The organism is Plantactinospora sp. KLBMP9567, from assembly GCF_033446045.1.
Taxonomy (GTDB): Bacteria; Actinomycetota; Actinomycetes; order Mycobacteriales; family Micromonosporaceae; genus Plantactinospora.
Genome location: NZ_JAWQRR010000004.1, coordinates 1 through 113967, shown reverse-complemented (window position 1 = coordinate 113967; position 113967 = coordinate 1). Strand labels below are relative to the sequence as shown.

Sequence of the window (113967 nt, the reverse complement as noted above, 5' to 3'; positions counted from 1 at the left end):
AAGGAGCCGACCCGGACCGTCCCGGCGACCCGCTGGTGCGCGACGGCCAGCCCGGTGACCGCCTGCTCGACGGCGCCGAGGATCCGCTCGGCGTGCCCCGCGAGCACCTGCCCGGCGGAGGTGAGCACCACGCCCCGGCCGGAGCGCTCGACCAGCGGATAGCCGGCCTCACGAGCGAGCTGGGCGAGCTGCTGGGAGACCGCCGACGGGGTGACGTGCAGTGCGGCGGCGGCAGCGGTCACCCCGCCGCGCAGCGCCACCTCGTGCAGCACGCGCAGGCGCCGGACGTCCAGATCCATGTAGGCACACTACAACGCCCGTTAAGAATCTTGAACTGGACCTTAAACGAGCTGGCCGGCAGCGTGGTCGGCATGAGATTTCCGCACCGCATGCAGGCGGTCCTGGTCGCCGCCCTCTGGGGAGTCAACTTCGTCGTCATCGAGGTCGGCCTCCGCGACCTGCCGCCGCTGGTGCTGACCGCGCTGCGGTTCGTCGCCGCCGCGCTGCCGCTGGTCTTCCTGGTCCCCCGGCCGACCGCGCGGCTGCGGTACGTGCTCGGCTACGGCCTGGTCCTCGGCGTCTTCAAGTTCGGCCTCCTCTTCGTCGCCATCGACGCCGGGATGCCGCCCGGGCTCGCCTCGCTGGTATTGCAGACCCAGGCGCTGGTCTCGGTGATGCTCGCCACCGCCTTTCTCGGCGAACGGCCGGGCGGTACGCAGTTCGCCGGGGTGCTCACCGGCTCGGCCGGGATCGCCCTGCTCGCGGTCGGCGCGGGTGGGCACGCCACCGCGATCGGGTTCGCGCTCACCCTGGCCGCCGCCGTCAGTTGGGCGCTGGCGAACGTGGTGGTCCGGGCCAGCGGCGAGACCCGGCCACTGTCGCTGCTGGTCTGGTCCAGCCTGGTACCGCCGCTGCCGCTGCTCGGCCTGGCCGGCGTGGTCGACGGGCCACGGGTGGTGTTCGACGCAATCACCGGGATGTCGTGGACCGCCGTGCTGGCGGTCGGCTACGTCGGGTACCTCTCCACGCTGGTCGGCTGGGGCATCTGGAACCGGCTGATCGGCACCTACTCGGTGGCCCGGGTCGCCCCGTTCAGCCTGCTGGTGCCGATCTTCGGGCTGGCCGCCGCCGCACTGCTGCTCGGCGAGCCGATCACCTGGGCGGAGATCGTGGCCGGTGCGGTCGTACTGGTCGGGCTGGCGCTGGTGGTGCGGGCTCCGGCCGGCCGGAACGCCGTCCCGGCGACGAGGGCGGCTACGGCTCCCGATCCGGCCGGCCGCGAGGCACCCGCCCGCCTCGGCTCTCGGAACGGCGGCACACGATCAGACCTGGAGCCCGAGGTACACCAGGATCACCGCGACGAGGATGCCGGCCAGCACGCTCCCGCCCACGGAAAGAAGCTGCCTGAGGCCATCTTGCCGGAGAGTAACCCGAACCGTTTCCGAGAAGGTCGGGCGCAGGCCCTTGACGACGAAGAGGTCATGCCCCAGCGCGGAGGTTATCGCCGCAGCCGAGGTGAGGTCGGCCGGCGAGCCGAGCCATGACTTCGCGAGCATCTCCTCGACATCCGGTATGAGCGCCGCTAGGCCGTCCTCGGCAAGCGACTTCTTGCAGTAGTCGCAGAGATAGGACGCCAGAACCTTCTGGCGCGCGTCACCGAGGAAGGGCGTGACGTCACATGGACAGCCCTTCGTCCCGAGATGCACCGAGCCGCGGAGCCGGCCACTCGCGCTCGCGATCGCCTCGCGTACGAGCAGGGTCAGAACGAACTCCAGAATGGATGGTGGGGTCATCGAACGGCGCCAGTTTCCGAGTGCGATGACCGACACCCCGCCTTGACGCATGCTGTAGTGGTTGTCGGAGAAACGGGCGGTCGACAGCACGGTCACCTGGCCCGGCGGCGGCTCCTTCGTACCAAAGCCGTTGCTGTACAACCGAAACAGATCGGCCTGTCTGATCTGGAAGGGGGCACATTCTCCGCGCAGCTTCTCGCGGTCCGGGCAGGAGCCCGGCCGCAGTGCCGCGAGGAAGGGATCGTTCGGGTCGAACGGGACGAACTCGAACTCGAAGCTGCGCTGGACCGTGTTCATCCTCAGGACCAGAAACCGGAGCGCCGCGTCGTTTACGTCGTCCATGTGGGACACGATCCCGATGCGGTGACGACGTCCCGAGGAACCGTCGGCGGTGCGAGCGTTCGTGGCATCAGTCATCAGCAGTCTCTCCAGCCAGGCCGGACGCCCCTGCGCCCAGCCACGGCGGAGCCAGGGTGACACATCGCCACCAACACCCGGGTCACGGCTGGAAGCGGTAACCCATCCCCGGCTCGGTGAGCAGGTGTCGCGGGCGGGACGGGTCGTCCTCCAGCTTCCGGCGCAACTGGGCCATGTACTGCCGCAGGTAGTTCGTCTCCGACTGGTACTGCGGGCCCCAGACGTCGTGCAGCAGTTGACGCTGGCTGACCAGCCGGCCCGGGTGGCGTACCAGGATCTCCAGCAGGTGCCACTCGGTCGGGGTGAGCCGCACCTCGGCGCCGTCGGCGGTGCGTACCGCGTGCGCGGTGAGGTCCACGGTGTGCCGGCCGACCTCCACCGCCGGCACCTCCTCCCCCGCCCCGGCGGCCCTCCGGGTTACCGCGCGTACCCGGGCCAGCAGCTCGTCCACCCCGAACGGCTTGGTGACGTAGTCGTCGGCACCGGCGTCCAGCGCCGCCACCTTGTCCTGGCTGCCGGCCCGGCCCGAGAGCACGATGATCGGCACGTTGGTCCAGCCGCGCAGTCCCCGGATCACCTGCACCCCGTCCATGTCCGGCAGTCCGAGGTCGAGCACCACGATGTCGGGGCGGTGGCTGGCTGCCAGCCGCAGCGCGGCCGCGCCGTCCCCGGCGACCTCGACGTCGTACCGCCGGGCCCGCAGGTTGATCCGCAGCGCGCGGAGGATCTGCGGTTCGTCGTCCACCACCAGTACCCGGGTCACCCGGCCCCCTCCTCGTCCGCCACGGGGAGCCGCAGCACCATGGTCAACCCGCCACCCGGGGTCTCCTCCGGCTCCAGGCTGCCACCCATCGCCTCGGCCAGTCCCCGGGACAGCGCCAGTCCCAGCCCTATCCCGGCGTGGTTGCCCCGGTCGCCCTGCCGCTGGAACGGCCGGAAGGCCCGCTCCCACTGCTCGGGCGGCAGCCCCGGGCCCTGGTCCACCACCCGCAGCTCGACGAAGCCACCGTGCTCGCTGGCGGTGATCACCGGTGGCCGGTCCGCCGGGCTGAACCGCAGCGCGTTGGCGACCAGGTTGACCAGTACCCGTTCCAGCAGGCCGGGGTCGGAGCGGACCGCCGGCAGGTGCGCGGGCAGGCTGACCCGGACCCGGCGGGCCGGTTCGCCCAGCTCGTCCAGGGCCGACGGCACCACGTCCTCCAGGCCGAGCAGCGCCGGTCGCAGCCCCAGCGCCCCGGCCTGGAGCCGGCTCATGTCCAGCAGGTTCGCCACCAGCCGGGTCAACAGGTCCAGCGACTCGTCGGCGGTGGCCAGTAACTCCTCCCGGTCGCCCGGGTCGAACTCGACGTCGGCGCTGCGCAGGCTGGTCACCGCCGCCTTCGCCGAGGCGAGCGGGGTACGCAGGTCGTGGCTGACCGCCGCCAGCAGCGCGGTACGCAGCCGGTCCGCCTCGGCGATCGGCCTGGCCGCCGCCGCCTCCTCGGCCAGCCGTTCCTGCCGGAGCGCCACGGCGGCCTGCGCGGCGAACGCCTCGACGATGCGCCGGTCGGCCGCCGGCAGCAGGCGCCCGCGCAGCACCAGCCGCAGGTCGCCGTCGACGCCCACCTCGGCGTCCCCGGCGGCGGGGGTGCCGCAGGGCTCTTCGCCGACGTTCGCGGCCACCCGCCAGGCGCGCGGGTCCCGTTGCCGGTCCGGGCTCTCCGGCGCGTCCGGGGAGCGTTCCAGCAGGGTGACCGAACCCAGCCCGTAGGTCTCGCGCAGCCGTTCCAGCAGTGCGGTCACCGGCCGGGCGCCCCGGACCACGCTGCCGGCGACCGCGCCGAGCAGTTGCGCCTCCGCGCTGGCCCGGGCCGCCTCCCGGGTACGCCGGGCGGCCAGGTCCACCACCCCGCTGACCGCGGCGGCGACCAGCAGGAAGACCACCAGCGCCAGCAGGTTCTCGGTCTCGGCGATGGTGAACCGGTGCAGCGGCGGGGTGAAGAAGAAGTTGATCAGCAGCGAGCTGAGCAGCGCGGCGAGCAGCGCCGGCCACCAGCCCCCGACCAGGGCGATCCCGATCACGGCGGCGAGGAAGAGCAGCAGGTCGCTGCTGAGCGACAGGTCGTCGGCGAGCAGCCAGAGCAGGTACGTCAGCAGCGGGATGCCGACGACGGCCAGCCCGAGGCCGACCAGCCGGCGCCGCCGGGACAGCGCGGCCGGCGGCGTCGCCGGCCGGCCCCGGCCGGCCCGCTCGTGCGTGACCAGGTGTACGTCGATCGGCCCGGAGAGCGCGGTGGTGGTGGCCCCGACGCCCCGGGAGAGGATCTGGGCGAACCGGCCCCGGCGGCTGGCCCCGAGCACGATCTGGGTGGCGTTGACGCCCCGGGCGAAGTCGAGCAGCGCGGTCGGGATGTCGGCGCCGATCGCCTGGTGGTAGCTACCACCCAACCGCTCCACCAGCAGCCGCTGCCGCTCCAGGGTGCCCGGGTCGGCGCCGCGCAGCCCGTCGCTGCGGGCCACGTGGATCGCCATCAGCTCGGCGCCCCTGCCCCGGGCCGCGATCCGGGCCGCCCGGCGGATCAGCGTGTCGCCCTCCGGTCCGCCGGTGAGCCCGACCACCACCCGTTCCCGGGTCTCCCAGGTGGCGGCGATGCCCTGGTCGGCCCGGTACCGGTCGAGCTGGTCCTCGACGGAGTCGGCGAGCCAGAGCAGGGCGAGTTCGCGCAGCGCGGTGAGGTTGCCGATCCGGAAGTAGTTGGCCAGCGCCGCGTCCACCCTGTCCGGGTGGTAGATGTTGCCGTGCGCCATTCGCCGGCGCAGCGCCTCCGGGGTCATGTCGACCAGTTCGACCTGCTCGGCGCCGCGCACCACGCCGTCCGGCACGGTCTCCTGCTGGGTCACCCCGGTGATCTGCGCGACGACGTCGTTCAGCGACTCCAGGTGCTGGATGTTGACCGTGGTGAGTACGTCGATGCCGGCGTCCAGCAGTTCCTGGATGTCCTGCCAGCGCTTGCCGTTGCGCGACCCGGGCACGTTGGTGTGGGCCAGTTCGTCCACCACCGCCACCTCTGGCCGGCGGGCCAGTACCGCGTCGACGTCCATCTCGGTGAAGTCGCTGTCCCGGTAGCGGATCGTCCTGCGGGGGATCGCCGGCAGGTCGCCGAGCATGGCGGCGGTGTGCCGGCGGCCGTGGGTCTCGACCAGACCCACGGCCACGTCCGTGCCGCGCGCCGCCCGGCGGTGCGCCTCCTCCAACATCGCGTACGTCTTGCCGACGCCCGGGGCGGCCCCGAGGTAGATGCGCAGTTGCCCGCGTGCCACGCTGCCGATCCTGCCTTATCTGTCGGGGCCGCCCGGTGCGGATCAGCCGCCGGCCGGCAGCTCGCGGTCCAGGGCGAGGTTGAGTTCCAGCACGTCGACCCGGGGCTCGCCGAGGAAGCCGAGCCCCCGCCCGTCGGTGTGCTCCTCGACCAGCCGGCGTACCTGGTCCGGGCTGGCGTGCCGCTCCCGGGCGACTCGGGCAAGCTGGATCTACGCGTACGCCGGGCTGATGTGCGGGTCGAGGCCGCTGCCGCTGGCGGTGACCGCGTCGGCCGGTACCGCCGGCTCGGCGGGTGCGTCGCCCCGGACCGGGGTGACCAGTCCGCCGGAGTAGTCCTGACCGGGTACGGCGCACTCCACCGGCACGCCGGCGAAACTGGCCAGGAACGGGGTGGTCGGGCAGGGCTGGTTGACCGGTCGAGGTGAGCGTGGTGATCGCGGCGAACGACGCCGAGTTGGCGACCCCGAACCGGGCCTCCTTGCCCTCCATCGCCGCCCCGAGTTCGTCACGAAGCTGACGGCGGTGTTCCAGGCGATGTGGTCGGTGACCGGGCCGAAGCCGAGCGAGAGCCACAGCTTGTCCTGCGGTCCGGGCGACCGTTCTCGACCGCCCGATCCAGGTAAACCCGCGGATCGGGTGGGTCCGGCCGGCCCTGACGGTTCGACTACACCGGCATGGCGGTTCTTGACGTGATCTTGACGGCTGCCCGGGCTGAGCTGCGGGTTTCCCGGCGGCCGTGCCGGGTAGCCCGGCCGGGGAGCCACACGGGGAGGGGTACGGGATGCCGGAATCGGAAGCCTGGGTACACGAGGCCACCGCGACGGCCGAGGGGGGCCGGCTGCGTACCGACGACGGTGAACTCTCCACCACCCTGGCCTCGCCGTTGGCGCCGCACTGCACCGGGCTCGCCCCCGAGCAGTTGCTCGCGGCGGCGTTCGCCTCCTGCCTGCACCACGCGGCGGTCGAGGCGGCCACCGGCATCACCGACGAGGCGCACACGGTCCAGGTCCGCGCCCAGGCCCGGCTCGCCCGGGACGCCGACGGGCTCTACCGGGCCGACGTACGGGCCAGCATCGCCTCGGTCGGCCTGAACCGCGACCAACTCACCGACCTGGCCCGGTACGCCGACCGGCTCTGGCCGTTCTCCAGCGACGGCGGCCGACACACCCTTACCGTCATCCCGGCCGACCCCGGCCGCCACTGATCCACCCCCGCTGGCGGGCGGCGGCTACCGGAAGCCGGCGGTCACCGCCCGGTGGTCGCTGGCCGGAGTACGGACGACCCGGGCGTACGCCGCGGTGAGCCCCCGGTAGAGCACGTGGTCGGGACGGGTCAGCGGCAGGGCGGCCGGCCAGGTGAAGCCCGGTCCCCGACCGGCGTCCGCCTGGGCGTCGTTGAGCAGTTCGGTCAGCGGCTCGATCATGCGGTCGGTGGTGGCGGTGTTCAGGTCGCCGAGCACGATCAGCCGTTCGGCGGGGTCCTGCCGGATCCGGGTGGCGAGCGCGGTCACCGTGCGGTCCCGGGTGCCGGTGTCCCCGGCCCGGGCCGAGCCGAGATGTACGACGTAGACGACCACGTCGCCGCCGGGTGCGGCCACCACCGCCCGCAGCGCGCGGGTCCAGGCCAGCCCGGTGTCGACACCAGCGTCCTCGCGGATCGGGAACCTGCTCCACAGCGCGATCGTGGAGACGGCCGCCCGGTACGGGTAGCGCCCGGCCAGCGTCCCGTCGACCGGAGTACGGGTGTCGCCGGAGACCTCCTGCAACCCGATCAAATCGGCCTCGGTATCGGCCAGGCTGGCCACCGTGCCGGCCGGGTCAGGGTTGCCGGCCCGCAGGTTCTGGCTGGCCACCCGTAGCCGCACCGACCCACCACCGCCGCCGGGTAGCCACGCCGTGCCGAAGAGCACCGCCCAGAGCAGGGCCGGCACCAGCGCCCCGGCAAGCGCGATCCGGGACCGACGCAGCACGGCGGCGAGCACCAGCAGCGGAACTCCGAGGCCGAGGAAGGGTGCACCGCTGTCCACCAGGCTGCCCAGGCCACGCACGTTGGGGATCAACCGGTGGCCGGCCATCAGCGCGGTCAACAGTGCGGCCGCGACCAGGATCAGCATGCCGCGGCGCCGCCCCCGCCCGGCCGGCCCGCCATCCGCCGGCTGGATCTTGCTCTCCGCCACCGACAGCATCGTATCGGAGCCGCTGTCCACCCGAGCCGACAACCGGACAGCATGCCCCCAGCCGGCCGGTCCGGTCACCCCGGGCGACACCAACCAGCGGGTCGACGGCGCCCGCAGCAGCCGCCCGACCATTCGGGCCAACTCCGGACGGGCCCGACCGGGCCAGCGGAACTGGACCGAACGACCGAACCGGGCGATCTTGGACGCCGGTCCGGGCGGCGGAGGCGCAGCGTGCCCGACCGGCACGGCCGCTGCGACAAGACGGACATGCCACATCTGTCCGGTCCCGCCCCGGTCGGCCTCCGGTGCCGACGACTGCCCGATTGACCAGGCAAAAGTGTGGCGCAGGCCACCGACCCGACCCGCCCCATTCAGCTCGGCGTTACCTAACCTCGGCGGGTGCATCACAGGGAACACACTGATCGTGGACAGGACAACGGAGCGCAGGCTGACCGTTCGGCCGATGTCGACTCCACCGACCAGGCAGCCGGCCGGCACCCGGCCGTCGCGCCGCGCCGGCTGCGCCGGACCCGGGCACTGCTCTCGTCCGGCCCGGTCCGAGTCGGTTCGGTCGCCGCGGTGGCCTGCTGCCTCGGCGCGGTGGTCTTCGTCGAGTCGCGGGCCGCGACCACACCGGTCGACCCCGCCCCGGCCAACCTGCTCGCCGAGCGCGCCGCCAGCGCGGAACGCCAGCCCGCCTCCCGGGCCACCGAACGGGCGCCCGCGCCGACCCCGACCCCGACCGCCACCCCCTCCGGCACGCCGACCGCCCGGCCGACGGTGACCCGGACCAAGGTCGCCCGGGCCAGCAAGAAACCCAGCCGGCCGACCCCGGTCGCCGGGCTCACCCAGGCACAGATGGACAACGCACACACCATCGTCCAGGTCGGGGTGAAGATGGACATCCCGCGCCGGGGGCTGGTGGTCGCGATCGCCACCGCCATGCAGGAGAGCAACCTCTACAACCTGGCCAGCGGCGTACTGCCGGAATCGCTGGACCACCCGAACCAGGGCGTCGGCTACGACCACGACTCGGTCGGGCTGTTCCAGCAACGGCCCAGCTCCGGCTGGGGCACCGTCGCGGACCTGATGCGCCCGGCGTACGCGGCCGAGCAGTTCTACGCAGCCCTGCTCCAGATCCCCGGCTGGCAGGAGATGAGCGTGACCGGCGCCGCGCAGGCGGTGCAGGTCTCCGCGTTCCCCGACGCGTACGCCCAGCACGAGGGGCGGGCCGGAACCGTGGTCGGTGCACTGGTCTGAGCGGTACGCCGGACCGGCTCAGTAGCGGCGCCACTCCGCGCGGGCGTACTCCAGCACCCGGGGGTGCAGCAGGGTGGACGGCGGCAGCTCCAGCCGGTGCCGGTCCGGCGGGAAGTTCGTGGCGGCCCGCAGCGTCCCGGTGTCCAGGTAGCGCAGTGCGGGTACCTCGGCCGGCAGCCCCAGCACCGGCGCGTCCGGCCCCGGGGCGGCGAGCAGGAACCCCCAGTCGCCGAACGAGGGCACGTCGACGTGGTACGGCAGCGTGCCGAAGCCGGCCGACCGCAGCGACGCCTCGACGCACCAGTACGAGCGGGGCGCGAAGTACGGCGAACCGGCCTGCACCACCACCCGTCCCCGGTCGGCGACCACCGCCCGGACCAGCGAGTAGAACTCCACCGAATAGAGCTTCGCGGTCGCCGTCTCGTCCGGGTCCGGCAGGTCCACCACCACCGCGTCGAACCGGGCCGGCTGGGCGCGCAGCCAGCCGAAGGCGTCGGCATTGACGATCCGGACCCGGGGGTCGGCGAAGGCGTCCCCGTTCAGCGCCCGTAGTTGCGGCTCGGTCCGGGCCAGCCGCACCACCGCCGGATCCAGCTCCACCACGGTCACCGAGCCGACGTCGGGATAGCGCAGCAGCTCCCGTACGGCCAGCCCGTCGCCGCCGCCGAGGACGAGTACCGAGCGCCGGCTGCCGGCGAGTGCCGGATGCACCAGCGCCTCGTGGTAGCGGTACTCGTCGACCGAACTGAACTGGAGGTCCCCGTTGAGATAGAGCCGCAGGTCGGTGACGCCCTGCGAGACCAGCGGGACCGACCGGGTCAGCACGATCTCCTGGTACGCGCTGCGCTCGGCGTGCACCACCGGATCCCGGAAAAGCTGCTGCCGGGCGGTCACCTCGAAGTCGGCGGCGGTCAGGTAGGCGTACCCGAGGACGAGGCCGACCACGACGGTGCCGGCGGCCAGCGCGACCCGGACCCGGGCGGTCAGCTCCCGCCGAAAGACCGTGCCGACCAGCGCCAACCCGGCCAGCGCGTTCACCACTCCGACCACCAGTACGCCACGGAGCTGGCCGAAGAAGGGCATCAGCAGGAACGGGAAGGCGAGGCCGCCGAGCAGCGCGCCGACGTAGTCGGCGGCGAACAGGTCGGCGACGGCGCTGCCGGCGGACTGTTCCCGGATCCGCTGCAACAGCACCATCAGCAGCGGGATCTCCGCCCCGATCAGCAGCCCGAGCAGCAGGGCGGTGCCGACCAGGGCCGGCGCGTAGAGGTCGAGCCAGGCGAAGGCGACGTAGAGGCCGAGCACCGAGAGTCCGCCGAAGAGCGCGAGGGCGAGTTCGACGACCGCGAACGCGGCGGCGGCCCGGTGCTGGAACGGCTTGGCGACCAGCGCCCCGATGCCCATCGCGAAGACCATCACGCCGAGCACGATCGACGCCTGGCCGACGGTGTCCCCGATCAGGTAGCTGCCGAGCGCCACCAGGGCCAGTTCGTAGACCAGGCCGCAGGCGGCGCAGACGAAGACCGCGCCGAGCACCGCCGCCCGGGCCGCCCGCCGCCGTGGCTTGCCCGCCGGCACACTCGGCGCGGTCTGCGGCCCCGCACCGGGGTCGGAAAGGGTGTCGGTCATCGGCGTCGACCGCGGCTGCGGCGGCCTTTCCGGGGTACGGCCGCGCTGCCGGCGCCCGGGCTCGGGTCGGTGGCGGACGCGACCGGCGGCGGATCCTGGTGCCGGCGCTCGAACACGCCGATCGCCAGGAAGAGGGCGGTGAGCAGGAAGAGCCCGGCGGCACCGAGCAGCAGAACCCAGCGGTCGCGCCAGAAGTCGTTCCCGGGATCGGGCAGCGGCGACGGTGCCGTCGAGGCAGCCGACGCGCTCGGAGCCCGGGTCGCCGAGCCGGCACCGTTCTCCGAGACCAGCAGCGGCAGCAGCACCGCCGCCTGGCAGACCGCCCAGCCGGGATCGTCGACGAACCGGTCGGGGTCGACGCCGAGCCGCTGAAGACCCCGGTCGAAGTCGATGTGTGCCAGGTCGGCGGAGCTGCTCACCCGGTACGAGGCGCTGTCGCTCGACTCGCTGCTCTCCGGGGTGTACCAGACCGCCGCGTCGATCTCCACCCAGCGGGGGCAGCGGGTCGGATCGCTGTCCACCGCGACGTTGTCGCCGAGGTTGGAGCCGACGCTCACCGGTGTGGCCTGGTACGGCGCTCCGCCGGTACGTAGCCGCCAGCCGTAACAGATCTGCTGCGTAGTGTGCGCCCGCCGGAGCAGCGTGACGGTGTCGGTCCGCTCGGCGGGCTCGGGCGGCGGCACCACCGTGCTGTCGTCGTCGGGGCTCAGCGCCGCGAGGACGATGAATCCCACGACGGCCAGGCTCACCACAACCGCCAGGACGATCTTGAGTCGCTTGGCGGTCTTCTCGGCCGCCTTCGCCCGCCCGGTGGCGATCCAGCGCGCATTCGCGCTTCCCCCGCTGCTTCCCTTTCCGCCGACGGCCATCAGCTGATCGCGGCCGCGATCACGGCACCGGTCGACAGGTGGACCACCGCCGACACCCAGACCGCCGGGTGCGGCTCCGGGTCGACCAGGATCTCGCCGAGCTGCCCCGGAGTGGCCAGGTCGAGCAGCAGGAACGCCCCGGCCATGATCAGCAATCCGAGCAGCCCGTACGCGGCGCAGCTCACGATCCCCTCGACGAAGTCGTCGTGGCTGACCACGATCGCGGTGGTGACGATGACGCCCACCCCGGCCAGGTTGGAGGCGAGCAGCAGCGCGGCGTTGCGGTTGCGGTCGACCCAGATCAGGTCGTGCAGCCGGCCCGGGGTGGCCAGGTCGACCAGCAGGTAGCCGACGGCCATCAGCACGAGCCCGACCACCCCGTAGGCGAGGGTGGCCAGCAGGTCGGTGGCAAGGGTCGTCAACACATCAGGCTCCGGAGGGATGAGGAGGTGGGGGTGGTAGTGAGCCGAGGGGATGGTGCCCTGGGTTACTTGCCGGCGCCGGGACCGCCGCCCCGGACCGAGCTGCCGCGCCCCCAGCCCCAGGCGTTGCCGACCGTGCTGGAGTAGCGGGGATAGGCGGTGACCAGGCGCTCCAGCAGGATCAGCGAGCCGCCGGCCAGCGGCAGGATCACCACTGAGTCCTCGTCGTAGCGCAGGTAGACGCCGCTGGCGTCGACGTACCGGTCGGCCGGCTGCCACGCCTCGGTGATCTCGTCGGCGACCACGCTCGGCGACCTGTCCGAGCGGTACGCGGTCGCGTCCCCGCCGATGTCCTGGGCCGCCGCCCGCACGTACCGGTCCCGCACGTAGCCGCGCGGGGAGAAGTTGCCGTAGAAGATGGCGAAGCCGGCAACCAAGGCGCCCACCAGTGCGAACGCGCCGCCGACCACGAACCACCTGCGGTACGTCATACCGCCGTCACCACCGTTTCCGTCTCCACCACTTCGCCGCTCTGCGGGTACGCGTGCCAGGTGCGCCAACCGATCCGGCCGGTCCCGCCCCCGCCCGGGTCGGGCCGGCGCGCCACCCGCAGCGCGGTGATCGCGTCCGGACCGCCGGGAAAGACCCCGACCAGCGCGTACGGGTCGCCGGCGAGGTCACGCCGCAGCCGGGCGGTCGCGGCCGACATCCGCGCCGGCGCCAGCCGCCGCACCCGGGCGGTGAACCGGTAGCCGGTGGCCGGGTCGGTCAGCGTCGCCGGCAGCTCGGGGCGCCGGCCCGGCAGGCAGGCCACCGTCTCGATCAGCCCACCGCCGGGACCTTCCAGCACCACCTGGTGGGAGGCGCCGAGCAGCCGGAGCTGGAGCCGGGTCCCGGGCCGGCCCAGTGGTGCCAGCCGGCCCAGGTCGAGCAGGTGGAGCGCGGGCTGTTCCGGGGTGTCCAGCGCGAGGCTCAGCTCGGCGGCGGTGGTGTCCTCGTACGCGGTGTGCAGGGTGACCAGCATCGTCTCAGCCGATCCGCCCCGCCGCCGGGCCGTCGGCGCCGTCCGTCGCCTGTGGATAGATCAGCACCTCGGCCCGGTGCAGCCGCTCGCCGGTACCGACCTCCCAGCGCCCGCTGTCGCCGTACGCCTCGAAGGAGAGCGGGGAGCCGTCGGCGGCGACGTAGTCGTGGTAGCGGACCGTGCCGGTCGGGTGCAGTCCGGTGCTGCCAGCCGAGGTGAAGGTGGCCCGCCCCGACTCGTCCCGCCGGTACCGCCGGCCGCCGACCTCCAGCTCGGCCGGGCCCGGGCTGACGTCAACGTCCGGTAGCGCGGTCCAGAGCACCAGTTCCAGGTCGGGGTCCTCCTCGACCGAGAGCCAGAGCTTGCTGCCGTGCGCGTCGTCGAGCAGGTGCTCGGTCCAGCCCCAGGCGCCCTCCCGGAACCGCAGCGTGCCGCGTACTCCGTACGAGGTGTGCCGGATCTCCACCAGGTCGCCGGGCTTGAGGGTGCGCGGGTCGCCGCGCAGCGCGTCGGCGTCGTCGTCGGTGCTCCGGAACGGATCGGTCACCCGGGTCCTGGCCGGCCCGGCGGCCCGCTTCCGGGCGGTACGCAGCGCGACCACCGCCACCAGCACGCCCGCCGCCGCGACCAGCAGACCCGCCGCCGCCACCAGGTACGCCGTCGCCCCGTCCAACGCCCCTGCTCCTCTCGATCCCGCTGGGCGCCGACGGTAACAAGGCAACGCACGCCGCCGACAGGGCATGATCGAAAGTGCAGCCGGTAGGCCGGGCGAGTATCGCCGGACGGCCAGCCGCCCGTCCGGCGGGCTCGGCCGGGCCGGCGTCGAGTCCGCCCGGCGATGCCCCGGTCAGGGGCGCTTCGGCAGCACCACGATCTGCCCGAAGAACTCGTCGATCCGCCGGATCACGTCGTTGAAGTCGTCGAGGTCGATCGGCTTGGTGACGTACGCGTTGGCCCGCAGGTTGTAGCTGCCGAGGATGTCGGTGTCGGCGTTGGACGTGGTCAGCACGACGATCGGGATCGTCCGCAGGTTGTCGTCACTCTTGACCTGGTTGAGCACCTGCCGACCGTCCATCCGGGGCATGTTCAGGTCCAGCAGGATCATGTCCGGCCGGGGAGCCTCCCGGTGCCGCCCCTCCTGGTGCAGGAACTCCATCGCCTCCTGACCGTCGCCGACCACGTCGATCGCCTTCGGCACCTCCGAGGTGGCCAATGCCTCCTCGATCATCAGGACGTCGCCCGGGTCGTCGTCGACGACCAGGATGCGTACGGGATTCGGCTCGGCTGCGTGCACGGCATACCTGCCTCTGGTCGTCGGGATGGAACGTGGCGACCCGCGTCACCAGCCTACGGTGTGGTGACCGGCAAGCTGTCGACCGTCGACGCGGCGTGCGAACTCTAACCGATCAACGGTCGCCCAATGCGGCCGGGTCATGCTGTTCCCGGTCATAACGGAGCAAGTCGTCCAGGCCACTGATCCGCAACACCCGCTCGACCCGCCCCGTCGCACCGGTCAGCCGCAGCCAGCCGCCCCGGGAGGCTGCCCGGTCATCCCCCCGGACGAACGCCGCCAGGCCGCTGGAGTCGCAGAAGGTCAGCTCCGCGAGGTCGGCGAGCAGGCGATGGTGCCCGTCGTCGACCAACTGGTCGATCTCCGCGCCGAGCGTCGGCGCGGTGGTGATGTCCAGTTCGCCGGCCAGGTGGAGGCGCACCAGTCGGGGGTGCGGCACATGCCTGACGGAGAAAACCACACCCGCCTCCGAACGCTCAGCAGCCGATACTTGCAGTCAGGCAAGTATACGCATCGACCAGAGACCCACATCGAGGCCCCGGTGCCGGCCGACGGTACCGGGCGGCCCGTTCGCCGACCTCCCCGGCCACCGGCCGGCGAGGTCGGTTTGCCGGGGACGGCCGGGGGAAGGCGCGCACCGGCGGCAGGGGTACGGCCTGGTCAGGAAGGAGAACGGGCATGGCGGAGCGGGGCGTCCCCACGGTCACACTTCCCTCCGGCGAGGAGATTCCCGCACTCGGCCAGGGCACCTGGGGCATGGCCGAGGACCCACGACGGCGGGACGACGAGATCGCCGCGCTCCGCGCCGGGGTGGATACCGGCCTCACCCTGATCGACACCGCCGAGGTGTACGCCGACGGCGGCGCGGAGGAACTGATCCGGGAGGCGCTCGGCGACCGGCGCGAGGAGATCTTCCTGGTCAGCAAGGTCTCCTCGGAGCACGCAGGCGTCACCGGGACCGCCGACGCCTGCGCCCGCAGCCTGGAGCGGCTCGGCACCGACCGGATCGACCTGTACCTGCTGCACCAGCGCGGCGACGCACCGCTGCCGGAGACGGTCGAGGCGTTCACCAGCCTGATCACCCAGGGACTGATCCGGCACTGGGGGGTGAGCAACTTCGACGTACCGGAGGTGGTCGAACTGGCCGCCATCCCGGGCGGTACCGCCGTGGAGACCGACCAGATCCCCTACAACCTCACCCGCCGGGGCGCCGAGTGGGACCTCCTGCCCCGCTGCCGCGCCGCCGGCCTGCCGGTGATGGCGTACTCGCCGCTGGAGCGGGGCCGGATGCTCGGGCACCCGGCGCTGACCAGGGTTGCGCGGCGGCACGGCGCCACGCCCGGACAGGTGGGACTGGCCTGGCTACTCGGTCAGCACGGGGTCTGCACGGTGATCAAGGCAAGCAGCCCGGAGCACGTCCGGGAGAACCGGGCCGCCGCCGAGCTGACCCTCACCGGGGAGGACCTCGCCGAACTCGACCGGGCCTTCCCAGCACCCGACGGACCGCGACCGCTCGAACTGCTCTGAACAGTCGCGGCCGCCAACGTCACAACCGGCCCGTCGGCCGGCGCTGACCCACGGCAGCCGGAAGGCGTCGCTCAGACGGCCTTGAGCCGGGCCGGCTGGCGGACCGGCTCGACGCCCAACTCGTCGGCGCGGGCGGCATCTTCGGGTGCGCCGCTGTCCGGCGGCTGAAACAGGTAGCGGACGAACTCGCCGCCCGTCTCGTTCTCCTCGGAGCCGGGCCACTGACCGACGGCGTCCACCCCGATGACCTCCCGACCACCCTCGTCGGTCTCCTCGAGCAGTGCCCAGAGCGACACCGGGTAGCAACGGGTCGTGTCCGGGGCGAGCCGCCAGCGGGCGTACCAACCGGGCCGGGCGGGGACGATCTCGACGATCCGCTTCATGGTGACCCTCCTCGGGCGGGCACGTGGGTCTCACGGGCCGACCCGATCATCGGCCCCGACCGGGTGAGGTGGCCTCACCCCCACCGGGTGAGGTGGCCTCACCCCGGCCGGATCAACTCCCCGCACACCGGGGCCCGGGTCCCGGCGCGTTTCGCCGGTGCGGGGTCGGGAAGGCGGTTGATCGCGCCGCAGGCGTACGGTCGGCCGGCGGCCGACCCCGCCCGGTGGTGGCGAAACGCGGAGCGAGCCGAGGTGGGCCCGGATCGGCGATCGGCCGGTCGAACTCGAGGGCTCACGACGACGAGCGCAGCGAGGAGACGGCATGAGCGGCAAGCAGATGGAGGGCGACAACCAGCGGCGCCGTACCCTGGCCCGGCAGGCCCGTCAGCGGGGCCGGCGGCCGAGCGAGGTCGGCGCGACCTTCGGCGCGGACAAGCAGCTCACCAGCCTCGACCGGGGCCGCCGGGACGGTCCCGCCCGGGCCGGGAGCCGCAAGCCGAACGCCGAGCGCGGTGGCCCGGTCACCCCGCCGCCGGCACCGGCCGAGCGGCCCAACCCGGTCCCCGACGTGGTGGTCGGCACGACCACCACCGACGTCCCAATGATCGGGTATCGGGAACTCGTCTCCGACATCGGACGCCGGGCCGGCGTCGACTTCGAACAGGCCCGGGCCGCCGCCGGGGCCACGGTCGTCACGCTGGCCCGGGCGCTGGACGACGCCGACCGGCAACGGCTGCTCGCCGCCGTACCGAACCAGTTGCATGACGACGGCTCGCTGGCCGCCGGCAACCGGCGCCGCGACCTGGCCGGCTTCCTCGACGAGGTGGCCCGGCTGACCCATCGCAGCCCGGAACAGGCCCGGTATCAGGCACAGGCGACGCTGAGCGCGCTCGCCGCACAGGACGGCGGGCTGATCGACTCGCTGAACCTGCCGCCGGAGCTGCGGGACCTGCTCGGCCCGCCACCGGCCGGCGGCGGGTTGGTCGACCCGGCCGGCGCCACCGCCGCGCTGACCGACGACGAACTGCGGGACGCGTTGGCGACCCTCCCCTACTGGTCGGGGGACCGCCGCAGGCTGACCCGGACCATCGAGCTGCCGCCGGAGAACCTGGACCGGGTGCTGGGCCGGCTGGCCCGGCTGCGGCCGGAGACCGGTCGGGGGCCGACGGTCGGCCGCGAGTCGCCGGGGACGGCGGTGCTCACCGTCCGGACGCGTTCACTGGACGCGGTGACCGCGCCGGACGTGGCGCTGGCGCACCAGATCGACGACGCGATCGACGAGGTCGGCGCCGGGATGGCCGCACCGCCGCCGGAACGGGCGAGCGGACCCCGCTTCGGCCCGTGACGGCCCACCGCACCCGCCGGCCCGCCGCTACCAGCGGGCCGGCAGCTCGGGAGAGGCGCTCTCCAGGGGTACGGCGTTCGCCGGCACCAGGCCGAGCTGGATCGCCTGCCGGGTGAACGCCGCGTCCAGCAGCCAGTCGGCACTGACCCGGGCCCGGTTGGCCGGCATCGCGATCAGGTGGTAGCCGCGGGTGACCGCCTTGGCCGGCAGCCCGGACAGCGGCACGTGCACCGGGTTCGCGGCCGCGTCGGTGCCGCCGAGATCCACCACGAAGCCGAGGTCGTGGTGCCGGTACGGCCGCCGCTTGCCCTGCCCGTACGAGGCGGCGACGTTGTGCGCCGCCAGTTTCCCCTGCCGCTGGGCGTGCTGGGCGGTCATCGCCGTCGACTCGCCCGGCCGGGTCAGGTCGGGTACGGCGGCGGCGTCCCCGCAGGCGTATACGTCGGGGAAGCCGGGCACGTTGAGGAACTCGTCGACCACCAGCCGCCCCTTCTCGGTGGGCAGTCCCAGGTCGGCCACGAGCGGGTCGGGGCGGACCCCGACGCACCAGATCAGCGAGCGGGTCGGCACGTACTCACCGTCGCTGAGCCGCACGCCGTCGGCCGTCGCCTCCTTGACCGTGGTGCCCATCCGCACGTCCACGCCCCGGGCGTCGAGCACCCGGCGGGCGGTCTGCGACATCCGCTGGTCGAGTTCCGGCAGTACCCGCTCGGCGAGGTCGAGCAGCATCCAGCGCGGCCGTACGCCGAGCCGGGGGTGCTGGGCGGCCAGCGCGTCGGTGAAGAGCTGCCCGTGCGCGGCCACCTCGGTACCGGTGTAGCCGGCGCCGACGACCACGAAGGTGGTACGCGCGTCCCGCTCCGCCTCGTCGTCGGTCGCCTCGGCCAGTTCAACCTGGCTGACCACGTGGTCGTGCAGGTAGAGCGCCTCGGGCAGCCCTCGGAAGCCGTGCGCGTGCTCGGTGACCCCGGGGATCGGCAGCAGCTTGTTGACGCTGCCGACCGAGATGATCAGCCGGTCGTAGTCGAGCTGCCCGGGGTCGTTCTCGGCGCCGGTGTAGTCGACCCGTTTCGCGGCCAGGTCGATGTGGTTCGCCTCGCCGATCACCACCCGGACTCCGTTGAGGGTGCCGGCGAGGGAGACCGAGACCCGGCTCGGCTCCAGGATCCCGGCCGCCACCTCGGGCAGCAACGGAAGGTACAGGAAGAAGTCGGTCGGGTTCAGCAGCATGATCTCGGCCCGGCCGTTGGCGATCCGGGACAGGCTCTTGGCCGCGTGGTAGCCGGCGAACCCGGCCCCGACGATCACAACGCGCGGTTTGGTCATGGGAGGCCCCTTCCCGGCCATCCGCCGGGCAAACCCACCGCTGGGCGTATCCGGCGGACGGGTCGGCCGGCCCGGACGGGGTCGGGACGACGGCGGACCGGGCGAGAAAGACGATCATGCCCGTTGACAGCCACAGCTCGCATTGATGACGATGCCTGGCATGACATCCCAGGACTCCCGAGGCGACGGGCCCACAAAGCCGACCCGCCGTACGTTCCTGTCCGCCGCCACCGTCACCGCGGCCGCCGCCACGGTCGCCGCTCCGCTCACCGCCGTCCCGGCCGCCTCCGCCAGCACCGGCGGCGGCCCGTCCGGACCCGGTCGGCCGATCCGGCCCCAGTCGCCCGACCGGGAACTGCGGGAGCTGCTCCGCGAGATCGATCAGCGCCGGATCGAGGCCATCGTCCGCCGGCTCGCCGAGTTCGGCACCCGGCACACCCTCTCCAGCCAGGACGACCCGGCCCGGGGCATCGGCGCCGCCCGGGACTGGATCTACGAGCAGATGCGGGGTTACGCCGCCCGCTCCGGCGGACGGATGACGGTGGAACTCCAGTCGTACATCCAGGAGCCGGCCTCCCGTATCCCGGTGCCGACCCGGATCACCAACGTGGTCGCCACGCTGCGCGGCGAGACCTCGCCGGAGCGGATCTACGTGGTGACCGGGCACTACGACTCCCGGTGCACCGACGTCATGGACGCCACCAGCGACTCGCCGGGCGCCGACGACGACGCCTCCGGGGTGGCGGTGGCGATGGAACTCGCCCGGATCATGGCGACCCGACGCAGCGGGGCCACCATCGTCTTCGCCGCGGTGGCCGGCGAGGAGCAGGGCCTCTACGGTTCGGGATACATGGCCCGGCAGTACAAGGCGGCCGGCGCCGACGTGCAGGGCATGTTCAGCGACGACATCGTCGGCAGTTCGACGGCGGACGACGGCACCCGGGACCGGCGTACGCTCCGGCTCTTCGCCGAGGGCGTGCCGACGGCCGAGACGCCGGCCGAGGGCAACACCCGGCGCTCGGTCGGCGGCGAGAACGACTCGCCGAGCCGGCAACTCGCCCGGTACGTCAGCGACGTGGCGGACAACGACAGCACCGGGATGCGGATCCGGGTGATCTACCGCCGGGACCGCTACCTGCGCGGCAGCGACCACATCTCGTTCCTGGAGCAGGGGTACCCGGCAGGCCGGTTCACCGAGCCGAACGAGGACTTCGCGCACCAGCACCAGGACGTCCGGGTGGTCGACGGCAAGCAGTACGGCGACCTGCCGGAGTTCTGCGACTTCGAGTACATCACCCGGGTGGCCAAGGTGAACGCGGCGGCGCTCTGGTCCCTGGCCCAGGCCCCCGGCACGCCGAAGGGCGCCACCATCGTCACCTCGAACCTGACCAACGACACCGAACTGCGCTGGACCCGGGGCACCGAACCGGACCTGGCCGGTTACGAGGTCGTCTGGCGGGAGACCACCGCACCGGAGTGGACCCACGTGATCCCGGTCGGCGACGTCACCACGACGACCATCGACCTGTCGAAGGACAACGTCTTCTTCGGCGTACGCGCCGTCGACACCGCCGGGCACCGCAGCCCGGTGGCGTTCCCCCGCCCCGGTAGCTGAGCGCCGGATCGGCCCACCCGGCGACCGGCCGCCGTCGCCCGTCCCGTCCCGTCCGGAGCAGTTGGTGCCCGGGCGGGACGGGCGTGCGGAGATCGGTCTTCCCGGGCGGGATGGCCGCCGCCCGGGAGGCCGGCGCGCGGGGCGGTGGCGGGATACTCGGGCCGCTATGCTGTGACCGGCTCCGATGCGGCCGGCCGCTTGCGCCCCCGGGTTTGGTGAACGCATCGCTCGATTCCTGACTGTCGCACCGGAGACTCTTGAAGGCGGCCCGGTCAGTAACGCAAGCGCTGAGACGACGGCCGCCGGTATGGAGCTTCGATGACCACGTCGATCCCCGACCCGACGAACGCGGCAACCGAACCCGGCACGACGCCCGCGACTACCGGTCCGGCGTCCGCGACTCCCGGCCCGAAGGCGATGGCCAGGGCGCTGCGGGGCGAGTTGCGCGGCCGGTTCGACCTGGCGGTGACGCACAGCGAGTGCCTGGAGATCGTCGCCCGGCAGCACGGCGTCGACAGCTGGAACGTCCTGGCCGCCCGGCAACCGGCCGCCGCCGCACCGGCCGGTGACGAGCCGGAATCCGCGTTCCCGTGGGGCGCCGGCAACAGCACGATCCCGGTACTACGGATCTTCGCCGTCGACCCGGCACTCCAGTTCTATGTGGACTTCCTCGGCTTCACCGTCGACTTCGGCGGACCGAACGCCGGCCCCGGCACCGCCTACTACGGCCAGGTGTCCCGGCACGGCACCACTCTGCACCTGGCCGAGGCGGCGTACGACGCCGGGCAGGGTGCGACGGTGTTCCTCTGGATCGACGGCGTCGACGAGCTGCGCGAACGGTTGAACCAGCGGCGTACCGAGGTGCCGGTGTGGGGGCCGGCGGTCTGGACGCCCCGGGTCGAGCGGGCCCAGTGGGACGGCAGGGTGCTCACCGTCGCCGACCCGTTCGGCAACCACCTGCGGTTCGGCGAACCCGCCGACCCGGGGACGCGGGCCGGGTTGCCCCGCTGGGCGTAACGGCCGCTGGGCGGCTACGGCTGCCCGGGACGGGTCAGGCAGAACGGCTTGTCGGCCGGGTCGGTGTAGACCCGGAAGGTGCGCCCACCGCCCGGCTGCCGCGTCGCGCCCAGCGCGAGCACCGCCGGCTCCGCGACGTCGAAGTCCTCGACGAGCACGTCCAGGTGCACCTGCTGCGGATGGGCCGGGTCCGGCCAGCGGGGTGCGGTGTAGTCGGCGACCTGCTGGAAGAGCACCGGCTGCTCACCGTCGTTGCCGATCATCGCCATGCCGTCGGCCTCGAAGCTGACCGGCTTGCCGAGCAGCTCGGCGTAGAAGGCGCTGAGCACCTTGGCGTCGGGGCAGTCCAGCATCACGCCCATCAGGGTGGTGTCCGGGTTGTCCGCCTTAAGGCAGAGGTCGAAGGGGTGCCCGGCAGGGTCGGCCATCGTGTACCACGTCTCGTTCCGGTTCAGCAGGGTCCCGCCGAGGCCGACGGCCCGGTCGAGTCCGGCGTCGAGGTCGGGGACCCGCAGGTCGAGATGAGCCTGCTGGGGTCGGTCCTGGCCGGGCCAGCGCGGCGGCTGGTGGTCCGGCGCCAGTTGCAGGCCGACCTGCCAGCCGTCAGGCGTGTTCAGCGTGATCCATTCGTCGTCCACGTCCGACTGCACCCACCCGGCCAGCCCTCGGTAGAACGCGGCGAGACCCTGGATGTCGGGCGCGTCGAGCACCACCATCTCCAGCTTTCCGATCATCAGTCACTCACTTCCTGGGGTCGTCGGCCCGCATTCTGCCGCCCGGGTACGACACAATCGCCCGAGCCGAGCTGTCAGAAGACGACACCCACGTCCCGGGCCACGATGTCGTCGAGGCAGCGCTCGGCCAACGCGGCGACGGTCAGCGCCGGGTTACAGGCCGCGGTGGAACCGGGGATCAACGAGGCGTCGACGACGTACAGCCCGGGATAGTTGGCGACCCGGCCGAAGCCGTCGCAGGCCCGGCCGAGCACCGCGCCGCCGAGCGGATGGAAGGTGTACGCCTCCAGCCCGTTCATGTCCAGCAGCCCGTACGGCGCGGCGGCGGCCAGCGACAGCAGCCCGTCCAGTACGCCGATCCCGGTCGGCGGCGGTGCCGGGCCGGACGACTCGCCCGACCCGGTGACCAACTGTCGCAGTGCGGCCAGGATCGCCTGCTGGGCCGCCCGGTCCCCGTCCGGCGGCCAGATCAGCCGGACGTCGTCGGTGAGCGGCAGGTACTCGAAGCGGCCGACCGGCTCGCAGATCCCGAAGCCCGGCACCGGCATCGCGTGGGTCTCCACCGGAAACGGCGCCGGACCGAACTCGATGGTGACCGCGTTCTCCGGGTCGTCCCAGCGCATGATCGCCACACTTGTCGGGCCGCCCTGGTACGCCCCGGTCGGCTCGGGCACCAACGCCCGCAGGTGGATCCGGGACCCGTTGTTGCCCCAGTGCCGGCCGACCTCCTCGGTCAGTCGCGGCAGCGCCCCGGTCTCCCGGGCCCGGACCAGCATCCGGGAGGTACCCATCGACCCGGCGGCCAGCACCAGGGCGTCACCGGTCAACGTCACCCGTTCCCGCAGGTTGCCGTCGGCGTCGATGTGCCGGGCCCGGACGACGTACCGGCCCTGCGCGTCGGTCGCGATGTCGGTCACCACGTGCAGCGGCCGGACCTCGGCCAGCCCGCTCGCCTCGGCCCAGGCCAGATAGTTGCGGTCCACCGAGGTACGCGCCCCACTGTTGATCCCGGTCAGGTACTCGCCGATCGACGCCGACGGCACCGCGTCCCCGGCCAGCTCGGCCCGGACCACGGACCAGTCGCACGCCTCGTCGATCCGCCCCGCCGGCAGGCCGGCCCGGCGTGCCTGGTCGAGGAAGAGCCGGGTGCCGGCGTAGCGCGGGTGCGCCAGGACGTCGTCGGGGATGGTGCCGACCCCGATCCGGGCCCGGACCCGGGGGTAGTAGCGGTCGGCCATCTCCTGGTAGTCGAGTTCGGCCGGCATCACCCGGTCGAAGACCGCCCCGGCCGGTTGCAGCAGCACCCCGTCGACCAGCGAGAGGCCGCCCACGGCGGCACCGGTGACCACGCTCGTGCCCTGTCCGACGATCTTTTCGAAGAGTCCGGCGTACGGCCGGTAGACCGCCGGCGGCATGCCGGGATAGACCGGGGTGGGGGTGAACCACGACGACCGGCGATCCGGGCGCAGGAACGGCGGGAAGGTGTCCCCGGCCGGGGTCACCGGCCAGCGCCGGCCGCGTTCCAGCACCACACTGCGTACGCCGGCCTCGGCCAGCCGGTACGCGGCGATCGCCCCGCCGTACCCGCTGCCGACCACGATCACCCGGTGCCGCTCCTCGACGGTACGGACGGCCGCCAGTCCGGTGGCAGCGACGGCGGCCCCTGCGGTGCGGCCGAGGAACTCCCGGCGGGTGAGGTCGGTGGCCACGACCGCTCCCCCGTCAGTGCCGGACGCGTGTCGCGGGCGGGATCACCGTCATGGGCAGAGTGTCGCCCCTCGATGGACTATCCGCACGCCGACACCCCCACCGCGGGTCACCGTCTCTGCTCCGCCGCGCGCCTGACCTGCTGGTCCACCGGGCTAGTCCGCTTCCTCCTCCTCTCTGCCGCTCGGGGGGTCCCGCCACCGTTTCGAACTCGGTCCGGTGCGTTCGGCGTCGAACGGGTTGTCGGTCGCCTCGTCGGTCTGCTCGAAGCTCGGCCGGCGGACCTCGTCCGGCTCGGGTACCTGCACCGGCCGGGCGCCGGACTGCTCCGGTGGATAGTGCGCGACCGCATCCCGCGCCCCCTGGGCGCCCTCCGCCATCGGTGGCTCCGGCGTCGTACGGCCACGGTGCAGTTCGTCGCGGATCCGTTGCGGTGGTTCGGCGGCCCGTTGCGGCAGGTCCCGGCCGAGGTCGGCGACGAGCGGGCCGTACTTCGCGTCGAAGGCGGGCCGCTCGGACCGGATCAGCGGCATCCGGTCGAAGTTGCGCAGCGGCGGCGGGCAGGTGGTGGCCCATTCCAGCGAGTTGCCGAATCCCCAGGGGTCGTCGACGTCGACCACCCGGCCGAACCGCCACGACTTCCAGACGTTGTAGATGAAGAAGAGGGTGGAGGCGCCGAGCACGAAGCTGCTGATGGTGGAGAAGGTGTGCAGGATCGTGAAGCCGTCGGTGGGCAGGTAGTCGGCGTACCGGCGCGGCATCCCCTCGTTGCCGAGCCAGTGGTGCACCAGGAAGGTGCCGTGGAAGCCCAGGAACATCATCCAGAAGTGGACCCGGCCCAGCCGTTCGTCGAGGAGCCGGCCGGTCATCTTGGGGAACCAGAAGTAGACCCCGGCGAACGCGGCGAAGACGATGGTGCCGAAGAGCACGTAGTGGAAGTGGCCGACGACGAAGTAGGTGTCCGTGGTGTGGAAGTCCACCGGCGGGCTGGCCAGCAGCACCCCGGTGAGCCCGCCGAAGAGGAAGGTGACCAGGAACCCGACCGAGAAGAGCATCGGCGTCTCGAAGGTCAACTGCCCCTTCCACATCGTGCCGATCCAGTTGAAGAACTTGATTCCGGTCGGTACGGCGATGATGAACGTGAACGCGGAGAAGAACGGCAGCAGCACCTGACCGGTGGCGAACATGTGGTGCGCCCAGACCGTCATCGAGTAGAGGAAGATGACGATGATGGCGAGGACCATGGTCTTGTAGCCGAACAGCGGCTTGCGGCTGAAGACCGGGATGATCTCGCTGATGATGCCGAAGAACGGCAGCGCCACGATGTAGACCTCGGGATGGCCGAAATACCAGAACAGGTGCTGGTAGAGGATCGGCCCGCCGTGTTCGGCGGCGTAGACGTGCGCACCGACCACCCGGTCGGCGAGCAGGGCCAGCAGCGTCGCCGCCAGCAGCGGAAAGACGACCACCGCCATCAGCGCGGTGATCAGCATGGACCAGGTGAACAGCGGCATCCGGAACATCGTCATGCCCGGTGCCCGCAGGGTCAGGGTGGTGGTGATCAGGTTGACCGAGCCGAGGATGGTGCCCAGTCCGGAGATCACCAGACCGACCACCCAGAGGTTACCGCCGATCCCCGGGCTGTGTTCGTAGCGGCTCAGCGTCGGATACGCCGTCCAGCCGAAGTCGGGCCCCCCGTTGGGGACGAGGAAGGCGCCGAGCACCATCAGGCCACCGAACAGGTACAGCCAGTACGCCAGCGCGTTGAGCCGGGGGAACGACACGTCCGGGGCGCCGATCTGCAACGGCACCAGGAAGTTGCCGAACGCGAACGCCAGCGGGGTGGCGAAGAGCAGCATCATGATGGTGCCGTGCGAGGTGAAGAGCTGGTTGTACTGCTCCGGCGAGAGGAACTGCATTCCCGGGCGCGCCAGCTCGGCCCGCATCAGCAACGCCTCGATCCCCGCCGCCAGGAAGAAGCCGAACGACGTCGTCAGATAGAGCAGCCCGATCTGTTTGGCGTCGGTGGTGGCCAGCAGGCGGAGGAGTTGGCTGCCCTTGACCGCCTCCCGGACCGGCCCGGGATATCCGCCCGAGCGTGCGGGGGCCAGGATCAGCCGCCCAGGGTCGTGTCCGGGTTCGGTGGTTACCCGTTTCCGCATCGCGGCTCATCCCATCGACGAACGGACTGGCAGGGTGACGGGGGGTGGCACCGGCGCCGGGCCCGGCGGACGGAGTTGCCGGCGGGCCGCCCCGGCAGCTCAGCCGGCGGGTACGAAGACGGCCCGCACACAACCGTCGAGCTTCTGCTTGAACATGTCGTAGCCGCGCGGCGCCTCGTCCAACGGCATGGTGTGCGTCGCGAGGTGCTCGGTGACCAGCTCGCCCCGGGCCATCCGCTCCAGCAACATGGGGATGTACCGCTGCCCGTGCTGCTGGGCGCCGCGCAGGGTCAGCCCCTTGTTCATCAGCGCGCCGAGCGGGAACTTGTCCACCATGCCGGCGAAGACGCCGAGCACGAACACGCTGCCGCCCTTGCGGCAGTGGTAGATCGCCTCCCGGGCCGCCACCGGCCGGTCGGTCTCGATCCGCAACTGTTGCTTCACCTGGTCGTACCAGAGCTGCGGGCCGCCGCTGTGCGACTCCATCCCGACCGCCTCGATGCAGACGTCGGGGCCCCGGCCGCCGCTGCGTTCCAGCAGCTCGCCGCCGATGTCCTGCCGCTCGTAGTTCAGCGTCTCCACCCCGAGGTGCCGCTGCGCCATCTCCAGCCGGTCATCGAGCCGGTCGATCATGATCACCCGGTCGGCACCGAGCAGGACAGAGGCGCGGGCCGCCATCTGCCCGACCGCCCCGGCGCCCCAGATCGCCACCACGTCGCCCGGCCGCACACCACCGAGGTCGGCGCCCATCCAGCCGGTCGGCGCGGAGTCGGAGGCGAAGACGGCCCGCTCGTCGCTCACCCCCTCCGGTACGGTGAAGGCGCCCTGGTCGGCGTAGGGCACCCGGATGTACTCCGCGTGGCTGCCGGCGAAGCCGCCGAGCGCGTGCGAGTACCCGTAGCAGCCGCCGGGCGCGAACCCCCAGACGTTCTCGGTGATCACCGGGTTGGTGTTCCCGTTGTCGCAGAGCGAGTACTGCTTCTGCTGGCAGTACCAGCACTTGCCGCAGGAGACGAACGAGCAGACCACCACCCGGTCTCCGACCCGGTGCTTGCGCACCTGCGAACCGACCTCGACGATCTCGCCGAGGAACTCGTGCCCGATCACGTCGCCGCGCTCCATGAACGGCACGTACCCGCCGAGCAGGTGCAGGTCGGACCCGCAGGTCACGGTCTGGCGCACCCGTACGATGGCGTCCTGGTCGTTGCGGAGCTGTGGATCCGGCACCTGGCGTACGGCAAGTTCGTTGGCCCCTTCCCACACCAGCGCCTTCACAGCCGGCCCTCCCTGCGCCCGTGCCGGGTAGTTAGCTGGAGTGGCCTGTTCAACGGGGTCGACTCGGTGGTCGGCGGATAGTCCGGGTGCAGCACCTCGCTGGTCTCGATGAGCTGCTTCGCCTCCCGCAGCGCGGCCCGGATCGCCTGCTCGGGATCCCGGCCCATCACTCGCCGGACCGCCCTGGCGGCGGGGAGCCGGGCGCCGTCCCTGAGCCGTACCGCGATCTCGGTACCCCGGTTGCCGGCCGCCGGCCGGACCTGGATCTCGACCGCGTCGCCGAGGCCGGTCAACGGCTCCGGCAGTTGGCCGTCCACCCCGATCTTGTCTGCCGGGCGGTTCACGGTGGCGACGTGCCAGCGCGGTCTGCGGCGGCCGACGAGGCGCTGCGGCCACTGTCCGTCGCCGTGCGCCGACCCGCCGAGCAACCGCCGGACGACCAACCCTCCGGCGACCATTGCCGCCCCTCCGACCAGCCACCTCATCTGTCGGCCCCCGTCGACGTCGAATGCTGACGTGGGGCGATCGCGACCAACCAGCGAGCCCCACCGCGCAAACCCTCTCACAACGGACGCATGATGCCAGGGAGAATCCTGATACTTCGCCTGACCCGACCACACCCCGACGCGCGTCCGGGCATCCGCCGGACCGCAACGGCGCCGACCCTGCCGGCAGGGGTGGGGACCGGGGCGCCCGCTAACGGGTACCGTCCGGACCTGCCGCCCGCTGCCGCTGCCAGTCCGCCCGGTCCAGCGCGTACTCGACGTCGCCGTGCTCGTCACCGGGGATCCGGTCCGGCCAGTCCGCGTGGAACACCCGGACCAGCCGCAGGCCGGACTTCTCCATCACCCGCCGCGACGCGGTGTTCACGACCATGGTCTCGGCCAGCACCCGCCGTACGCCCTGCTCGGCGAAGGCCTTGTCGATCAACGCCCGGCTGCCCTCCGTGGCGAATCCCCTGCCCCAGGCGGAACGGCGGAGCCGATAGCCCAACTCCGGCTCGTCCGCCGGATGCCCCTCACCCGGCCGGAGGTGGAACCACCCGAGGAACTCCCCGGACGCCCGCTCCTCGACGGCCCAGAACCCGAGCCCCGGCGACCCACGGTAGTAACGCAGCCATCGTGGCAGCACCACCTGCTCGACGTACTCCCGGGGCGTCGGCCGACCGCCGTTGATGAAGTACATGACCTCGGGGTCGGCGTCGAGCGCGACGAGATTGTCGACGTCCGCCCCGGTGAACTCCCGGAGCACCAGACGCGGGGTCGTGAGATAGACGGCCATCGGTTCACTATGCCGCGCCCGGGCAGCTATCCCAAGGTGTCGAAATCGGCGATGACCTCGTCGATCGTGTGCCGGGCCTCGGCCGCGTACCCGGGTGCCCGGTCCTGGTAATAGGGCAGCGCGACGAGCGCGATCGACAGTGCCCGGCCCCGGGCCCGCCGCCAGGTGGCGTCGTCGGCGTCGACCGCTGCCCGGAACGTGCCCCGGGCGCCGGCCGGCAGCAGGTTCCAGGCGACGATCAGGTCGCAGGCCGGGTCGCCGACACCCACGGTGGCGAAGTCGATGACCGCGCTGAGCCGCCCGTTCACGGTGAGCAGGTTGCCGGGCATCAGGTCGGCGTGCACCCAGGCGGGCGGGCCCGCCCACGGCAGGGCGCGCAGGGCGTCGTCCCAGGCGGCGGTGGCCGCGTCGGTGTCGACGGTCCCGCGCAACTCGGCGATGGCGTTCCGGGTGTGCACGTCCAGGTCCGCCAACGGCCCGCCCCGGTAGGCCGCCGGACCGCCCGGCAGCGCGACGGACCGGAGGGCGCGGACGAATCCAGCCAGGTCGGCGGTGAGGTCGTCCGCCGCGGCGAGCTGGCCGGGGACCGGGTTGGCGCCGGGAAGCCAGCGCAGCACCGACCAGGTGAAGGGGTACCCCTCGGCGGGCTGCCCCACCGCCACCGGAGCCGGTACGGCGACCGGCAGGTACGGCGCCAGCCGCCGTAACCAGCGGTGCTCCTCGGCTTCCTCGCCCGCCGCCCCCGGCACCCGGCACAGCCGCACCACCAGTTCCGGGCCCAGCCGGAACAGCGCGTTCACGGTGCCGGAGCCGGCCACCGGACGCACCGGTTGGTCCGCCCACTCGGGGAACTGCCCGGCGACCAGCCGGGCGACCAGCTCCGCCGAGATGTCGATCTCATCCTCGTGCATCTTCGGAACGGGCAAGACAGCTCTCCTGATCAAGGGGCAGACTTGCGGCAGCATCGCCGATGGGCGGGGCCGGGGCAACCGGGTTAGGCCGTTCCGGCCGGCACGCCGACGCTCCGGATCGCCCGCGCGGGACAGGAGGACCTTTGCCGCCGACCTCGAAGCCCCTGCGCAAGCTGGGGTTCCTCACCATCGGGCTGTTCGACGCCGCCGACCCGCGCCGGGGCCACGAGACGACCCTGGAGATCATCTCGCTCGGCGAGCGGCTGGGTTTCGACAGCGCCTGGGTCCGGCACCGCCACCTCCAGTACGGAATCTCCTCCCCGGTCGGCGTCCTGGCGGCGGCCTCGCAGCGGACCAGCCGGATCGAGCTGGGCACCGCTGTCATCCCGCTCGGCTGGGAGAATCCGCTGCGCCTGGCCGAGGATCTGGCAACGGTCGACATCCTCTCCGGTGGCCGCCTCAACCCGGGCGTCAGCTTCGGTCCGCCGATGCACTACGACCGGGTCAGGCAGGCGCTCTATCCGGAGACCGCCGATGTCGAGGACTTCAGCTACCAGCGGGTACGCCGGCTGCTCGACGCCGTCCGGGGCGAACCGGTCACCGACTTCAGCGGCGTCGAGGGCTTCGAGGTCTACTCCGACCGGGTCCAGCCACACGCTGAGGGGCTGGGCCGGCGCATCTGGTACGGCGGCGGGAGCCTGCGCTCCGCACGGTGGGCCGGCGAGCACGGGATGAACTTCCTGACCAGCAGCGTGGTCAAGGCGGAGGAGTCCGAGGACTTCGCCGAGATCCAGCTCTCGCACATCCGTACCTTCCGGGCCCACCACCCGGACGGCGACCGGGCCCGGGTCTCCCAGGGGCTGGTCGTGATCCCGACCGACAGCGCCTCGCCGGAGCAACGCACGAAATACCGGGAGTACGCCGAGAAGCGCACGCCCCGCACCGCCACGCCGCAGGGTCCGGCCCGGATGATGTTCGCGCCCGACCTCGTCGGCAGTTCGACGGAGATCGCCGAGCGGCTACACGCGCACCCCGCGTTCCGGGAGGTCGACGAGGTCGCCTTCGCCCTGCCGTTCACCTTCGGGCACGACGACTACGTGCAGATCCTCACCGACATGGCGACCCGGCTCGGCCCGGCCCTCGGCTGGCGCCCGACGACCCCGCCCGACCAGCCGGCGGAGACCGCGCCGCCCGACCAGGCCGCGGAGCGGACGTGACCGGCGACAGCGCGCAGGCCCGCCCCGGCCTGGCACCCGGTGCCCGCTCGCCCGTCGGCACCATGTTCGCCGCGCTCTACGGCGGCCTGACGCCGCACCCGTGGCGGGACCCGCACAGTGCCGCGGACGCGTACGCGCTGTTCCACGAACGGTCGCTCGCGATGGGGTGGCTGGACGACGTCGGCGGGGTCGTCCGGATCACCGACGCGGGCATCGAGGAGCGGAAGACCGGGGCACCGGGCCTGTGGGGCATGAACGACGCCGGGCAGGACCATCCACTCGCCGTCCCCGACACCTCCCTGGTCGCCTGGTTCCAGGTGGGGGTGGAGCCGCTGCCCGCCGACCGCCCGCTGCCGGTGCAGCCGTTCCTGCGCTGCGCCGGTGACGTGACGGCCCGGATCGGCACCCTGGACCTGCGGGCGGTGCAGGTGTTGCTGCCGGTGCAGGGCCTCGACCCCGGGTCGGCGCCTCCGGAGTACGCCGGGATGCCGTCGCTGCGCACCGCCGGCTGGTTCGGCGCAGGTGACCCGGGGTCAGGTACGCCGGTCCGGGTCACCCTGGACGGCGGCCAGGCGCAGACCGTCGCCTCGGCGGCACCGCTGATCCGGGAGCGGATCGACCGGCTGGACCAGCAGGTGTTCGCGTGCGCGTCGTACTCCCTGACTGATCAGGACGCGCCGCCGATGGCGCCACCGTTGCACGACGGTTTCTGGACCGGTCCGTCCCGGCACCGGGCGACTCTGCACGGGACGCTCGCCGAGTGGTCGCTCGACGCGCTCGGCTGGCTGGGCGGTTTCCTCGCCGACCTGGCCGCCGGCCAGGGGGTCGGCACCCCGCTGCTGTTCACCGCCAGCCGGTCGTAGCCGGGCCGCTCGCCGGGTCGCCCGCGCCGGTCGGGATCGACCCGTGTAGCACCCTGGCCACCATGTCCATGCTGGTCCCGCGCCGGGGCGGTACCGGCGACCAGCGGCTCGGCCGGCATCCGTCCCGGGCCGAAGATCGCGCAGCCGAAGTGACTTTCCGCTGGCCACCGCCTCGGTATGGTGTGGCGGTGCCGCCCCAGCAGTCGAACGACAAGGTGGTGACCTGGGAGGAACTCTTCTTCGATCTGGCCTTCGTGTTCGCGCTGACCCAGTTCTCCCACGTGCTGCACCGCGACCAGAGTTGGGCGGGCGTCGGCAAGGCCCTGATCCTCTTCGTCACGGTCTACTGGATTTGGGGCGGCGCCGGCCTCTACACCGACCAGCGGAACGTCAGCATGGCGTCCGGCCGGCTCGTGATCCTCACGCTCGGTTTCGGCAGCGTGCTGCTGGCGATGACCATTCCCGACGCGTACGGCGAACGTGGTCTGCTCTTCGCCAGCACCGCCCTCGCCTCCCGGATCCTGTTGGGCCTCGTCACGCTGCGTACCCTGCCCCGCTGGCGGGCTTTCGTCTTCAGCCCGCACGGGGTGGTCGTGCTGACCGGTCCGCTGCTGCTGGCCGGCGCCCTGTCGCAGGGCACGGTCCGGATCGCGCTCTGGGCGGTCGCCGCCGTCCTCGACGTGTTGAGCCCCTGGCTTGCCGACAGGACCGTCCGGACGATCCGCGTGCAGCCACGGCACTACGCGCACCGCTACGGACTGTTGATCATTCTGGTGCTCGGCGAGTCCGTGATCCAGATCGGCGCGGCGTCCGTCGAAGAACCGCTGACGGCCGTCCGGGTGCTGACGATGGCCACCGGGTACGCCCTGGTCGCCGCGCTCTGGTGGACGTACTTCGGCTACGGCGTGCACACATTCCGGTGGGCGCTGGAGCGGGCGGAGGACCGGGAGCAGGCAGCGTTGCGGCGGGCGATCCTGGTCTACGGCCACCTGCTGTTCAGCCTTGCGATCATCGTTATCGCCGACGGTCTGGCAGACGTGGTGATGGCGCCGGTCGAGTTGCTGACCGGCGCCCAGATGACCCGGCTCGTCGGCGGCTGCGCCCTCTTCCTGGGCACCTTCACCTACACCCACTGGCGCATCCACCGGAAGGTCGCCTGGCGGCGGCTCGGCGTGGCCGCCGCCTGCTTCAGCCTGTTGCCGCTGGTGGCATTGCTGCCGGCGCTGGCCGCACTCGGGCTCCTGCTCCTGCTCGTGGCCGGGCTCGCCGTCATGGAGGAGATGTTCCGGCACCGGAACGCGACCCGCTCCGGCGGCATCCGACTCGAAGAGATGGACCGGGGCCCGGTCACGGGCGAGTGACCCCGTCCTGGCCGGGCACCCGTCGGCGACGCTTTGAGTGCGAATCACCGTTCCAGGCTGTGTGACATAGCACCGGTACCGCTGGGCGGACGGCCCGGCTGACCAGGACGAGCGACCGTACGGCCGACCGGCGAGTAGTTGGTGCGCGGACTGTCGAGCTGGGTGCACAGACGGGGCACGCCAGAGCTGGGTTGCCGAGACGGCGCATGGCGATGCGGTTCTGGGTAGACGGACCGGCCGGAGATCGGGGCCCGGAGGCTGGCGATTCCGGCCACGAGTGACCCACAGCCCGGGACAGTGGGCGCGCAAGCGGGGCAGCTCGACAGTCCGCCCGGCAGGTACCCCAACCCAACACCACCTCGGACACGACCCGACGTCACGAGATCGCCAGCCCGAAAGGCATTCGGGCACGTCGCTTGACCGCCGATGCGGGTCGTTGGCCGCTCAGTTGCGCCCCGCCCGTCGCGCCATCGCGGCCCTCTACCGGCAACCTGTGTAGGGTCCCCCTGGGAAAGGACGGCAGCGCGCAAGGGAGAGAGCCGGCGACGATGCAGGCGTCGGAGTTTCAGCGTACGGTGGCCGCGGCCATGTCGATCGCAGCATCAGTTGACCTGACGGTTGACGACGCTGTCGTTCTTCAGGACTCGAACAAGCTGACTCTGCGTCTGCTGCCATGCGACGTCGTGGCCCGGGTGGCACCTGCGGCGGATCAGGTCGCGCACACCGAGATTGAGCTTGCACAACGGCTCGCCGAATCCGGGAGCCCGGTAGCTGCTCTTGAGCCTCGAGTGGAGCCACGTGTCTACGAGCGTGCGGGATTCGTGGTCACGCTGTGGACCTACTACAAACCTGCGACGTCCCGAGAGGTCTCACCAGCCGACTACGCCGACGCACTCGGGCGGCTGCATGCCGGCATGCGCAATCTCGATGTCCCCATGCCGCACTTCACGGATCGAGTCGAGCAGGCCCAGCAACTCGTGGCAAGCCGTGACCGCACCCCGGCCCTCGCCGACGCGGACCGGGAACTCCTCGGCAACACGTTACGAAGCCTGCGGCGAGTGATCGGCCGACGTGGCGGGGCCGAGCAGTGCTCGTACACCTGGTTCTGCGCAGGCCCGACGCTCCCCCGCAGCTCGCGCCGGTCGGCGGACCTCCGCCCCGGCCCCTCCCCCGCAACCTCAACAGCCGGTTCGGCACGAACGCGCCGATCCTGATCGACGCCGAGGACGGGCACCCGCCGGGCTGGCGGCGGCGCGGGCGGCGGGCCGAGCTGAGCGACCGATGACGGACGCCGCGCCACCACCGGGTCCGCACACGCCGCTGCGGCCGCTCTGGCTGTGCCGCACCGACGGGCAACCGTGGCCGTGCGGGTCCGCGCGCTCGCACTGACCAGGGAGTACGCCGGCCAGCCGACCGCGCTGACCGTCCATCTCGGCAGCTCGCTGGCGACGGCGTTCCGGGACCTGCACGCGCTCAACCCGAGCACCACCCCGGAGGCACGCGCCCTGAGTACCCGATTCCTCGGCTGGATCCGGGTTCCACCGTTGACCTGACAACCACCCCGGCCCGGGTGGCGCCGATGCGGAGATGACGGCCGCAACCGGTACGCATCGGCGCCCTCCAACCACGGTCCGGATACCACTGCATATTCCGGCTACGCCCGCAGATGGGTTTTGGCGCTGCCGTGCCACGACTGCCGGAGAGCCGACAGCGGCCGGGGCGGCCGGAACCGCAGACTCCGGGGCAGACATCGAACCACCCCGATTGGAGGCCCGATGCGAATCCGTCCCCGCATCCTCGCCACTGCCCTGGTCGCCGCGTTGGCGGCCACCGTCCTCGGCCCGCCCGCGCCGAGCCAGGCCGCCGCCGCCGACCGGTTCGGCTTCGCGTACGTCGACAGCCCGAGCCTGCCGGCCGTCTGGACGGCGCTCGACCCGACCCGGCAGTGGGGTAGCTGGAAGACGGCCTTCCCCGGCCTGTTCGCCGAGGGAATGCGGCAGGCTCCCGGCCGCTATCTCATCAAGTTTCCGCAGATCGGCACCGGATCACGCGGCAACGTGCACGTCACGCCGGTGAACCGGACCGGGCACTACTGCGAAATCGTCCGCTGGGGACAGTCGGGGGCGGACGAGATCATCGACGTGCAGTGCCACAAGCCGGGCGGGGAGCGGGACGACACCCGGTTCACGGTGCTCTGGACGTACAGCTCCGGGCTGGTGCCGACGGTCGAAGGCAGTCACGCCTGGCTCCAGTGGGGACCGGCTGCGATCGTGCAGGCGTACAACTCGGCCGGTGGCGGGGTGAGCGTCGTGCCGGGCGGGGTCGGGGTCTACCAGGTCCGGCTCGGCGGGGTCGGGGTGGCGGGCACGCTCGCCGGCAACCTCCAGGTGACGGCGGTGCAGCCGAACGCCGGACCGCGCCGCTGCAAGGTCGCGCGCTGGGGCGCCAGCGGGCTCGACATCGTCGCCTACGTCACCTGCTTCGACCAGGGCGGAGCGCCGGTGGACAGCGAGTTCACCCTGTCGTACCACCGTGAGCGGTCCGTCTACGGCTCGTTCGGGCCGCCGAAGTACACCGGCTACTTCTTCTCGGCGGGCGCCGGTCAGACCAACTGGAACTATCCGGCCGGCGGGTTCGGGTTCAACTCGTCCGTGCCGCTCGCCCCGGCCGGCCGCTACCTGGTCACGTACCCGTTCCTGACGGAGAAGGAGACGCACGCTCAGGTCACCGCGTACGGCTCCGGCTCCAACTACTGCCACCTGACCCAGCCCTGGAAGCTGAGCGCCGCCCCGGCCGCCGAGGTCGACACCATCTGCTTCGACAACACCGGCAGCCCGGCACCGCACGAGTTCCTCTCCACCTTCACCTCCCGGGAGTAGGCCGTTTCGCACGATGCCCGGATCACCGCCGTGGGTGCAACTGCGCCAGGATCGACCGGTCGGTGATCCGGGCGTCGTCGGCGAGCAGGAAGGCCTTGCTGAGGATCAGCCCAAGCCGGTCCTCCTCGAACGGCAGGAAAATGTCGCCGGGCGCCTTCCGCCGGGCCGGCACGATGCACAGGTAGGAGCCGTCCGGCTCCATCAGGATGTTCGCGCTGCCCAGATGGATCTTGTATGTCCGCAGGTCGCCCCGGACGACGAGATAGCGGTCCGTCAGCTCACACCGGTCAGCGATCTTCGTCCGGGGCAGGATCCGGGCCAGCGCCTCGCGGCGGACCCGGGCGGTGCTGGTCAGTTCCCGGCTGTTCTCGGCCCGCCAGTAGTCGACGTACTGCGTCCGGCCGTCCGTCCAGAACGGATCGGCGGCGATCGAGGCGACCGCGACGAAGAGGTCCACGTCGCGCATCGCCTCGCTGAACAGCTCCACCGGCACCTCGGTCAGTACGCTCGGCCGCCAGGCACCCTCGCGCATCCGCTCGAACCACACCCGGCCGGTGCCGGCGCACTCCACCCCCTCCTCGCCGAGGTAGTCGTGGTGCAGCCCGACCCGCCACGCCCCGCCGGCCAGCACTCGCCACGCCTCCGCGCTGTCCCCGCCGTCCCACGGCCCGAGCATGCTGGTCGTCCAACCCCGCCCCTTGAGCAGCGCGTAGAGCTGCCGGTAGTGCACGACGTGCGCGGCGAACCGCAGCGAGTGGTCACCGGTCTGATCTTCGGCCGGGGTCAGCAGGTACACCTCGCGGAACGCCTGCCGGAGCGGCTGCCGCAACCGTCGCTCGGTGAGCAGGTCCCGCCAGCCCCGGACCTCGTCGACACCGGCCCGGATCGGATGCCACAACCGGATCGGCGCCTCCGGGCCGGGCGGGGGCAGCGGTCCGCCCGCGACGTCCCGGAACAGCTCACCGGCCTCGTCCGGCTCCCCCGCCCGCCAGCCGCCGTCCGGCAACCCGGCCCGCCACCGCCCGGACGCGTCCGGGAACTCCCAGATCAGCCGACGGGCCACCTGCCAGCCGAGCCCGTTGCTCGCCAGTCCCTCCCGCCACTGCCGGTACGGCTGCGCCGAGGCCGCCGGAAAGCCCGCCTCCAGGGTCCGGGCCAGCGCCGTGAGCTGGTCCTTGGCCTGCTTGACCCGAGCCCGCAACTCCTTGAGCCGGTCCGGGTGGTCCCGCCGGACCGGTGCCGGCACGGTCGCCGAGAGCGTGCCGTCGGCGCGCCGCCAGCGCAGCAGCACGTCCTCTGCGGCGGTCAGCACCGCGCGGTGGTCACCGACCGGGACGACACACCCGCCGTCGATATCGAAGCCGAGGTCGGGCAGCCGGAGCACCGCGTCGGGCCGCTCTGCGAGCCCGCGCTCGATTCGCTTCAGCATCCGGTCGAGCTGCTTCGGTACGCCCTTGTGCCGGACCGCTCCCCGGGCGGCGACCAGCGCGGCCAGCGCGGCCGCCGTGGGGAAATCACCGACGGCCCGGGCCAGCTCGTAGAGCAGCGCCTGCGACGGCAGGGTGTTGGCGCCGGTCGGCGCGACCGCCACGCCGAGCAGCAGCGGGCGGAGCAACTCCGGCAGCCACGGCTCGTCGCGGAGCAGCGCGATCCGGGCGGCCCGGCCCAGCACCTCGACCTCGTCCCTGCCGAAGGCCTTGTCCGCCGCGTACGGCAGCTCGCCGGCCTGGATCGCGGCGACCCGGGCGTACGCGGCCTCGAGCGCCCGGCGGGCGAAGGAGGCATACTCCCCGATGGCGGCAAGTTGCTGCCAGGCGTCGGGAAGCTGCGGCGGGGACAGGTAGGACCGGCTGGGGCAGACCTCGGCGACCAGGAGTTGGGCAGTCACCCCGAGCTTCACCAGCAGGTCGAACTCGTCGCGGGCGAACGAGTGCAGCGACCAGGCGAAGAGTTTGGACAGCACCGGCCGGGTGAGCCCGCCGGCCAGCCCGGCAAGCGCGGCGACCGCGTACGGCTCGGAGACCCGGCCGTACCCGAGCACGCCCCGGGCGATGATGCCGGCCGAGCGCCTCGCCGGCTCCGGCCACGGGCCGTCGCAGCGGAGCAGGGCGCCGGTGGCCAGCGTCGGACTGGCGCTGTACGGCTCGGTCCCGGCCCGCTCGGCCTGCACCGCCAGCAGTGCCGCGCACGACTCCGGGGTGAACCTCGGCTGCCGCTCCCGGAGCGCCTGCTCCACCGCCCACCGCACCACCCAGCCGGGATGCGGGACGCCGTTCTCGGGACGCGACAGGCCGCGGGCGGCCACCAGCAGCACCCCGAATTCGCGGTCACCGACCCGGGACAGGTCCACCGGCGGCCGCTCGGCGGCCGGCTCCGGCTCCCGGTCCGGGTCGGTCATCCGGCGCAGCAGCGCGGCCGCGTACGGCGACAGCGGCACCGACATCACCATCGTCTGCTGCGCACTGGACATCAGGCACCGGCCAACGGCGCGAGGCGCGGAAAGCGCTGCTGCGCCGCTCCGTCGCCACCCTGCTTGAACTCCGCCCCTGGCGGGAGGACGAGACCGCTGCCAAGGCCCTCCGCCGTCCGGCTCCCCGCCCACCGTCGCTGCCCCGTGCTCGTCTCGCCCACGATGTCCCGCACCATGGCGCCGCAGTCTAGGGCGGCCGTCCGACACCACCACCCCACCCACCGGCGCGGCGCGGCGCGGCGCGGACAGATCTTGACGCCTTTTTGTGGTCCCGACAGCAACAAGTCGTCTAGATCTCCGTCTGCCAGCCGGGATCAGATCAGGCCGGCGAGTTTGTAGAGGACCAGGGAGCCGGCGACCGCTACGTTCAGGCTGAGGCCGGTGCCGAGCATGGGGATCTCCACTGCGGCGTCGAGGCTGTCCAGTGCGTCCGGTGGGATGCCGGTCGACTCGTGCCCGAGGACGACGATGGTGCGGCGTCGGGCGGTCGGCAGGTCGGCGAGCCGGACCGCCTCGTCGGTCAACTCGACGCCGAGCACCCGGGCGCCCGCCGCACGCTCCGCCGCCAGCCAGCGCACCGGATTGCCGACCCGGTGTACGCAGCTCGGCCGGCGCAGCGTGTTTCCGCGCGCCAGCGCCTCGTCGACCCACCGCCACGGCGGTACGGCCAGACAGGCGCCGACCGCGTCACAGGTACGCAGCAGCGTGCCGAGGTTGGCATTGTGCATCGGCCACAGCGGTGCTGCGACGAGATGGCCCCAGCAGCGGTGCGCCCGGCGACGGCGGGCGGCGGTCAGTTCACGGCGGGGACGGACCCGGATCGCCGGGCTCATCGGCGGACGGCGACTCCGCCGCAGGAAATGTCGATCATGAGGGGTGTGCTTCTCGGCGCACACGGGCCATCGACGGGAAACCGTTGGGACCCAGTGTAGACCGTACCCAGCACCTCCAGGCAGTCCCGGGTACGCGGCACCGGCGACAGGTGCCCCACCTCCCCCGGTCACCGGTCACCGGTCACCGGTCACCGGTCACCGGTCGAGCACGAACTACCCGAGCGCAACAGTCCACGCTAGACGGTGACGTACTCCGCACTCGGGCTCGGCCGCCACATCGCAGCGGGCACATCGCGGTCGACGGGTCGGGGGCGGTTACATCGCGGTCGGGCCGGGCATCGTGGTCGGCTCGGCCGGCATCGGGATCTGTAGGAAGGTCGTGCCGCGCAGGTCCAGCCAGGCGCTGGTCGGGGTACGCACCAGCCGGAGCATCACTTCCTCGCAGGCCGGACATCGGGCGACGACCCCGGGCGCGTTCGAGTAGACCCGCAGCGCGGCCATCGGGCCGGTCCGGCCGCAGGAGGCACACCGGCCGGTCGCCGTGGTCAGGTCCACCGCGAAGACGTCCCGCATCGGCCCGGCCAGCATGTTGCCGTCCAGGTAGTCCATCCGCCCCGGGTCCGGTCGGAGTTGCTCGGTCATCTCGCCTCCAGAGTCCTCGCCGGTCAGCCGGTCGGCCCGAACCGTTCCGTCTTGATCCGCCGGGGCTCGTGCCCGAGCGCGACCAGGATGTCGGAGACCGCCTCGACGAAGCCGGTCGGGCCGCAGACGAAGTTGACCGGTTCAAGCTCCGCCGGCCAGCCGTGGGTGTTGACGTCGGCGACGGCGACCCGGTGTGCCTGCGCGGAGCGCCCCTCCGGCACCTCCCGGGTGTAGACGTAGGCGACGTCGAGCCCCCGGTCGTCCCGGGCGCGCCGGCGCAACTCGTCGGCGAAGTAGACGTCCTGCTCGGAGCGGACAGAGTAGATGAGCCGGAACGGTACCCGGCTGCCGGCCTCCCGACGGGCCCGGATCATCGCCATCAGCGGCGCGATGCCCGAGCCACCGCCCACCAGCAGCACCGGCGAGGGGTCGGTCACCCGCCAGACGAAGTAGCCGCCGACCGGGCCGCGGACCTCGATCTGGTCACCGACCGAGAGGTCATCGAGCAGGTACGGCGAGACCTCGCCGTCCGGTACCCGCTGGACGGTGACCTCGATCCGGTTGCCGTCGGCCGGCGCGGAGATCGAGTAGCTGCGGGCCGCCTGGTAGCCGTCCTCGGCGGTCAGCCGCAGGTCGACGTGCTGCCCGGGCAGGTGCCCCGGCCAGTCCGGTACCTCCAGCACCATCGTGCCGGCGGTGTCGGTCTCGGTCCGGCGGTCGACCAGCCGGGCGACCCACCAGCCGGTCCGCTTCATCAGTCTCCCTGGTACCGCTGTTCGCGCCATGGGTCACCGTAATCGTGATAGCCGGCGGTCTCCCAGAAACCGGGCTCGTCGGTCAGGCCGAGGCGGATGCCGCGCACCCACTTCGCGGACTTCCAGAAATACAGGTGCGGCACCAGCAGCCGGGCCGGGCCGCCGTGCTCGGCGGGCAGCTCGGCACCGTCGTACCGGTGCACCACCCAGGCCTGCCCGTCACGCAGGTCGTCCAGCGGCAGGTTGGTGGTGTAGCCGCCGTACGAGTGCACCAGCGCGTAGTCGGCGGCGGTGTCGATGCCGTCGAGCAGGGTGTCCAGGGAGACGCCCTGCCAGTTGGTGCCGAGCTTCGACCAGTGCGTCACGCAGTGGATGTCCACCGTCGGCGTCTCGTTGGGCAGTGCCCACATCTCGTCCCAGCTCCACCGGAACTCGGTACCGGTCTCGGTGGTGATCACGAACTCCCAGTCCGTCAACGGCACCCGCGGGGTGGGGCCGGCGGAGAGCACGGGAAAGTCCTCCGTCAGGTACTGCCCCGGTGGCAGGTTCGGCTCGGCCTGCCGACGCCGGCCCTGGAATCCTGGTGACACGATGCCCACCCGCTAGTCCTATCACCTCCCGGTGCACCGCAGGTTACAACCGGGGTTTTCCGGCCAGCCACCGGCACGGCGGGCCAGCCACCAGCACGGCGGGCCAGCCACCAGCACGGCGGGCCAGCCACCAGCACGGCGGGCCAGCCACCGTCACGGCGGGCCAGCCACCGTCACGGCGGGCCAGCCACCGTCACGGCCGGGCGCCGGCACGGTGGGGCGGCCGTCAGGACCGGTCCGGTCGGGCGGCCGCCGAGCCGGTCCGCTGGTCCGGTGCCGGCCGCCCCGGCGGCTCGTCGACCTCGCCCAGCACCTCGGCGGGCAGCCCGGGCCAGTACGCCGACGCGCTGTCGAGGAAGTAGTCCTCGCCCGGGTCCCAGGTGTGCCCGGTGGCCCGCCGGTGGTAGACATAGCCGAGCGGGTGGGTCCGGTAGATCCCGCCGCCGTCCCGGCGTACCCGGTCCAGCAGTCCTAAGTCGACGGAGCGGGGTACCGGCCGCCAGCCACCGACCGCCTCCAGGTCGCCCCGGGCAATCAGGATCGTGCCGCCGGCCACCACCTGGCAGTCGGACTCGGCCGTGCCGGACGGCCGGCGCAGCGTCATACCCCGGGTCTCCAGGTGCACGAACTCGGAGCCCTTGCCCACCAGCGTCGCACCGGAGTAGTGCCGGGCCAGCACCAGGTCCCAGACGTGTTCGGCGGCGTAGCTGTCGTCGTCGTCGAACTTGCTGACCAGGCTCCCCCGGGCCCGCCGGGTCGCGGCACCGAGCGCGGCCCCGAAACTGGCGGCGGCCGGCACCCGGACGACCTCGTACGGCCGGCCGCAGCCCGCCAGCGTGACCCGGACCGGTTCCGGCAGCTCGACGCCGTGCAGGCAGAGCACGATCTCCAGCTCCGGGTACGTCTGCGCGACCAGCATCCGGACCGCCTCCGGCAGCCGTTCGGGGCGCCGGGTCGCCAGGATCGCGCTCACCGACGGCACCGGACCGAGCTGCGGGAACACCGCCGAGACGAGCCGAGGCACGGCGAACGCGGTGGCGTGCCCGCGCAGCGCCGCCCGCCGCTGCACCACGCTGCGCGCCTCCAGCGCCAGCGCCCCGGTCCGCGGCACCGGGGCGGTCAGCAGGACCCGCAACTCCGGCGCGATCAGCCCGGCGACCCGCTCCGGCAGCGCCGGCACGGAGAGCACCGCGCCGGTCATCGCGATCTGCACCAGCAGTGCTGCCACCGCCACCGGGTCGGTGTCGGGGACCTCCGGGCAGTCGACCACGCCGGTCTGGCGCAGCGTGGCGAGCACCGGCGCGGTCACCCCGGGCCCGTCCAGCGGGTACGCCCCCGGGCCGGGCCGGCGGGCGGCCGGGGTGAAGTCGAGGCGTACCCGGGGAGCGTCCGGCCGGTAGCAGTCGGGCCGGCGGCCGCGGGGGTTGATCCGGAGCGCGTCGACCAGTACGGCCGGCGGCGCGTCCGGCGCCGCGGCCCCGTGCCGGGTGGTCGACCAGCCGACCGCGTACGGCGGAGCGCCCGGCCCCACCCCGGTGCCGCCCGGCGCCCGCAACAGCACGTCGTACGCCCGGATGTCGGGGCTGCCGACCAGCTCGCCGAGCAGCACCGTCCCGCCCGCCGGCAGGTACGCCGGCAGTGTCCGGTGGCTGGTCAGACTCGGCCCGGCCGGTGCCGGCAACGGCCGCCCCGGTACCAGCGCACCCAACGCCGCCCGCAGCACCTCGCGCAGTTGCACCGACCGGGACAGCCGGACGCTGACGAGGGCGGTACCCCGGCCCCGGCCGGGCAGCGCCACCCGGTGCCGGCGCAGGTGGTCCAGCGGCACGATGCCGCTCGACCAGCCGCGCCGGGGCGCCCGCCAGTACGCCACCACGACGACCGCCCGGCGGGTCGGGCGCAGCGAGACGGGCTGGACCAGCAGGTCCCGGAGCCGGTCGGTCGAACCGGCGACGACCAGCACCCGGGGTACGCCCGGGATCCGCAGCACACGCAGGCCGACCAGCCGGCCGAGCCGTTCCGCCCGATTGGGTCGCGGCGCACCCACCAACCGCCAGTGATCGAGCCACTCCACCCGGTGACGATACGTCCTGTCGCGGCCGATCGCCGGCAACCCCCCGGTCGACACCGCGACCGCGCCGTGACGACGGGGCCGGGGGCGTGAGGGTCCGGCGACGGCACCGCCTGGACCGGGACGGGGCGGGGTGTCCTATCGTGCACGGATGATCGCACCTCGACCGGCCGGGGCCGGCCCGCTCACCGGCGTCCGGATCGTCGAGCTGGCCGGCATCGGCCCCGGTCCCTTCGCCGCGATGGTCCTCGCCGACCTGGGCGCCGACGTGGTCCGGGTGGACCGGGTCGGCGAGGTCCGGCCGGAACGGTTCGGCACCCCCCATCCCGACCTGCTCAACCGGGGCCGCCGGTCGCTCGCCGTCGACCTCAAGACGCCGGCCGGCCGGCAGGTGGTGCTCGACCTGGTCAGCGCCGCCGACGTGCTGATCGAGGGCTTCCGGCCGGGCGTCACCGAGCGGCTCGGGCTGGGCCCGGACGACTGCCTGGCGGTGAACCCCCGGCTGGTCTACGGCCGGATGACCGGCTGGGGCCAGGACGGCCCGAACGCCCGGTACGCCGGGCACGACATCGACTACCTGGCGCTGACCGGCGTACTGCACGGGATCGGCCGGGCCGGCGAGCGCCCGGTGCCGCCGATGAACCTGGTCGGCGACTTCGGCGGCGGCGGAATGCTGCTGGCCCTCGGCGTGGTCTGCGCGCTCTTCGACATCCGAGGCGGCGGTACCGGGCAGGTGGTGGACGCGGCGATGGTGGACGGAGTGTCGCTGCTGGCCACGATGATCCACTCGATGCGCCGGGCGGGCCAGTGGGGCGACGAGCGGGGAGTGAACATCTTCGACGGTGGCGCCCCGTTCTACGACACCTACGAGTGTGCCGACGGCCGGCACCTGGCGGTGGGCGCGGTGGAGCCGCAGTTCTACGCCGAACTGGTCCGGCTGACCGGCTTCCCGCTGCCGCCGGACGAGGCGCTGGACCGCACTGATCCGGCGAACTGGCCGGCGCTGCACGACGCCTGGGCCCGGCTGTTCCGCACCCGTACCCGGGACGAGTGGGCCGCCCTGCTGGAACACACCGACGCCTGCGTGGTACCGGTCCTCGACTGGCGGGAGGCGCCCCGGCACCCGCACCTGGCCGCCCGGGACGTCTTCGTCGTACACGCCGGAGCCGAGCAGCCGGCCCCGGCGCCCCGGTTCAGCCGTACGCCGGGGGCCGTCCGCCGGCCGCCGCCGCAGCCCGGCGAGCACACCGACGAGTTGCTGGCCGAACTCGGCCTCGACGCCGACCGGATCAGCCGACTCCGTACCGACGGCGCTGTCGCCTGAGCCAACCGGCCGGCGATCCCGAGCACGACCGACCGGCATCCCGGGAGCTACGGATGGTCGACGTCCTCGCGGTGCAGCCAGTCGAGCAGGTCCGCCGGGCCCAGCGTGGCCAGCCGGCGGCGGTAGTGCGCCACCTCGTCGGGACGCAGCAGTTCCCGTCCCGCCCCGTTGCCGCCCCGCCGGAAGAACGCCGCCTGGCTCTTCAGCACCCCGGAACGGTCCGGCACCAGCTCCGGCGCCCGGTCCCGCATCCGGGTGAAGGTGGCCGCCTCGACCAGCGCCGGCCAGCGCCGCGCCGGCACCTCGATCCCGAGCCGCCGCGCGATCCCGCGCATCTGTCCGGCAAGGTCCGCGGAGAGGTCGGCGTAGTGCACCAGCAGCACGTTGGGCAGGTGCCGCCGGGCCCAGGCGTCGCGGAGGTGCCACAGCACTCCCGGCAGGGAGTCGAGTTCCTCGGCCGGTGCGACGTCCCGGTCGATCCAGGACAGCAGCCACTCCCGCACCGGTGGGCGTACCCGGGGTGAGCCGGTCGGCGCCGGCTGGCCGGTGAGCCGCGCGACCCGCTCCCGGTCCAGGTTTCCGCTCTGGTGGTAGAGCGACACCGCCATGTCCAGCGGATCCCGGGCGACCACGATGTAGGTGGCACGCTCGTCCAGGGGAATCCCGTCCAGCGGGGTGTGTGTCTTGACGAACCGGCGGTGCGGCTGGGCCTGGAGCGCGGCGACGACGTCGTCCCGGGGCTCGCCGAGCCAGTCGAGCCAGGGTGACAGCTCGGCCAGCGGCGCCGGCAGCTCCGGCCGCTGGAAGACCAGCAGCGCGCAGATCATCTGCATCCAGGTGGTACCGCTCTTGGAGCGGGTGCTGATCACGATGTCACCCGGGCGGAACGGGAAGCCGGTCCACCGGGCGCTGTCCTCGTCGCCGGACCGGTACCGGACGGAAGCTTCGGGCATTCGGCCGAGGATACCGGCCGGTGATCCATCCGCCCGGGCAGGCGTGAGGGTGCGTACAACGGGTATCCGGCCGGCCGGTGAACCAGACAACGGGCGAGGAGCGGGATCCCATGGTGACTAACGCGGACGTACTGCGGTACCTGGAGTCGATGGACTTTCCGGCGCCCAAGGAGGACATCGTCCGGGAGGCCGAGCGCGCGGGGGCGCCACGCGAGGTACTCCAGGCGCTGCGCGGGATGCCCCCGGTGGACTACCAGAACACCGAGGAGGTGGCCCGGTCCGCCAAGACCGACCTGGCCCCGGACGCCAGCCCGGCGGAGATGGCCGCCAAGACCCGCGACCGTACCCACCAGCGGGTCGCCCGGCACCAGCGCCAGATCTGACTCCCCCGTTCCGCGGATGCGGCGCAGACCCTGGCACGACCCGCCGAAGGCATCGATCCAGATGGCCGTCATCATGCTGGTCGGGGTCTGCGTCGGCATACCGGCCACCCTCCTGCTGTCGCCGCTGCTCGGGCCGCTGATCGGCTGGGACGCGGCGGCGGCGGCCTATCTGGTGTGGGCGTGGCGGGTGCTGTGGTTCCGGGACTCGCAGCAGACCGCCGAGCTGGCCGTCCGGGAGGACCCGAGCCGCCCGGTACGCGACGCGGTGCTGGTCGGGGCGGGGCTGGCCAGCCTGTTGGCGATCGGCATCCTGCTCGCCACCGACCACGAGGTCCGCGGCATCGACCGGGAACTGCACATCGGACTCGGCATCGTCAGCGTGCTGCTCTCCTGGACGGTCGTGCACTTCGTCTTCACCGCCCGCTACGCCCGGCTCTACTACACCGGCGACGACGGCGGGGTGGACTTCCACGAGGAGGACCCGCCAAAGTACACGGACTTCGCGTACCTCTCGTTCACCATCGGGATGACCTTCCAGGTCGCCGACACCGACCTGACCACGAAGACCATGCGGGTCACGGTGCTCGGGCACGCCCTGCTGTCGTACCTGTTCGGCGCGGTCATCATCGCCGCGACCATCAACCTGCTCGCCGGGCTCGCCAGATGACCGTCCGTCCCGAAGGGAGGGAAGGCACCGGACGGGGCGCCCGTCACATCCGCGCTCACACGCGTATCCCGGGCGCCACGTCCGCCAGTGCCCCGGTGAGGTCACACGTCCGAACCGGACCCGCTCACCGGATCGCGGCGGCAGGCCCGAACCGGGCTGGCTGACGCCGCGCACCCATCTTACGATCCGGGATGGACCGATCGGCCAGAATCCGGGAAACTGTGTGTGAAAGCACGCTGTTTCGCTGCTCAACGGGCGATTTCGTGGTATCTGTCCTCGAGATCAATCCTGGCCAGGGTACCCACCAACCAGGCCAGTTTCTCCGATTCCCCGCCGCCGGCCAGTGTGGCCAGGTCGGCCGCCGAGCGCCCGAGTCCGAGCCGGCGGGCGGCGGCGAGAGCCCGCCGGTCGGCGACCGGCGCCGTCTCCGCCCACAGCGCCTGGACCTCACGCAGGAACAGCTGCACCACCTCGGCGTCCACTCCCGGCAACTCGGCGAGCAACGCCCGCTCCCGGGCCGGCGCGTGGTTCGCCGCGGCCCGCAGCCGGCGCAGGTCACCGTGGTAGCGCGCGACGAGCGCCTCGGCCAGCTCACCCAGGGTGCCGGCCAACCGGTCGGCGTCGGCACCCCGACCGTGCTCGCGCAGCACCGCCGCCCGCGCCTCGGTGCGGGACCGCGCCATCCGGGCCGGGCTCTCCCAGCCCGCGTCCCGCAGCGCCCGGGCCGGATCGACCGCGCGCCGGACCTCGCCGGTGCGGCGCAGCAGGATCGCCAGGCAGAGCACCTGGAACAGGCTCGCCGGGTTGTTGGTGACCCGGAGGCCGTACTCCTCGGCGAAGCCCCGGCTGCGTGCCACCAGCCGGCGGACGAGCCGCTTGCGGTCCTCGACGCTCGTCGTCGCAGTCGTCGCCATGCCGGCGACTACCCACGACGGGTCGGGCCAAAGCTGGCCGGGGCCGTTTTCCCGCCACCGCCGCGACGGTCCGGCATCCTCGTCAGCCGACGGTCCGGCCGTGCCGGTCGCGGCTCTTCAGCCGGGTTGTCGGCATCGGCGGAGCCGGCAGCGGATCCGAGTCGTCGCCCTGCACCCGACCGAACCGGAGGCTGCCGGCCGCCCAGTCCGCGCGGGCCTCGGCGATCTCCTCGTGCGAGCGCCCGACGAAGTTCCACCACATCACCAGCGCGGAGTCGAACGGCTCGCCGCCGAGCAGCATCAGCCGGGTCGGGCCGGTCGCCCGCACCGCCAGCTCGGGACGGCCGGCTCCGAGGTAGAGCAGCGAACCGGGGGTGAGCGTGACCCCGCCGACCTCGACGTCCCCGGTCATCACCAGCAGGCCGTGCTCGAAGCCGGTGGTCAGCGGCAACCGGGCCGATCCACCGTCGGGCAGCCAGAGCTGCGCCCCGAGCAGCGGCGAGTGCACCACCGCCGGCGACCGGACCCCGGCCAGCTCCCCGACGAGTACGGTCACCGAGTAGTCCGGCTCGGTCAGCACCGGAAGCTCGGCGTGGTGGGCGAAGCCGGGCGGGCCGGACCGGGCCCCGTCGGGCAGCGCCACCCACAGTTGCAGACCGTGCAGGGTCGGCGGATGCTCCGGTGGCGAATACTCGGAGTGTGCGATGCCGTGGCCCGAGGTCATCACGTTGAGCTGGCCGGGCCGGATGAGCTGGTCGTTGCCGAGGCTGTCCAGATGTCGGATCTCGCCGTGCACCAGCCAGGTCACCGTCTGCAACCCGGTGTGCGGATGCGGCCCGATCCCCATGCCGGGCCGGTTGGCCACGTCGTCCGGACCGAAGTGGTCGACGAAGCACCAGGCCCCGATCGTGCGGAGCTGGCGCTGCGGCAACAGCCGGCGCACGGTGGTGTAACGGCCCAGCGGCACGTCGTGACCGGGCAGCAGCACATTGGTCGGCTCGGTGTCCGCGCCCGTCCCGGTGCCCGGCGGCAGAGTCTCCCCCGGCATCGGCTCGGTGATGCTCACCCGTCGAGCCTACGCGGCGACCGGGGCGCCAGCCCCGACTACCCAGCCGGTCGGCGCTGCCCGACTACCCAGCCGGTCGGCGCTGCCGGATACCAGACTGGCGGATACGGATCGGCCGGATCCCGGCCGGCGGTGCGGTACGCCGGTTGACCTCGACCATGGTCGAGGTTGTTGACTGGTCCGGCGGAGGTGCCGGCGGGCTCGACGTCGCCTTCGACGGGGTGGGTGGCGTGGTGGGCCGGTCGGCTCGACCTCCTCGACCGGGGCGGCCGGCTGGTCAGTTCCGGGCAGGCCAGCGGTAGCTGGACGCAGGTCCCGGACGAGGTCGCGAAGGAACGGGGGGCGACCGTCGTCCGGTCGCTGACCCGATCACCGGAGCAGTTGCGGGAGCTGACCCGCCGCGCGCTGGCCGAGGCGGCGGCGGGCCGGCTGCGCCCGGTGATCGGGCAGCGGTTTCCGCTGGACCTGGCGGCCGACGCGCACGCGGCCATCCAGTCCCGCCGTACGCTGGGCAAGACGCTGCTGGAGGTCGGCTGACCGGCCGAACCTGCCGGTCAGGCCGGCTTCCTCGCGGCCAGGCGTTCGATCAGGCCGAGCCGGAGCCGGCCCCGGGCCTCGGCCACGAACCCGAGCCGCAGGGCGAGATCGGCGGGGCGCCCCCGCAGCCACCGCCGCTCGGCATGGTCGAGCAGCAGCAGCCGGCCGCCCTGTCGTAGCCCGCCGCACGCCGGTCCCAGGCCTGGCGGGCGTTCTCTCGGTTGACCATAGGGGTCACTCTGCATGTTCATGTCAACATGAAGTCAAACCCCGCACCGGCCGAAGAGACAGCCGAGCTGACCATCGGTGAGCTGGCCGCCCCGTTCGGGCTGGCCACCCACGTACTACGGCACTGTGAGTCGGTCGGCCTGATCAAGCCGGACCGCCGGGTCAACGGTCGACGCCGCTACACCAGGGCCCAGCTCACCCGGGTGGCTATCATCATGCGCGGCCGCGAGGTGGGCATCGGCCTCGACCAGCTCCGGATGATGCTCGGCGCGGACGACGCGGCGGCCCGCCGGGCGGTGCTCCAGCGGCACCGCGACGAGTTGGACCGCCGGATCGCCGTCGCGACCGCCTCCCGGGACCTGCTCGACCACGCCCTCGACTGCCCGGTGCAGGACTTCCTGGAGTGCCCCGACTTCCAACGGCTGGTGCAGGGCCCCGGCTGCCGGCTCGACTCCTGACCGCGCGACCGCCGGTCCGACGGCGAGCACCGCCGCGCCCTGGGAGGTCCGGCCGGGAAACGAAGGCGCCTGCCGGACGAGGTGTCTCGTCCGGCAGGCAATCCTGCGAGGTGCGGGTCGGCTCTCGCCGCCCGCCCGACGGTCAGCCGACCGAGGTCAGCTCTCGGGAACGGCCCCGACGGCGGCTCGCGGTCCGCCACGCGACCGCCACCAGCACCAGCAGCGCGCCGGCGATCAGCAGCATGGTGCCGAGCGCGATCTGCGGCCCGGTCTCGCTACCGGTGACCGGCAGCGGTGGCTGCCCCTGCACGATGGTGACCGTGGTGGTCGCCACCCGACCGGTGGTGAGCCCGGTGGCGGTGATGGTCACGGTGCCGGTCCGGGTGAACCGGACCCGGACCGAGAACTCCCCGGTCACGTTGGCCCGGACGGTGAGCGTGGTCGGGTTCCGGTGCACCGTCTGCGCCTGCTGCGCGATCGGCAGCATCGCGCCGACCCCGCCGGAGTTCTGCACCGTCGCCTCGGCGCCGAGCGCGAGCGGGGCATAGGCGAAGTCGAGCCGGACGAGTTCGTTACCGCCGAACCCGCTGCCGAAGACCGTGAAGGTCTCACCCACCTCCACGGTCGGGTCGCTGACGGTCAGCGCCGGCGCCTGTGGTGGGTACGGTGGTTGTGGTAGTGGCTGGGCCTGTGCGGGCGACCCCGCGATGGCGAACGCGCCCACCGTGGCGAGCGTCGCCACCGCCGAGCCGATGATGCGGGATAGCCGCATGATGGATCCTCTCTCTATTGATCGCATGACGTTCACAACGGATCGCATGACTTGTTCTGACGTGCCGGCCTACTGGCCACACGCGGGTGCGGAACTGACACGGGTGGTCCATGGGGTCGGGCCCGGGGTGAGCCACAACTCGACCGCGCCACTGGACTTCGGCGGGGTCAGCAGACCCACCTCCAGTACGCGGGTACGTCCGGGTCCGATGTCGACGGCCAGTACCCCGACCCGGCGGCCCCGCTCCACTCCGCCGCCCATCGGCTTCGGCTTGCCGTCCAGCCGGGCGCCCAGCGGCGAGCCGCGTACCGGGCTGAATACCGAGACCAGAACGCGGGCGGTGTACGGGTCGCCGGACATCGCGAGGCCGCGCACCGACTCGCTGAGCCCGGAGGAGGGTGCGGAGGAGCGCAGGGTGAGCCGGAGGTGGAGTTCCCGGCTGCCGTCCGCGCGGCAGTCGCCGACGGTCAGCTCGGCCGAGCGGTCCAGGTAGTAGCCGAGCTTCGCGCCGCTGCCGTCGTTGAGGAAGACGCCGACGTTGTGCACCGTCTCCCGCTCCGGCAGCACTCCGGCGAGCCGGGTGTCGACGAGTTCCCGCTGCTCGCTCGGGTGCGCGCTCCAGAACAGGATCCGGCGCTCGGCGACGGCCGTGTTGACCGCCTGCACCACCGCGCGGGGGTTCACCGACCGCTTCAGCAGGGCGTCGAAGACCGCCCGGGCCGAGGCGGCGAAGTACTTGTCCTGCTGGGCCGGCTCGTCGATCCGGCGGTACGCGTCCGACAGCAGGGTTCGCACCGCCGTCGACGCGGTGAGGGTCGGATGCCCCGGCACCGGCACCGGTCCGATCGCCTTGAGCAGGTAGGAGAGTGCGACCGGGTCGGTGGCGAGTACGCCGTCGAGAGTGCCGCCACCGGCCCGCCGGTACATCTGGCGGATCAGGGTGGCCGCGGTCGGAAAGTGCGGGGTGAGGTTCACGTCCGCGGGATAGATCCCGGGCAGGTCGGTGTAGAGGGCGCGCAGCTCGCGGCTCAGTGACAGCGGCGGCTGGCCGTGGTTGCTCAGGTCGGTGACCGGACCCTGCTTGACCAACTTCACCTCGCCCTTGCTGGCCCGGATGATGGCGTAGGCACCGAAGATCCCGCCGGTCGCCCGGGGTTCGGCCAGGTTCTGGAAGACCGCAAGGTAGGTCCGGGTTCCGTTGCCGCCGAGCAGGGCTGGCAGCAGGGCACCGCTGCGCCGGACGGCGGAGATCGCCTCGACCAGTCGGTCCAGCTCGGCACGCAACTGCGACACCGCGTCCTGGACCGTGGGCACGAGCCCGGAGGTCGGCACCGCGAGGATCCGGTCCCGGACCTCGCGTACCGCGCTGTCCGCCTCGGCGACCGCGGGCATCGCGCCGCGCATGGCGGCCAGGTCGAGCCGCCCGGAGCTGGGCAGCAACGTCTGGGGGTTCAGTTCGACCAGGGCCGGGAAGGCCCGCCGGGCGAGTTCGTCGACGCCGACCGCCAACTCCCGGACCGCCGACATGCTCCGGCCGGCGTACGGGGCGGCGCCGCCGGCACGCCAGCCGATGTCACCGGTACGCGACCGGGCCGCGGCGGTCTGCTGTTGCAGTGCCTCCAGGGTCCGGCGCGCCTGTCCGGTCTGTCCGTCCAGCACCTGCTGGCTCAACTCCCGGGCCAGGCTGGCGGCGTTCTCCAGATGTCCACCGGCCTGCCAGCCGCGCAGTCCGAGCCAGCCGCCGCCGACGGCCAGCAGGCAGCCGATGACGAGCGCGGTGAGCAGGATCCGGCGGAGTTTCCACCGAACCACTCGACGGCTCGCCGTCCGCCGTCTCGGGGACAGGTCCCCCACCGCCACCACCGCTTTCGACTAAGTCGGATGAAGTAGACACAACGCCGTTAGCGCCTATATCTCTATAGCACGGGCAGCAGTTCACTGTTGGTATTTCAGGTGCCGTTATGATGCTTTTGTGTACTAACAGTGAGGAAAGTTCATAAAGCGGTCATAGCGGTGCGGAGGTGACGCGCGAAGATCCAGGTCAGCGCCGTCGTCGGCTGGCCGCCGCCTCGGCCAGCATCTGCTCCATCTGATCGACGCCGGTGCGCAGCGACATCCGGGACAGATAACTGTCCCGGGCCCGCTGCGCCATCTCCGCGCGAGCGTTACCCGGAATCACCGCAGCCAGGGCGAACCGGTCCGCCAGCGCCTGCCAGTCCTCGGGTGGACAGGAGAGTCCCGCGCGGGCCCGCTCCACCAGGTCGGCGGTGTCCCCGCCGGCGGAGGCGACCACCGGCGCCCCGGCGGAGAGCGCCGCCTGCAACTTCGCCGGCACCGCCCCGCGTAGCGCCGGAAGATCGCGCAACAGCACGAGCTGGTACTCGGCGGCGGCGTACAGGTCGGCCATCTCGGCCGGTGGACGCCAGCCGAGGAACCGGACGTTGGTCGCGCCGAGTTCCTCGGCGAGCTGCCGGGACTGCCGCTCCTCCGGCCCGGAGCCGACCAGGACGAGATCGAGGTCGACCTTGCCGTTGATCGCGGCGGCGGCCCGGACCGCCGTGTCGACGCGCTGGAACGGCCCCATCGTGCCGGCGTGCATCACGGTGGTCAGCCCGCGGTGCCCGATCGCCCGCCGGGCCGCCGGAGTGGTGCCCATCGGCCGGAACAGCCGCTCGTCGGTCCAGTTGAGCACCACCCGCACCCGCTCCGGTTCGGCGCCCCGCTCGATCACCACGTCCCGCATCGACGGCGAGATCACCGCGATCCCGGCCGCCGACCGGTAGATCGCGCGCATCGTCCGGCTGAGCAGCCCGTGGGTGAACCCGCCGGAGGCGTCCCGGCCCGACTCGCCGGGCGGCGGGGTCACCCCCTCCGGCCAGATGTCCTGGACGTGCACCACCGCCGGCACCCGACGCAGCATCCGGAGCAGAGCCGCCGCCGCGTACGCGCCGGCCGGCGGGAAGTGGACGTAGAGCACGTCCACCCCGGCCAGGAAGCCGGGCGCGGCCAGCGCGCTGCTCATCGCGTACGTGAGCTGCCGCGCCGCCCGCCGGGCCGCCGTACCGTCGTGGCTGGCGTACGCCGGCACCCGGCGGATGGTGACCCCGCCGTCGTCGGTCTGGTGCCGCCACCGCTGCCGGTACCCCGGATAGACCTGGCCGGTCGGATGGTTCGGGAACCCGGTGAGCACCCGCACCTCGTGACCGCGTGCGGTCAGCTCCTCGGCCAGGCAGCCCGGTATGAAGGCGGGCTCAGGCGGGAACCAGTACGAGATGACGCCGATCTTCATTTTTCATCCCCCGATCACCCCGCGACCGGGCGAGCCCGCGTCATCGCGGTACCCGGTCGAGCTCCTCCGTGTTGTCCGCGGGCGCGGCGGCCACGACACCGTTCGGGGGTACGCCTACCGGGTCGGCGACGGGCGGCTCCTCGCCGCGCGTGGCGAGGACCGTCTCCACCGGCCCACCCTTCCGGTACGCCCGGTACTGCTCGACGTCGATCTTGTTCTCTTTCGACATGTTCAGCACGCAGCCGAGTACCCGGGCGGAGACCGAGTGCAGCGCCTGCGCGGCGGCGGCGGTCTGCGCGCTCGGGGTCTTGCCCTGCCGGGCCACCAGCAGCGCGCCGTCGGCCTGCACCGCCACCACCACGCCGTCGGTGAAGGCCAGCAGCGGTGGGGTGTCGATGATGACGATGTCGGTCAGCTCGCGCAGCGACAGCAGCAGGTCGGCCATGGCCTTCGAGCCGAGCAACTCGCTCGGGTTCGGCGGTACCGAACCGCCCGGCAGGACCAGCATTGACTTGTCGCCCCACGGTTGCAGCACGTCCTCGACCGCGACCTCGCCGATCAGCACGTCGGTCAGGCCCGCGCCCGAACCGAGCCCGAGATAGCCGGCGACCCGGGGCCGGCGCAGGTCCGCGTCGACCAGCAGCACCTGCCAGCCCGCCTCGGCGAGCGTGATCGCCAGGTTGCAGGCGAGCGTGGACTTTCCCTCGGCCTGCACGGCACTGGTCACCGCGATGACCCGGGCCGGCTCCTGGGCGTCCACGAACCGCAGGTTGGTCCGCAGCTTCCGCATCGCCTCGGCCCGGGCCGTCTGGGCGGCGCCACCGACGATCAGCGGGCTCGACCGGGCATGCCCGTCGTACGGGATGCTGCCGAGCAGCGGTGCCGAGGTCGTCTCCTGGAGCGTCTCGCCGTCCCGGAAGGTGGTGTCGGTCAGTCCGCGCAACACGGAGAGCGCGGCGCCGAGCACCAGCCCGAACACTCCGGCCAGGACGAGGTTGCGGACCGGGCGGGGCGACACGGGCTCGGCGTTCACCCTGGGCCCGCCGACCACCTCGATCTTGATGGGTGGTTCCTTCGCCCCGGGCGGGGTCTCGATGCTGTGCACGAGTTTCACGAAGTGCGCCGCCAGCGCCTCGGTGAGCCGCAGCGCCCTGGCCTGGTCGGTGTCGGTGACGGTCGCGGAGAGCAGGACGGTGTCCGCCTCGACTTGCGCGCTGACCCGGGAGCGCACCTCGTCCGCGGTGAGCCCGACCCGTTCCTCCGCCGCGACGGTCTGCGCCAACCGGTCGCTGCTGAGCAGGTCGACGTACGACTTGACTCGCTGCTGGAGGAAGAGGCTGCCCTGGTACGCGTCGGTCATGCCGTGCCCGGAGGAGGTGACGAAAAAGGTTACCGAGGAGGCGTACTGCGGGGTCGCCCGTACCGTGACGAACCCGGCGAGGCCCAGCGCGACCATCACGGTCGCGAGTACCACCCACCAGCGTTGGCGCAGCGCGCGCAGGTAAGTGTGCAGATCCATCAGCCCCGGCCTTCCGTCCCGGCACCAACCGGCGCCAAGACCTCTAGTGATCATAAAAAGGGCGACAGCATGAAAATTTCGCACTTGTCGCTCGGCAGTTCCTACCGAATGTAGATGATTGAGCGCCCTCAGTAGTCGCACTCGGCCCAATAAGGCCGATAAGTACCAGCGACACGTTCGGCCGGTCGACGTGTTCAGCCAGTACGCCCGGAGCAGGGGGACGGGAACGGTGGCGGAGCAGGGAGACAAAACGGCGCCGGCCCTTCGGCCGGCGCCGTCGATGATGCCCGGGACTCAACGCGACGGGGGCGGCTCCGCACCCTCGTCCGCCTCGTCCACCTGGTCCGAGTCGGCGAGTGCCTCTCGGAACTCACGCGACAGGTCCGAGCCGGGGACGGCGACCTCCTCGGCCTCCTCCGCGACCACGTCCCGCTTGTGCGGCCGTTCCGGCTCGGGCAGCGCCACGTCGCCGGCGAACCCGTACTCGTTCGGCTCATCGTGCCTGGTCATGCAGTGATCCTCCGTTCGGGCCACGGGTCGGCCGTACCGACCGCCGGCCATCGAAACGGCTACCCGCATCCCGGCCGTCCCACACCCGGCAGCGGTCGTCAGGTCAGTTGGTGCACGGCGTCCACCAGCAACCAGACCCCGCAGATCCCGAACAGTGCGCTGGCGCCGTACCGGATCGTCTTCTCCGGCAGGCGGCGGCCGAGGATCCGGCCGACGCCGATGGCCAGGGCGTCGGCCGCCACCATGCCGATGGTGGAGCCGAGCCAGGTACCGAACCAGCCGTGCTGGGTGGCCAGGGTGATCGTCGCCAGCATGGTCTTGTCGCCGAGTTCGGCCAGGAAGAAGGCGACCGAGACCGCGATGATCGCGGAGCGGCGGGTCCGTTCCGCTTTGCGCCGCTCCTCCTCGGTGAGCGAGTCGCCGCGCAGTGTCCAGATACCGAAGCCCAGGAAGGCCAGCCCGGCGACCAGCGCGATCCAGCCGGTGGGTAGCGCGGCACCGAGGCCGACACCGAGGGCGACCGAGGCCAGGTGCACGACCGAGGTCGCCACGGTGATGCCGATGATTACCGGTAGTGCCTTGAACCGGGTGGCGAAGGTCAACGCCATCAACTGCGACTTGTCGCCCAGCTCGGCTACGAAGATGACGCCGAAGCTGATCGCCAAGGCGGTGTCGAAGTCCTGCATGTCACCCTTCCCGGTCGATGCCGGGTGGGGGCGCGGGCGACCTCGACCCGGCATTGCTGCCTGAGTCGAAGGTCTCGCCCGCCCCACCGGGGTGAGGCCGCGTGGCCGGGTGCGCAACACGCGCGCACCAGTATGTCGACCACGACGTTGGGAGCTACTCCCCTTCGCTGCCGACGACCCTACCCGAGCACGCCCGACGGCGACGAGGCACCCTCGGCCGCCCCGAGGTCACCGGCCCCGCCCCGACACCGGTCAGGTGGCCTGGGCGAGGGTCACTGCGAAGAGGCCGTCGTCGTCGGTCCACCGGGCCTGCACGGTGAAGCCGCCGGCGGCCAGTTCCGCGTCGATGTCCTGCGGGCGGAACTTCGCCGAGATCTCGGTCCGCAGTTCCTCCCCCTCGGCGAAGGCCAGGTCGAGGTCGAGCACCCGGACCCGCATCGGCCGCCGGGCGCGCAGCCGCATCTCGATCCAGCGCTGGTCCGGGTCCCAGAGCGCGACGTGTGCGAACGCGCCCACCTCGAAATCCGCGCCCAGCTCGCGGTTGAGCACCCGCAACACGTTGCGGTTGAACTCGGCGGTGACCCCGGCCGCGTCGTCGTACGCCGGCACCAGCACGCCGGGGTCCTTGACCAGGTCGGTGCCGAGCAGCAGCCAGTCACCCCGCTCGAGCGCCGAGCGCAGCGCGGCCAGGAATCCGGCCCGCTCCGCCGGCAGCAGGTTGCCGATGGTACCGCCGAGGAAGGCCACCAGCCGCCGGCCGCCGGTGGGCAGCCGGTCCAGGTGCCGGGTGAAGTCGCCGACGATGCCGCGTACCCGCAGCCCCGGATAGGCGGCGGCGATCTCGGCGGTCGACTGTTCCAGCGCGCTGACCGAGACGTCCAGCGGCACGAAGGTGCCGAGACTGCCCCGCGCGGTCAGCGCGTCGAGGAGCAGGCGGGTCTTCTCCGACGAACCCGAGCCCAGCTCGATCAGTGTCTTCGCGTCGGTGAGCCGGGCGATCTCCCCGGCCCGGGCCGCCAGGACGGCCCGCTCGGTTCGGGTCGGATAGTACTCGGGCAGCCGGGTGATCTCCTCGAAGAGCTCGCTGCCCCGGGCGTCGTAGAACCACTTCGGCGGCAGCCACCGGGGCGTGCCGGTGAGCCCGGTCCGGACGTCCTCCCGCAACGCCCGCTCCAGGTCTCGTTCCTCCAGGTATATCTCCAATGGATCAGCGGTCACCCGCACACTCCCCTCGGTCGACACCGCCGCACCATGCGGCGGGTCCGGTTGCTCGCACCGGCCTCGCTCACCCCGGACTCTGCTGTTGCGCGCGCTCCGGTCGCGCACCTCCCCGTGGCGCGCTCGGCGGTGTGTTGCTCGGCGGTACGTCGCTCGGTCGGGGCGCCGCCGGCGGGGTCGGCGAGATCGGCGCGACGTCGAACTGGCCGGCGGCCGCCACGACGAGATGGTTGTCGGGGACCGGCCGCCAGCCCGGTTCCTCGGCGAGCGGCTCGGAGCTGACCAGCACCGACCCACCGGTGGCCCGGACCGACAACGCGTGCCCACCGGCGTTCGCCACCACCAGCTTCCCGTCGGTGAGCATCAGGTTCAGCCGGGAGCCGGGAGCGGCGGCGGCCACCTCCCGGACGGTCTCCGCGACCGTCTCGGCCGGCCCGGCCCCGGCGCGCAGCCGGTGGCGTACCAGGGCCCAGAGCAGGGCCGCGTCGGTCGGGGCGTCCAGGGTCATCAGGTCCCGGGTCGGCAGCCGGCCGGCCAGCGCTGCGATCGAGTCCGGCCAGCCGTGTACCGCGCCGTTCAGGCTGAACAGCCACGGTCCCTCGGCGAACGGGGCGGCGGCGGTCTCGACCACCGGCATGCCGACGGTGGCCGAGCGCACCGCCGCCAGTACCCCGCCGGCCGTGGTCGCCGCGGCCAGCACCGGCAGGGTGTCGTCGGCCCAGATCGGGGTGGCCCGCCGGTAGCGCACCGGCGGGCCGTCCAGGGGGTACCAGCCGACGCCGAAGCCGTCGGCGTTGACCGTGCCGCCGCCGCGCATGTCCAGGGGTGCCCACGACTGCCGCGTCAGCGAGTGCGGCGGGTCGAACAGGAGCGCGGCCAGCGGAAGTGCGGGGCCGAGATAGGCGAGGTGACGGCACATCAGCGGGCCCCGCTCCGCCGGCCGGGCGACGGGTCGGGACCGGTCACGCCGCCTCGTCCGGCCGGGCGTCCCGGGCGCACCGGAAGCCGCTGAAGATCTGCCGGCGGATCGGCAGGTCCCAGTTGCGGAACGTGCCCCGACAGGCCACCGGGTCGGTGCCGAACGAGCCGCCCCGGAGCACCCGGTAGGTGGAGCCGAAGAAGACCTCGGAGTATTCCCGATAGGGGAAGGCCGCGAACCCGGGATAGCCGATGAACGGACTGGAGGTCCACTCCCAGACGTCCCCGATGAGCTGGTGAACGCCGAGCGGCGAGGCGCCCGCCGGGTACGCCCCGACCGGTGCCGGCGCAAGGTGCCGCTGACCGAGGTTGGCGCGCTCGGGCGTCGGGTCGTCGTCCCCCCACGGATATCGGCGCGACCGGCCGCTGTCCGGGTCCCAGCGGGCCGCCTTCTCCCACTCGGCCTCGGTCGGCAGCCGCTTGCCGGCCCAGGCCGCGTACGCCGTGGCCTCGTGGAAGCCGACGTGCACCACCGGCTCGTCCGGGACCAGCGGAGCGAACCGGCCGAACCGGGTGTAGCCCCAGTCGGTGCCGTCCCGCCGCCAGTGCATCGGAGCGGTCAGTCCGGCCGACGACCGGTGCCGCCAGCCCGCCTCGCTCCACCAGCGCGGGTCGGTGTAACCGCCGTCGGCGACGAAGGCGAGGTATTCCGCGTTGGTCACCGGCGCCGCGTCGATGACGTACGCGGGCAGTTCCACCGGGTGGCCGGGGCGCTCGTTGTCCAGCGCCCACGGGTCGGTGGAGGTGCCCATCGTGAACCGGCCGGCCGGGACCAGCACCTCACCGGCGACCGGTCCGGCCGAGGGCGGCGGCGCGGGTGCGGAGAGCACCGGCGGGCCGGTCCGGAGCTGGTGGGTGGCGAGCATGGTCTCGTCGTGCTGCTGCTCGTGCTGGGCGATCATGCCGAACGCGAACCCGTCGACGACCAGCCGGCCGCCGTCGAACCGGACGCCGTCGAGCAGGTCGAAGACCTTGTCCCGGACGGTCGCCACGTAGCGTCGGGCCTCGGCCGGGCCGAGCAGCGGCAGGGCCGGCCGGTCCTTGCGGGGGTGCTTGAAGGCGTCGTAGAGGTCGTCGATGTCCTGCCGCACCGGATCGCGGCCGCCGACATCGCGGACCAGCCACAGTTCCTCCTGGTTGCCCACGTGGGCGAGGTCCCAGACCAGCGGGGACATGATCGGTGAGTGCTGCCGGACCAGGTCGTCGTCGTCGACCGCCTCGGTGAGCCGGACGCTGCGGTCCCGGGCCCGGGTCAGTTCGGTGGCGATCCGGTCGCGCAGCGATTCGGTCGGCCGGTTGTCGGGTCGGACGTCGGTCATGTCGATCCCTTCCGCGCGGCGGCGAACCGCCGCGCCACGATCCGGGTGATCTCCTCGCAGGTCGCCGGCGACAGTCCGGTGCGGTCCAGCGACCGCAGCGCGAGGTCGAGCAGGGTGTCGGCCGCTCCGGCCAGCAGCGGGTCCCGCAGCCCGCGCCGGGCCGCCTCGGCCCACCGGCCGGCGACCGGTTCGCAGGCCGCCCGGGCGGCGTCCCGGGTGCGGTCGTCGTCGAGCAGCGCCGCGAGCACGCCGACCGGCGCGATCCACTCACCGCCGGGTTGCGCGTCGAGGTAGCGGATTTCCAGGTACCCGCGGGGGCGTACCGGCGGGAACAGGGTGCTGAGGTGGTACTCCAGGTCGTCGGTGGTCGGCGGCCGGGGCAGCGCACCGGCCAGCCAGTCCCGGAAGGTGATCCCGGGCGGGACCGTCCAGTCCCCGCCGTCCCGGCGTACGCAGAGCAGCGGGGCGGCGAGCGCGTACCGGACCCAGGCGTCGGTTGGGTCGGCCGAGCCCGAGGTCGGCGACCAGGCCGGACGGGTCCGGGCCGGGTCGATGAACTGCCAGGCGGCCATCCGGGCGGAGGCCCAGCCGGTGTCCCGGCCGGCGTGCCGGCGGGCGGTGGCGAAGAGCGCGAGCAGGGGTGGCCCGAAGGCGTGTGCGGCGGCCCACCGGTCGGCGAACCGGTCGACGGTGCCGGCGTCCAGGCAGACCTGGAGCCCGGCGGTGCTGTACATCATGGTCCGGCCGGCCGCGCCGAGCCGGTCGAAGGCGCAGCGCATCGCGTGGTAGCGGGGGGTGTCGACCACCGGAGTCGGTGGCCGGTGCGGATCGATGCCGGCGTCGCCACGGACGAGTCCTGCGGCGCCGAGCAGATCGGTGAGGTGGGCGAGGTCCGAGGTGGCGCTCTCGTGCAGCTCGCCGAGAAGGTGACGCGGGGCGGTGGATAGTTCCACCTGGCCGCCGGGCTCCACGCTGACCGTGCCGGAGTGGGGCAGCGGCTGGCCGAGACTGTCGGGATCGAGGGTGGTCGGGGCGTACGGGCCGAGTGCGGTGCGAAGCCGGGCCGGATCCACCGGTCGGCTCGGAACGGCCGCGTCGTGCACGGTCCATTCCAGTTCCACGCCGCTGAGCGTGGGTGGCCCGGTCTTGAAGCAGATCTTGGCGACATATCCCTCGGCGTCCTCCATCGCCCGCAGGATCGTGCCGCTGTCCAGGTCGGATGGCATCAGTGCAGGTCCTCCCCTCCTGGGAACCGACTCCCCTTACCCGGTTTTCCGGGGCACACGCTTCGGACCACTGCCGAGCGGCGCGCATGCATAACTTGCTCGGCATATTACTGAGTTGGTATGTTCGGGGTCATGGCCACGCCGTTCGAAGTCCTCGCCGAGCCGGTCCGCCGACACATCCTGGACCTGCTCCGGGAGCGGCCGCGCTCGGTCGGCGAACTCACCGAGCAGTTGGGGCTGACCCAGCCGGGCACCTCGAAACACCTGCGGGTGCTGCGCGACGCCGGGCTGGTCCGGGTCCGACCGGAGGCGCAACGTCGCTGGTACGAGCTCTGCCCCGAACCGCTCGCCGAACTCGACGCCTGGCTCGCACCCTACCGATGGATGTGGTCCAGCCGGATCGATGCTCTTGAACAGCATCTGAACACCATGCCATCCGGGTCCGACAATTCCACCGGCCCCGAGCGCCCGCCGGCCGTCGAGCCGCCGCCACCGGCGCGTTCCGGCCCCGCCGAGCAGCGGCGGACCGATCCGAGATCCGAGGAGTTGTCGTGAACGAGAGCCTGGACACCGCGCACGGACGCCAGGTGCTGCGCATCGAGCGCCGGCTGGTCCATCCGCCGGAGAAGGTCTGGCCCGCCGTCACCGAACCCGAGCAGCTCCGCGAGTGGTTTCCCGCCGAGATACGGCTGGACCCGCGCCCCGGCGGGCGGATCACCTTCAGCTTCGGGTCCGGTCCCGACGCGTCGGCGGAGTCGGTCGGCCGGGTCGACGCGTACGAGCCGCCCCGGCTGTTCGCCTTCACCTGGGAGGACGAGCTCTTCCGGATCGAACTGCACCCGGACGGTCCGGGCTGCCTGCTGGTGTTCAGCCACGTCTTCGACGACCGGGCCGGCGCGGCGAGCTTCGCCTCCGGCTGGCAGATCTGCCTCGACGCGCTCGAACTGGTGCTGGACGGCCGACCCGTCGACCAGTCGGCGCGCCCGTCGGGACGGCTGCACGAGTCGTACGTCGAGCGGTTCGGGCTGGCCGAGGGGGTCGCCGACACCACCGGGGACGGCTGGCGGGTGCGCTTCGAACGGCAGCTGACCCGGCCCGCCGAGGCTGTCTGGGCGGCACTGACCCGGTCCGCCCCCGACCGGCCGGCCACGCTCGGCGCGCCACCGCCGCCGGGCTTCACCACCGACGAGTTCCCGGCCGGCCCGGTCACCGCACTGCAGCCCCCGACCCTGCTGGAGTACGCCTGGGAAGCCGCCGGAGCACCGGCCGGCCGGATCCGCTGGGAACTGGCCCAGGGCACCGGGCACGGTGCCCGGCTGGTGCTGGAGCAGACCGGCCCGGCCGACGCGCCGGGCGGCCACGCGACCGCGCTGGCCGCCTGGCGCTCCCGGATCGAGCCGCTCGCCCGCCAGCTCGCCGAGGAGGCGGACCGGCTCGCCGGCTGACCCGACCGGGTGATGCCCGCCGGCACCGGACTCGGCACGGCGCCGGTTGGATAACGGGACGGAACGTAACGGCGTTCCCGGCTTGACACCAAGCTTGCGAATATGTGCACTTGTGGCACTCCGCTCCAGCCGGCATCGGTGCCCGCTCAGCAGTCGGAACCGGGCCGGCCACCACCGTCACGGGGAGGCACGATGGCACGACGCGCAGGCACGCCCGGCAGAGACCTCCGGCTCGACCGGCGCCGGCTACTCGGGCTCGGCCTCGCCGCCGGGGCCGCTCCACTACTGAGCGCCTGCGGCGGCGCGTCGACCACCGGCTCGGACGAGGAAGGGTCGATCACCTTCCTCTCCACCCAGTTCACCCCGGTCGAGGAGCGGCAGCGGTTCGAGCAGATCCTCCGGGACCGGGTCGAAGGCGGCGCGGTCGCGTACAACACCGTCGAGCCGAACGTCTTCTCCTCGACCATCACCTCGCAGGTCGGTGCCGGGCGGGTCGAGGTCAGCCTCGCCGGCGGGCTGCACGGCGACTTCGCCCCGCACGCCGACAAGTTCGAGAACCTCGACGACCTGGCCGGCAAGCTGGCCGACCGGAGGTTCCCGACCGACCTCGCCCAGCTCGGCAAGCTGGCCGGTGGCGCCACCACCTATCTGCCCTGGATGCAGGCGTCGTACGTGCTCGCCGTCAACAAGCGGGCGTTGCAGTGGCTGCCCAGCGGCGCCGACGTGCAGAACCTGACGTACGACCAGTTGCTGACCTGGGTCGGCAACGCCCGGCGGGCCAACGGCAACAAGCCGGTCTTCGGCCTGCCCTGCGGCCCGAAGGGTCTCTACCACCGGTTCTTCCAGGGCTACCTGCTGCCGAGCTTCACCGGCGGCCAGATGACCACGTTCCGGGGCCCGGAGGCGGTGCAGGCCTGGCAGTACATGGTGGAGCTGTGGGCGCAGGCCGCGCCGGCGTCGACCAACTACGACAACATGCAGGAGCCGTTGCAGCGCGGCGAGGTACTGATCGCCTGGGACCACGTCGCCCGGCTGGTCAACGCCCCGGCCGACAAGCCGGACGACTGGATCATGGCACCCGCGCCGCGCGGTCCGAAGGGGCTCGGCTACATGCTGGTCGTCGCCGGCCTGGCGATTCCGAAGGGCGCCCCGGAGCCGGACCGGGCACGCCAGGTGATCGAGGCGTTGACCACTCCGGACGTGCAGTTGGAGGTGCTGCGCCGCAACGCCTTCTTCCCGGTGGTCTCCGCCGCGCTCCCGTCCGACCTGCCGCCGGCGGTGGCGCTGGAGGCGGAGGCGGTGCGCCGGCAGCAGGACGCCGAGGGCGCCGTCCTGGCCCTGCCCCCGGTGGGGTTGGGCGCCAAGGACGGCGAGGTGTCGCAGATCTTCAAGAACTGCTTCAAGGAGATCTGCCTGGACCGCAGGCCGGTGCAGCAGGTCCTCGACCGGCAGGCGCAGCAGCTCAACACCATCCTCGACGAAGTGATGGTGCCGTGCTGGCGCCCCGACCCGGTCGCGGCGGGACAGACGTGCCGGGTGCAGTGACCACCGCGCCGGATCCGGCGCCCACCGAAGGGTCCCCGGCGGCACCGGCCCGGCCGAGCCGCCGGCGACCCCGGCCCCGGGTGCCGACGGCGGCGCTGCTGATCGCGCCCTCGGTGGTCTTCCTCGCCGCGCTCTTCCTCTGGCCGATCGTGGTCGGCGTCGGGCAGGCGTTCACCGGCACCGACGGGCCCACCCTGGCCCACCTGCGCCGGATGCTCGACGACCCCTACTTCTGGACGGCGACCCGGAACACCGCACTGCTGATCGTCGTACTGATCCCGTTGCAGTTCGCCTTCGCGCTGACCATGGCGCTGCTGCTGCGGGAGCGGCCGAGGCTCTCGTCGTTCTACTTCTACGTCTGGTGCGTACCGCTGGCGATCAGCGACCTGGCCGCCGGGCTGGTCTGGCTGTCGATCTTCGCCGACCGGGGCTACCTCAACTCGGTCCTGGCCCACCTCGGGCTCGGCGACGGCTACGCCTGGCTCTCCTACGACAACGACACCACCATGTTCCTCGCGGTGCTGCTGGCCGAGCTGTGGCGGGCCACCTCACTGGTACTCGTGATCGTGGTGGCCGGACTGCAGAACATCCCGCGCGACTACGACGAGGCGGCGGCGGTCTTCGGCGCGACCTACTGGCAGCGGCTGCGCCACGTCATCCTGCCGCAGTTGCGCCCGAGCCTCCAGGTGGCGCTGATCCTGCGTACCATCCTCGGGTTGCAGACCTTCGCGGTCGCCCAGGCGCTCACCGGCCGCAGCTTCCCGCTGCTGGTCGGCGAGACCTACCAGTGGTACGTGACGTTGCAGAACGAGCGGGTCTCGGCGGCGATCGCCCTGGTGATCCTGCTGATGTCCCTCGGCACCGCGGTGGTCTACCTGCGGGTGCTGCGCGACCCGGCGGCCACCGGCGGTGGCCGGTGAACCGGCTGACGGCCGCCCGCCGCCGCACGCTCGCGATCCACGTCGCCTGTGTCGCGGTCACCCTCTTCATGGGGCTGCCGATCTATCTGATCGCGTTGGCCGCGCTCTCCAGCCGGGAGTCGCTGAACCGCTTCCCGCTCTCGCTGCTGCCCACCGACGTCTCGACCGAGACGATGCGGGTCTTCCTGGACAGCACCGGGGTGGTCGGCGGGTTCCAGAACTCCGTCGAGGTGGGCCTGCTCAGCCTCGCCCTGTCGCTGGTCCTCGGGGTGCCGGCCGGCTACGCCGTGGCCCGGTACGCCTTCCGGGGGCGGGAGCCGTACCAACTCTTCCTGCTGCTCACCCGGGCGCTGCCGATCGTGGTGCTCTCGGTGCCGCTGGCCCGGGTCTTCCTGGCCACCGGGCTCTACGACACCACGTACGCGGTCGCGCTGCTGCACACCGCGCTGGCGCTGCCGACCACCGTACTGATCACGTCGGCGATCTTCGTGGCGGTACCGGTCGAGCACGAGGAGGCGGCGATGGTCTTCGGGGCCAGCGCACCGAGGGCGTTCGCCCGGGTGGTACTGCCGCAGGCGCTGGCCGGGATCGCCGCCGCCGCGATCTTCACCTTCGTCACCTCCTGGAACGAGGTGCTCGGCGCGGCCGTGCTCACCCTCAACCGGCGTACCCTGCCGGCCCAGGTGCTCTCCACGCTGGCCGACTCGCCACTGGCGTTCCGGTTCGCCGGGGGCTTCGCGCTGGTCGTACCCGCCCTGGTCTTCATCGCGTTCATGCGCCGGTACCTGTTGAACATGTGGGGAACCACGATCCGCTGAAAGGGACGAGCGTTGGCCGAGATCGTGTTGCGGAACCTGGCGAAGACCTATCCGGGCACCCGCTCCCCCGCCACCGACGACATCAGCCTGGAGATACGCGACGGCGAGTTCCTGGTCCTCGTCGGGCCGAGCGGCTGTGGCAAGACCACCCTGCTGCGGATGATCGCCGGGCTGGAGTCCCCGGACTCCGGCAGCGTGCAGATCGGCGGCCGGGACGTGACCGACCTGCCGGCCCGGCAGCGCGGCCTGTCGATGGTCTTCCAGTCGTACGCCATCTGGCCGCACATGCGGGTACGCCAGAACATCGCGTTCGGGCTGGCCATGCGCAAGACGCCGAAGGCGGAGATCGACCGCCGGGTGGGCGAGGCGGCCGAGTTGCTGCACCTGACCGAATACCTGGACCGCTACCCGGCGCAGCTCTCCGGCGGGCAGCGGCAGCGGGTCGCGGTGGCCCGAGCGATCGTGACCGACGCCGACGTGCTGCTGATGGACGAGCCACTGTCCAACCTGGATGCGCTGCTCCGGATGGAGTTCCGCACCGAGCTGAAGCGGATCGTCGGCAAGCTCGGCACCACCACGGTCTACGTCACGCACGACCAGGCCGAGGCGCTCTCCCTGGGCGACCGGATCGCGGTGCTGCGCGAGGGGCGGGTCGCGCAGGTCGGCCCGCCGCTGGAGGTCTACGACAGCCCGGCCGACGAGTTCGTCGGCGGTTTCCTCGGCGCCCCGCCGATGAACTTCCTCCCGGCCCGGGTCGACCGGGCCGACGGCCGGCCCCGGCTGCGGATCGGCGACCAGTACACGGCCGCCCCCACGGCGCTGGGCGACTATCCGGGCGACGAGGTCACGGTCGGCGTCCGGGCCGAGAACATCGAGGTCTTCGACGCCGACGGGCCGGGCCGGCTGGCGGCCCGGGTGGAGGTGGTCGAGCCGACCGGCGCGGCCATCCTGCTCACCGTCGACCTGGCCGGCCGGCAGCTCAAGGTGCAGGCGCCGCCGACGTTCCGGATCGGCCCCGGCAGCCCGGTCTGGCTCGCCGTCGACCCGGACCGGGTGCGCTGCTACCACCCCGCCGACTCGACCGCGATCGCCGTCTCCGGCTGATCCGGCCACCGGTCCGGCGGGGTGCCGGACCGGCCGCGGTGGCCTCCGGGTACGGTGATCGACAGCGTCACCAGCCGACGCAGCACAGTCGCCGCCGCGATTGCGTACCGGGCCACACGGCTGGGTACGGTGTGCACGTGCTGGAATCGGGAGTCCTGCTGAGCGGGCGTTACCGCCTTGACGAGCGTGTCGCCACCGGTGGGATGGGCGACGTGTGGCGCGGTACCGACGTGGTGCTCGGGCGCCGGGTCGCGGTCAAGGTGTTGCTCCCCTCGCTGCTGTCCGACCCCGATTTCATCGCCCGGTTCCGCGCCGAGGCCCGGATGCTGGCCACCCTGCACCACCCGGGCATCGTGCAGGTCTTCGACTACGGCGAGGACGAGCTGCCCTCCGGCCGGACCGACTACCTGGTCATGGAGTACGTCGACGGCGAGCCGCTGTCGGCCCGGATCCGGGACACCGGACGGCTGAGCGTGGTCGACGCGATGCACGTGGTGGCCCAGGTCGCCCAGGCACTGCACGCCGCGCACCAGGGCGGGATCGTGCACCGCGACGTGAAGCCGAGCAACCTGCTGGTGCAGGCCGACGGGGCCGTCCGGCTGCTCGACTTCGGGGTCGCCCGCTCGGTGAACATCACCAGCATCACCAGCTCGAACGCGGTGCCCGGGACGGCGCTCTACATGGCGCCGGAGCAGGCCTCCGGCAAGCCCGTCTCGGCCGCCACCGACATCTACGCGCTCGGCGCGGTGGCGTACCAGTGTGTGGCCGGGCAGCCGCCGTTCACCGGGGAGAACCCGTTGCAGGTCGCGGTGAAGCATCTGCACGAGGATCCGGATCCGCTGCCCGACGACGTACCCGGGCCGGTGGCCGAACTGATCGGGCGGGCCCTGGCCAAGGACCCGGCCGACCGGTACCCGGACGCGGCGGCGCTGGCGACGGCGGCCCGGGCTGCCGCGAACCACCCGGAGGTGCTGGCGGCGGACACGGTCGGCGGGGTCGACGGTGGCGGCATCGCCCAGGCGGAGCCGACCGCGGTCACCGGTCTCGGCGTCCGGGCGGTCTCGGCAGGTGGCACGGGCAAGGCGGGCGCGGCGAGCGGGCCGAGCACCCTGACCGACAATCCGGTGGTCGGTGCGGAGGGCCGGGGCCGGGAGCCCGGAATCCGCGTCCTCACCCTGGCCGGGATCGCCGCCGTGATCGGGCTGGGCGCGGCGGTGGTCACCGCCGTGATCGCCTTCCGGATGTCCGACGACGCCCCGGCGACGAAGGCACCGCCGTCCCCCACGCCCAGCAGCACCGCGACGGTCGAGGCTCACATTCCGGAGCAGCCGTCGGCGACGGTGCCGAGCGGGCAGGACCCGAACTCTCCCCGGCCCCGGGACAGTCCCCGGCCGCGTCCCACCGCCTCGCCGACGCCGAGCCCGTCCCCGGACAGCGACCCGACCGACGACCCGACCGAGCCGCCGCCGACCGATCCGCCGCCGAGCAACCCGCCGACCGGTCCCGAGGACCCGCCGGGCAGCGGCGGGCCGGTCGAGCCGGGCAACGACTGAGCCGAACGGTGCCGCACTGTTGGTAGCCTCTCCGCTACCAACGGTGCGTAGCGCCGTGTGCCGGCACGACGCTGGGAAATACTTCCCTTTATCCCCGTTTCCAAGGTGATCAACGATAAATCACCCTAAGGTGTGCACCACGTCGTCCGAGTACGGTGGGAGCCCCTATGAGCAGCGAAAAGCTGGTTGTCGTCGGTCAGGGATACGTCGGTCTGCCCCTCGCGGTCGCCGCCGTGGAGTCCGGACTGGACGTCGTCGGACTCGACGTCGACACCGACCGGATCAAGCGGCTCGGCAGCGGGGAGTCCTTTGTCGAGGACATCTCCGACCAGCGGCTCGGTGCGGCGCTGGCCACCGGCCGCTACCTGCCCACCAGCGACTACGCCGACGCCCGGGACTTCGACGTCTGCGTGATCAGCGTGCCGACCCCGCTGCGGGACGGCGTACCCGACCTCAGCTATGTGGAGCAGGCCGGCATGGCGCTCGCCCCGTACGTCCGGCCCGGCTGCACCGTCATCCTGGAGTCGACGACCTATCCCGGGACCACCGAGGAACTGCTCCGGCCGCTGCTCGAATCCGGCAGCGGGCTGCGCAGCCCGGACGAATTCCATCTCGGCTACAGTCCGGAGCGGATCGATCCGGGCAACCCGGTCTGGAGACTGGAGAACACCCCGAAGGTGGTCTCCGGAATGGGACCGGAGGCGCTGGACCGGGTCGACTCTTTCTACCGCCGGATCGTCCAGCAGACCGTACCGGTCGACTCGACCCGGGTCGCCGAACTCACCAAGCTGATCGAGAACACGTTCCGCCAGGTCAACATCGCGCTCGTCAACGAGCTGGCCACCTTCAGCCACCAGCTCGGCATCGACATCTGGCAGGCCATCGACGCGGCGGCAACCAAGCCGTTCGGGTTCATGTCCTTCCGGCCCGGCCCCGGAATCGGCGGCCACTGCCTGCCGATCGACCCCTGCTATCTGTCCTGGCAGGTGAAACGCCGGCTCGGCCGGCAGTTCCGGTTCGTCGAGCTGGCCAGCGACATCAACCACGCCATGCCGGAGTACGTGGCGCAGCGGGTGATGGCCGGGCTGAGCAGCCGGGGCCGGCCGCTGCGGGGCGCCCGGCTGCTGATGATCGGCCTGGCGTACAAGAAGAACACCGGCGACCTCCGGGACTCTCCCGCGATCGACCTGGCCGGCCGGCTGCACGCGCTCGGGGCCCGGATCAGGGCGGTGGAGCCGTACGCCGATCCCCGGCAGGTGCCGACCGAACTGGCGATGGTCGAGTTGACCGAGGACGAGGTCCGGGACGCCGACGCGGTGGTGGTGGTCACCGACCATGACGTACTCGACTACGACATGATCATCAGAACCGCCCGGTACGTCTTCGACAGCCGCGACCGCTGCCGCGGCCCGGTGGTCGAACGCCTGTAGCCCGGGTGGTCCGCGCACCGGCAGCTCGTCGTCGGGGAGCGGTAGGTCAGCAGCCCGGCCCGTCGAAGCGGGCAGGCCGGTGACCCGGTCCCTCGGAGCAGACAGGCCGGTGACCCGATCCGTCGGAACAGGCAGGCCGGTGACCTGATCCCTCGTGCACCGGTGGCCCGGCCGCCGGACGGCGGCGGGTCAGCGGGCGCGGGCCAGGGCGCCGGGGGACTCGGCAGGCTCGGTCGGCCAGCACCCCCGGGCCATCGCGAGCCGGTGGTAGAGGTCCCTGGTCGCCGCCACCAGCCGGGGCGTGCCGAACGCCTCCCTGGTCTCGGCCAGCGCGGTGCGGCCCATCCGGTGCCGCAACTCGTCGTCCGCCAGCAGCCGCAGCACCGCGCGGCTCAGCCCGTCGATGTCCCGGCGATCGCAGAGCAGCCCGGACCGGCCGTGCCGGATCACCTCGGCGGTGCCGCCGACGTCGGTGGCCACCACCGGCCGGCCGGCGTGGCCGGCCTCGATCAGGGTCAGCGGCGTCCCCTCGTGGTCCGAGGTCTGAATCACCAGGTCGGCGGCGGCGTAGACCGTCTCCAGATCCGACCGCCAAGGCAGGAAGGTCACCTCGATCCGATCGGCGGCGGCCGCCCTGACCGTCTCGGCCGACTCGGCACCCTCGCCGCAGACCACGAACCGGACATCGGCCCGGGTACGCCGGACCGCCCGGGCCACCGTGAGGAACCGGTCCGGCCGCTTGGCCGTACTGAGCGGGCCGATGTACGCCACCACCGGCCCGGTCTCGGGCAGGCCGAGGGTACGCCGCGCGTGGTCCTGCCCGGGCAGCGGCGACAGGCTCGCCCCCGGTGGCATCACGGTGTACTGGTCAGCACGGCCGATCGAGGCGGCCAGGAGTTCGTCGCGGAGCCGGGCGCCGACCGCGACCAGGGCGTGGCTGGTCCGGGCCAGCATCCACTCGGCACCCGCGGTCACCTGGCCGGCGGTGCGCGACGACCCGGGCACCGGATGGGTGTGGAAGGTGTGCACCCGGATCGGCACCCGGCAGGTGACCGCCGCGACCCGGCCCAGCACGCCGGCCCGCACGTCGTGGGTGTGCACCAGGTCGGGCTGGAAGTGGCGGATCTCCGTGATCAACGCGGCCAGCGCCCGGACGTTGTCGACCGGCCGGGCCGGGCTGCGGAGCGCGGGCAGCACCCGGACCGGTACGTCGGAGGCCCGCAACCGGCGGTAGTCGCCGGTACCCGGCTCGACCGGGCCCGCGTAGAGCCGCTGCTCGAAGCGGTCCGGGTCGAGCCCACGCATCAAGGCGCCGACCTGCGGCGCGGCCTCGCCCACAGCCATTCGGGAGATGATCCGCAGCACCCGAAGCGGTCGCATGACCAGACCTTTCACGCCTCGCGGCACGGCCGATCCGGTGATCGGTCGCGCCGAAATCAACCCTTGGTCCCGTTATACGCCGATCTGTACGGACAGACCGATGATCGGGCAAATTAGCAGGGTCGACAATGGCCGGCGACCGGCGACGCTGGTCGCCCCCACCGGCGGCGCCCCCGGCGAAGGAAGGCGTCGGTGCGGAAGGACGCGAATCAGTCACCCACCCGGAACGTCCCGGATTTCGGCCGCCAGCCCGCCGGAGGGTCCTCGCCGACGAGTCCGTCCACCGCCTCCCGGAGCAGGTCGGCGTGCCCGGTGTGCCGGCCGTACTCCTCGACCAGATCGAAGACGAGCCGACGCAGGCTGGCACGCCGACCGTCCGGGCAGGACAGGTACACGAGCTGGTCGAGCCCGTCGGTGGCCAGGGCCGCCCCGAGCCGCGCCCGGGACCGCTCGACGGCGCCGTCCCAGTATCCGTAGAGCTGGTCGGGCATGTCGTCGGCGGCGGAGGTGAAGACCCAGTCGCCCCCGCCCGCGACCTCGATGGTGTCCCACGGTGCGCCGATCGCTTCCCCGGTCAGCCTCGTGGTGAAGACATGGTCCTCGACCAGGGCAAGATGCTTGAGCAGGCCGCCGAGGGTCAACGCGGAGACGCCGAGCCGGGTGCCCAGTCCAGCCGCGTCCAGGTTGTCGGCCTTCCAGCGGAAAGTGGTGCGCAACCGGTCGAGCGCACCGAGAAGGTGCGCGACCTCGGTGCCGGCCAGGGGCGGTTCCCAGGGACAGTCGCTGTCGGTCATGGGCGCTACCGTAACCGTCGGCACCGACGGCCGGCCCGCACGCAGGCCGCCGGTCGATCGGATGGTGCGGGCGCGGGTGGCCGCCGGCGTACACCCGCACGTCGCGCTCGGTGGCGCGTCCTGGACCGCCCGGGACCACCTCGGCCTGCCGGGCCTCGTTCCGGGCGCTCCGGCCGACGCCGTCGTCTACCCCGACGACCCCCGCCAGCACCTCGACCGGCCGGACCGCCCCGGCGCGGTCGTGCTGCGGGGACGACTCGTCCGGGCGGCGCCCGGATAGTCCAGGACCGGTGTACGTCCCGGCCGGCGGTCCGGACGCGACCGGACGGCGGACGGCGACTCAGCGGCGTTCCAGCAGCACCACGGGGATCTGCCGGGGTGCCTGCTCGGCATACGTCCGGTACATCGGGAAGATCCCCGCCATCAACTCCCAGAGCCGGGGTCGCTCGACGGGGTCGGCGACCCGGGCCCGGGCTACGAACCGGTCGGCCCGCACCTGCACCCGCACCACCGGGTCTGCCCGCAGGTTGAGAAACCAGCTCGGATCGCGCGCGGCGGCGCCGTTCGAGGCCACCACCACGTGCCGGTCGCCGTCCCGTCCGTAGATCAGTGCGGTCCTGCGCAGGGCGCCGGTCCGCCGGCCCCGGGTGGTTATCAGCAGGGTCGGAAAGCCCTGGTAGTCGTGTCCCTCCGCCCCGTCGGTCTCCAGATAGCGCCGGATGTGCACCGACACCCAACCGGTGGGGCTGTCCCGGACCGCCTCCGGTACCGCGTCCCGTTCGTCGTGCATCCCGGTCATCCGTCGCCCCCGACCGTCCGCCGTCCCACCCGATCGGCCACGTCGTGCGCCGGCACACCCGACCGGCGACGGCCGGTACCCGCCCACCCCCTCACGCGACCGGCTTCGGCTGGTCGAAGTAGTGCACCTCTTCGCGACTGATCAGCCCGTCGGTCACCGTGTAGAGGGACATCTTCCGGCTGGTGGTCCGTACGCCGGTCGGCCGGTGCGTCTCGTCGAAGCTGAACCGTACGGCGAACCGGTCGCCCGCCAGGAACGGCCCGTCGACCTTCACCCCGTGGATGTCGAGGTCGGCGTTGAGCCGCCGGCTGTTCACCATGATGGCCGGCACGCCGCGTACCTCGACCGGCTCTCCCCCGGTCTCGATCGGCGCGACCCTGGCCATGTCCGGTGCGAGCAGCGCGGCGACCAGGTCGAACCGTCCCCTCTGGACCAGCGAGACGTACCGCTGCGCGATGCCCCGCACCGAGAGCGGCCTGAAGTCGTCCGCATGGTCGGTTACCCACTCCCGGAATGTACGCGCCGGGACACCGGTCACCTCCTGCACGGTCCGGGTCACCGGCTCCGGTCCGGTGACCAGTCCCGCCCAGTACGCCAGCGCCCCGTCGAGGTAGTCGGCGTCTCCCCAGACCTCGAGGAGGTCCTGGCGTACCTGCTCGACCGGGATCTCCACCCAGCGCACCGGCCGGCCGACCGCCTCGCCGATCAGCCGCGCCTGCTCGGCCTGGGTCACCGGCTCCGGCCCGGTGAGCACGTACTTCCGGCCGGCGTGCCCCTGCTCAATCAGCGCCCGTACCGCCACCGCCGCGATGTCACGCTCGTGGATCAGCGACCGGGCGGCTCCGCCGTAGACCCAGCGGACCGTTCCGGTGGCGCGGATCTGGTCCGCCCACTCCAGGGTGTTGGTGGCGAAGCCGCCGGCGCGCAGGAAGGCCCAGGTCGCCCCGGACGCCTCGATCAGCCGCTCGACCTCGCCCCAGAATCCGTTGCGGGCCGGGTCCTGGTCGTCCCGGACGTTCATCGCGGAGAGGTAGACGACGTGCACGCCGGGTGCGGCGACGGCATCCACCACCGCCGGAGCCAGCTCGGCGGTAAGGAACGGCCAGAGCAGGAACACCCCGTCGACCCCGGCGGCGGCGCCGGCCAGGGCGTCCGGGTCGGCGAGGTCACCCTGGACCAGGGTGGCACTCTCGGGCAGGTCGGCACGGTCCGGATCCCGGACCAGCGCCCGGACGCCGGCACCGGCCGCCAGCAGTCCGGTGACCACGTGCCGCCCCACGTTTCCGGTCGCGCCGATGACCAGGATCGTTCGCTTGTCGCCCATTTCAGTTCCCCTCGTGTCGACCGGACCGACCAGATAGAGATCGGCCGGGTCCCGGTGTGGGACCGCCGCCCCAGGCTCGGACTTAAACAAAGGTTCAAGTCAAGTAGCCTCGGTCGGGTGACGACAATTCCCTGGCAGGCGGCGGAGCTGACGATCGGCGAGCTCGCCGAGCGCAGCGGCGTACCGGCGTCGGCGTTGCGGTTCTACGAGCGACAGGGGCTGATCGGCAGCCGTCGCACCTCGGGAAACCAGCGGCGCTACCACCGCAGCACCTTGCGTAAGGTCGCCTTCATCCGGGCGTCGCAGAACGTCGGCATCCCGCTGTCGGTAATCGGCGAGGTGCTCGGCTTTCTACCCGAGGACGTCGCGCCGACCCGGGAGTTCTGGCTCCGCGCGTCGGAGTGCTGGAGCGCCGAACTGAACGGCCGGATAGCCCGGCTGGAGCGGATGCGCGATCTGTTCACCGAGTGCGTCGGCTGCGGCTGCCTCTCCTTCGCGCAGTGCGGGCTGGTCAACCCGCGGGACGTACTCGGCGAACAGGGCTCGGGGCCGCACCGGTTGTAGTGACCGGTTGTCGCTGCCGCCGCCCGCCGGACCGCACGCTTCCGCCCGGGGCCTGCTTCCGGCAGCCACCCGAACCGGCGGCATGCCGACGCTTCGCCGGGCATGGCCGCCGCTGCTGGGCGAACTCCTCGCGGCGGCGGTCCCGCCTGAGTGGCGGCGTTTGCGCCTGATCCGGCGATGGGTATCAGGTCGACAACACTCCCGGCGAGCCGGGGCCGGCAGGAGTTCGGCCGTCGGTCACCGCGCCGGGTCGATCCGCATTCCACCCCCGAGGAGGCTCTCATGCGCTACGGATCGATAGGCGGCGTCATCGTACTGCTATGGCTGATCATCGGCGCGATCGCGGCCGGACAGCGCGGATACTTCGACCGGAGCAACGACAACTGCGCCGAGGTGGGCACCACCGCCGTGACGGTGGTCGCCGGACCGCTCAACTACGTCGGGCTGAACCCCGAGATCGAGTGTGACGTGCCCGAGCCCTCGCAGTGACCTCGGCCGGTCGGGACGGCCAGACGGACCCTCGTCCGCGCCCGTCCCGGCGGCGGGTTCCCGCTGCACGGTGAAGACCTCCCCGACTCACAGCGGCAGCCGAAGACACCGCTCCACGCCCACCGACGGCATCGCGCCGGGCCGGCCCAGCAGGTCGGCCCGGCGCCGCTGTGTTCGGGCGGACGTATCAGAACAGACGGCTCCAGCCAGCGGAGATTGGTATATCCGGATTTAGCTATATAGATAATCTTCATTCACGTGCGAGCCCTGACATTTGTCATAGGTACCCGTGCACGACGCACCCCTGGGGATGACTTAACACACTAGTAACACCTCGGATCCGACCAGGAGACTCGGATGTGTCGATGAAGCACGGTCGCCCAGGGACCACCCGAGGAGCCGCGACGATGGACGAAAGATACGACGCCTACTGCGCGGTCGATCCGCTGTTCTACGACTCCCTCAGCACCACCTCCGCAACCACCGCCGCCGGGTTCGCGGCCGCCGACCGCCAGGTGCCGACCGGCTGGCAGCGCGAGCCGAGCGACGACTGGCTGGTCTACGGTCCCGAGAACGGCAAGCTGCCCCAGCAGGGCTGGAAGATCCACGTGTCGGCCTGCCTGGACAACGCCGACCGGATCCTGGACACCGTCTTCGACTACTGCGTCCCCCGGGGAATGTCGTTCAAGTTCCTCCGCGGCCCGCGGATGCTCCTGATGCGCAACTCGAAGTACGCACGGCGCGGCTCCAGCGGCAAGTTCGTCACCATCTACCCCCGGGACGAGGCCGAACTCGAACTGGCCTGCAAGGAACTCGCCGAGCGGCTGGACGGCGAGGCCGGGCCGTACATCCTCAGTGACCTGCGCTACGGCGCCGGCCCGGTCTACCTGAGGTACGGCGGCTTCGCCGCCCGGTACTGCGTCGGCGCCGACGGCCAGGTGGTACCCGCCGTCGAGGACGGCACCGGCACCCTGGTACCGGACCGGCGCGACCCGGTCTTCCACGTACCGGACTGGGTGACCCTGCCCGAGTTCCTCGGCCCGCACCTCGCCGCCCGCAACGCGACCACCACGACGGATCTGCCGTACCGGATCGAACGCGTGATCCACTTCTCCAACGGCGGCGGCTTGTACGTCGGCCGGGACACCCGCGGCGACAGTCGGGTGGTGCTGAAGGAGGCCCGCCCGCACGCCGGGCTGGACGCCACCGGCACGGACGCGATCACGAGGCTGCACCGCGAGGCTGAGATGCTCCGCCGGCTCGCCGACGTGCCGGGGATCGCCCGGGTGCACGACGAGTTCGTCCTCGGTGACCACCACTTCCTCGCCCTGGAGTTCGTCGAGGGCCGCGCGCTGAACAAGCTGGTCGTCGAGCGGTACCCGCTGGTCGACGCGGATGCCACTCCGGCCGAGTTGGCCGACTACACGGACTGGGCGCTGCGGATCCACGCGCAGGTGCAGCGGACCGTGCAGGCGATCGCGGCGCACGGCATCGTCTACGGCGACCTGCACCTGTTCAACATCATGGTCGGGCCGGACGACCGGGTCACCCTGATCGACTTCGAGGTCGCCGCCCCGGTCACCGAGGCGAGCCGACCCGCACTGCGCAACCAGGCGTTCGCCGCCCCGCGCGACCGGACCGGCCTCGCCGTGGACCGCTACGCCCTGGCCTGCCTCCGGCTCGCGCTGTTCCTGCCGCTGACCCAGATGGTCCGGCTGGCCCCGGCCAAGGCCGCGCACCTCGCCGACGTGGTCGCCGCGCACTTCCCGGTACCGCGCAAGTTCCTGGACGCGGCCGTCGCCGAGATCACCGGCGGCGCCGCCCGCCCCGGCGGACCCGGCGGCCGTTCCGACGAGACAGCCACCCGGATCGACGAGACAGCCACCCGGATCGGCGGGGCCTCGACACGGGCCGGCGAGGTGCCAGCCGGTCCGGCCGAGGGCTCGGCACGGGTCGGGACGGGCCACCCGGTGCCCGGAGCCGACGACTTCGCCGCCGGCCCGTCGGCCTGGCCGAGGCTGCGTGACCGGGTCGCCGGCGCCATCCTCGGCAGCGCGACGCCGGACCGCGACGACCGGCTCTTCCCCGGCGACATCGACCAGTTCCGTACCGGCGGACTCAACCTCTCCTACGGCGCGGCCGGCGTCCTGCACGCGCTGCACGCCACCGGCGCCGGCCGGTACCCGGAGTACGAGGACTGGCTGGTGAAGCGGGCGCTGCACCCGGCCTCCGGCACCCGCTGCGGCTTCTACGACGGGTTGCACGGGGTGGCGTACGCCCTGGAGCACCTCGGCCGGCGGCAGGACGCGCTCGACGTAATCGACATCTGCCTCGGAGAGCCCTGGGAAGAACTCGGCGAGGACCTGGTGAGTGGGCTCTCCGGCATTGCGCTCAACCTCGCCGAGATGGCCGGCCGGACCGGCGAACCGACGTTACGGCAGGCCGCCTGGCGCGCCGCCGAACTGGTCGCCGACCGGTCGACCGACGGCGCCGGTGCGCCGGCCGGAGGCGACACCGCCGGCAGCACCGGCGCCGGAGCGCAGATCAGCGGCGGGCAGCACCCGTACGCGGGACTGACCCGGGGGCGTACCGGCCCGGCCCTGATGTTCCTCCGGCTCTACGAGTGCAGCGGCGACACCGAACTGCTGGACCGGGCCGACGACGCGCTCCGGCACGACCTGCGCCGGTGCGTGGTACGCCCGGACGGGGCGCTGGAGGTCAACGAGGGCTGGCGCACCATGCCGTACCTGGCACACGGCAGCGTCGGCATCGGACTGGTGCTCGACCAGTACCTCCGGCACCGGCCGGACCCCGAACTCGCCGAGTCCGCCGACGCGGTCCGGCGGGCCGCCAGGGCCCCGTTCTACGCGCAGTCCGGACTCTTCGCCGGGCGGGCCGGCATCATCGCCTACCTCGCCGCGCGGACGGCCGACCGGAGTCTCCCGGCCGGGGAGCACCCGAGCGGTGCGGGGCCGGACCGGGCCGACGACCGGGCCGAACTGGACCGTCAGGTGGGCCGGCTGGCCTGGCACGCGCTGCCGTACCGGGACTTCCTCGCCTTCCCCGGCGAGCAACTGCTGCGGCTGTCGATGGACCTGGCCACCGGAAGCGCGGGCGTACTGCTCGCCACCGGGATGGCCCGGCACGACGAGCCGGTGACGCTGCCCTTCCTCGCGCCGCTGACCGGCGCGACCAGACTCCCCTCGCTGCCGCGAGGGGCACATCGGACCGACATCTAGGAGGAGGTGAACACACATGGCGCTTCTGGACCTTCAGGGGATGGAGCTGGCCGACCGCACCGGTGGTGGCGGCGGTGGCGGCGGTAGCCGCGCGAGCCTGCTGCTGTGCGGCGACAGCTCGCTGTCCGTGACGACCTGCAACTGATCAGGTCAGCATCGGGGCCCTGGGTGGGCAGACGTCCCCACCCAGGGCAACCCCGTGTCGACGGGAGGGTGGTAGGCGTGGCCGCCGACGGGAACCGGCTGTTCCAGGCCGACGGGAACCGGCTTCTTCGGCAGGCGATCGCGTACGGCGGCGGCTGGACCGTCACCCTCGGGGCCGCCGCGCTGCTCGGCGCGGCGGCCGAACTGCTGTTGCCGGCCGCCCTCGGGCTGGCCGTGGACGCCGCGCTCGGCGAGACAGACCGGCGGTGGCCGCTGGCCGCCTGCGGCCTGGTCGTGCTGATCGTCGCCACCGACACGCTGAGCAATCTGGCCGGCGGAGCCGGCACCGCCCGCACCACCGCACGGCTCCGGCACCGGCTGCTGGGGCACCTGCTCGCGCTCGATCCGCGCCGCGCCGCCCGCTATCCGGTGGGCGACCTGGTCGGCCGGCTGGTCGGGCAGGCAGCCGACTCCGGGCAGGCGGGCAGCACCGTGGTACTCGGCGTGACCGCCGCGCTGCCCCCGCTGGGCAGCGTCGTCGCACTGCTGCTGCTCGACTGGCGCCTCGCCGTCACGTTCGGTGCCGGGCTGCTGCTGCTCGCCGTCGGTCTGCGGGCCTTCGTCACCGACGCCTCGGCCGCCGCCGCCGGCTATCTCGGGGTACAGGGTCGGATCGCCGGGTGGCTCACCGAGGCGCTGCACGGCGCCCGTACCATCGCCGCCGCCGGCACCGTCCGGGCCGAGATCGACCGGGTACTCGCCCCGCTGCCGCAACTGCGCGCGCACGGTACCCGCACCTGGACCACCCTGGCCCGGGCCTCGGGCCGGACCGCCGCGGTGGCTCCGCTGCTGCAACTGGCGATCGTCGCGGTCGGCGGCTGGTCGGTCACTGACGGGCGGCTCACCCCGGGCCAGCTCTTCGCCGCGGTGCAGTACGCCGCGCTCGGCGCCGGCCTGGGCAGCATCGTCGCCACGCTCAACCGGCTGGTCCGGACCCGGGCCGGCGCGCAGCGGGTCGCCGCCGTACTGGCCGAACCACCCCGGACGTACGGGACGGCGACGCTGCCCGCCGGCACCGGCCGGCTGGTCCTCTCCAGCGTGACCGTCTACGCCGACGACGGCCGGCCGGTGCTGGACGGAATCGACCTGCGGGTACCGCACGGCGCCACGATCGCCGTCGTCGGCCCGTCCGGAGCCGGCAAGTCGACCCTGGCCGCGGTCGCCGGCCGGCTCCGGGACCCCGACGCCGGCGAAGTGCTGCTGGACGGGGTACCGCTGCGTCAGCTGAGCCGGTCCGCCCTGCGACACGCGGTCGGATACGGCTTCGAACGGCCGGTGCTGATCGGCGACACGATCGCGGAGGCGATCACGCTCGGCTCCGGTGCGCCGCCCCACACCAAATGGGCGACCGTCGACGGGCAGCCCGACACCGGACAGGCGACCGTCGACCGGCAGCCCGACACCAAACAGGCAACCATCGACCGGCGACGGGCCGCCGGGCAGCTCGTCGCGGTGGCCCGGGCCGCCGCGATCGACGAGTTCGTCGAGCGGCTGCCGGACGGCTACCACAGCCGGCTCGAGGCGACCCCGATGTCCGGCGGCGAGGCACAGCGGCTCGGCCTGGCCCGGTCCCTGCACGCCCAGCGGCTGCTGATCCTCGACGACGCGACGTCCAGCCTGGACACCGCGACCGAGCACCGCATCGCGACGGCCGTCGCCGCGCACCCGGACCGGCGTACCCGACTGGTCGTGACCCACCGGGTGGCCACCGCCACCGCTGCCGACCTGGTCGCCTGGCTGGACGGCGGCCGGCTACGGGGCGTCGGCCCGCACCGGGAGCTGTGGCGGGATCCGGCCTACCGAGCCGTATTCACCGCGTCGGCGCTGCCCCGGACGGAGCCCACCGGGCCGGTGGAGCCACCGGTCGAGGCGGTTCGATGAGCCCCGTCGTCCGGTTCACCGCCGCCGCGCTGCGCCGCCGGGCCGGCCCGCTCGGCCGGCTCGCCGGCTGGTCGGCCGCCGAGGCGCTGCCGATCCTGCTCGCCGGGTACCTGACCGCGCGGGCCGTGGACGACGGGTTCCTGGCTGGTCGGCCGGGCACCGGACTGGGCTGGCTCGGCGTACTGGCCGTCGCGGTCGCGATCGGGGCGGTCGGCACCAGCCGGGCGTACGCCTGCCTCGGCGACATCGTCGAGCCGCTCCGCGACGAGCTGGCGGAACGGGTCGTCACCGGGGCGCTGCACCGGTCGACCGCGGCCGGAGCCCGCCCGGAGACCGCCGCGGTGGCCCGGTTGACCCACCAGGTGGAGATCGTCCGGGACACCTTCGCCGGGCTGGTGATGGTGGTCCGGGGTTTCCTGTTCACCGCCGGGGCGGCCCTGCTCGGGCTCTTCTCGCTGACCCCGGTGGTGGCCGGGGTGGTCGCGGTACCGCTGATCGCCGGGCTGGTGCTGTTCGCCGCCGCGCTGCCGGCGATGGTCGCCCGGCAGCGCGACTACGTCCGTGCCGACGAGCGGCTCGGTGAGGCGGCCGGCACCGCCCTCGCCGGCCACCGGGACGTGGTGGCGTGCGGCGCGCAGGAGATCGTCGCCGACCGGGTGGGCCGGCAGGTGGACCGGCAGGCCGGGGCCGAGCACGCGCTGGCCCGGATGGCCGCGCTGCGCAGCCTCAGCCTCGCGGTCGGCGGCTGGCTGCCGCTGGCGGTACTGCTGCTGGCCGCTCCGTGGCTGGTCCGGCGCGGGCTCACCGCCGGTGCGGTGCTCGGCGCCCTGGTGTACGTCGCCACCGGTCTCCAGCCGGCGCTGCACGCGCTGGTGCAGGGCGTGGCTGGCGGCGGACTCCGGTTCGCGGTGACGCTGGACCGGATCCTCGACGCCACCACGCCGTCGACCAGCCCCACCACCGTCGGGCGCGTCGCGGCCGAGCCGCCTCGCACGGGGGCTGCCGCAGCCGCCCTCCCCGCAGACGCCGTAGCGCCCCTGCCATCGGATGCCGTCGGGTCCGGACCCGGCACCGGACCACCGGACACCGGCACCCGACCGCCGGGCAGCGGGACCCGGTTGGCCTGGGCGGAGCTGCGCGGTGTGACCTTCCGCTACGGCCCACGGGCCCGTCCGGTCCTCGACGGCTTCGACCTCACCGTCGCCGAGGGGGCCCACCTGGCGGTGGTGGGACCGAGCGGGACCGGCAAGTCCACCCTGGCCGGGCTGGTCGCCGGGCTGCTCCGGCCGCAGGCCGGGACGGTGCTGCTCGGCGGGACACCGGTCGATGGCGCCGGGCCGGCCACGCTGGCCCGGCATCGGGTACTGATCCCGCAGGAGGCGTACGTCTTCACCGGCACCCTGCTGGACAACCTGCGCTACCTCCGGCCCGACGCGCGGCACAGCCAGGTCGACGCGGCGGTACACCGGCTGGGCCTGCTGCCGCTGGTACGCCGCCTCGGCGGGCTGGCCGCGACGGTGGACCCCACGGTGCTCTCCGCCGGCGAACGGCAACTCGTGGCGGCGGTACGCGCATACCTCTCCCCCGCGCCGCTGGCGATCCTGGACGAGGCGACCTGCCACCTGGACCCGGTGGCCGAGGCGACGGTCGAAGACGCCTTCGGCACCCGTCCCGGTGCGCTGGTGGTGGTCGCCCACCGGATCAGTTCGGCACTGCGGGCCCGGCAGGTGCTGATCCTCGACGGCGGTCCCCCACTGTGCGGCCGGCACGACGAACTGCTGACCCGCTCGGCGACCTACCGGGAACTGGTCGGGCACTGGCAGGGCGATCCCGTTGCGGCCGGGGTGGCCACTGGCTAGCCGAGGCGGCCGATAGATAGAGTTGGCTCGATGGCAGTCATGCACATCCTCGGCCTCAGCGCGCTGTCGCACGACGCGTCGGCATGTGTCGTACGGGATGACGAGATCCTCTTCGCCGGCCACGCCGAACGCTACTCACGCCGGAAGAACGATCCCGACCTCACCCCCGGGCTGCTCGCCGAGGCGCTCTCCTGGGGGCGCCCGGACCTGGTCGCCTGGTACGAGCATCCGCTGTGGAAGAAGCTGCGCCACCTACGGGCCGGGCAGTTCCGGCACGCGGTGGCCGTCGACGACCTCCCCCGCCGCTACCTGGCCCGGCTCGACCTGCCGGAGCTGCGCGGCGTGCCGATCCGGTACGTGGGGCACCATCACTCGCACGCCGCCGCCGGGCACTTCACCAGCGGTGAGCGGCACACGGCCGTACTCACCGCCGACGCGATCGGCGAGTTCGAGACGCTGACCCTCGGCGAGTTCTCCGACGGCGTCTACCGGGTCCTCGCCCGCTGCCGATATCCACACAGCCTCGGGCTGCTCTACAGCGCCTTCACCCGGCGCTGTGGGTTCAAGCCGAACGAGGAGGAGTTCATCGTGATGGGGCTGGCCGCGCTCGGTCGACCCCGGTACGTGGCGCAGCTCAAGGCGGACCTGATCGAACTCACCCCGCCCACCTTCCGGCTGCGCCGCAACGTGCACCGGGGCATCGGCGACTGGCAGCCCCGGGCCGATCCGGCGGATCTGGCGGCGAGCATCCAGGCGGTGACCGAGGAGGTCCTGCTCGGGGCGGCGCGCTGGCTGCGGACCCGGGTCGACGCGGCGACGCTGACCGTGATGGGTGGGCTGGGGCTCAACTGCGTCGCCAACGAACTGCTCGCCCGGCGCAGCGGCTTCGACCGGGTGACCCTGCTGCCGAACCCCGGGGACGCCGGGTCGAGCCTCGGCGCGGCGGCGGCGGTCCTCGGCCACCAGCTCAACTGGACCGGGCCGTACCTGGGAACCCTGATCGGGGGTGACTACCCGGTCGCGCCCCTGGCCGAGGCGCTGGCCGCCGGGACGGTGGTGGGAGTGGCCCGGGGTCGGGCCGAGTTCGGTCCCCGGGCGCTCGGCAACCGCTCGCTGCTGGCCGATCCGCGCGCTCCGGACAGCCGGGACCGGGTCAACCGGGTGAAGGGGCGGGAGCCGTTCCGCCCGTTCGCCCCGGTGGTCCGGCAGGAGGTCGCCGAGAGGTACTTCGACATGCCGGTCGGCGCGTCGCCGTACATGCAGTTCACCGCCCGGTGTCGGGATCCCCGGGCGTTTCCCGGGATCGTGCACGTGGACGGGACGTCCCGGGTGCAGACCGTGACCCGGGACCAGCACCCGGGCCTGTACGACCTGCTCGGCGAGTACGAGCGGCGGACCGGCTGCCCGATCCTGCTCAACACCAGCCTGAACCTGAAGGGTGAACCGCTGGTCAACGACGTGGCGGACGCCCGCCGGTTCAGCAGCCGGACGGGCGTGCCCGTGCTGTGAGCCGGCTCCGGCCGGTCGACCCGTCGTCCCCGCTCGGCGTCGTCCGGCCAGACGCGGGTCCGGTGCGGCGGCCGGATCGGCGACGGCCCGACGTGGTACCGGTGCGGGGGGTCAGCTCGTCGTCGCCGGCCGTCGATAGACGCCGTGCCACCAGATCAGCGCGAGTTCGCGGGCGAACGAAGCGTCACCGCTGGCGTCGCCGCCGGAACTGGCGACGTGGTCGATGATGGCTGTCTCGCCGCCTGCCACGATCACCCGGCTGGCGGAGTGCACGTCGAGGTCGGCCGGCGCCCGGCCGGTCCGCTGTTCCTCGCCGAGGATCGTGACGGTGTTGTCGAGGAACCGCACCAGGCCGCCGCGCCAGAACTCCCGTACCGCCGGGTCGTAGGCGGCGACCTCGTTGACGGCGTTGATCACGGCGGCGTACCGGCGGTGGATCCCGAGTATCCGGAGGAAGGCGTCCGCCAGGGCGTCGATGCCGTCCTCCGGCCGCCAGGCGCTCGCGATGTCGAAACCGGCCGTCTGCATCGTGCCGGCCAGCCGCATGAGCAGCTCGGACTTGTCGCGGAAGTGGGTGTAGAAGGTCGACCGGGCCACGCCGGCCATCGCGGCGATCCGCTGCACGCCCAGCTCGGTGAAGCTCGCCCCCTCGACCAGGAGCCGCTCGGTCGCGGCCAGGACCTGGGCCTCGACCGAGGCACGCCGGTCGGGGTCGGGCGCGCGGCGCCGGGTGATCGATGGCATGCCGGAAATCTTAGGTCGGCCCGTCCGGGTGGGGCACCGACCGCCATCGCGTGGTCGACGACCTGCTCAGGGTCGGATCGGCGGCGTCGAGGACCGCGGCCCGGGAGGGCGGGATAGCATTGCGCCGGACACCCTGTCCGACGTACTGTCCGGGTCAGGCTCGGCGGCCGGACGCGGCCGCGAATCGACCACGACGCAGAGGGGCAACACGTGAAATACCGCCTGCTAGGGCGTACCGGAGTGTGGGTCTCGGAGATCTCGCTGGGCGCGATGACCTTCGGTGGGGGAAATCACCCGATCTACCGCCAGTTGGGCGCCCTCGGCCGGGAGGACGTCGACCGGATCGTCGGCACGGCACTCGACGCCGGGATCAACTTCATCGACACCGCCAACGTCTACAGCGACGGCGAGTCCGAGGAGCTGCTCGGCCAGGTGCTCGGGCAACGGCGGCAGGACGTCGTACTCGCCACCAAGGTGCACGCGCCGACAGGCCCCGGCCCCAACGACCACGGCCAGTCGCGGCTGCACGTCATGCGGGCGTTGGAGGACAGCCTGCGGCGGCTGCGGACCGACCACATCGACCTGTACCAGCTCCACAACTTCGACCACCTGACCCCGTTCGAGGAGACGCTGCGCGCCCTCGACGACGCCGTACGCCAGGGCAAGGTGCGCTACATCGGCTGCGCCAACCTGGCCGCCTGGCAGGTCAGCCGGGCGCTCGGCATCTCCGCCCGGCACGGTTGGGCCGGTCTTGTCTCCGTCCAGGCCCACTACTCCCTGGTCGGCCGGGACGCCGAGCGGGACCTCTTGCCGATGGCCGAGGCGGAGGGGGTGGGGCTGACGGTCTGGAGCCCGCTGGCCGGCGGTTTCCTGGCCGGCAAGACCGACCGGACCGGCACAGTGACCGACGGCGGTTCCCGGCAGGCACACCCGGAGTACTCCCAGTTCCCGTTGATCGACCCGGCGCGCGGGCACGAGGTGCTCGACGTACTGCGGGCGGTGGCCGCCCGGCACCGGGCCAGCCCGGCCCGGGTCGCGCTCGCCTGGCTACTGAGCCGCTCGACGGTGACCAGCGTCATCGTCGGTGCCCGCCGGGTCGACCAGCTCGCCGACAACATCGCCGCCACCGAGCTGGCCCTCAGCCCGCAGGATCTCGCCCAACTCGACGAGGTCAGCAGCCTGCCGCCGGCCTATCCGAACTGGATCCAGCAGGCCTTCGCCGGCGCCCGGTCACCCCGGCAGGGCTGACCCGAGCCTGTGGAACGCAACGGCGGGCGGGACGGCGATCGTCCCGCCCGCCACCGGTCTGGGGCCGCCGACCCGGTCGACCGGTTCAGATCCAGCCCTTCTCCCGGGCGATCCGGATCGCCTCGATCCGGGTACGCGCGCCGGTCTTGCCGGCGATCCGTGACAGATGGTTCCGCACGGTGCCGGCGGACAGCGACAGCTTGCTGGCGATCTCCACCACCGGCCACCCTTCGGCGGCGATCTCCAGCACCTCCACCTCCCGTTCGGTGAGCGGGTTGTCCCGGCTGAGCGCCGCGACCACCAGATCCGCGTCCACGACGGAACCCCCGCGGGCGAGCCGGCGGACCGCCTCGACCACCCGCTCCGGCGCGACGTCACTGCCGAGGAACCCGAGACGCTGGCACTGGGCCCGCAACGCGTCCCCGAGCACCCTCGGCCGGCGCGGGTCCACCAGTACCAGTACCGGAGGCGGTTCGGACGGGGCGACCCGGTTGGAGAGCGCCCCCGCCTCGAAGAGCTTGACGTCCGCGATGGCCACGTCGGGACGCTGCATCCGCAGCGCCGTGCCGACGTCCTCGGCTCGGTCCACCTCCGCGACGACCTCGATGTCATCCTGAGTGGTCAGCACGAAGGCCAGGGCGCCACGGATGAGAGCGCCGTTCAGCGCGAGCAGCGTTCGGATCACGTTCCCCCCTGCTACTTGTCACCGCTAGATCACCCCGCGTGAACATTCAAACACGAGCACGCCGAGTACGCCCGTTGGAGCGACCGGAACCGTCGAGGTCAGATCCAACCCGCCCGCTGGGCCTGCCGGACCGCCTCCAGCCGGTTGCGGGTTCCGGTCTTGCGCAGGATCACCGAGAGGTGGTTGCGCACCGTGCCGTGTGCGAGAAAGAGCCGGCGGGCGATCTCCTTCAGCGGCAGACCCTCGGCGACCACCCGGAGCACCTCCAGTTCCCGGTTCGTCAGCGGGCTCTCCGGCGGGTTCAGCGCGGCGACGGCGGCGACCGGGTCGAACACCCGCTCGCCGAACGCCACCGCCCGGACCAGCCGGGCCAGCTCCGCCGGTGGCAGGTTCTTGTCCACGAAACCCCGGGCACCGGCCCGGATCGCCCGTTGCAGCGCCTCCGGGGTCAACTGGGTACTCAACGCCAGCACCGCGCTGCCCGGCGCCTGCACGCCGAGCTGCGCCACCACGTCGAGCATGTCGGCACCCGGCAGTTCCATGTCGACCACGACCACGTCCGGTCGTCTCCGACGGGCGACCGTCACCAGCTCAGCGGGCTCGTGGAGGTCCGCCACCACGTCCAGGTCCTCCTCACTCGACAACACCGCCCGCAACGCCCCCCGCAGCAAACCCATCTCCTCCACGATCACAATCCGGATCACGAGGTCACTCCGATCTCGGTACACAAACTCAGCGACAACGCGACGTCCGAGCGGGTCTCACCCCGGCCGGAGCCGATCACGAGCACGATTGAGTACGGCGCCGTCGGTCGGGCCCGCCACCTCGACGGGTACCGCGGTTCCCGGTGCACCGACGGAGGCTCCACCGCTGCTCCCGAAACGGGAACGGCCACGGCGGAGACGGAGAGCGACCGGGAGTACGGCCGCCGGAGCGGATCAGCCAGGCAAGGCTGGTACGCCCGGCGACCGGCCGGTGGGGCTGGCAGCTCCGTACGGGAGCACCGACGGAGTTCCCGTGGACGGCGACGAGCCGGCGCCGGCCGGCAGTGCGGTGGCCTGTCCACCGCTGGACGACGCAGGCCCGGCCTGCTGGGTGCCGGCACCGGTGCCGACGGGTGAGTGCGGAGTGGACGGAAGCCCGGAGTTGGTGCTCCGGGCGACGGCACGCGAGGCCGAGAGACCGCTCGCGCCCGCCGCACCGCCGGCACCCGGATCGAGCGAATGCCACAGTGGCACGGACGACCTGGGCGGCTCGGCGGGAACCGCGACCGGCGCAGGCGACTCGGCCAGGTCCGGCGGGAACGCCGATGGTGCCACGGCGGACGTGGGGGGCGGCTCGACCGGCTGGTGCGCCAGCAACAGCGGCGACGGTCCGCCGGAGTAGCCTCCGCGCGGAACCTCACCGACGACCTCCGGCACGCTACCGACGATTTCCGGTACCGTCCCGGCCAGCTCCGGCAACCGTACGACCACTTCCGGGACGCCTCGCACCACGTCCGGCAGCGCCCCCAGCACGACCGGTACCCCGGCCAGCAGGTCGGGCCGCGCACCGGTCAGCACGGGTACCCCGGTCGCCAGCGCCGGAAACGCACCGGTCAGCACGGGCGCCCCGGCCGGGATCCGAGGGACAGCCGCCGGCTGAAGTGGAGCGTCCCGGTCGGCGGCCGGGCGATGGGTCTGCGGCCTGCCCCGGCCCGGGCGGATCGGGGTGCTCGCACCGTCCAGTCGGGACGCGAGAGCCGGGCGCCAGCCGCCGGCCGCCGGCCCGGCAGGCTCCGGACGGGACGCGGAACCACCGCGCGCCGAGCCGGCGGCCGAGCCCTCCGGCTGCGGCCGCGACGCGGGCCCACCGCGTTCCGCCCCGGAGGGGTAACGGACCCGTTCCGCGGCGCCACGCTCCGGACGAGCGGACTCCGAACGGACACGCTCCGGACGGGCGGACTGCGAAGGGGCGGCGGGGCGAACGGTCTCGGGTGTCGCTTTTCGAGTCAACTGAACGTGATCGTCGAGGAGTTCCGGCAGCCCCGGCGCGACCGTCTCGGCGAGCGAGCCGAGCGGTTGCGGCCCGCCCGCCGGGACGCCGCGGTCACCGGCGAGCGCCGGTCCGTCGAACGTGGCGAGAAGGAGATATCCGGTCAGCGCACCGCCGCCGAGCAGGGCAATTCGGGTCAGCAGTCGGACAGCTCGCCGCCCGGGGACCGGCCGACCCGGACCCGGCACGTGCCGGACTGCTGAGACCACGGCCATGTCGTGAAGGCGCTCCTCAAGTAGGCGGACAGGGACGAAAGCGTAACGCAGTGTCTATCACGCCGCACCCGATACGCCACGCCGGCTCGCGGGCGCAGCCGGGAGTACCCGTTCACTCACGCCCCCGAAGGCACCCGCCGACCTATGGTGGGCGGGTGACCGCACCCCGCCCGCCCGTACTGCCCGTCGTGCAGTTCCGGAGCCAGGCCGGGACCATCGACCTCGGTTGGGGACACCCACATCCGGCGGCGCTGCCGATGGACGCCTGGGCCGAGGCGACCCACTCCGCGCTGCGCCGCTACGGTGCCGCCGCGCTCACCTACGGGCACGCGGCCGGCCCGGGTCCGCTGATCGAGTGGCTCTGCGAACGGCTGGCCGGGGTGGACGCCGGGGCGCCGGAGCCCGACCAGGTCTTCGTCACCGCGGGCGCGTCGCACGCGCTCGACCTCGTCGCCTCCGTCCTCTGCCGACCCGGCGACGTCGTACTGGTCGACTCCCCCACCTACCATCTGGCGCTGCGGGTGGTCGCCGACCACCGGGTCGACACGGTGCCCGCCCCCGCCGACGAGGACGGCATCGACCCCGCCGCCACCGCCGGGTTGATCCGGGCCATCACCCGGCAGGGCCGGCGGGTGGCGATGCTCTACCTGGTGCCGACGTTCAACAATCCGACCGGGCGGTCACTGCCGGCGCAGCGCCGCGCCGCCCTGCTGGCGGTGGCCGCCCGCACCGGCGTACCGGTGGTGGAGGACGACACCTATCGGGAACTCGCCTATCCCGCTCCGGCGCCGGCCTCGCTGTTCAGCGGCGCCGAGCCGGGGACCGTGGTCCGGATCGGCTCGTTCGCCAAGAGCGTCGCGCCCGGGCTGCGGCTCGGCTGGCTCACCGGTGCCCGACCACTGGTCGCGGCGGTGACCGCACGGGGCTATGTGGACAGTGGTGGCGGGGTCAACCATGCCGTGGCGCTGGCTATGGCCGAGTTCGCGGCGTCCGGCGCGTACCGGCGGCACGTCGAGGCGATCCGGATCCGGTACCGCCGGCAACGCGACGCGCTGGTGGCCGCCGTACGCGACGAGCTGCCGCAGGCCCGGTTCGTGGTACCCGGCGGTGGCTGGTTCCTGTGGCTGCGGCTGCCGCACCCGTACGGCGGCACCGACCTGCTGCCGTACGCCGAGGCCGCCGGGGTCTCGTACGTGCCCGGCCGGCAGTTCTTCGTGGCCGACACCGGGCACCGCCACCTGCGACTGTCGTACTCGATGTGTGACCCGGAGACGCTGGCCGAGGGGGTGCGCCGGCTGGCCGGGGCGTACCGGGAGGCCGGTCTGTCGAGCCGGTCCACCCCGCTGCCGGGCTGAACCGAAGGCGTTGCGCGCCCGCGGCGGCTCAGTTCTGCCGGCCGGAGCCGGTCAGCCGCCGCCACGCGGGGCCGACCTTCCATCTCGCCATCCCGGCCAGGTCACGGGCGTGTTCGAAGACGTCCGGCCCGGCCGCGCCCTTGGCGACCGCACGGTCGAGGTCGTGGCCGCAGCGCACCAGTACGGTGTCGAAGTCCCGGCGTACCGGTTCCAGCAGCTCATAGCCGAACGCCCGGTACTGGCGGGCGAAGAGTGCCCGGTACGGCCGCACCCCCTCGTGCAGCCCCGACCCGTACGCCATCGGCTCCCTCGGCCGGTCCCGGACGTACTCCGGCAGCAGGTCGGCGTACGCGTGCCGGGGCAGCCACCGCCGTCGTCCGTCCCGCAGTTTCAGCTCGGCCGGCAGCCGCATCGCCAACTCGACCAGCGACAGGTCGAGGAAGGGCGGCCGGGCCTCCACCCCGTGCCCGAGGCTGGTCCGGTCCATCCGCTGCAGTCCGGTACGGCAGAGGTTGCGGATCCGGTGCCGGAAAAGCCGGCCGGCCGCCTCCGGACCGACCCGGCCCGAGCCCGGATGCCCGCCGAAGAGGTCGTCGACGCCGTCGCCGGTGAGCACCACCCGGACGCCGAGATCGCGGACCCGCCGGAACAGCGGCACCGAGATGACCGCATCGATCAGGTCGGCGTACTCGGTGAGTTCGGAGATCCGGATGGCCGCCCGGATGTCGTCGAGCCGGATATCCCGGGGCTGGACCTCGATCACCTCGTGGTGCACACCGAGGTCGGCCGCGAGCCGGCGGGCGCACTTCACGTCCGCGCTGTCCGGGGTGCCGACGGTGAACGCCACGCAGTCGTGGTGGAGCTGCCGGACGTGCAGCAGGGCGAGGGTGCTGGCCAGGCCGCCGGAGAGCAGCACCCCGACGGTGAGGTCGGTGTCGACCCGGGCCCGGATGCTGTCCCGGACCGCTTCCCGGAGCAGCCCCGCCGCCTCCTCGGTGTCGCGGACCGGCGGCTGCCCGCCGCCGAGCCGGGCCAGGTCCAGGTAGGGCACCAGCTCCGGCCCGCTGACGGCGTCGGCCCAGCCGTGGTGCCCGGGCGGCAGCTCCGAGATCGGCGCACCGACCGGCACCAGCGCCTTGACCTCCGAGGCGACGTGCAGCCGGCGCAGGTGCCGGGACCAGTAGAGCGGGCGCACTCCGAGCGCATCGCGGGCCAGGTAGAGCCGTCCGGTGGCAGTGTCCGCGAGGGCGAACGCGAACTCGCCGCGCAGCCGGGTGACCGCCTCCGGTCCCCAGGCCAGGAACGCCTCCAGCACCACCTCGGTGTCGCTCTCGGTGCGCAGCGGCCGGCCGAGCCGGAGCAGTTCGGCGGCGAGTTCCCGGTGGTTGTAGACCTCGCCGTTGTAGCAGAGCAGCCACCGGCCGTCGGCGGAGCACCAGGGCTGGGCCGCGCGCTCCCGGTCGACGATCCGCAGCCGCTGGACGCCGGCCAGCAGATCGGGACCGAGCTGGGTCTCCGCCAGGTCGCCGCGCGGGGTGAGTTCCGCCATCATCCGGTGGAAGGTGCGGCGGTCGGCGCCGGGACCGAGCAGTAGGACGATGCCGGACATGCCGCTCAACCTCCCAGTGCGGTCAGGAAGTCGCGCCGCAGCCGGCTGGCCGCGCGCGGGCTGACACAGACGTGCCAGGTCTGACCCTCGTCGATCACGTTCACGTCGCCCCAGCCCTGCCGCTCCCGGAGCAGGGCGGCGACCATGCCGGGCGCGTCGAACCGGCGCAGCCAGGACATCTCCAGGTCCATCGCGTACCCGAGGCAGTGCCCGCTGGGCAGCATGGCCGCGTAGCCGAGGGCCCGGAGCCGGTGCTGGTGTTCGAGGCTGCGGGCGAGGCTGGTCACCCGCAACGGCGGGGTCGGCCCGGGGCGGCGCCGGGCGAGGTCCACGGCGAGCTGGTTGAGCAGTGCCACCACCTCGGGTCGGGTCCGGGTGGTCCGCGGCCCGGTACCGGCCGCCGGTACGCCGCCCCGGCCTGCCTGCGGTGTCGACGGTGGCCGGACCCGGCACCGGATCGCACGGGCCGCCCCGGCCAGCAGGTGCCCGGCCGGCCGACGGTAGCGGAACCGGAGCAGGTCGGTGCGGCGGAGTGCCTCAAGGTCGACCAGGTCGGCCGAGCCGTGCAGGTCGTCGTCGGTCGGAAAGCCGGGCAGGTGTCCCCACCACATGACGTCGATCCGGGAGAGCAGGTAGATCCGGATCAGCCCGGCGAGATTGCGGGCGGCGCCGCGGTTGTTCGGCCGGTAGTCGCGGATTTCCCGGACGAGCCGGTCGGTGGCGTCGGCGGCACCGCCGGCCAGCCCGCCGACCCCGGCGGCGAAGTCCGGGCGGGTGAGCCGGTCCGTCAGGACCCGCTCCAGCCTCGGCAGGTCGTCGCGGCCGGCGTAGCCGGCCACCTCGGTGAGCAGGTCCGCCACCGCCGCCCGGTATCCGACCAGTTCGGACAGGGACGCTCCGGTGACGGGACCGGGACGCGGGGGCCGGCCGGCGATCACGCGCCCCTGCTGCTGCCCGCTCGGCCGGATCCGTGATCCGACCCCCCCGGCGACCTCTTGGCTGGGCATCTCCGGCCTCTCCCAGGTTTCGGCGTGACCCCGAAAAGTACTGCCGGTTTTGACCGTAACACCCGATAAACCAGAAAAACGCGCGTTGCTTCGGTTGTCCCTGCCGACGACGCGGGCACTACTCCCGTCGGCAGCCGATCGGAAGGTGCCGGCAGGTCACCTTTGGAACGTTTTAGCGATCCATTGACGAACGTAGATCAATCTCTTACCGTACCTGACAGGTTCGCCGTACTCGCCCCTTGCCCAATCCGATGTCGCGATCGGCACGCTGGCCCGGGAGGTTTCACGACCGATGATGAAACGTTTCAGGATGCTCGTAGCCGGCGGCACCGCACTGGCCTGCCTCGGCGTACTGGTCGCGGGCTGCGGCGACGACTCCGAGTCCGGCCCGGCCACCCTCCGGTACTCGTGGTGGGGCAACGCCGAACGGGCCGACCTGATGAAACAGGCGATCGCGCTCTTCGAGTCGAAGAACCCGGACATCACCATCACGCCGAGCTTCCAGGAGTACGAGGCGTACTGGCAGAAGACGGCCACCGAGACGGCCGGCGGCAACGCCCCGGACGTACTCCAGATGGACTTCTCCTACCTGCGCGAGTACGCCGACCGGGGCGTGCTCTACGACCTGAAGAACCAGACCGGCGGCAACCTCGTCCTCTCCGACCTGCTCCCCGGCTTCCAGGGAGCCGGCGAGGTCGACGGCGCGCTGTACGGCGTACCGGTGGGCGGCAACACCTGGAGCCTGTACTACAACCCGGCCATCTTCGCCAAGGCCGGCGTACCGGAACCGGCCGCCGGCTGGACCTGGCAGGACTACCGGACCGGCATGGCCAAGATCGCCGAGGCGACCGACAGCTACGGCGGCGGCAACTACACCGGGATCATCTACAACCTCGAGGCACGGCTCCGCCAGCAGGGCGGGCAGCTCTTCACCTCCGACGGCAAGCTCGGCTTCACCAGGCAGCAGCTCAGCGCGTTCTGGACCGAGGGCCAGGAGCTGATCGAGGCCGAGGTGGTGCTGCCGGTCGAGAAGGCGGTGCAGATCAAGCCCCGTTCCGGCTTCGTCGACGACCTGATCGCCACCGAACTCGGCTGGGACAACTTCCTCGTCCGGTACGCGGCCGAGGTCAAGACCCCGTTGAAGCTGGCCCCGGTGCCGACCGACAACCCGGGCCAGCTCGGCCAGTACCTGAAGCCGGCCATGCTGCTGAGCACCTCCAGCCGGACCGAACACCCGGAGGAGGCGGCGAAGCTGATCTCGTTCCTGATCAACGACCCGGAGGTCGGCCGGATCTTCGGCGGCAACCGCGGCCTGCCGGCGACCAACGCCCAGCGCGCCGCCGCCCAGCTCCAGGGTCCACTGGCTGAGGTCGCCGCCTACGAGAAGAGCATCGCTGACCAGTTGACCAAGGCTCCCCCGGCACCGCCGAAGGGTGCCGGCAGTGTGGAGGCGACCTTCATCCGGATCAGCGAGGAGCTCCACTACGGCCGGATCTCGGTCGCCCAGGCGGTGGACGAGTTCTTCACCGAGGCGGAGCAGAAGCTCGGTTCATGACGCGGGAGACCGTCGATCGCCGACCGGCCCGACCGCGGCAGCCGGGCGGCAGCCGGCGGAGAAGGAGCGCCAGCAGGGTATGACGACGACCAGCCGGAACACCGTACGCCGGGAGCGGCCGGCCGGTCCGGTGCCACGTACCGGCCGGACCGGTGCCGGACCGGGGCGACGGCCCCGGCGACCGGGCGACGGACCGGCCGGCTACCTCTTCCTGTCGCCGTGGATCCTCGGCATGCTGCTGCTCACCATCGGACCGATGGCCGCCTCGCTCTACCTCTCGTTCACCGACTACAACCTCTTCACCGCCCCGCAGTGGGTCGGACTGGAGAACTACCGACGGATGTTCGACGACCCGCGCTGGCTCCAGTCGGTCCGGGTCACCGGCGGGTACGTGCTGGTCGCCGTACCGGTCAAGCTGGCCGCCGCGCTCGCGGTGGCGCTGCTGCTGCACCAGCGCCGCCGCGGCGAGGGCTTCTACCGGGCGGCGTTCTACGGGCCGTCGCTGATCGGGGCCAGCGTCAGCGTGGCGATCGTCTGGCGGGCGTTGTTCAGCGACGACGCGGTGGTCGACCGGTTGCTCCGTGCCGTCGGGTTCGACGTCGGCGGCTGGGTCGGCAACCCGGACCTCTCGCTGCTGATGCTGGTGCTGCTGGCCGTCTGGCAGTTCGGCGCGCCGATGGTGATCTTCCTGGCCGGGCTGAAGCAGGTGCCGGCCGAACTCTACGAGGCCGCCCAGGTCGACGGGGCCGGCCGCTGGCGCCGCTTCCGGTCGGTCACCCTGCCGATGATCTCGCCGGTGCTCTTCTTCAACCTGCTGCTGGAGACCATCAACTCGTTCCAGATCTTCACCTCGGCGTACGTCATCGGCGGCCGGAACGGCAGCCCGGCCGGCTCGACCCTCTTCTACACCGTCTACCTCTACGACCGCGGCTTCGCCGACTTCCAGATGGGGTACGCCTCCGCGCTGGCCTGGATGCTGCTGCTCGGCGTCGGCCTGGTGACCGCGTTCCTGTTCCGGACCGCCCGGGGCTGGGTGCACTACGCCGGAGACCAGCGATGACCACCACCGAGGTACCCCGGACCGGAACGCCGCCCCCGACGGTGGCCGGGCGGTCCGCCGAGCCCCGCCGCCGGTGGGGCAGCCTGGCCTGGCACCTCGGAGCGCTGGCGATCCTGACCGTACTGCTCTATCCGGTCGGCTGGCTGGTGGCCGCCTCGTTCAAGCCGTCCCAGTCCATCCTCGGCAGCCTGCACCTGCTGCCGACCGAACCGACGGTGGCGAACTACCAGCGGGCCGCCGACGGGCTGGCCGGGATCGGCGTGCTGCGGTTCTTCGGCAACTCGGCGCTGCTCGCCGGGCTCTCGGTGGTCGGCACGGTGGCCTCGTCGGCGCTCGCCGGCTACGCCTTCGCCCGGCTGCGTTTCCGGGGCCGGGGGACGATGTTCGTACTGATGATCTCGACGCTGCTGCTACCGTTCCACGTCCTGATCATCCCGCAGTACGCGGTCTTCCAGCGGCTCGGCCTGGTCGACACCTACCTGCCGCTGCTGGTCGGCAAGTTCCTGGCCGGTGAGGCGTTCTTCGTCTTCCTGATGGTGCAGTTCATGCGGACCATCCCGGCCGAGCTGGACGAGTCGGCCCGGATCGACGGCGCCGGGCACTGGGCCACGTTCTGGCACATCGTGCTGCCGCTGTCCCGGCCCGCCCTGGTCACCACCGCCATCTTCACCTTCATCTGGACCTGGAACGACTTCTTCGGCCCACTGATCTACCTCAGCACGCCGGAGAAGTACCCGCTGCCGCTGGCGTTGCAGCTCTACATCGACCAGACCACCGTCTCGGACTACGGGGCGCTGATGGCGATGTCGATGCTGGCCCTGGTGCCGGTGATCCTGTTCTTCCTGTTCTTCCAGCGGTTCCTGGTGCAGGGCGTCGCCACCGCCGGGCTGAAGGGCTGAGCGGCCGCGCGCCGGAGCTGAGTAGGGGTACTCGGGTTCCGGCGCGGCCGATGGTGGAGAGTCGGGGGTATGACCGAACGGCAGCCGGGCCACGCCCGGCACACTCCGCTCTGGATCGTCGGACTCGCCGGCCTCACCGCGCTCGCGTACTGGGCGTTCCTCGGCTGGGACCAGCAGAAGGAGACCGATCCGGTGACCGGGGCGCAGACCGGTCCGTACTCGGCCTGGCAGGTGCTCGGCCTCGGGGTGGTACTGGCCCTGCTGGTCTTCGAGGCCGGGCGGCGGGGCCGCCCGTGGTTGGCCGGCATCGTGGTGCCGGCGGTGCTCACCGTGGCCTTCTCGGTCGATGCCGCGACCGCCCCGGACGGCGACGGGCTCTGGGCGGTCGGTGCGGTGCTCGTGGCGCTCGGCTCGGCACTCGGCGCTGGTCTGGTCGCGGCGCTCGGCGCCTACGCGGGTCGGCGTTCGCGCACCCGCTGAGCACCGGCGGGCCCGGCGGTGAGCCTGGCACCGCCGGGGTCTCCGTGCGGGGCGGGCGACGACCTGCTCCGCCCCTACGGCTGCGGTGGCCCGGGGGTACGGGCCGACGGGAAATGCGGTGTGCGGTGGCCTAGCGCCGGCCGGCGGGTTCGCCGTCGAGCAGCGGGTCCGGCTCCTGCCGCCGGATCATGTACTGGGCGGTGAGGGTGTCCACGCCGGTGCCGCGGGCGCTGTTCGGCCGGTACGTGACCGTCGCGGCCAGCGCCGACGCCGCCTCGACCACTCCTGCCCGCCAGGTGCCGGACCGGTAGACCCAGACCGGATCGGTCGGCCGGTAACTGGCGGTGGAGTCGATCTCCGCCGGGTCCCGTCGGTGCGGATCCACGTTGGGTACTGGCATGTTGTCACTGCCCTCCTGACTCGGCACCGGGTGTCGTCTCGATCAGTTCGCGGGGCACGGCCGGCATGCCGGTGGCCTCGCCGGTCGTACCGTTCGACAGGCCGAACTGCACCTGGCCCTGGACGTACCCCGCGGACGGGCCGACGCAACCGGCGGCGTCGACATCGGCCGGGGCGAGTCGGGCCCGCCGGGTCTTCACCCGGTACATCGCGGCGTCGGCGAGGTTGAGCACCTCGGCCAACTGCACGCAGCCGTGCACCGGGGCCAGTCCGATCGACGCGGTGACCCGTAGGTCGCGCTCGGCCACCTGGATCGGCGCGGAGAGCAGCTCCGCGAGCCGTCGCGCGGACTGGTGCAGCCACCGTCCGTCCGCACGGGTGCCGGCAAGCAGGCCGGCGAACTCGTCGCCGCCGAGCCGGGCCACCAGGTTGTTGCCCGCGTACGCCGCGAACCGCCAGGCCACCGCGACCAGCACCTGGTCTCCGGCGGCGTGGCCGAACCGGTCGTTGATCTGCTTGAAGTCGTCGAGGTCCAGCACCACCGCGACCAGCGGCGGCCGGCCGGGATCGGCGACCAGCGCGGCGCCGATCTGGTAGAAGGCCCGCCGGTTGAGCAGCCCGGTCAGCGGGTCGTGGGTGGCCGCATGCCGTTCCGACTGCAACTCCTCGCGGAGCCGGACCACCTCCGCCTGGGCCATCCGCACCCGGCCGCGCATCCGCCAGGCCGCGCCGAGGCCGGCAACCGCGGCGGCGCCGGCCGCGAGGGTGAAGGGATCCACGGTGCCGTGTCCCTTCAGCAGACCCGGCTCGGGGACGGGTCGTGGGCCGGACCGAGACCCTGTCCGAAGGCCGGCAGCCGGGAGAAATCAGTGACTGTCCGTGATCCAACTTCACGTTGGCCAGCACGTGCCGGAACCGAACCGTCGCGATCCGTTGGCGTCCATCTGCCCAGGCAGGCGGGCATGCCAGCGATCTTGCCTGGTCCCCGACGCTTCGGTTGCGCTGGCAACGACACCCCGCCTCCATCACGAAAAGTGAACAAACGGACACACCCCTTACCGCGCTATCATGCTCGCTGTCAGGTGCAGGCGCAAGAGCGAATGCACGTGCAGATGGTCATGCAGAGATGACCACCCGCGGTGCTGCACGCACCGTCACGGCTGAGGACGCGTCCACGGGGAGGAATCAGAACGCAGTCGGGCCTACGCGACGCCCACCGCCCCCAGCCCTCCGGAACCTCCAGAAAGACTGGCGATGATTCAGACGTACAACGGCATGTCCACCGGCCAGCTGCCGACCCTCGCGTGGCAGAAGAGCCGCCGCAGTAACCCGAGCGGGAACTGCGTCGAGATGGCCGAGTTGCCCGGCGGTGCCGGTATCGCCGTCCGCAACTCCCGGGACCCCGACGGGCCGGCGCTGATCTACACCATCGACGAGATCACCGCCTTCATCCTCGGTGCCCGGGACGGGGACTTCGACAACCTCATCGGCTGACCGACGGTACCTACGGCGTCCGGTACGCCGGCACCACCGTTCGCCACCATCCCGACACGCTCCCGCGATCCGGACTGGACGAGGGTCGAGAAAATTAGCGCGTTGGGTCTACCCTCCTCACCGTCAAGCCATGGCATGCTTACCGACGGATTTGGCCCAGCCCTCGGTGGGCTGTGTCGAGCATGTGTGGAGGCGACACGTGGCGATGGCTCCATCCGGCCATGGTTCGGTCCCGGACGGCGAGGTCGCCGACGGTGAACCGATCGTCGACGGTGGACCGGTCTTCGCGGCTGGAGCGGCCGACCCCGGGATGGCGGGCGGCCCCACCGTGCTGCGGATCCTGCTCGGAAGCCAGTTGCGCAAGCTACGGGAGGCCAGAGGCGTCAGCCGCGACGACGCGGGCTGGGAGATCAGGTCGTCCGGGTCCAAGATCAGCCGGATGGAGCTGGGCCGGGTGGGATTCAAGGAACGCGACGTCGCCGATCTGCTGACCCTCTACCAGGTGACCGACGAGACCGAACGGTCCGCCCTGCTCGCCTTGGCGCGCCAGGCCAACAACCCCGGCTGGTGGCACCGGTACGGCGACGTGCTGCCGAACTGGTTCCAGTCCTACCTCGGGCTGGAGGCGGCGGCGGCGCTGATCCGGGCGTACGAGGTGCAGTACATTCCCGGGCTGTTGCAGACCCGGGAGTACGCCCGGGCCGTGGTGCTGCTCGCCCACGACGGGGCACCGCCCGACGAGATCGAACGCCGGGTCGAGCTCCGGATGGACCGGCAGAAGGTGCTGACCCGGCCCGGCGCGCCGCAACTGTGGGCCGTGGTGGACGAGGCGGCGCTGCGCCGGCCGATCGGCGGGGTCGATGTGATGCGGGGCCAGATCGAGCACCTGATCGAGGCAGGCCGGCTGCCCAACGTCACCGTCCAGGTGATCCCGTTCCGGGCCGGCGGGCACGCCGCGGCCGGGGGCGCGTTCAGCCTGCTCCGCTTCCCCGACCAGGAGTTGCCGGACGTCGTCTACATGGAACAGCTCACCAGCGCGCTCTACCTCGACAAGCGCGACGACGTGGACTACTACGCCGCGGCGATGGAGCGGCTCTGCGTCGAGGCCGTCTCGCCGACCGAGACCCCGGCGTTCCTCCGCGCCGCCCTGGCCGACCTCGACTCCTGAGCCGACCGGCGATTCCCCATCGGACCCGGCGATTCCCGACTCGATCGGCGATTCCTGACCTGACCGCCGCCCGCCCAGCGAGCCCGGTTCGGCGCTCCGCCCGGTCCACCGACCGGGGATGGGCCACACTACCGGTATGACTTCCCGCCGCCTCGCTGGTGCCGTCGCCCTGGTCACCGGTGCGTCGTCCGGGATCGGCGCCGCCGCGGCCCGGCGGCTGGCCGGTGCCGGCGCGCGGGTCTTCCTCAGCGGCCGCGACCCCGAGCGGCTCGCGGCGGTCGCCGAGCAGTCCCGCGGTACCGCGATCACGTGCGACCTCACCGACCCGGACCGGACCGCCGACCTCGCCGCCCGGGTACTCGACACCGCCGGCCGGGTGGACATCCTGGTCAACAACGCCGGCCAGGGCTTCGCCGGGCCGCTGACCGGGATGACCGACGCCCAGATCCAGGCGCTGGTGGCGGCGAACCTGACCGCACCGATGCTGCTCGTCCGGGCGGTACTGCCCGGAATGCTGGCCCGGGGTAGCGGCCGGCTCGGCTTCGTCGGCTCCATCGCCGGCCGGCTCGGCGTACGCGAGGAGGCGGTCTACGCAGGCACCAAGGCCGGGCTGAGCGTCTTCGCCGACAGCCTGCGCAAGGAGACCACCGGTCGGGGCATCGTGGTCACCGAACTCGTCCCCGCCGTGGTGGACACCCCGTTCTTCGCCCGCCGGGGCCGGCCGTACCCGCGCCGCCGTCCCCGGCCGGTGCCGGCGGAGCGGGCCGCCGACGCCCTGCTCACCGGAATGCTCGCCGGCCGGCCCGAGGTGTGCCTGCCGCGCTGGATGGTGCTGCCGATCGCGGTCCGGGCCACCCTGCCGGCCGCCTACCGCCGGCTCGCCGACCGGTTCGGCTGACCGGCCCGGCTCGCACCCACGGCCCGGCCCACCGTCTCAGTTGGCGCGCATCGCCCGGATCGACTGGCGCAGCGAGGACATGGTGGCGAGCACCGCCGTCGGCTCGTACCCGCAGTGCGCCATGCAGTTGGCGCAGCGGCTGTCCCGCCCCCGGCCGTACGCCGACCAGTCGGTGGTCTCGATCAACTCCCGGTACGTCTGCGCGTAGCCGTCGCCGAGCAGATAGCAGGGGCGCTGCCAGCCGAAGAGCGAGTACGACGGGATGGCCCAGGCGGTGCAGGAGAAGTCGACCTTGCCTTCCAGGAAGTCCAGGAAGAGCGGCGAGTGGTTCAGCCGCCACTTCTTCCGGCGCCCCTCCCCGAACGCCTTCCTGAACATCGCCCGGGTCTCCGCGACCCCGAGGAAGTGTTCCTGGTCCGGCGCCTTGTCGTAGGCGTACGCCGGGGAGAGCATCATCTGGTCGACGCCCAGGTCGTCGTTGAGGTAGTCGAGCACCTCGATCACCGTCTGCGGGGTGTCGGTGGAGAAGAAGGTCGTGTTGCTGGTGACCCGGAAGCCGCGCCGCTTCGCCTCCTTCACCGCCTCGACCGCCTCGTCGAAGACGCCCTCCTTGCAGACCGAGGCGTCGTGCCGCTCCCGCAGCCCGTCGATGTGCACCGCGAACGAGAAATAGCGGGACGGGGTGAACTTGTCCAGCTTCTTGCGCAGCAGCGCCGCATTCGTGCAGAGGAAGACGTACTTGCGGCGCTTGACGAGTTCGTCGACCAGCCGGTCGATCTCCGGGTGCATCAGCGGCTCGCCGCCGGCGATGGAGACCATCGGCGCCCCGCACTCCTCCATCGCGGCGAGCGCCTGCTCCACCGGCATCCGGCGCTTCAGCACGTCCGCCGGGTGCTGGATCTTGCCGCAGCCGGCGCAGGCAAGGTTGCAGGCGAAGAGCGGCTCCAGTTCGACCAGCAGCGGGAAGTGCGTCCTCCGGCGCAGCTTCTGCTCCATCAGATAGCGGCCGACCCGCAGGCTCTGGCGCAGTGGCATGCCCATGGTCACCACCCCGTTCCGGTCGGCCGGTCGATCGGCGCGCGGCGGTACCGCGCGGCGCTTCGCGAACTGGTCCCCGTCATGGCGTTCGGATCTCCTTGGGAAGGGTGAAATGCACGTCCTCGGTCCGGGTGGTGTGCTCCCGTACCGCGCCGGCACCGAGCCCGGTCAATGCCGCCACGGTCTGGTCGACCAGCCAGGGCGGCGCCGACGCACCGGCGGTCACGCCGATCGTCCGTACCCCGGCGAGCCAGCGGAGGTCGACCTGCTCGACGTCGTCGACCAGGTACGCCGGGGTGCCCCCGCGCTCGGTCACCTCGACCAGGCGCCGGGAGTTCGAGGAGTTGGCCGAGCCGAGCACCAGCACCACGTCGGCGACGGCGGCCACCTCGCGCAACGCCGCCTGCCGGTTGGTGGTGGCGTAGCAGATGTCGTCGGAGCCCGGTCCGGTCAGCGCGGGGAACCGCCGCCGGAGTACGTCGAGGACCCCGGCCACCTCGTCCACGGCCAGGGTGGTCTGCACCAGGTACGACACCCGGTCCGGGTCGGCGACCTCGATCCGTTCCGCGTCTCCGACCGACTCCACCAGGGCGATCCGGCCGGGCGCCTCGCCGAGGGTGCCCTCGGTCTCCTCGTGCCCGGCGTGCCCGATCAGCAGCACCGTGTTGCCCCGCCCGGCGAACCGGCGGGCCTCGCTGTGCACCTTGGTGACCAGCGGGCAGGTCGCGTCGATCACCGGCAGTCCCCGGTCGGCGGCGGTCTGCCGGACGGCCGGCGCCACCCCGTGCGCGGAGAAGACCGTGGTGGCGCCGTCCGGGACCTCGGTCAGCTCGTCGACGAAGACCGCGCCCCGGCGTTGCAGGTCGGCGATGACGTGCAGGTTGTGCACGATCTGCTTGCGGACGTAGACCGGCGGGCCGTGCCGGTCCAACGCCTGCTCCACCACGCTGATCGCCCGTTCCACCCCGGCACAGAACGACCGGGGCGCGGCCAGCACCACCTGCCGGGCTGTGGTCGCCGCCGCCCACTCCGACAGGGCCGGGCCGAGCTGCGGCAGTACCCGCAGCGCCGCGAGCACCCGGCCGAGCGTCGCCGGCCGGTACAGCGGATGGGGTGGCACGTCCGCGACCACCCGGACGCAGGCGATCGGGCGGTCGGCGGCGCCGGCCAGCAGCGCCGCCGACTCGGTGTCCACGGCGATCGCGCCGGTGGCGGCGAGCCGGGTCCGGTCGGCGCCGTCGACGATCCGCCGGCTGGTCACCACCGGTCCGAGGTGGACGGTCAGGCCGCGCCGCCGCAGCGCCGCCGCGATCATCGGGGCGGCCGGGCAGGGTACCGGGGCGCCGCCGACGACGCCGGCCCGGCGTACCTCGGTGGCCACCACCACGTCGCCGGTGCGCAGCGTCGGCAGCAGCCCGCCGGCGATCCCGGCCACCGCCAGCGCCGGGGTGTCGCGGTAGCCGGCGGCGACCCGGGTGGCCCGGGCCGGTCCCCGACCGGTACGCCGCAGCGGCGCGCCCGGCGGCAGGCCGCGCCGCAGCGCCAGGGCCTCCGCCCGCATCGGTGCGAACAGCACCCAGTTCCCGTTGTTCAACTGGGCTCTCCCGGATCGGCGCGCAGCCGCGCGAAGTCGTCCGCGTCGCGCAGCAGCCGGCCGAGGGCGCTGACCGGGAACACCAGCCGGTAGAGGTGGTAGTTGATGTAGAAGTCCCCGGGGAAGCCGGTACCGGTGTACTGCGGCTCGTCCCAGCCGCCGTCCGCTCGCTGGGTGCGTACCAGCCAGTCCACCCCGCGCCGAATCGACGCCGAGTCGTCCGAGCGGGCGGCGTGCAGGGCCAGCAGCGCCCACCCGGTCTGCGAGGCGGTGGAGTCGCCCTGTCCCCGCCAGGCCGGATCGCGGTACGAGCGCATGTCCTCGCCCCAGCCGCCGTCGGCGTTCTGCCGCCGGTGCAGCCAGCAGACCGCCCGGGTGAGGGCCGGATCGTCCCGGCGTACCCCGGCGGCGATCAGCGCCGGCACCACCGCCCCGGTCCCGTAGACGTGGTTGGCACCCCACCGGCCGAACCAGGAACCGTCCGCCTCCTGCTGGCGCAGCAGCCAGGACACGCCCCGACGGACCGGGATCGAACCGGCCAGCCCCTCCGCGCAGAGCGCCTCCACCACGTGCGCGGTGACGTCCGCGCTCGGCGGGTCGATCACCTCACCGAAATCGCAGAACGGCAGGTCACGGGCGATCGCCCGGGTGTTGTCCGCGTCGAACGCGGCCCAGCCGCCGTCGGCGGACTGCATCCCGCACAGCCACCGGACCCCACGCTCCATCGCCGGCCGCAGCGCCGGAGGCGCACCGGTACGCCGCAGCGCCAGCAGCACCTCGGCGGTGTCGTCGGTGTCCGGATAGCCGTCGTTGTCGAACTCGAACGCCCAGCCGCCCGGGACGACCCGTGGGCGGCGTACCGACCAGTCGCCGGGGACCCGGATCTCCTCGGCCCGCAGCCACTCGGCGGCGGTGGTCAGCGCCGGATGGTCGGCCGGCACTCCGGCGTCGGCGAGCGCGACCATCGCCAGCGCGGTGTCCCAGACCGGCGACTGGCACGCCTCCAGCCGGCGTACCGGGCCGTCCGGGGTCTCCTCCCGGACGGTGAACCGCTCCAGCCCGGCCAGCCCGCTACGCAGCACCGGATGCGAGAGCGGATAGCCGAGCAGGTGCAGCGCGATCAGCGAGTAGACCCACGGCGGCTGGATGCCGCCCCACGACCCGTCGGCCTCCTGCCGAGCGATGATCCACTCGGCCGCCCGGCGCAGCGCGTTGCGGCGTACCGGGCCGACCGGGTGGCGCTCGTAGCCGCGCAGCGCGGCGTCGAGCCGGTGCATCCAGCGACCCTTGCTCCCCGGCGCCGCCGACTCCGCCGGCAGGCCGGTACGCAGTTCGCCGAGCGAGAACCCGAGCGGGCGTACCGGGCGCAGCGAGCGGACGATCGACAGCGGCACGATGGTCTGCCGGGCCCAGCAGGCGAAGTCGTAGACATTGAGCGGAAACCACGACGGCAACAACACCACCTCGGGCGGGATCGCCGGCAGCCGGTGCCACGGCCACTCGCCGAACAGTGCCAGCCAGAGCCGGGTGAAGACCCGACTGCGCTCGATGCCGCCGCGCGCGAGGACGAACTCCCGCGCCCGGCACATGTGCTCGGCGTCCGGCGGGTCGCCGGCCAGCCGCAGCGCCGCGTACGCCTCGATGGTGGTGGAGAGGTCGCCCGGCCCGCCGTAGAAGGTGGCCCAGGCGCCGTCCGCGCCCTGCTTCGACCGGATCCACCGGGCCGTCGGCGCGGTCTCCACCTCGGTACGGATGCCCAGGAACTCCCGCAGCAGCAGGTCCTCGGCCTCCATCGTCACGTTGGTCTCCAGCTCGCCCTGCCACCAGCCGCCCGGCTGCTGCCGGGACAGCAGCAGATCCCGGGCCCGGTCCAGGGCCGCCTCGGCGGTGTGCCGCGACCCGTCGCCGCCGGTCTCGGCGGGGCTCCCTCCCCTGGTCTCGGCAGAACTCCGTCCCTCGGTCTCGGCAGCACCCCGCGCCCCGGTGAGCGTGCCGCTCGCCGGTGAATCGGTCGGGTTGCCGTCGCTGGTGGAGAGGGTCGAGCCCATCAGTGGTCCCGTCCCGTCATGAAGTGCGCGATCGCCACCAGGTCGGCGTGCACGCCGGAGCGTTCCGCGGCCGAGCCGGGCTCGCCCAACTGGTCCAGCTCGGCCAGCGCCTCGGTGAGCAGCCGGTCGGCCTGCTTCTCGGTCCAGTCCCGGGCGCCGGTCTCCTCGATCAGCGCGGCGGCCAGGCTCAGGTCCGGGTCGGAGAGGTCGCCCGGTCGGGCGTACAGCTCGGCGAGCTGCTCGCCGGCCGGACCGCCCGAGGTGAGGGCCCGGACCACCGGAACCGACTTCTTCCGGGCCCGCAGGTCCGACAGGACCGGCTTGCCGGTGACCGCCGGTTCACCCCAGATGCCGAGCAGGTCGTCCACGAGCTGGAAGGCCAGGCCGAGGCGCTCGCCGTACCGGGCCAGGCCGTCCACCAGCGCCGACGGGGCGCCGCAGAGCACCGCGCCGAGCGTCGCGGAACAGGAGAGCAGCGCCGCCGTCTTGTCCCGGGCCATCGCGAGGCACTCGTCGAGGGTGACGTCGGCCCGGGACTCGAACGCCACGTCGGCCGCCTGCCCGGCGATCAGCCGGCGGATCGCCGTGTGCATGGTGGTCAGTCCCGCGCGTACGTCCAGGGCGGGGTCGTCCGCCAGCACCTCGTCGGCGAGGCCGAGCAGGGCGTCCCCGGCCAGGATCGCCGGCCCGACGCCGAACGCCGCCCAGGCCGTCGGCCGGTGCCGCCGCTCCAGGTCACCGTCGATGACGTCGTCGTGCAGCAGCGAGAAGTTGTGCACCAGCTCCACCGCCACCGCCGCCGGAAGACCCCGGCGTACCGGCTGGCCGGCGGCCTGGGCCGAGAGCAGCGCCAACGCCGGGCGCAGCCCCTTGCCGCCCCGGCCGGCGGGTTCGCCGGAGGTGTCCCAGTAGCCGAGCTGGTAGCCGGCGACCAGCCGGGTACGCTCGTCGATCCGTTCCAGCGTCGCCCGGATCTCGGGCTGGACGAGTTCGTCCACCTGGGCGAGGACGCTGGGCAGCATCACGGTCATGTCGTCTCCTCGCTGCGCCCGGTCATGCCAGCGCCTCCGTCTCGGTCGGTGTCGAGCCGAGGTGGGCGAGGACCACGTCGGCGGCGCGGTGGCCGCTGCGTACCGCGCCCTCCATCGTGTCCGGCCACCCGGTGTCGGTCCACGCGCCGGCCAGGGCCAGCCCGGGCGCCCGGGTCTGGGCCGGTGGCCGGGCGCTGCGGGAACCCGGCTCCTGCCGGAACGTCGCCCGGGGTTCCCGGGTCACGAACGCGTCCCGGACCCGGGCCTGCCGGGCTGCCGGGAAGAGTTCCGCCAGCGCACCCAGATAGGTCCGGACCAGCTCGCTCGCCCGGACACTCAACACCTGCTCGGCGGCGGAGATGGAGACCACCAGGTACTGGCCGGACCCACCGGGCGGGGTCCGATCGAAGACCCACTGCACCGGGGTGTCCAGCCCGGCGGCGAACTCCAGATCGGTGACCCGCTGCTGGTAGTGCACGTGCACGTTGACGATGGGCGCGGCGCCCAGCCGGGCCCAGCGCGCCCGGTCGGGAGCGGCCTCGTCCGGCACCAGCCGGGCGGCCTGCGGATGCGGCACCGCCAACACCACCGCGTCGGCGGTCAGCTCGATGCCGTCGCCGGAGACCTGGAACCGGCCCTGGTCGGTACGGATCCGCTGGACCCGTACGCCGGTGCGGACCGTCGCGCCGCGCTGCCGGAGCAGTACCGTGGCCGGTGCGCCGTGCAGCTCGGACAGCGGCGCGGTCGGCCGGCCGATGTCGGCGGCGTCGGCCCGGTCGAGCAGCCCGGTCCGGAAGACCCGGGCGGCCAGCGCCAGCGAGGCCCGTTCCGGCGGGGCGTTCAGGGCCGCGGTGCAGATCAGCTCCCAGAGCCGGGCCACGGTTGGCGCGTCCTGCCCGTGCGCGGCCAGCCAGGCGCCGAAGCTGACCCGGTCGGCGGCCGGGTCGTCCGGCTCGACCCGGCGCAGCGCGGCCGCGGCCCGGACCGCCGCCAGCCGCTGCCCGACCCGCAGCGGGCGGTAGCCGAGCAGGGCCGGCAGCAGGTGGGCCGGGGCCGGCAGCCGGCGGTTGCTGGCCAGTACGTGCGGCGGCCCGCCGACCCGCAGGATCGGCACCGCGAATCCGTCCTGCACGGCGGCCCGGTCGGCGCTGCCGAGCCGGACGAGCAGGTCGCGGTACTGCTGGTAGCAGCGGAGGAAGACGTGTTGCCCGGTGTCCACGGTCAGTTCGCCGCGCCGGAACGAGTAGGTCGCGCCGCCGAGCGCGGGACGGGCCTCCACCAGGGTCACCCGGTGCCCGGCGTCGAGCAGCCGCACCGCCGAGGCGATGCCGGCAAGTCCACCGCCCACCACGCAGACTCCTCCGTCGGTCACGGTGCGCTCCGGGTCATCGCCCGCGCCGCGACGTACGCCTTCTCCCAGCCGGGCAGCGAGACCCGCTGCCGGGTCACCGCCAACGGGTCGGCGACCATCCGGGCCAGCAACCGGTGGTAGATCCCGGCCATCGCCGCCACGCAGGCCGCACTGCGCCGCTCCAGCAGCGGCAGCAGCCGCAGACCCGTCTGGTAATAGCGCTCGGCCCGGTGCGCCTGCCAGCGGAGCAGCGCGGCGAGCTGGTCCGGCGGGTCGGTCAGCGTGCCGTCCGGGCCGAGTTCCAGGGTGCAGCCGAACCGCTCCAGGTCCCGGCGGGGCAGGTAGACCCGGCCGGCGGCCCGGTCCTCCACGATGTCCCGCAGGATGTTGGTCAGTTGCAGCGCGATGCCCAGGGTGTCGGCGAGTTCGGCGGCGGCCGCCCGGTCCGCCGAGGGCCGGAGGACGAAGACACCGAGCGAGAGCCGGCCGATCGACCCGGCGACGCAGCGGCAGTAGCCGACCAGTTCCTCGAACGTGGAGTACCGAACGCCCCGGACGTCCGCCACACAGCCGTCGATGAGTTCGTCGAAGGCGGCCACCGGAATCGGCAGCCGGGCCGCGGCGTCGGCCAGGGCGACCAGCACCGGGTCCCCGCCGGCCTCCGGCAGCCGGTGCAGCGCCGCCCGGACCTGGTCGAGCCGGGCCAGCTTGGTGGCGGCGGGCAGGTTGCCGTCGCCGATGTCGTCGATGCGCCGGGCGACGGCGTACACGGCGCAGAGCGCGGCGCGCCGGTCGGGACGGAGCAGCCGGATCCCGTACGAGAAGTTGCGCGCCTGGCTGCGGGTCACCCGGGCGCACTCCCGGTAGGCGCGCTCCAGCCCGGCGTCGGCGGTCATCCGCGCACCCCGCTCGGGCGCAGGGCGGCCCGGGGCGGCCAGTACGACCTGAGCCAGGCGGCAGCGATCCTGGCCCGGGACGGTTTGGGCGGCCCGGGCAGCGGGTCGTGGTCGGCCCGGGCCAGGGCGGCGAGCGCGGCCCGCCCACCGGCGACGTATCCACCGACGGCCAGCCGGGCCCAGCCGTGCAGGTCGCCGACGAGCGGCGCACCCGCGTCGAGCAGGTCGGCGGCGCGCTGCGCCTGGCGGCGGACGACGCTACGGAGCCGGTCGCCGGCCCGGGAGGCGTCGAGGTCCTCCTCGGACACCCCGGCCGCGGTCAACTCCTCGGTCGGCAGGTAGATCCGGCCCCGGCGGCGGTCCTCGGCGACGTCCTGGAGATGCTCGACCACCTGCAACGCGGTGCAGATCCGGTCGGAGAGCCGGATCCGGGTCGGCGAGGCGGCGTCGAAGACGTGCAGCACCAGCTCGCCGACCGGGTCGGCGGAGAGGTGGCAGTAGTCGACCAGTGCGCCGAAGGTCGGATAGCGGGTCACCACCTGGTCGCGCCGGTTCGCCTCGATCAACCGGAGCAGCGGGTCGACCGGCAGCCGGCAGTCGACCACGGTGGGCGCCAACCGGACCAGTACCGGGTGCCGGGGCAGGCGGCCGTGGTAGAGGGCGCGTACCTCGCGGTCGAACCGGTCCAGCCTGGCGAGCCGGGTGGCCGGCGCCTCGTCCCGGCCGGCCTCGTCCGGCTCGTCGCCAAGGTCGTCGACGTAGCGGGCGTACCAGTAGAGGGCGAGCAGGTGCCGGCGGATCCGTGCCGGCAGGACGCGCAGCGCGACCGGGAAGTTCTCCCCGGCCAGTACGGTGTCCGGCTGCCGGCGCCCACCCGGCCGGTTCGCGGACGGATGATCGGGAGCGTCGTCGGTCAGATGAAGCACGCTGCCGCCTCTCGCGAGGTCCAGCCGGCTCAGCGGGGCCGCGCCAGACCGCCGCGCCGGATTGGTCGTAACCCACCACTCGCGCTAAGTAATCTTCACCGAGAGTACCCAAAATCGGACGCTCGGCGGTGCGGCCTGGCGAATTCTTCTCGGCGTGTTCGGCCACCCGTCGCGGCGTACCCCCGGTCGGGCGGGCCGGCTGGTGGATCGATGGTCGCGGGTCGGCGTGTCAGCTTGACTGGGTACGCCGGGCCATCCAGATGCCGATGCTCATCGCCGCGACCGCGACCAGGCCGAAGAAGAGGCGGGGCCCCTCCAGCGACAGTTTCTCCTCGAAGGCGAAGACCCCGATCAGCACGCTGGTGAAGGGATCTAGCAGGGCGATCGCGGTCAGCGGGGCGGCGATCGGGCCGCCCTGGAAGGCGTTCTGGTTCAGCGTCAGCGCGGTACCGCCGACCAGGATGAGGACGTAGAGGTGCCAGTCCGTGAGGACCTCGCCCGGATGGTCCGGCAGCTTCTCGATCACGCTCTTCACCAGGGCGGCGGCCATCGCGTACAGCAGTCCGGTGGCGATGCCCAGCATCAGTCCCCGGGTCGCGTCCTGGGTCCGCCAGGCCACCAGCAGACAGATGGTGACCAGTGCGCCGATCGCGGCACCCACCCCGATCCAGGCCCACGTCTTCGGCTCCTCCACCCCGCCGCGCGGGTTCGCGGCGAGCAGGAACCCGGTCAGCCCGATCACCCCGATCACCACCACCAGCATGTCCCGGCGGTGCGGCCGGCGACGCTCGAGCGCCGCCTCCAGCGGAATCGCCATGAAGAGCCCGCTGACCAGCAGCGGTTCGACCAGGGCCAGTGCGCCGAAGCGCAGCGCCAGCGCCTGTAGGAAGGTGCCGAGCGCGTCCGGCAGCCAGCCGAGCAGCCACAGCCGCCGGTGCAGCAGCCGGAGCAGCAGCCGCGGGTCGATGGTCCGGGTCGGCCGTTCCCGTTTGGCGGCGCGCTGCTCCAGTACCGAGCTCACCGCGAAGCAGGCGGCCGAGGCGAGTCCGAGCAGGATGGCGATGCCGTTCACGGGGTAGCACCTCCGGATCGGGCCCACCGGACCGCCCCGGCACCGGGCCGGCCGGCCGGCGCCCCCGGGACAGGCCGGGCGGCACGATCTCTGGCCCCCACCTCAGCCTTGCCGGTCCGGGTGGTTCGCCGGGTGCCCACCGTCGACCCGGGGCTGATCCGCGCCGATCCGCAACCTCGCCACGCCGGCCCGCAGCCCCACCCAGCGGGTCAGCGTCCGGCGGGACGGCACTGCGGCCACGCCGGCCGGGACCTCGGCCGGGACCTCCGGGTCGGCCGGCACCATACCGTCGACCAGGGCGGGGGCGTCGAGCGGCGCCGCACCGCCGACCAGCCCGGCAGCGCCGAACGGCTGGTCGACCAGCGACGGTGTGGTGGCCGGACCGGCGGCGTCGAACGGGGACAGCACTTCCCGCCCGGGCCCCTCCGTCGGCCCGGCCACCGCACCACCCTGGGCGACGTCGGCGACCACCGTCGCGGGATCGGTCTCGAAGAGGGCCAGCCCGGCGGCCCGCTGCCGCTCGCCGGCCGTACCGTCGGCGAGCCGGACCAGGGTCGGGCCCAGCTCGGCGGCGCGGCGTACCCAGGTCGCCACCCCGGCCCGGGCCATGGTGGCCGCGTTCGCCCGGCCGTGTCCGGGGATCGGCCGGTAGGTCGCGACCGGCAGGCCGCAGGCCATCGCCTCCAGCGCGGTGAGACCACCGGCGTTCTCCACCAGGACGTCGGCGGCGCGCAGCAACTCCGGCATGTCGTCGACCCAGCCGAAGACGTATCCGGTGCGGCGCCGCTCCAGCCGGCGGAACAGCACCTCGTTGCGGCCGCAGACCACCACCGGGACCGCCGCCCCGGTACGCGCGATCTCAGCCGCCGTCCGGGCTACCGCGCCGATCCCCCAGGAGCCGGCGACCAGCAGCGCCAGTCGGGCGTCGACGGGCAGGCCGAGGCGCTCGCGGGCGCGGCGCTTCTCCGCCGCCGACCCCGGACGGAAGCCGGCCGAGACCAGCCGGCCGGCCACCCGGACCTCGCCGGCGCCGAGCGCCCGGGCCTCGGCCCGGGTGGTGCGGTGCGCGGCGCAGTGCACGTCGATGCCGGGCGACACCCAGATCGGGTTCACCGCGAAGTCGGTCAGATAGGTGATCACCGGTACGGCGAGCCGCCCCTCCCGACGCAGCGGCCCGACGATCTGGCTGACCACCGGGTACGTCGACACCACCGCCCGGGTGTCCGGAGGCAGCATCCGGAGCACCCGTGGCCACACCGGTCGGAGCAGCGCCCGGGTGATCGGCGCGGCCCGGCTGAAGTTGCCGCCGATCGCGAAGAGCAGCCCGTAGATCCACGGCAGCCGGCTCAGCATTCCGTGGTAGGTGCCGCGAAGCAGCCGGCCCAGTCCCCACGGGAAGATGTCGGCCAGGTCCACGCAGTCCGCCAGCAGGCCGCGTTCGCGCAGCCGGCTGGCCAGTTCGCGGCTCGCGCCGTCGTGCCCGGCGCCGGCGCTGGCGTAGATGATCATTACGCGCGGACGCCGCTCACCGATGCCGCCGGCAAGCGGCTCGGACGCCTCCTTGCGGTTCGTCTCGTACCGCCCGGATCTGAACGTCATCCGGCCATCTACCCGCAGGAGGTGCGAAGAATCCTCGGAAGGCCACACCGGCTTCCGCAGGGCGGGAGCGGACCCATTTCCGGCGGCGCTTCTCCGCGAAGGCCCCGACCCGGACGCCGGACGGACGTAGACTCCGGGTACCCCGCGACAGCCGGCCCACGCGCGAGAACGCGTCGCCGGCCGGAGCCCCGGCCCACCGGGAGGTCGCCATGCGGGTCCTGATCGTCACCGCTGGCTCCCTCGGCGACGTCGCGCCGTACACCGGTCTCGGTGCCCGGTTACGGGCCGCCGGTCACCGGGTGGCGGTCGCCGCCCCGGCCCCGTACGCCGACCTGGTCACCAGGGCCGGCCTCGACTTCCGGCCAATCGCCGGTGACCTCTCCGCGATCCGGGCCACCGCTGGCGAACACCGCTCCTGGACCGTGCCGGGCGCCCCCGGGCTGGTCGACTTCGTCCGGCTCGGCGGCCGGTTCGTCGGCGACCTCGGCACCGGCATCGCGAGCGCGGCGGGGGCGGACACCGACGTACTGCTGCTGTCCAGTACGACCGCGCCGCTGGGCTACTCGGTGGCGCAGTACCACGGCATCCCGAGCCTCGGCGTCTTCCTCCAGCCGACCGCCCCCACCAGCGCGTTTCCGCCGATCGTACTGGGCCTGCGGTCACTGGGGGGCTGGGGCAACCGGTTCGCCGGCCGGCTCGGCCGGCGACTCGCCCACCGGGTGTACGCCGACGCCTCCCGCCGGCTGCGCGCGCAGCTCGGCCTGCCACCGGTCGGACTCGCCCGGCTGGAGCGCCACGCCGCCGCAGACGGCTGGACGGTGCTGCACGGGTTCAGCCCGGCCGTGCTGCCCCGGCCACCGGACTGGCCGGCCGGGCTGGACGTGGTCGGCTACTGGTGGCCGCTGGCCCACCCCGGCTGGTGCCCGCCGGCCGAACTGGTCGACTTCCTCGCCGCCGGCCCGCCCCCGGTCTACGTCGGCTTCGGGAGTCTGGCCGACAGCCGGGACGGACTGCACGCGCTGGTCGCCGGTGCGCTGCGCCGGGCCGGGGTACGCGGCGTGTTGCAGGGGCTGTGCGACGCCGGGCCGGCCCGGGCCGAACCTCAGGACGGGGACCTGCTCGCCGTCGGGGACGTACCGCACGAGTGGCTCTTTCCCCGGATGGCCGCACTGGTCCACCACGCCGGTTCCGGTACCACCGGTGCCGGACTCCGCGCCGGGGTGCCGGCGGTGCCGGTGCCGATTCTCGCCGACCAGCCGTTCTGGGCCGCCCGGCTGGCCGCCCTCGGGGTCGGCCCGGCGGTGCTGCCGTACCGCCGGCTCGACGAGACCGGACTGGCCGCCGCGATCCGGGCGGCGGTGACCGAGCCGGGGCTTCGACGCCGGGCCCGGGCCCTCGGCGACCGGCTGGCGGCCGAGGACGGTGCCGGCGCGGTGGTGGCCGCGGTCGACCGGCTGGCCCGGGGGCCCGCCCCCCCCCGGCCCCCCAAACCCCCCCCCCCCCGCACCCCCC

At 72.9% G+C, this 113967-nt stretch carries 106 protein-coding genes and 3 pseudogenes (1 of these 109 only partly in view); 45 read left to right on the top strand and 64 right to left on the bottom strand.

Features of this window, described 5'->3' with window-relative positions; all coding sequences use genetic code 11:
- A protein-coding gene (locus R6Y94_RS02345; protein WP_318394071.1) for a LysR family transcriptional regulator crosses the window boundary here: on the bottom strand, nt 1-299 show its 5' portion. It extends 694 nt beyond the left edge of the window; the window shows 299 of its 993 coding nt (coding positions 1-299); its start codon is at nt 297-299; the stop codon falls past the left edge of the window.
- Between the two features lie 30 nt (nt 300-329).
- On the opposite strand from R6Y94_RS02345, the gene R6Y94_RS02340 reads away from it, so the two are divergent.
- The gene (locus tag R6Y94_RS02340) at nt 330-1544 is read left to right on the top strand and encodes an EamA family transporter (protein ID WP_318394070.1); all 1215 of its coding nucleotides are present in this window, start codon (nt 330-332) and stop codon (nt 1542-1544) included.
- A gap of 748 nt (nt 1545-2292) precedes the next feature.
- Here the strand turns inward: R6Y94_RS02340 and R6Y94_RS02335 are convergent.
- The 3 genes and pseudogenes from R6Y94_RS02335 to R6Y94_RS02325 all read right to left on the bottom strand — a co-directional run.
- Nucleotides 2293-2973: a response regulator gene (locus R6Y94_RS02335; protein WP_318394069.1), complete on the bottom strand. Its 681-nt coding sequence runs from the start codon at nt 2971-2973 to the stop codon at nt 2293-2295.
- A complete protein-coding gene (locus tag R6Y94_RS02330; RefSeq protein ID WP_318394068.1) occupies nt 2970-5510 on the bottom strand; it encodes a DUF4118 domain-containing protein in 2541 nt (846 codons plus the stop codon). The genes R6Y94_RS02335 and R6Y94_RS02330 overlap by 4 nt, the downstream gene beginning before the upstream one ends.
- Before the next feature lie 42 nt (nt 5511-5552).
- A pseudogene (locus R6Y94_RS02325) lies at nt 5553-5924 on the bottom strand (potassium-transporting ATPase subunit C); the annotation flags it as partial.
- Between the two features lie 368 nt (nt 5925-6292).
- On the opposite strand from R6Y94_RS02325, the gene R6Y94_RS02320 reads away from it, so the two are divergent.
- A complete protein-coding gene (locus R6Y94_RS02320; RefSeq protein ID WP_318394067.1) occupies nt 6293-6715 on the top strand; it encodes an OsmC family protein in 423 nt (140 codons plus the stop codon).
- Between the two features lie 24 nt (nt 6716-6739).
- Here R6Y94_RS02320 and R6Y94_RS02315 read toward each other — a convergent pair whose 3' ends face one another.
- Nucleotides 6740-7687, bottom strand: a complete 948-nt coding sequence (locus R6Y94_RS02315) for an endonuclease/exonuclease/phosphatase family protein (protein WP_318394066.1) — start codon at nt 7685-7687, stop codon at nt 6740-6742.
- A gap of 399 nt (nt 7688-8086) precedes the next feature.
- Here R6Y94_RS02315 and R6Y94_RS02310 point away from each other — a divergent pair, with 399 nt between their 5' ends.
- Nucleotides 8087-8947 carry a hypothetical protein gene (locus R6Y94_RS02310; protein WP_318394065.1) on the top strand — a complete coding sequence of 287 codons (861 nt, stop codon included), beginning with the start codon at nt 8087-8089 and terminating at the stop codon, nt 8945-8947.
- An 18-nt stretch (nt 8948-8965) separates the two neighbouring features.
- Here the strand turns inward: R6Y94_RS02310 and R6Y94_RS02305 are convergent, their stop codons facing one another.
- The 8 genes from R6Y94_RS02305 to R6Y94_RS02270 form a co-directional block, all read right to left on the bottom strand.
- Complete coding sequence (locus tag R6Y94_RS02305) at nt 8966-10576, bottom strand: polyamine aminopropyltransferase (RefSeq protein ID WP_318394064.1); 1611 nt, start codon at nt 10574-10576, stop codon at nt 8966-8968.
- Entirely contained in the window at nt 10573-11445 is an 873-nt protein-coding gene (locus R6Y94_RS02300) for a hypothetical protein (RefSeq protein ID WP_318394063.1), read from the bottom strand. Before R6Y94_RS02300 ends, R6Y94_RS02305 begins: the two co-directional genes overlap by 4 nt.
- Entirely contained in the window at nt 11445-11870 is a 426-nt protein-coding gene (locus R6Y94_RS02295; protein WP_412102674.1) for a DUF350 domain-containing protein, read from the bottom strand. The genes R6Y94_RS02300 and R6Y94_RS02295 overlap by 1 nt, the downstream gene beginning before the upstream one ends.
- A gap of 62 nt (nt 11871-11932) precedes the next feature.
- Nucleotides 11933-12358, bottom strand: a complete 426-nt coding sequence (locus R6Y94_RS02290) for a DUF4247 domain-containing protein (protein WP_318394061.1) — start codon at nt 12356-12358, stop codon at nt 11933-11935.
- Nucleotides 12355-12891: a DUF2617 family protein gene (locus R6Y94_RS02285; RefSeq protein ID WP_318394060.1), complete on the bottom strand. Its 537-nt coding sequence runs from the start codon at nt 12889-12891 to the stop codon at nt 12355-12357. Before R6Y94_RS02285 ends, R6Y94_RS02290 begins: the two co-directional genes overlap by 4 nt.
- A gap of 4 nt (nt 12892-12895) precedes the next feature.
- On the bottom strand, nt 12896-13564 hold the full coding sequence (locus tag R6Y94_RS02280; protein WP_318394059.1) for a DUF4178 domain-containing protein: 669 nt from the start codon (nt 13562-13564) through the stop codon (nt 12896-12898).
- A 174-nt stretch (nt 13565-13738) separates the two neighbouring features.
- Nucleotides 13739-14185, bottom strand: a complete 447-nt coding sequence (locus R6Y94_RS02275; RefSeq protein WP_318394058.1) for a response regulator — start codon at nt 14183-14185, stop codon at nt 13739-13741.
- A gap of 112 nt (nt 14186-14297) precedes the next feature.
- A complete protein-coding gene (locus R6Y94_RS02270) occupies nt 14298-14603 on the bottom strand; it encodes an STAS domain-containing protein (RefSeq protein ID WP_318394057.1) in 306 nt (101 codons plus the stop codon).
- 257 nt (nt 14604-14860) lie between these two features.
- On the opposite strand from R6Y94_RS02270, the gene R6Y94_RS02265 reads away from it, so the two are divergent.
- Nucleotides 14861-15709, top strand: coding sequence for an aldo/keto reductase (locus R6Y94_RS02265; RefSeq protein WP_318394056.1), 849 nt, complete (start codon nt 14861-14863; stop codon nt 15707-15709).
- Between the two features lie 71 nt (nt 15710-15780).
- Here R6Y94_RS02265 and R6Y94_RS02260 read toward each other — a convergent pair whose 3' ends face one another.
- Nucleotides 15781-16092 carry a hypothetical protein gene (locus R6Y94_RS02260; protein ID WP_318394055.1) on the bottom strand — a complete coding sequence of 104 codons (312 nt, stop codon included), beginning with the start codon at nt 16090-16092 and terminating at the stop codon, nt 15781-15783.
- Between the two features lie 322 nt (nt 16093-16414).
- Between R6Y94_RS02260 and R6Y94_RS02255 the strand changes: the two genes are divergently transcribed.
- Nucleotides 16415-17437, top strand: a complete 1023-nt coding sequence (locus R6Y94_RS02255; RefSeq protein WP_318394054.1) for a DUF2267 domain-containing protein — start codon at nt 16415-16417, stop codon at nt 17435-17437.
- A gap of 27 nt (nt 17438-17464) precedes the next feature.
- Here R6Y94_RS02255 and R6Y94_RS02250 read toward each other — a convergent pair whose 3' ends face one another.
- Entirely contained in the window at nt 17465-18763 is a 1299-nt protein-coding gene (locus R6Y94_RS02250; protein WP_318394053.1) for an NAD(P)/FAD-dependent oxidoreductase, read from the bottom strand.
- Nucleotides 18764-18923: 160 nt separating this feature from the next.
- On the opposite strand from R6Y94_RS02250, the gene R6Y94_RS02245 reads away from it, so the two are divergent.
- Together R6Y94_RS02245 and R6Y94_RS02240 are read left to right on the top strand one after the other, a co-directional pair.
- The gene (locus R6Y94_RS02245; RefSeq protein WP_318394052.1) at nt 18924-20378 is read left to right on the top strand and encodes a M20/M25/M40 family metallo-hydrolase; all 1455 of its coding nucleotides are present in this window, start codon (nt 18924-18926) and stop codon (nt 20376-20378) included.
- A gap of 318 nt (nt 20379-20696) precedes the next feature.
- On the top strand, nt 20697-21395 hold the full coding sequence (locus tag R6Y94_RS02240; RefSeq protein WP_318394051.1) for a glyoxalase superfamily protein: 699 nt from the start codon (nt 20697-20699) through the stop codon (nt 21393-21395).
- A gap of 14 nt (nt 21396-21409) precedes the next feature.
- Here the strand turns inward: R6Y94_RS02240 and R6Y94_RS02235 are convergent, their stop codons facing one another.
- The 7 genes from R6Y94_RS02235 to R6Y94_RS02205 all read right to left on the bottom strand — a co-directional run bounded on the left by R6Y94_RS02235 (nt 21410) and on the right by R6Y94_RS02205 (nt 29480).
- Nucleotides 21410-22129 (bottom strand): VOC family protein, encoded by a 720-nt coding sequence (locus R6Y94_RS02235; protein ID WP_318394050.1) that lies wholly within the window; start codon nt 22127-22129, stop codon nt 21410-21412.
- Between the two features lie 74 nt (nt 22130-22203).
- The gene (locus R6Y94_RS02230) at nt 22204-23838 is read right to left on the bottom strand and encodes a GMC oxidoreductase (protein ID WP_318394049.1); all 1635 of its coding nucleotides are present in this window, start codon (nt 23836-23838) and stop codon (nt 22204-22206) included.
- A 153-nt stretch (nt 23839-23991) separates the two neighbouring features.
- Nucleotides 23992-25998, bottom strand: a complete 2007-nt coding sequence (gene ctaD / locus R6Y94_RS02225) for a cytochrome c oxidase subunit I (RefSeq protein ID WP_318394048.1) — start codon at nt 25996-25998, stop codon at nt 23992-23994.
- Between the two features lie 99 nt (nt 25999-26097).
- Entirely contained in the window at nt 26098-27273 is a 1176-nt protein-coding gene (locus tag R6Y94_RS02220; protein ID WP_318394047.1) for a zinc-dependent alcohol dehydrogenase, read from the bottom strand.
- A complete protein-coding gene (locus R6Y94_RS02215; protein WP_318394046.1) occupies nt 27270-27731 on the bottom strand; it encodes a hypothetical protein in 462 nt (153 codons plus the stop codon). The genes R6Y94_RS02220 and R6Y94_RS02215 overlap by 4 nt, the downstream gene beginning before the upstream one ends.
- Before the next feature lie 238 nt (nt 27732-27969).
- Nucleotides 27970-28554: a GNAT family N-acetyltransferase gene (locus R6Y94_RS02210; RefSeq protein ID WP_318394045.1), complete on the bottom strand. Its 585-nt coding sequence runs from the start codon at nt 28552-28554 to the stop codon at nt 27970-27972.
- A gap of 26 nt (nt 28555-28580) precedes the next feature.
- On the bottom strand, nt 28581-29480 hold the full coding sequence (locus R6Y94_RS02205) for an aminoglycoside phosphotransferase family protein (protein ID WP_318394044.1): 900 nt from the start codon (nt 29478-29480) through the stop codon (nt 28581-28583).
- 128 nt (nt 29481-29608) lie between these two features.
- Here R6Y94_RS02205 and R6Y94_RS02200 point away from each other — a divergent pair, with 128 nt between their 5' ends.
- The 6 genes from R6Y94_RS02200 to R6Y94_RS02175 all read left to right on the top strand — a co-directional run bounded on the left by R6Y94_RS02200 (nt 29609) and on the right by R6Y94_RS02175 (nt 35785).
- Nucleotides 29609-30682 carry an LLM class flavin-dependent oxidoreductase gene (locus R6Y94_RS02200; protein WP_318394043.1) on the top strand — a complete coding sequence of 358 codons (1074 nt, stop codon included), beginning with the start codon at nt 29609-29611 and terminating at the stop codon, nt 30680-30682.
- Nucleotides 30679-31545, top strand: coding sequence for a hypothetical protein (locus R6Y94_RS02195; RefSeq protein WP_318394042.1), 867 nt, complete (start codon nt 30679-30681; stop codon nt 31543-31545). The genes R6Y94_RS02200 and R6Y94_RS02195 overlap by 4 nt, the downstream gene beginning before the upstream one ends.
- A 62-nt stretch (nt 31546-31607) precedes the next feature.
- Nucleotides 31608-32906 carry a low temperature requirement protein A gene (locus R6Y94_RS02190; protein ID WP_318394041.1) on the top strand — a complete coding sequence of 433 codons (1299 nt, stop codon included), beginning with the start codon at nt 31608-31610 and terminating at the stop codon, nt 32904-32906.
- A gap of 548 nt (nt 32907-33454) precedes the next feature.
- A complete protein-coding gene (locus R6Y94_RS02185) occupies nt 33455-34120 on the top strand; it encodes a hypothetical protein (RefSeq protein ID WP_318394040.1) in 666 nt (221 codons plus the stop codon).
- Nucleotides 34121-34264: 144 nt separating this feature from the next.
- Entirely contained in the window at nt 34265-34459 is a 195-nt protein-coding gene (locus R6Y94_RS02180; protein ID WP_318394039.1) for a hypothetical protein, read from the top strand.
- Between the two features lie 222 nt (nt 34460-34681).
- Nucleotides 34682-35785 (top strand): hypothetical protein, encoded by a 1104-nt coding sequence (locus R6Y94_RS02175; RefSeq protein WP_318394038.1) that lies wholly within the window; start codon nt 34682-34684, stop codon nt 35783-35785.
- A 22-nt stretch (nt 35786-35807) separates the two neighbouring features.
- On the opposite strand, the gene R6Y94_RS02170 is transcribed toward R6Y94_RS02175, so the two are convergent.
- From R6Y94_RS02170 to R6Y94_RS02145, 6 genes are all read right to left on the bottom strand, one after another.
- Complete coding sequence (locus tag R6Y94_RS02170; RefSeq protein WP_318394037.1) at nt 35808-38255, bottom strand: DUF4132 domain-containing protein; 2448 nt, start codon at nt 38253-38255, stop codon at nt 35808-35810.
- Nucleotides 38256-38569: 314 nt separating this feature from the next.
- Nucleotides 38570-39088, bottom strand: a complete 519-nt coding sequence (locus R6Y94_RS02165; protein WP_318394036.1) for a TrmH family RNA methyltransferase — start codon at nt 39086-39088, stop codon at nt 38570-38572.
- A gap of 315 nt (nt 39089-39403) precedes the next feature.
- Nucleotides 39404-39730, bottom strand: coding sequence for a DUF6510 family protein (locus tag R6Y94_RS02160; protein ID WP_318394035.1), 327 nt, complete (start codon nt 39728-39730; stop codon nt 39404-39406).
- Between the two features lie 23 nt (nt 39731-39753).
- The gene (locus tag R6Y94_RS02155) at nt 39754-40485 is read right to left on the bottom strand and encodes a ferredoxin reductase (protein WP_318394034.1); all 732 of its coding nucleotides are present in this window, start codon (nt 40483-40485) and stop codon (nt 39754-39756) included.
- Nucleotides 40485-41075 carry a molybdopterin-dependent oxidoreductase gene (locus tag R6Y94_RS02150; protein ID WP_318394033.1) on the bottom strand — a complete coding sequence of 197 codons (591 nt, stop codon included), beginning with the start codon at nt 41073-41075 and terminating at the stop codon, nt 40485-40487. The genes R6Y94_RS02155 and R6Y94_RS02150 overlap by 1 nt, the downstream gene beginning before the upstream one ends.
- 226 nt (nt 41076-41301) lie before the next feature.
- Entirely contained in the window at nt 41302-43149 is a 1848-nt protein-coding gene (locus tag R6Y94_RS02145) for a glycosyltransferase (RefSeq protein ID WP_318394032.1), read from the bottom strand.
- Between the two features lie 148 nt (nt 43150-43297).
- Between R6Y94_RS02145 and R6Y94_RS02140 the strand changes: the two genes are divergently transcribed.
- Nucleotides 43298-44470: a CaiB/BaiF CoA-transferase family protein gene (locus tag R6Y94_RS02140; protein WP_318394031.1), complete on the top strand. Its 1173-nt coding sequence runs from the start codon at nt 43298-43300 to the stop codon at nt 44468-44470.
- A gap of 47 nt (nt 44471-44517) precedes the next feature.
- Here the strand turns inward: R6Y94_RS02140 and R6Y94_RS02135 are convergent, their stop codons facing one another.
- Nucleotides 44518-45423 (bottom strand): sulfotransferase domain-containing protein, encoded by a 906-nt coding sequence (locus R6Y94_RS02135; protein WP_318394030.1) that lies wholly within the window; start codon nt 45421-45423, stop codon nt 44518-44520.
- Between the two features lie 110 nt (nt 45424-45533).
- On the opposite strand from R6Y94_RS02135, the gene R6Y94_RS02130 reads away from it, so the two are divergent.
- Both R6Y94_RS02130 and R6Y94_RS02125 read left to right on the top strand, forming a co-directional pair.
- A complete protein-coding gene (locus tag R6Y94_RS02130; RefSeq protein ID WP_318394029.1) occupies nt 45534-45806 on the top strand; it encodes a DUF2795 domain-containing protein in 273 nt (90 codons plus the stop codon).
- A 16-nt stretch (nt 45807-45822) separates the two neighbouring features.
- Nucleotides 45823-46473: a DUF1345 domain-containing protein gene (locus tag R6Y94_RS02125; protein WP_318394028.1), complete on the top strand. Its 651-nt coding sequence runs from the start codon at nt 45823-45825 to the stop codon at nt 46471-46473.
- Nucleotides 46474-46721: 248 nt separating this feature from the next.
- On the opposite strand, the gene R6Y94_RS02120 is transcribed toward R6Y94_RS02125, so the two are convergent.
- Together R6Y94_RS02120 and R6Y94_RS02115 are read right to left on the bottom strand one after the other, a co-directional pair.
- Nucleotides 46722-47387, bottom strand: a complete 666-nt coding sequence (locus R6Y94_RS02120) for a hypothetical protein (protein ID WP_318394027.1) — start codon at nt 47385-47387, stop codon at nt 46722-46724.
- An 82-nt stretch (nt 47388-47469) separates the two neighbouring features.
- Nucleotides 47470-48453, bottom strand: a complete 984-nt coding sequence (locus R6Y94_RS02115) for a pirin family protein (RefSeq protein WP_318394026.1) — start codon at nt 48451-48453, stop codon at nt 47470-47472.
- A gap of 225 nt (nt 48454-48678) precedes the next feature.
- Between R6Y94_RS02115 and R6Y94_RS02110 the strand changes: the two genes are divergently transcribed.
- Entirely contained in the window at nt 48679-48990 is a 312-nt protein-coding gene (locus R6Y94_RS02110) for a zinc-binding dehydrogenase (protein WP_318394025.1), read from the top strand.
- Nucleotides 48991-49007: 17 nt separating this feature from the next.
- On the opposite strand, the gene R6Y94_RS02105 is transcribed toward R6Y94_RS02110, so the two are convergent.
- Entirely contained in the window at nt 49008-49241 is a 234-nt protein-coding gene (locus R6Y94_RS02105; RefSeq protein ID WP_318394024.1) for a hypothetical protein, read from the bottom strand.
- 6 nt (nt 49242-49247) lie between these two features.
- Here R6Y94_RS02105 and R6Y94_RS02100 point away from each other — a divergent pair, with 6 nt between their 5' ends.
- Complete coding sequence (locus R6Y94_RS02100) at nt 49248-49676, top strand: MerR family transcriptional regulator (RefSeq protein ID WP_318394023.1); 429 nt, start codon at nt 49248-49250, stop codon at nt 49674-49676.
- Nucleotides 49677-49818: 142 nt separating this feature from the next.
- Here the strand turns inward: R6Y94_RS02100 and R6Y94_RS02095 are convergent, their stop codons facing one another.
- From R6Y94_RS02095 to egtA, 10 genes are all read right to left on the bottom strand, one after another.
- Nucleotides 49819-50448: a hypothetical protein gene (locus R6Y94_RS02095; RefSeq protein WP_318394022.1), complete on the bottom strand. Its 630-nt coding sequence runs from the start codon at nt 50446-50448 to the stop codon at nt 49819-49821.
- Between the two features lie 69 nt (nt 50449-50517).
- Nucleotides 50518-52260 carry a DUF4012 domain-containing protein gene (locus R6Y94_RS02090; protein WP_318394021.1) on the bottom strand — a complete coding sequence of 581 codons (1743 nt, stop codon included), beginning with the start codon at nt 52258-52260 and terminating at the stop codon, nt 50518-50520.
- Between the two features lie 229 nt (nt 52261-52489).
- A complete protein-coding gene (locus tag R6Y94_RS02085) occupies nt 52490-53737 on the bottom strand; it encodes a glycosyltransferase family 4 protein (RefSeq protein WP_318394020.1) in 1248 nt (415 codons plus the stop codon).
- Between the two features lie 40 nt (nt 53738-53777).
- Entirely contained in the window at nt 53778-55256 is a 1479-nt protein-coding gene (locus R6Y94_RS02080; protein ID WP_318394019.1) for a polysaccharide biosynthesis tyrosine autokinase, read from the bottom strand.
- A gap of 294 nt (nt 55257-55550) precedes the next feature.
- Entirely contained in the window at nt 55551-55766 is a 216-nt protein-coding gene (locus tag R6Y94_RS02075; RefSeq protein ID WP_318394018.1) for a hypothetical protein, read from the bottom strand.
- Nucleotides 55767-55864: 98 nt separating this feature from the next.
- Nucleotides 55865-56452: a TMEM165/GDT1 family protein gene (locus R6Y94_RS02070; protein WP_318394017.1), complete on the bottom strand. Its 588-nt coding sequence runs from the start codon at nt 56450-56452 to the stop codon at nt 55865-55867.
- Nucleotides 56453-56704: 252 nt separating this feature from the next.
- Complete coding sequence (gene egtD, locus R6Y94_RS02065) at nt 56705-57670, bottom strand: L-histidine N(alpha)-methyltransferase (RefSeq protein ID WP_318394016.1); 966 nt, start codon at nt 57668-57670, stop codon at nt 56705-56707.
- Between the two features lie 67 nt (nt 57671-57737).
- The gene (gene egtC / locus R6Y94_RS02060) at nt 57738-58589 is read right to left on the bottom strand and encodes an ergothioneine biosynthesis protein EgtC (protein WP_318394015.1); all 852 of its coding nucleotides are present in this window, start codon (nt 58587-58589) and stop codon (nt 57738-57740) included.
- A 43-nt stretch (nt 58590-58632) separates the two neighbouring features.
- Nucleotides 58633-59967, bottom strand: coding sequence for an ergothioneine biosynthesis protein EgtB (gene egtB / locus R6Y94_RS02055; RefSeq protein ID WP_318394014.1), 1335 nt, complete (start codon nt 59965-59967; stop codon nt 58633-58635).
- The gene (gene egtA / locus R6Y94_RS02050; RefSeq protein ID WP_318394013.1) at nt 59964-61193 is read right to left on the bottom strand and encodes an ergothioneine biosynthesis glutamate--cysteine ligase EgtA; all 1230 of its coding nucleotides are present in this window, start codon (nt 61191-61193) and stop codon (nt 59964-59966) included. The genes egtB and egtA overlap by 4 nt, the downstream gene beginning before the upstream one ends.
- A 132-nt stretch (nt 61194-61325) precedes the next feature.
- On the opposite strand from egtA, the gene R6Y94_RS02045 reads away from it, so the two are divergent.
- From R6Y94_RS02045 to R6Y94_RS02010, 8 genes are all read left to right on the top strand, one after another.
- On the top strand, nt 61326-61748 hold the full coding sequence (locus tag R6Y94_RS02045; RefSeq protein WP_318394012.1) for a metalloregulator ArsR/SmtB family transcription factor: 423 nt from the start codon (nt 61326-61328) through the stop codon (nt 61746-61748).
- Nucleotides 61745-62638, top strand: a complete 894-nt coding sequence (locus tag R6Y94_RS02040) for an SRPBCC family protein (protein ID WP_318394011.1) — start codon at nt 61745-61747, stop codon at nt 62636-62638. The genes R6Y94_RS02045 and R6Y94_RS02040 overlap by 4 nt, the downstream gene beginning before the upstream one ends.
- A 192-nt stretch (nt 62639-62830) precedes the next feature.
- Nucleotides 62831-64183: an ABC transporter substrate-binding protein gene (locus tag R6Y94_RS02035; RefSeq protein WP_318394010.1), complete on the top strand. Its 1353-nt coding sequence runs from the start codon at nt 62831-62833 to the stop codon at nt 64181-64183.
- A complete protein-coding gene (locus R6Y94_RS02030; protein ID WP_318394009.1) occupies nt 64180-65103 on the top strand; it encodes a sugar ABC transporter permease in 924 nt (307 codons plus the stop codon). Before R6Y94_RS02035 ends, R6Y94_RS02030 begins: the two co-directional genes overlap by 4 nt.
- Nucleotides 65100-65921 carry a carbohydrate ABC transporter permease gene (locus R6Y94_RS02025; RefSeq protein ID WP_318394008.1) on the top strand — a complete coding sequence of 274 codons (822 nt, stop codon included), beginning with the start codon at nt 65100-65102 and terminating at the stop codon, nt 65919-65921. The genes R6Y94_RS02030 and R6Y94_RS02025 overlap by 4 nt, the downstream gene beginning before the upstream one ends.
- 12 nt (nt 65922-65933) lie before the next feature.
- Nucleotides 65934-67025 (top strand): ABC transporter ATP-binding protein, encoded by a 1092-nt coding sequence (locus R6Y94_RS02020; RefSeq protein ID WP_318394007.1) that lies wholly within the window; start codon nt 65934-65936, stop codon nt 67023-67025.
- Between the two features lie 137 nt (nt 67026-67162).
- The gene (locus R6Y94_RS02015; protein WP_318394006.1) at nt 67163-68578 is read left to right on the top strand and encodes a serine/threonine-protein kinase; all 1416 of its coding nucleotides are present in this window, start codon (nt 67163-67165) and stop codon (nt 68576-68578) included.
- A 167-nt stretch (nt 68579-68745) separates the two neighbouring features.
- Entirely contained in the window at nt 68746-70008 is a 1263-nt protein-coding gene (locus R6Y94_RS02010; protein ID WP_318394005.1) for a nucleotide sugar dehydrogenase, read from the top strand.
- A 189-nt stretch (nt 70009-70197) separates the two neighbouring features.
- On the opposite strand, the gene R6Y94_RS02005 is transcribed toward R6Y94_RS02010, so the two are convergent.
- Together R6Y94_RS02005 and R6Y94_RS02000 are read right to left on the bottom strand one after the other, a co-directional pair.
- Nucleotides 70198-71388: a glycosyltransferase gene (locus tag R6Y94_RS02005; protein WP_318394004.1), complete on the bottom strand. Its 1191-nt coding sequence runs from the start codon at nt 71386-71388 to the stop codon at nt 70198-70200.
- A gap of 209 nt (nt 71389-71597) precedes the next feature.
- Entirely contained in the window at nt 71598-72182 is a 585-nt protein-coding gene (locus tag R6Y94_RS02000; protein ID WP_318394003.1) for a DUF664 domain-containing protein, read from the bottom strand.
- On the opposite strand from R6Y94_RS02000, the gene R6Y94_RS44975 reads away from it, so the two are divergent.
- A complete protein-coding gene (locus tag R6Y94_RS44975) occupies nt 72181-72462 on the top strand; it encodes a hypothetical protein (protein ID WP_412102673.1) in 282 nt (93 codons plus the stop codon). The genes R6Y94_RS02000 and R6Y94_RS44975 overlap by 2 nt on opposite strands.
- Nucleotides 72463-72522: 60 nt before the next feature.
- Here the strand turns inward: R6Y94_RS44975 and R6Y94_RS01990 are convergent, their stop codons facing one another.
- From R6Y94_RS01990 to R6Y94_RS01980, 3 genes and pseudogenes are all read right to left on the bottom strand, one after another.
- Nucleotides 72523-72972, bottom strand: coding sequence for a nitroreductase family deazaflavin-dependent oxidoreductase (locus R6Y94_RS01990; RefSeq protein ID WP_318394002.1), 450 nt, complete (start codon nt 72970-72972; stop codon nt 72523-72525).
- 100 nt (nt 72973-73072) lie between these two features.
- Complete coding sequence (locus R6Y94_RS01985) at nt 73073-73447, bottom strand: nuclear transport factor 2 family protein (protein ID WP_318394148.1); 375 nt, start codon at nt 73445-73447, stop codon at nt 73073-73075.
- Between the two features lie 12 nt (nt 73448-73459).
- Nucleotides 73460-74305 (bottom strand): annotated as a pseudogene (locus R6Y94_RS01980) (NmrA family NAD(P)-binding protein); the annotation flags it as partial.
- A 117-nt stretch (nt 74306-74422) separates the two neighbouring features.
- Here R6Y94_RS01980 and soxR point away from each other — a divergent pair.
- The 7 genes from soxR to R6Y94_RS01945 all read left to right on the top strand — a co-directional run bounded on the left by soxR (nt 74423) and on the right by R6Y94_RS01945 (nt 84050).
- Nucleotides 74423-74869: a redox-sensitive transcriptional activator SoxR gene (gene soxR, locus R6Y94_RS01975; RefSeq protein ID WP_318394001.1), complete on the top strand. Its 447-nt coding sequence runs from the start codon at nt 74423-74425 to the stop codon at nt 74867-74869.
- A gap of 282 nt (nt 74870-75151) precedes the next feature.
- Nucleotides 75152-75358: a hypothetical protein gene (locus R6Y94_RS01970; protein WP_318394000.1), complete on the top strand. Its 207-nt coding sequence runs from the start codon at nt 75152-75154 to the stop codon at nt 75356-75358.
- Nucleotides 75359-75765: 407 nt separating this feature from the next.
- Entirely contained in the window at nt 75766-78597 is a 2832-nt protein-coding gene (lanKC, locus tag R6Y94_RS01965) for a class III lanthionine synthetase LanKC (protein WP_318393999.1), read from the top strand.
- Nucleotides 78598-78613: 16 nt separating this feature from the next.
- Nucleotides 78614-78742 carry a SapB/AmfS family lanthipeptide gene (locus tag R6Y94_RS01960; RefSeq protein WP_101366223.1) on the top strand — a complete coding sequence of 43 codons (129 nt, stop codon included), beginning with the start codon at nt 78614-78616 and terminating at the stop codon, nt 78740-78742.
- A 77-nt stretch (nt 78743-78819) separates the two neighbouring features.
- A complete protein-coding gene (locus R6Y94_RS01955) occupies nt 78820-80682 on the top strand; it encodes an ABC transporter ATP-binding protein (protein WP_318393998.1) in 1863 nt (620 codons plus the stop codon).
- The gene (locus R6Y94_RS01950; protein WP_318393997.1) at nt 80679-82541 is read left to right on the top strand and encodes an ABC transporter ATP-binding protein; all 1863 of its coding nucleotides are present in this window, start codon (nt 80679-80681) and stop codon (nt 82539-82541) included. Before R6Y94_RS01955 ends, R6Y94_RS01950 begins: the two co-directional genes overlap by 4 nt.
- Before the next feature lie 30 nt (nt 82542-82571).
- On the top strand, nt 82572-84050 hold the full coding sequence (locus R6Y94_RS01945) for a carbamoyltransferase C-terminal domain-containing protein (protein ID WP_318393996.1): 1479 nt from the start codon (nt 82572-82574) through the stop codon (nt 84048-84050).
- A 111-nt stretch (nt 84051-84161) separates the two neighbouring features.
- On the opposite strand, the gene R6Y94_RS01940 is transcribed toward R6Y94_RS01945, so the two are convergent.
- Complete coding sequence (locus R6Y94_RS01940) at nt 84162-84794, bottom strand: TetR/AcrR family transcriptional regulator (protein ID WP_318393995.1); 633 nt, start codon at nt 84792-84794, stop codon at nt 84162-84164.
- A 210-nt stretch (nt 84795-85004) separates the two neighbouring features.
- Between R6Y94_RS01940 and R6Y94_RS01935 the strand changes: the two genes are divergently transcribed.
- Nucleotides 85005-86042, top strand: coding sequence for an aldo/keto reductase (locus R6Y94_RS01935; RefSeq protein ID WP_318393994.1), 1038 nt, complete (start codon nt 85005-85007; stop codon nt 86040-86042).
- A gap of 85 nt (nt 86043-86127) precedes the next feature.
- Here the strand turns inward: R6Y94_RS01935 and R6Y94_RS01930 are convergent, their stop codons facing one another.
- From R6Y94_RS01930 to R6Y94_RS01920, 3 genes are all read right to left on the bottom strand, one after another.
- Entirely contained in the window at nt 86128-86727 is a 600-nt protein-coding gene (locus R6Y94_RS01930) for a response regulator transcription factor (RefSeq protein WP_318393993.1), read from the bottom strand.
- Between the two features lie 98 nt (nt 86728-86825).
- Nucleotides 86826-87431 carry a response regulator transcription factor gene (locus tag R6Y94_RS01925; protein WP_318393992.1) on the bottom strand — a complete coding sequence of 202 codons (606 nt, stop codon included), beginning with the start codon at nt 87429-87431 and terminating at the stop codon, nt 86826-86828.
- 234 nt (nt 87432-87665) lie between these two features.
- Nucleotides 87666-88331 (bottom strand): hypothetical protein, encoded by a 666-nt coding sequence (locus R6Y94_RS01920; protein WP_318393991.1) that lies wholly within the window; start codon nt 88329-88331, stop codon nt 87666-87668.
- A gap of 396 nt (nt 88332-88727) precedes the next feature.
- Here R6Y94_RS01920 and R6Y94_RS01915 point away from each other — a divergent pair, with 396 nt between their 5' ends.
- Both R6Y94_RS01915 and R6Y94_RS01910 read left to right on the top strand, forming a co-directional pair.
- On the top strand, nt 88728-88964 hold the full coding sequence (locus R6Y94_RS01915; protein ID WP_318393990.1) for a hypothetical protein: 237 nt from the start codon (nt 88728-88730) through the stop codon (nt 88962-88964).
- 167 nt (nt 88965-89131) lie between these two features.
- Nucleotides 89132-90331: a PLP-dependent aminotransferase family protein gene (locus tag R6Y94_RS01910; protein ID WP_318393989.1), complete on the top strand. Its 1200-nt coding sequence runs from the start codon at nt 89132-89134 to the stop codon at nt 90329-90331.
- Between the two features lie 28 nt (nt 90332-90359).
- On the opposite strand, the gene R6Y94_RS01905 is transcribed toward R6Y94_RS01910, so the two are convergent.
- Together R6Y94_RS01905 and R6Y94_RS01900 are read right to left on the bottom strand one after the other, a co-directional pair.
- Nucleotides 90360-91940 (bottom strand): asparagine synthetase B family protein, encoded by a 1581-nt coding sequence (locus R6Y94_RS01905; protein ID WP_318393988.1) that lies wholly within the window; start codon nt 91938-91940, stop codon nt 90360-90362.
- Nucleotides 91941-91945: 5 nt separating this feature from the next.
- Entirely contained in the window at nt 91946-92947 is a 1002-nt protein-coding gene (locus R6Y94_RS01900; RefSeq protein WP_318393987.1) for a hypothetical protein, read from the bottom strand.
- 310 nt (nt 92948-93257) lie between these two features.
- On the opposite strand from R6Y94_RS01900, the gene R6Y94_RS01895 reads away from it, so the two are divergent.
- The 4 genes from R6Y94_RS01895 to R6Y94_RS01880 all read left to right on the top strand — a co-directional run bounded on the left by R6Y94_RS01895 (nt 93258) and on the right by R6Y94_RS01880 (nt 96941).
- Nucleotides 93258-94502 (top strand): ABC transporter substrate-binding protein, encoded by a 1245-nt coding sequence (locus tag R6Y94_RS01895; protein WP_318393986.1) that lies wholly within the window; start codon nt 93258-93260, stop codon nt 94500-94502.
- Nucleotides 94503-94581: 79 nt separating this feature from the next.
- Complete coding sequence (locus R6Y94_RS01890) at nt 94582-95562, top strand: sugar ABC transporter permease (RefSeq protein ID WP_318393985.1); 981 nt, start codon at nt 94582-94584, stop codon at nt 95560-95562.
- Nucleotides 95559-96461: a carbohydrate ABC transporter permease gene (locus tag R6Y94_RS01885; protein ID WP_318393984.1), complete on the top strand. Its 903-nt coding sequence runs from the start codon at nt 95559-95561 to the stop codon at nt 96459-96461. Before R6Y94_RS01890 ends, R6Y94_RS01885 begins: the two co-directional genes overlap by 4 nt.
- Before the next feature lie 69 nt (nt 96462-96530).
- Complete coding sequence (locus R6Y94_RS01880) at nt 96531-96941, top strand: hypothetical protein (RefSeq protein WP_318393983.1); 411 nt, start codon at nt 96531-96533, stop codon at nt 96939-96941.
- A 130-nt stretch (nt 96942-97071) separates the two neighbouring features.
- On the opposite strand, the gene R6Y94_RS01875 is transcribed toward R6Y94_RS01880, so the two are convergent.
- Entirely contained in the window at nt 97072-97341 is a 270-nt protein-coding gene (locus R6Y94_RS01875) for a hypothetical protein (RefSeq protein ID WP_318393982.1), read from the bottom strand.
- 190 nt (nt 97342-97531) lie between these two features.
- A pseudogene (locus R6Y94_RS01870) lies at nt 97532-98119 on the bottom strand (GGDEF domain-containing protein); the annotation flags it as partial.
- Nucleotides 98120-98594: 475 nt separating this feature from the next.
- Between R6Y94_RS01870 and R6Y94_RS01865 the strand changes: the two are divergent.
- The 3 genes from R6Y94_RS01865 (at nt 98595) to R6Y94_RS01855 (ending at nt 100900) form a co-directional block, all read left to right on the top strand.
- On the top strand, nt 98595-98834 hold the full coding sequence (locus R6Y94_RS01865; RefSeq protein WP_107255963.1) for a DUF397 domain-containing protein: 240 nt from the start codon (nt 98595-98597) through the stop codon (nt 98832-98834).
- A gap of 310 nt (nt 98835-99144) precedes the next feature.
- A complete protein-coding gene (locus R6Y94_RS01860) occupies nt 99145-100002 on the top strand; it encodes a helix-turn-helix transcriptional regulator (RefSeq protein ID WP_318394147.1) in 858 nt (285 codons plus the stop codon).
- A gap of 136 nt (nt 100003-100138) precedes the next feature.
- A complete protein-coding gene (locus R6Y94_RS01855; RefSeq protein WP_318393981.1) occupies nt 100139-100900 on the top strand; it encodes an SDR family NAD(P)-dependent oxidoreductase in 762 nt (253 codons plus the stop codon).
- A gap of 36 nt (nt 100901-100936) precedes the next feature.
- Here the strand turns inward: R6Y94_RS01855 and hpnH are convergent, their stop codons facing one another.
- The 9 genes from hpnH to R6Y94_RS01810 form a co-directional block, all read right to left on the bottom strand.
- Nucleotides 100937-101941 (bottom strand): adenosyl-hopene transferase HpnH, encoded by a 1005-nt coding sequence (gene hpnH, locus R6Y94_RS01850; protein WP_318393980.1) that lies wholly within the window; start codon nt 101939-101941, stop codon nt 100937-100939.
- A 76-nt stretch (nt 101942-102017) separates the two neighbouring features.
- Entirely contained in the window at nt 102018-103532 is a 1515-nt protein-coding gene (ispH, locus tag R6Y94_RS01845) for a 4-hydroxy-3-methylbut-2-enyl diphosphate reductase (RefSeq protein WP_318393979.1), read from the bottom strand.
- A complete protein-coding gene (shc, locus tag R6Y94_RS01840; RefSeq protein ID WP_318393978.1) occupies nt 103529-105580 on the bottom strand; it encodes a squalene--hopene cyclase in 2052 nt (683 codons plus the stop codon). The genes ispH and shc overlap by 4 nt, the downstream gene beginning before the upstream one ends.
- The gene (locus R6Y94_RS01835) at nt 105580-106611 is read right to left on the bottom strand and encodes a polyprenyl synthetase family protein (protein WP_318393977.1); all 1032 of its coding nucleotides are present in this window, start codon (nt 106609-106611) and stop codon (nt 105580-105582) included. The genes shc and R6Y94_RS01835 overlap by 1 nt, the downstream gene beginning before the upstream one ends.
- A 22-nt stretch (nt 106612-106633) precedes the next feature.
- Nucleotides 106634-107983, bottom strand: coding sequence for a hydroxysqualene dehydroxylase HpnE (gene hpnE, locus R6Y94_RS01830; RefSeq protein ID WP_318393976.1), 1350 nt, complete (start codon nt 107981-107983; stop codon nt 106634-106636).
- Nucleotides 107980-108858, bottom strand: a complete 879-nt coding sequence (gene hpnD / locus R6Y94_RS01825) for a presqualene diphosphate synthase HpnD (protein ID WP_318393975.1) — start codon at nt 108856-108858, stop codon at nt 107980-107982. Before hpnD ends, hpnE begins: the two co-directional genes overlap by 4 nt.
- Entirely contained in the window at nt 108855-109784 is a 930-nt protein-coding gene (gene hpnC, locus R6Y94_RS01820) for a squalene synthase HpnC (RefSeq protein ID WP_318393974.1), read from the bottom strand. Before hpnC ends, hpnD begins: the two co-directional genes overlap by 4 nt.
- Before the next feature lie 229 nt (nt 109785-110013).
- The gene (locus R6Y94_RS01815) at nt 110014-110856 is read right to left on the bottom strand and encodes a DMT family transporter (RefSeq protein WP_318393973.1); all 843 of its coding nucleotides are present in this window, start codon (nt 110854-110856) and stop codon (nt 110014-110016) included.
- A gap of 102 nt (nt 110857-110958) precedes the next feature.
- Entirely contained in the window at nt 110959-112455 is a 1497-nt protein-coding gene (locus R6Y94_RS01810) for a glycosyltransferase (RefSeq protein ID WP_318393972.1), read from the bottom strand.
- A 209-nt stretch (nt 112456-112664) separates the two neighbouring features.
- On the opposite strand from R6Y94_RS01810, the gene R6Y94_RS01805 reads away from it, so the two are divergent.
- On the top strand, nt 112665-113967 hold a 1303-nt coding region (locus tag R6Y94_RS01805; RefSeq protein WP_318393971.1), incomplete at its 3' end, for a glycosyltransferase.

What these genes read in the sequence shown, in the direction of transcription:
- R6Y94_RS02000 (WP_318394003.1), bottom strand. Translation starts at nt 72,182, where the DNA reads ATGACCGACAGCGACTGTCCCTGGGAACCGCCCCTGGCCGGCACCGAG.
- R6Y94_RS02190 (WP_318394041.1), top strand. Translation starts at nt 31,608, where the DNA reads ATGTCCATGCTGGTCCCGCGCCGGGGCGGTACCGGCGACCAGCGGCTC.
- R6Y94_RS01900 (WP_318393987.1), bottom strand. Translation starts at nt 92,947, where the DNA reads ATGCCCAGCCAAGAGGTCGCCGGGGGGGTCGGATCACGGATCCGGCCG.
- R6Y94_RS02130 (WP_318394029.1), top strand. Translation starts at nt 45,534, where the DNA reads ATGGTGACTAACGCGGACGTACTGCGGTACCTGGAGTCGATGGACTTT.
- R6Y94_RS02155 (WP_318394034.1), bottom strand. Translation starts at nt 40,485, where the DNA reads ATGAAGCGGACCGGCTGGTGGGTCGCCCGGCTGGTCGACCGCCGGACC.
- R6Y94_RS02260 (WP_318394055.1), bottom strand. Translation starts at nt 16,092, where the DNA reads ATGAAGCGGATCGTCGAGATCGTCCCCGCCCGGCCCGGTTGGTACGCC.
- R6Y94_RS01895 (WP_318393986.1), top strand. Translation starts at nt 93,258, where the DNA reads ATGCTCGTAGCCGGCGGCACCGCACTGGCCTGCCTCGGCGTACTGGTC.
- R6Y94_RS02265 (WP_318394056.1), top strand. Translation starts at nt 14,861, where the DNA reads ATGGCGGAGCGGGGCGTCCCCACGGTCACACTTCCCTCCGGCGAGGAG.
- R6Y94_RS01905 (WP_318393988.1), bottom strand. Translation starts at nt 91,940, where the DNA reads ATGTCCGGCATCGTCCTACTGCTCGGTCCCGGCGCCGACCGCCGCACC.
- R6Y94_RS02105 (WP_318394024.1), bottom strand. Translation starts at nt 49,241, where the DNA reads ATGAACATGCAGAGTGACCCCTATGGTCAACCGAGAGAACGCCCGCCA.
- R6Y94_RS02240 (WP_318394051.1), top strand. Translation starts at nt 20,697, where the DNA reads ATGACCACGTCGATCCCCGACCCGACGAACGCGGCAACCGAACCCGGC.
- R6Y94_RS02100 (WP_318394023.1), top strand. Translation starts at nt 49,248, where the DNA reads ATGAAGTCAAACCCCGCACCGGCCGAAGAGACAGCCGAGCTGACCATC.
- ctaD (WP_318394048.1), bottom strand. Translation starts at nt 25,998, where the DNA reads ATGCGGAAACGGGTAACCACCGAACCCGGACACGACCCTGGGCGGCTG.
- R6Y94_RS01835 (WP_318393977.1), bottom strand. Translation starts at nt 106,611, where the DNA reads ATGACCGTGATGCTGCCCAGCGTCCTCGCCCAGGTGGACGAACTCGTC.
- R6Y94_RS02165 (WP_318394036.1), bottom strand. Translation starts at nt 39,088, where the DNA reads ATGAGCCCGGCGATCCGGGTCCGTCCCCGCCGTGAACTGACCGCCGCC.
- R6Y94_RS02035 (WP_318394010.1), top strand. Translation starts at nt 62,831, where the DNA reads ATGGCACGACGCGCAGGCACGCCCGGCAGAGACCTCCGGCTCGACCGG.
- R6Y94_RS01890 (WP_318393985.1), top strand. Translation starts at nt 94,582, where the DNA reads ATGACGACGACCAGCCGGAACACCGTACGCCGGGAGCGGCCGGCCGGT.
- R6Y94_RS02070 (WP_318394017.1), bottom strand. Translation starts at nt 56,452, where the DNA reads ATGCAGGACTTCGACACCGCCTTGGCGATCAGCTTCGGCGTCATCTTC.
- R6Y94_RS02175 (WP_318394038.1), top strand. Translation starts at nt 34,682, where the DNA reads ATGCGAATCCGTCCCCGCATCCTCGCCACTGCCCTGGTCGCCGCGTTG.
- R6Y94_RS02095 (WP_318394022.1), bottom strand. Translation starts at nt 50,448, where the DNA reads ATGCGGCTATCCCGCATCATCGGCTCGGCGGTGGCGACGCTCGCCACG.
- R6Y94_RS01875 (WP_318393982.1), bottom strand. Translation starts at nt 97,341, where the DNA reads ATGCCAGTACCCAACGTGGATCCGCACCGACGGGACCCGGCGGAGATC.
- R6Y94_RS01960 (WP_101366223.1), top strand. Translation starts at nt 78,614, where the DNA reads ATGGCGCTTCTGGACCTTCAGGGGATGGAGCTGGCCGACCGCACCGGT.
- shc (WP_318393978.1), bottom strand. Translation starts at nt 105,580, where the DNA reads ATGGGCTCGACCCTCTCCACCAGCGACGGCAACCCGACCGATTCACCG.
- R6Y94_RS02080 (WP_318394019.1), bottom strand. Translation starts at nt 55,256, where the DNA reads ATGGATCTGCACACTTACCTGCGCGCGCTGCGCCAACGCTGGTGGGTG.
- R6Y94_RS02185 (WP_318394040.1), top strand. Translation starts at nt 33,455, where the DNA reads ATGCAGGCGTCGGAGTTTCAGCGTACGGTGGCCGCGGCCATGTCGATC.
- R6Y94_RS02005 (WP_318394004.1), bottom strand. Translation starts at nt 71,388, where the DNA reads ATGCGACCGCTTCGGGTGCTGCGGATCATCTCCCGAATGGCTGTGGGC.
- R6Y94_RS02125 (WP_318394028.1), top strand. Translation starts at nt 45,823, where the DNA reads ATGCGGCGCAGACCCTGGCACGACCCGCCGAAGGCATCGATCCAGATG.
- egtA (WP_318394013.1), bottom strand. Translation starts at nt 61,193, where the DNA reads ATGCCATCCGACCTGGACAGCGGCACGATCCTGCGGGCGATGGAGGAC.
- R6Y94_RS02245 (WP_318394052.1), top strand. Translation starts at nt 18,924, where the DNA reads ATGACATCCCAGGACTCCCGAGGCGACGGGCCCACAAAGCCGACCCGC.
- R6Y94_RS02010 (WP_318394005.1), top strand. Translation starts at nt 68,746, where the DNA reads ATGAGCAGCGAAAAGCTGGTTGTCGTCGGTCAGGGATACGTCGGTCTG.
- R6Y94_RS02075 (WP_318394018.1), bottom strand. Translation starts at nt 55,766, where the DNA reads ATGACCAGGCACGATGAGCCGAACGAGTACGGGTTCGCCGGCGACGTG.
- R6Y94_RS02140 (WP_318394031.1), top strand. Translation starts at nt 43,298, where the DNA reads ATGATCGCACCTCGACCGGCCGGGGCCGGCCCGCTCACCGGCGTCCGG.
- R6Y94_RS02300 (WP_318394063.1), bottom strand. Translation starts at nt 11,445, where the DNA reads ATGGCCGTCGGCGGAAAGGGAAGCAGCGGGGGAAGCGCGAATGCGCGC.
- lanKC (WP_318393999.1), top strand. Translation starts at nt 75,766, where the DNA reads ATGGACGAAAGATACGACGCCTACTGCGCGGTCGATCCGCTGTTCTAC.
- R6Y94_RS02045 (WP_318394012.1), top strand. Translation starts at nt 61,326, where the DNA reads ATGGCCACGCCGTTCGAAGTCCTCGCCGAGCCGGTCCGCCGACACATC.
- R6Y94_RS02215 (WP_318394046.1), bottom strand. Translation starts at nt 27,731, where the DNA reads ATGGTCGCCGGAGGGTTGGTCGTCCGGCGGTTGCTCGGCGGGTCGGCG.
- R6Y94_RS01950 (WP_318393997.1), top strand. Translation starts at nt 80,679, where the DNA reads ATGAGCCCCGTCGTCCGGTTCACCGCCGCCGCGCTGCGCCGCCGGGCC.
- R6Y94_RS02250 (WP_318394053.1), bottom strand. Translation starts at nt 18,763, where the DNA reads ATGACCAAACCGCGCGTTGTGATCGTCGGGGCCGGGTTCGCCGGCTAC.
- R6Y94_RS01880 (WP_318393983.1), top strand. Translation starts at nt 96,531, where the DNA reads ATGACCGAACGGCAGCCGGGCCACGCCCGGCACACTCCGCTCTGGATC.
- R6Y94_RS02320 (WP_318394067.1), top strand. Translation starts at nt 6,293, where the DNA reads ATGCCGGAATCGGAAGCCTGGGTACACGAGGCCACCGCGACGGCCGAG.
- R6Y94_RS02160 (WP_318394035.1), bottom strand. Translation starts at nt 39,730, where the DNA reads ATGACCGAGCAACTCCGACCGGACCCGGGGCGGATGGACTACCTGGAC.
- R6Y94_RS02285 (WP_318394060.1), bottom strand. Translation starts at nt 12,891, where the DNA reads ATGCTGGTCACCCTGCACACCGCGTACGAGGACACCACCGCCGCCGAG.
- egtB (WP_318394014.1), bottom strand. Translation starts at nt 59,967, where the DNA reads ATGACCGACGTCCGACCCGACAACCGGCCGACCGAATCGCTGCGCGAC.
- hpnH (WP_318393980.1), bottom strand. Translation starts at nt 101,941, where the DNA reads ATGGGCATGCCACTGCGCCAGAGCCTGCGGGTCGGCCGCTATCTGATG.
- hpnD (WP_318393975.1), bottom strand. Translation starts at nt 108,858, where the DNA reads ATGACCGCCGACGCCGGGCTGGAGCGCGCCTACCGGGAGTGCGCCCGG.
- R6Y94_RS02210 (WP_318394045.1), bottom strand. Translation starts at nt 28,554, where the DNA reads ATGGCCGTCTATCTCACGACCCCGCGTCTGGTGCTCCGGGAGTTCACC.
- R6Y94_RS02290 (WP_318394061.1), bottom strand. Translation starts at nt 12,358, where the DNA reads ATGACGTACCGCAGGTGGTTCGTGGTCGGCGGCGCGTTCGCACTGGTG.
- R6Y94_RS02135 (WP_318394030.1), bottom strand. Translation starts at nt 45,423, where the DNA reads ATGCCCGAAGCTTCCGTCCGGTACCGGTCCGGCGACGAGGACAGCGCC.
- R6Y94_RS01860 (WP_318394147.1), top strand. Translation starts at nt 99,145, where the DNA reads ATGGCGGGCGGCCCCACCGTGCTGCGGATCCTGCTCGGAAGCCAGTTG.
- R6Y94_RS02085 (WP_318394020.1), bottom strand. Translation starts at nt 53,737, where the DNA reads ATGAAGATCGGCGTCATCTCGTACTGGTTCCCGCCTGAGCCCGCCTTC.
- R6Y94_RS02255 (WP_318394054.1), top strand. Translation starts at nt 16,415, where the DNA reads ATGAGCGGCAAGCAGATGGAGGGCGACAACCAGCGGCGCCGTACCCTG.
- R6Y94_RS44975 (WP_412102673.1), top strand. Translation starts at nt 72,181, where the DNA reads ATGGGCGCTACCGTAACCGTCGGCACCGACGGCCGGCCCGCACGCAGG.
- R6Y94_RS01970 (WP_318394000.1), top strand. Translation starts at nt 75,152, where the DNA reads ATGCGCTACGGATCGATAGGCGGCGTCATCGTACTGCTATGGCTGATC.
- R6Y94_RS02170 (WP_318394037.1), bottom strand. Translation starts at nt 38,255, where the DNA reads ATGTCCAGTGCGCAGCAGACGATGGTGATGTCGGTGCCGCTGTCGCCG.
- R6Y94_RS02120 (WP_318394027.1), bottom strand. Translation starts at nt 47,387, where the DNA reads ATGGCGACGACTGCGACGACGAGCGTCGAGGACCGCAAGCGGCTCGTC.
- R6Y94_RS01990 (WP_318394002.1), bottom strand. Translation starts at nt 72,972, where the DNA reads ATGCACGACGAACGGGACGCGGTACCGGAGGCGGTCCGGGACAGCCCC.
- R6Y94_RS01865 (WP_107255963.1), top strand. Translation starts at nt 98,595, where the DNA reads ATGATTCAGACGTACAACGGCATGTCCACCGGCCAGCTGCCGACCCTC.
- R6Y94_RS02305 (WP_318394064.1), bottom strand. Translation starts at nt 10,576, where the DNA reads ATGACCGACACCCTTTCCGACCCCGGTGCGGGGCCGCAGACCGCGCCG.
- R6Y94_RS01940 (WP_318393995.1), bottom strand. Translation starts at nt 84,794, where the DNA reads ATGCCATCGATCACCCGGCGCCGCGCGCCCGACCCCGACCGGCGTGCC.
- R6Y94_RS02235 (WP_318394050.1), bottom strand. Translation starts at nt 22,129, where the DNA reads ATGATCGGAAAGCTGGAGATGGTGGTGCTCGACGCGCCCGACATCCAG.
- R6Y94_RS01945 (WP_318393996.1), top strand. Translation starts at nt 82,572, where the DNA reads ATGGCAGTCATGCACATCCTCGGCCTCAGCGCGCTGTCGCACGACGCG.
- R6Y94_RS01885 (WP_318393984.1), top strand. Translation starts at nt 95,559, where the DNA reads ATGACCACCACCGAGGTACCCCGGACCGGAACGCCGCCCCCGACGGTG.
- R6Y94_RS01855 (WP_318393981.1), top strand. Translation starts at nt 100,139, where the DNA reads ATGACTTCCCGCCGCCTCGCTGGTGCCGTCGCCCTGGTCACCGGTGCG.
- egtC (WP_318394015.1), bottom strand. Translation starts at nt 58,589, where the DNA reads ATGTGCCGTCACCTCGCCTATCTCGGCCCCGCACTTCCGCTGGCCGCG.
- R6Y94_RS01810 (WP_318393972.1), bottom strand. Translation starts at nt 112,455, where the DNA reads ATGACGTTCAGATCCGGGCGGTACGAGACGAACCGCAAGGAGGCGTCC.